The sequence below is a fragment of the Paracoccus sp. KR1-242 genome, from assembly GCF_049446195.1.
GTDB lineage: Bacteria > Pseudomonadota > Alphaproteobacteria > Rhodobacterales > Rhodobacteraceae > Paracoccus > Paracoccus broussonetiae.
Map to the genome: position 1 here is coordinate 167,600 of NZ_JBMSED010000001.1, position 110,600 is coordinate 278,199.

The following is a 110,600-nucleotide window of genomic DNA, read 5'->3' on the forward strand; positions in this document are numbered from 1 at the left end:
CCGCAGGTCGCGGCGATCCACGCCATCGCCATGTCGTGCTTGTCGCGGCTGAAATCGGCCTGGGCATCGGCCACGGGGAATGTCTCGATATCCAGCTGGAACGCCTCGGCTGCGGTGGCGAGGCAGCCGATATGGGCATAGATGCCGCAGATCATCAGCTGGTCGCGCCCGCGCGCCCGCATCAGGCGTTCAAGGTTCGAGCGCTGGAAGGCGCTGTAGCGATGCTTGACCAGCACGATGTCGTCAGGTTCGGGGGCAAGCTCGGGCAGGATTTCTTCGTGCTCGGGCAGGGTGCCCATGCCCGGTCCCCACAGGTCGGCCTGCAGCCCGCGATCGGGGCGGAACTGGTTGCCCTTTTGCGCGGTAAAGAAAACCGGGACACCCGCCCGGCGCGCGCCCGCAAGCAGGGCGGCGATATTCGCGACGACCGGCTCAAGCGGTGCGCCCGGCGGAAAGGGGCGGCAGAAATAGCGCTGCATGTCATGGACCAGCAGGGCCAACCGCTCGGGTCGGGGTTGCCATGTCCCCCGAGCCGCAGGCAAGGCAGATGCGTCGGGAAGATCATAGTTCGGGATGCCGGGCAGGGCCATCAGCAAGTCTCTCCTTGAGGGGTGATGCCTGGCAGCGCAGCGTCGGCGGGCAGTCCCAGCGCGCTGAGAAGCGCGCCGAATTTCGCGCCGGTCTCGGCGGCCTCGGCCATCGGGTCCGAGCCGGGAACGATGCCCGCCCCGGCATAAAGGCGGGCGCTGCGGCCGCTGATCTCGGCGCAGCGGATGGCGACGTGCCACGCCCCGTCGCCGTGTTCGTCGCACCAGCCGACGGCGCCTGCGTAGAAATCGCGCGGCACCGGCTCGATCCGGCGGATCAGGTCATTGGCGCGCGCCAGCGGCAGGCCGCAGACAGCGGGTGTGGGGTGCAGCAGTGCCGCCAGCAGGATCGACGGGGTCTCGGGGTCGCGCAACCTGCCGCGGATCCGTGTGCCCAGGTGCCACATGCTGCGCGTGCTGGTCAGCGTCGTACCGTCCGGGGCCTCAAGCTCGCGACACCAGGGGGTAAGCAGGTCCATGATGTATTCCACCACAAAGCGGTGTTCGCGCCGGTCCTTGTCCGAACGCAGCAGCGCGTCCGAGACTGCGCGGTCGGCGCTGACCGAAGCCTGACGCCGCGCCGACCCCGCCAGCGGGTGCGAGGCGATCAGCCCGCCGGTCTTTTCAACCAGCAGTTCGGGGGTGCCGCCGCACAGCTCGCGCGGCGCTTGCCCTTGCGACGGCAGCGCGACGCGAAAGGCGGTGACGGCCGGATCCTCGCCCAGCCGCGCCATCAGTGCCGCCAGCGGGATTTCGGTCCCCGCCTCGACCCGCAGGGTGCGGGCAAGCACGATCTTTTCCAGCGCATCCCTGTCGCCCACGCTGTCCTGCATGACGGCCAGAGCGCGGGAAACCAGCGCCGCATATTGGGCGGCCGAGGGTTCGGCCGTGACGCTCAACGGTCCCGGTGCGGGGGTGGGTGGGGTTGCTGCGGGTGCGGTCCCGCGATGGCGTCGGCACTGCCACAGGCAGTCGTCATCGGCCCGGTCAAAAGGCAGGGCACCGCCGACGATGGTGCCGGGGCGCGCCTGCTGAAAGACGCGGGCGACGCGGGCGCCCAGCGTTGCGGATGGTCCGCGCGGCACCGGGACCGGGGCGCCTTGCCCGGTGATATGGCCTTGCGGACCGTGAAAGGCGAACTGCACCGGGTCGTCGCCGGGCCTTGCCAGAACGTCCGTGGATTCGGAGATGCGAATGTTCATGCGATGTCTCGTTGAATGAGCTTGCGCCTTGCGCGCGACCCCGCAATCGCGAAGTCGGGGCGGCGAATATCCGTCGGCGGCCGAAAGGGTGGCCGCGGCTGCGGGGTTGCAGAAATCTCCTGCCGAAAACGATGTTCATGGGTGGCGAATGCGTCCGCGCTCCGCTGAATGGCGGATGCGAGCGGACGCAAGGGGAGGTCGTGGTGAAATCGCCCCCGCAGGCTGCCCGCCGGGAACCTGTCAGAGGCGAATATTAAAGGCAAGTAAATTCGTCAGGATTGTATTGGCCGGCGAATTTCCGCGCTTCACGATCCGGCAAGGCGGCGGAACTCAACCCGCGGCCAAGGGTTTGCCCCAGCCAGGAACAGGCCGGAGAAGCGATCTTGACCACTTCCAGACCTTTCGATCTTGGGCAGGCGCGGGCCTGCGTCATCGTGAACATGGGCTCGGGTCGCAAGACTGGCGACAGCGTCGCAGCCGAGATCCGCGCCCGGCTTCAGGGGCGCGTGGCCGGGCTGGTCTTTCACCAGCTGGAAAAGGGCGCGGACCTGTCCGCGACCGCACAGAATGCGGTGGCCGAAGGCCATGATCTGATCGTCGCGGTCGGGGGCGACGGCACGCAGGCGGGGGTTGCGGGCGCAGTCGTCGGGACTGGTGCCGTCATGGTGGTCGTGCCCTGCGGCACCTTCAACTATTTCGCGCGCGATCTGGGCCTTGGGCAAACACCCGAGGAGGCGCTGCGGGTTTTCGACGCGCCCACTGTTCGCACGGTCGATGTTGGCGAGATGAATGGGGTGCTGTTTCTCAACAATGTCAGCTTTGGCGCCTATCCCGAGATCCTGAAGCGGCGTGAAAGCATCTATCGCCGTTGGGGTCGGTCCCGCCTTGCGGCCTATTGGTCGGCGCTGGTGGCGATGTGGAACCTGCGCCATCCATTGCATTTGACTGTGCGCGCGAATGGCGAGGAGCGGCGCTTTACCACCGCGCTCGCCTTCATTGCGAAAAGCGCCTATCAGCTTGAGGCCTTTGGCCTGGACGGGGCCGAGGATATCCGGCAGGGGCGATTGGCGCTGCTGGTCGCGCGTGCCCGACGGCCGGGGCCGCTGGTCCGCTCGGCGCTGCGGCTCGCCTTTGGCAAATCGGCGCGCTATCAGGATTTCGACCTGATCAGCGCCCCGGAGATGCATCTGCAAACCGTCCCGCAGCATGAATATGTCGCCCATGACGGCGAAAAGATGTGGATGGATTCGCCCTTCCATGTCCGCGTCCTACCGGGCGCGCTGTCGGTGCTGGTGCCCGAGGGCAGCGGAGGGCGCGACGCCGCATGACCCGGCTGCTGCATCTGTCCGACCTGCATTTCGGCCTTGAGCGCAAGGAACTGGTCGACCCGCTTCTGGATCGGGTGAATGGCGCGCGACCCGATCTGGTCGTCGTCACCGGCGATCTGACGCATCGCGGTCGCTCGTCCCAGTTCGCACGGGCCGAGACCTTCCTGCGCCGGATCGAGGCGCCGCTGATCGCTGTCCCCGGCAATCACGACATTCCCCTGTATCGCCTGCCGGACCGGATGATGCAGCCCTATCTGCGCTATCGACGGGCCATCGCGGCGAATCTTGAACCCGTCGGCCATGTCGGGCGGTTGCGGGTGCAGGGGGTGAACAGCGTCGATACGATGGCGTGGCAGCGTGGTGTCCTGACGGCCGCGCAGATGCGCCGCGTGACCGAGGGGATCGATCCCGATTGCATCAACATCGTCGCCATGCATCACCCGATGCAGCAGCGCCCCGAGGTCGACAAGGCGCTGATGCGCGGCGCGCCCCAGGCGCTGGCGCTGTTCGAGTTGCAGGGCATCCAGGTGGTGCTGACCGGGCACCTGCATGTGTGGTCTGCGGGGGCTTTCCTGCCGCCCGAGGGGCGCGGCATCCTGCAGATCCAGGCCGGAACAGCGCTTTGCGCGCGCGAGACGGATCGCCAGAACGAATTCGCGGTTCTTGATTTCGAGGGCCCCGAACTGCGGATCGAGCGCCATGTCGCCCCGATGGACGAGCCCGGCTTTCGTCCGCCCGAGCTTTTGCGCTTTACCCGCGCCGACGGACGCTGGCGCAAAGTGGTCGCGTAAACCCGACAATTTCACTTCGTTTTCTCTGGACCTGCTCCCGCCAAGTCATTAGTCCGGCCCGGAACGCCGCCTTGCGGTTGCCGGAAACCTGGGAGAAATGCCTTGCGCGCCTTGATGCCATCCGTCGTTCTTGCCCTTTTCCTGGGCACTTCCGCCCTTGCCGCCGATCTCAGCATCCCCACCGCACAGGGAGAGGTGACACTGGCCGCCCCACCCGAAAAGGTCGCAGTCTATGATCTTCCGGCACTGGACACGCTGACGGCGCTGGGGGTCGAGGCGGCGGGCGTGCCCGAACGGCTGTATGTCGCAAGGCTCGAGTCGGTGGCCGGCAAGGCTGCGCCGGTCGGGACGCTGTTCGAGCCGAACCTTGAGGCGCTGGCCGGGCTGGCCCCTGATCTTGTCATCGTGGGTGGTCGGTCAGCCGCGCAGAAGGCGGCGGTCGAACAGGTCGCGCCCGTCATCGACATGACCATCGGAGAGGATCTTCTGGGCGATGCCCGCGCCCGCCTTGAGGCTTTCGGAACGCTTTTCGGGCGCGAACAGAAGGCGGCGGAGCTGGAGGCCGAGCTTGACCGTCGCATCGCCGCCGCGACCGAGGCGGGCAAGGACAAGGGCCGGGCGCTGATCGTGATGACGAACGGACCGAAGCTGTCGGCTTACGGTCGCAATTCGCGCTTTGGCTGGATCCACGCGGCGACCGGGATGCCCGAGGCCGCCGATCACATCAGCACCGCCAATCACGGCGATGCCATCAGCCATGAATTCATCGCGCAGGCGAACCCGGACTGGCTGTTCGTGATCGACCGCGCCGCTGCCATCGGCGAGGCCGGGCAATCGGCGCAAGCCACGCTGGACAATCCGCTGGTCGCGGGCACCAATGCGTGGAAATCGGGCCATGTCGTCTATCTGGACGCAGCCGACGCCTATATCTCGGCTGGGGGCTACGGCTCGACCGTTTCCCTGCTGGACGCGCTGACCAAGGCGCTGACAGGGCAATGAGGCTTGTGCCAGCCGGCCTTGCGGTCCTGGCGCTGCTTGCCTGCGCCAGCCTGACCGTCGGGGCCGCCAGCGTCAGCATTCTCGACGCCACCCGCGATCCCCGTGCAGCGCTGATCCTTATGGAATCACGGCTGCCACGGACATTGGCCGTGATCCTGACCGGCGCGGCGCTGGCCGTGGCCGGGGTCGTGCTGCAAGCGCTGGTCCGCAACCGCTTCGTCGGCCCCGAGACGACTGGCACCGCCGAAAGTGCGGCGCTGGGCCTGCTGGCCGTATCGGTATGGGCCCCGGCGTCGCCGATCTGGGCCAAGATGGTCGCCGCAAGCCTGGCCGCCATGGCCGGGACGGCCCTGTTCGTGGCCGTGATCCGCCGCATCCCCGTGCGCGAGGTGATGTTGGTGCCCATCGCGGGGCTGGTGCTGTCGGGCGTGATCGGATCGGTCGCGACCTTTGTCGGCTGGCAGACGGACCTGCTGCAATATGTCAACGCCTGGCTGATGGCGGGCGAATTCTCGGGCGTGCTTGCGGGGCGCTATGAATTGCTATGGGTCGCTGCCGCCGCGGCAGGGCTGGCCTGGTTCGCGGCTGACCGGTTTGCGATCTTGGGATTGGGCGAGGGCGTCGCGACCGGGCTGGGGCTGTCGCCGGGCGGTGTCATGCGGCTGGGTCTGGCCGTGGTCGCGGTGGTCACGGCGATGGTCGTCACCACGGTCGGGATGATCCCCTTTGTCGGGCTGGTGGTCCCGAACATCGTCGCGCGGGTGATGGGGGACAACCTGCGCGCCTCGATTCCGGCGGTCGCGGTCCTTGGGGCCGTGCTGCTGTTGGCCTGTGATCTGCTGGGGCGGCTGGTTCGCTTTCCCTATGAAATCCCGGTCGGCACCATTCTGGGCGTGGTCGGCGCCATGATCTTCCTGTGGCTGCTTTATCGCAGGCCCGCGCATGGCTAGGCGCACGGTTCTGTTGGCGCTGGCTGCGGGCTTGGCGGCGGTTTCCGCGATCTGGATGCTGCAGGGCCTGCCATCGGGTCCGGCGCGCGGCTTCGTCCTTGGCCTGCGGGCAGAACGGCTGGCCGGTCTGGTGCTGGTCGGCGCCTCGACCGGGATAGCGACGATCCTGTTCCAGACGGTGGCCGCAAACCGGGTGCTGACCCCGCAGATCATGGGCTTCGATGCGCTGTACATGCTGTTGCAGACCTTGCTGGTCGCGGCGCTGGGTATCGCCGGTTTCGCCGCCCTGCCGGTCTGGGCCAAGTTCGCGGGCGAGGTCGGGGTGATGGCGCTGCTGTCCTCGCTGCTGTTCGGGGCGCTGCTGGGGCAGGGGACGCGGGACATTCCGCGGATGATCCTGACCGGGGTGATCCTTGGCGTGATGTTTCGCGCGCTGAACGCGTTTATCGGCCGCGTGCTGGATCCGAACGAATTCGCCGTGGTCCAGCAGGCCAGTTTCGCCAGTTTCAGCAAGCTGGACGCCGCGCTGCTGCCGGCCGGGCTGGTCCTGACGCTGGTGGGGGGGATTTCCGCCGCGCGAATGGCAGGCAGGCTGGACGTGCTGGCGCTGGGGCGGGACAGCGCAATCTCGCTGGGGATCAGGCAGGGGCGCTTCGTGCCGATGGTTCTGGCGCTGGTCGCGATCATGACCTCGGTCGCGACGGCACTGGTCGGGCCGATCACGTTCTTCGGGCTGATCGTCGCCGGGCTGACCCACGGGGTGATGCGCAGCGCGCGCCATGCCGACCTGCTGCCCGCCGCCGCGCTGATCGCCGCGATCACGCTGGTGCTGGGCCAGTTGGGGTTCGAGCGGCTGATGGGCCAGGTGGGCTTTCTGTCGGTCGGGATCGAATTCGCGGGCGGGCTGTTCTTTCTTTTCCTGCTCATCAGGGGGCGTATCCGATGATCCGCATTTCGGGACTTGGCCACCGGATCGGTTCGGCCCGGATTCTTGACGACATCTCGGCCGATCTGCCGCGCGGGGCGCTGACCGCGCTGATCGGGCCGAATGGCGTGGGAAAGTCGACGCTGCTGCGGCTGATCGGACGGTTGGAGCCGTTGCAGACCGGGCAGATCGCGCTGGACGGGCGTGACATCCGTCAGACGCCGACCGAGACGCTGGCCCTGCGCATGGCGGTACTGGGCCAGCAGACCGCCATCGCAAGCCGCCTGCGCCTGCGCGAACTGGTCGCCTTTGGCCGCTGGCCGCATCACCGGGGCCGCCCGCGCCCCGAAGATGCGCGCATCGTCGAGGACGCGCTTGCGGCCTTCGGGCTTCTTGATCTGGGGGGACGCTTTCTTGATGAGGTGTCGGGGGGGCAGGCGCAGCGCGCCTATCTGGCGATGACGGTCGCGCAGGACACCGACTGGCTGCTGCTGGACGAACCGCTGAACAATCTGGACATGGCCCATGCCCGCGCGCTGATGGCCCGGTTGGCCGAGTTGGTCCGAGAGCAGAAGAAAAGCGTCGTGACCGTCATCCACGAGGTGAACTATGCCGCCGCCTGGGCGGATCACGTCGTGGCAATGAAAGGCGGGCGCATCGTGGCGCAGGGCGCTCCGCACGAGGTTCTTACCTCGGGCATCCTGACCCAGCTTTACGACACGCCCGTCGAAGTCGGCAGCCATCTGGGGCGGCCGCTGATCCTGCACCACGTCTGACGTCGGGGCGCGGCGCGTTCTCTCAGGCCTTGGGCTCGATGCGAAGGCGCGTGCCCCAGGGGTCCGTGAACTCGGCCGAGCCCAGTCCCGCCAGCGCAGCCGCATCGGCCTGCAGCACCACTTCGGACAGCCCGGTCGTGTCGGGGCTGCGTTGCCCCGCGCCGCGACTGTTCCAGATATTGCCCGCCAGATGGTGGTGATAGCCGCCGGTCGCAAAGAAGCTGGCCCCGGCGCGATGGGCGGTGCGATCCATGCCAAGGCTTCCGGTATAGAAATCCTCGGCCTTTGCGACGTCGCCTACCTGCAGGTGCACATGGCCCACGACGGTGCCGTCGGGCGCCGCGCGCCAGCCATCCTTGCCCGCCTCGGCCAGGGAGCGCAGGTCCAGTCTTCGGGTGTCCATCGTGACCTCGCCGTCCTGCCAGGTCCAGCTGTCGCGGGGGCGGTCGACATAGACCTCGATCCCGTTGCCTTCGGGGTCGCGCAGATAGATCGCCTCGCTGACCAGATGGTCCGAGGCGCCGTCAAGCGCGATGCCGGTTTCGGCGATCCGGCGCAGCGAGCTTCCCAGCGCGGCCCGGTCGGGCAGCAGGAAGGCGGTGTGGAAAAGCCCGGCCTCGGCCGGGCGATGGCGCGCGGTCTTGTCCTGGTGCAGCTTGACCAGCGGCTTGCCGGCGACGCCAAGCACGGCTTGCGTGCCGTCCTGGGAAAGCTGTTCAAGCCCGATCACGCGCTGATAGTAATCCCCGACCTTGGCCAGATCGTTGACGGTCAGCGCCACATGGCCGATCTGGATGGGGGCGTCACTGGTTGCCATGGTCATCTCCTGTCATCTTGCGTTCAATCTAACCCGCCGGGTGCTGGTTCGAAATGGCGGCAGACGGGGAACACTGTCTTCAAAACGGCGACAATCATGGGGTGATTGCCTTCCAGCGCTGCCTGACGCATGATGCGCGATCCTTTTTGCCATGATCCGATGACATCCAAAGCCAAAGAACCGCGCCGTCCCGCCCGCGCGCCCCGCCCGAATTCCGCCCCTGCTGCCGCCGCTGCACCCGCAGCCGAGGCTGCGCCCCTTGCGGCGGACCAGTCGCGGATGGAGATATTCCTGGTCGCCACCCCGGGGCTGGAGGAGCCGCTTGCGCAAGAGGCCCGCGCCCTTGGCTTCGACGCGGTGATCCAGCCGGGCGGCGTGACCTTCACCGGAGGTTGGCCGGCTGTCTGGCGCGCGAACCTTGAGGTCCGGGGCGCGACCCGCGTGCTGGTGCGCATCGGCAGTTTCCGCGCCATGCACCCGGCGCAGCTCGACAAGCGCGCGCACCGCTTTCCCTGGGCCGATTTCCTGCGCCCCGACATCCCCGTCCGGGTCGAGGCGACCAGCCGCAAATCCCGCATCTATCACGCTGGCGCCATCACCCAGCGGATCGAGGCAGCCTTGCGCGACACGCTGGGCGCGACCATCGCCGAGGACGCGCCGGTGACGATCAAGGTGCGGATCGAGGATGACCTTTGCACCATCAGCCTGGACACGTCGGGGGAATCCCTGCATCGCCGCGGCTACAAGCAGGCGGTCGCCAAGGCCCCGATGCGCGAGACGATGGCGGCGATGTTCCTGCGCCAATGCGGCTTCGACGGGTCCGAGCCGGTGCTGGACCCGATGTGCGGTTCGGGCACCTTCGTCATTGAGGCGGCCGAGATCGCGGCCGGGTTGAAGCCGGGGCGTGCCCGCAATTTTGCCTTTCAGCATCTGGTCAGCTTCGATCCCGCGGCGTGGGACGCGCTGCGTAGTGCGGGTCCGGCGGCCACGCCCGGTTCGGTCCGCTTCCGGGGCAGCGACCGTGATGCCGGCGCGATTCGCATGAGCCGCGACAACGCCGAACGCGCGGGCCTTGTCGACTGGACAGAGTTCCAAAGCACCGCCATCGCCGACCTTCAGCGGCCGGACGGCCCGCCCGGGCTGGTCATCATCAACCCGCCCTATGGCGCGCGGATCGGCAACAAGGGTCCGCTGTTCGGCCTGCATGCCGCGATGGGAGAGGTGCTGCGCGCACGGTTCAAGGGCTGGCGCGTCGGCATCGTCACCAGCGATCCGCAGCTTGCCCGCGCCACCGGCCTGCCATTCAAGGATCCGGGGCCTTACGTCGCGCATGGCGGGTTGAAGGTGCGGCTGTTCCAGACCGACCCGCTTTAGGGCCGGGCCGGGTTATAGCAGGTGGCCGGATTTTTCGGCCTTCACGTCCAGATAGCCGGTATTGTGCCGGTTGCGGGGGGTGATCAGGGGCACGCGCTCGGCCACGGTGATGCCGTGGCCCTGTAGCATCGCGACCTTGCGGGGATTATTGGTCATCAGGCGAACGCTGTGAAAGCCCATCTCGCGCAGGATGCCCGCACCGATGCGAAAGTCGCGCTCGTCATCCTCGAATCCCAGCCGGTGGTTCGCCTCGACCGTGTCGAAGCCCTGGTTCTGCAGGGCATAGGCGCGCATCTTGTTCGCAAGCCCGATCCCGCGCCCTTCCTGGTTCAGATACAGCAGGACGCCTTCGCCCCGCTGCCCCATCGCGCCAAGCGCCGCGTGAAGCTGCGGGCCGCAATCGCATTTCAGACTGCCCAGCACGTCACCGGTGAAGCAGGCCGAATGCAGCCGCGCCAGAACCGGCTTGTCGCGCGAGGGGGCGCCGATCTCGACCGCGTAATGTTCGGACTGGCCGTCATCGGGGCGAAAGATATGCAGCTTGGAGTTTTCAGCAGAAAGCAGCGGCAGCCGCGCGGCGGCGACCGGCGCCATCCCGGCCTCGGCCGCCAAGGCCTCGATGGTCGGGCCGGGTTGCAGGCGGGTCAGCCCCTCGGGCACCTCGGGCACGGGAACCACCAGCGCGGCTGGCAGGAGCTGGGCGGACTTGATCAGGGCGATGGCGGCGCGGTCGGGCGCGGCATCGCCGCCGCGCAGGCTTTTCAGCGGCCCCTTCATCGGGGTCATCAGGTCGCCTGCCGGATCGGCCAGCGCGCGCAGCCAGTGCAGGTCGGCATCGCCCGGCAACTCGATCCGCGCCAGGTCGCCGTCATAGACCCGCGCCTTCAGCGTCTCGGCGCGCCACCGCGTGACCGCTAGATGTGCCGGTCCCAAAGTCCGCATCAGGGCCAGCCGCTCGGGGCCCAAAGTCTCGACCGCCGCGACCAGATACCCGCCGATCGCCACGGGCAATCCGATACGCAGGTCGGCGCGCGCGCGGGACACGCTTTCGGTCAGGGTCGGGATCAGGCTCATTGCAGGGGTCCGCGATTGAAACAAACTGAAACATAGGGACGATTTCCGACAACTCCATGTGAGAATTGCTGCACTGCGCTTTACGCGCGCCCCGTGTCCGCTCAGGTTTCCGTGAAAATGTCTATGGAGGCAAGCATGGCCGGACTGAAAAAGATCCTGTTGATCGACGATGAAGAGGACCTGCGCGAGGCCCTGGCCGAGCAGCTGGTCGCCACCGAGGATTTCGAGGTGTTCGAGGCCGGAACCGGCCACGAGGCGGTCGAGCGCACCCGCGCCGCGATCTTCGACCTGGTGGTGCTTGACGTGGGCCTGCCCGACACGGATGGACGCGAGCTGTGCAAGCGGCTGCGCAAGCAGGGCGTGAAATGCCCGATCGTCATGCTGACCGGGCACGACACCGACGCGGACACCATCCTTGGGCTCGACAGCGGCGCGAATGACTATATCACCAAGCCCTTCAAGTTCCCGGTCCTGCTGGCCCGCCTGCGCGCGCAGCTGCGCACGCATGAGCAGTCCGAGGACGCGATCTTCCAGCTTGGCCCGTATACGTTCAAGCCGGCGATGAAGATGCTGATCGACCAGAAGGACCGCAAGATCCGCCTGACCGAAAAGGAAACCAACATCCTGAAGTTCCTTTATCGCGCGCAGGATGGCGTCGTGCCGCGCGACGTGCTGCTGCACGAGGTCTGGGGCTACAATGCGGGCGTGACCACCCACACGCTGGAAACCCACATCTATCGCCTGCGCCAGAAGATCGAACCCGATCCGACCAGCGCACGCCTGCTGGTGACGGAATCCGGCGGCTATCGCCTGGTTGCCTGACCGGGACCTGGGGCGAACCGGGGATACCCCTTCGGTTCACCCCTCTCTGGCGGGGCGACGCGGCAAGGTGGACAAGCCGGTGTCCGGGTCCTAGGGTCCGCGGCGACAAGAAAGGCTTTCCATGTTCACACTCGCCACCTGGAACATCAATTCCGTCCGCCTGCGCGAGCCGCTGGTGACACGCTTTCTGGCCGAGGAATCGCCCGACATCCTGTGCCTGCAAGAAATCAAGACTCCGCTGGACAAGTTCCCGGTCGAGGGCTTTGCCGCGCTTGGCTATCGCCATCTCGTGGCGCGCGGGCAAAAGGGCTATAACGGCGTCGCGATCCTGTCCAAGCTGCCGCTTGAGGATGCGGGCGACCGCGACTATGCCGGCCTTGGCCATGCCCGCCACGTCGCCGCGCGGCTGGAAAACGGCGTCACCATCCACAATTTCTATGTCCCCGCCGGCGGCGACATCCCGGACCGCGAACAGAACGTCAAATTCGGCCAGAAGCTGGATTTCCTGACCGAGATGCGCGACGCCTTCCATGCCGACAACCCGCAGAAGTCGATCATGGTGGGGGATTTGAACATCGCCCCGCGCGAAGATGACGTCTGGTCCCACAAGCAGCTTCTGAAGATCGTCAGCCACACCCCGATCGAGGTCGAGCATCTGGGCGCCGCGCAGGACGCGGGGAACTGGGTCGACATCACCCGCCAGGACATTCCGCAGGGCCTGCTTTATTCGTGGTGGAGTTATCGCGCCAAGGATTGGGATGCAGCGGACAAGGGCCGCAGGCTGGATCACGTCTGGGCCACGCCCGACATCTCGAACGCAGGTCATGCCAGCCGCGTGCTGCGCCCGGCCCGCGGCTGGGAACAGCCCAGCGACCATGTGCCGGTCCTCGCCAGCTTCGATCTGTAATCCGCCCTTTCGCTGCGGACGACGAACCACCATATTGCGCCTGACGCAAAACACCCGACACGACTGGGGAAGACCATGGCCATGCTTTTCGACGGCGCCGCAGCACCCGCGCCACAGACCGCCGACTTCATCTTTGACGCGACCGAGGCCAATTTCATGGCCGAGGTGGTCGAGAAATCCATGCAGGTGCCGGTCATCGTGGATTTCTGGGCGCCGTGGTGCGGTCCCTGCAAGACCCTTGGCCCGCAACTGGAAGCCGAAGTCGCGCGCCACAAGGGCCGCGTGCTGATGGCCAAGGTCAATGTGGACGAAAACCAGATGATCGCCGCGCAGCTGCGCGTGCAGTCGATTCCGACCGTCTATGCCTTCTTCCAGGGCCAGCCGGTGGACGGTTTCCAGGGCGCGGTCCCGCAAAGCCAGATCAAGCAATTCGTCGACAAGCTTGCCGCGATGGGCGGCGATGATGGCGGCCTGGCCGACGCGCTTGAGGCGGCCGAGGCGATGATCACCGAAGGTGCGCCCGAGGATGCCGCCGAAACCTTTGCCGCGATCCTCGAGGAAGAGCCCGAGAACGCGATTGCATGGGGCGGGCTCGTCCGCGCGCTTCTGGCCGCGAAAGAGCTTGATCGCGCCCAGGCGGAACTGGACCGTGTGCCCGCCGCCGTCGCCAGCGCGGCCCCGGTCGAGGCTGCGCGCGCCCAGCTTCAGCTTGCCCGGCAGGCCGCTTCGGCCGGTCCGCTCGACGAATTGCGCCTGAAGGTCGAGGGGGATCCCGCCGACCCGCAGGCCCGTTTCGACTATGCCACCGCGCTTCATGCCGGCGGCCAGGTCGAGGAAGCGGTCGATCAGCTTCTGGAAAGCTTCCGTCGCGACCGCGAATGGAACGACGGCGCGGCCAAGGCCCAGCTGATCACCATCTTCGATGCGATGAAGCCCACCGATCCCGTCGCGCTGAAGGGCCGCAGGCGCCTGTCCTCGCTGATCTTCTCGTAAGATGCCGCGTCGGCCCGAACTGCCCGGCGACATCGCCCTGTTCCCGCTGAGCGGGGCGGTGCTGTTGCCGCGGACGCGTCTGCCCCTGCAGATCTTCGAGCCGCGCTATCTGCAAATGGTCGAGGACGTGCTGAAGACCCCCGACCGTTTGATCGGGATGATCCAGCCCGTCGAATCCGGCCCGGATCGACTGGCGCAGATCGGCTGCGCCGGTCGCATCGTCGCCTTTTCCGAGGTCGGGGACGGTCGGCTGATGATTTCGCTGCGCGCGCAGTCCCGGTTCCGCCTGCGCGCGCTGGAGCCGCGCGCCACGCCTTATCTGCACGCCCATGTCGATTGGAGCGGGTTCGAGGCCGACCTGGCGACCCGTCCCGAATGCGCGGGCCAGTTTGACCGCGACGCGCTGATCGCACGGCTGATCCGCTATGCCCGGCGGCATGGCCTCGCCTCGGATTGGAGCGCGGCCGAGACATCGGACGAGGAAACGCTGGTCAACTCGCTGTCCATGCTGCTGCCGTTTCCGCCGGGCGACAAGCAGGCCCTTCTGGAAAGCCCGACCCTTGCGGACCGGCGCGAATTGCTGGACGGGCTTCTGGAATATGCCCTTCGGGGCGGAGATGACGAGGAGATTGTCCAATGACCGACGCAAGCACCCCGGATACCACGGAACGTGGCTTTGACCGCCACATGCTTGAGGCGCTGGTCTGCCCCGTGACCCATGCCACGCTGCGTTATGACGCGCAGGCGCAGGAACTGATCTCGGACGCGGCCGGGTTGGCCTTTCCGATCCATGACGGGATTCCGATCATGCTGATCGACAGTGCCCGCCAGATCAAGGCTGATTAAGGGCAGGGCTCCCGCCCGTCAGTCGCGGGCGGGTTCCGTTTCCGGGACAAAGCGCAGAACGCCCAGCAGCCCTGATCCGCGCCGCCCGTCGCTGGGGTGATTCACCCCGTCCATCACCGGCACCTCGGCAAAGTCGAAGGGGCTGACCCCGGCAAGGCAGGCGACGTTGATCCCGTATTCCGACGGGTTCGAACGCCGCTGGTGGTGGGTATAGATCCCGCAGGTCCGGCAGAAGTAGTGCTTCGCCGTGCCGGTGTTGAACTGGTAAAGGGTCAGGTTCTCTTCGCCCTGCAGGAACTCGATATCGCCCAGCAGGGCCGAGACCGCGACCGCACCCCGCATCCGGCAATAGGAACAGGAACAGCGTCGCGCGGTCTCGAAGCCGCGGCTCAGCCGGACGCGGAACCGCACCGCTCCGCAATGGCAGGCTGCGTCATGGGTCTGTGGATGCTCGTTCATCGCCTTGCTCCGTTCGGGTCCGGCTTGATGCATATCCGGCCCGCCTCCCGGGCCGGATGGCGCTTCGACCGGGGCCCTACAGCCCCGCGCCCTCATCGGCACCCAGCATGATGTTCAGGTTCTGCACCGCAGCCCCGGACGCGCCCTTGCCAAGGTTGTCGAGAACCGCGACCAGCACCGCGCACCCGTTCCCGGCATCGCCGTGGACCGAGATTTCCAGCCGGTTCGTGTCGTTCAGTGCGGTCGGCACGACCCGCGCGGGGGCATCCGTGACCGCGATGAAACGGCTGCCCTCGTAATGGCCGGCAAGCGCATCGCGCAGGTTCGAAAGGCTGCGCGTGCCGTTCAGATGCAGCGGGATCTGAACCGCCATGCCTTGCGCGAAATTCCCGACCGAAGGGGCAAAGACGGGCTGTGCCGACAGGCCGGAATATTTCATGATTTCCGGCACGTGCTTGTGCTTTTGCGCTAAGGCATAGACGAAGGCCGCGGGCGCTTCGCCGCGTTCGTATTCGCCGATCAGCTCCTTGCCGCCGCCGGTATAGCCCGAGACGGCATTGATCGACAAAGCCTCGTCCGGGGCGACCAGTCCGGCCTTGACCAAGGGTGCCAGCAGCGAGATCGCGCCGGTCGAATAGCAGCCGGGATTGCTGACCAGTTTCGCGCCGGCAATCGCGTCGCGCGCGCCGCGGGCGAGTTCCGCAAAGCCGAACACCCATGCCGGATCGACGCGATGCGCGGTCGAGGCATCGATGAAGCGCACCGGCAGGCCCTCGGCCAGCGCCACGGCCTCTTTTGCGGCGGCGTCGGGCAGGCACAGGATCGCGACATCGGCAGCGGCAAAAGCCTCGCGGCGCGCATCGGCATCCTTACGGCGGGCGGAATCGATCTGGATCAGTTCGATGTCCTTGCGCCCGATCAACCGGTCGCGGATCTGCAAACCGGTGGTGCCGGCCTCGCCGTCGATGAAAACCTTCTGCGCCATCATGGCCTCCTGTATCGCGGAGGCGTTGTAGCGCAGCGCGAAGATTCAGGCAAACCCGATGCGCATCAGATCTGGCAAAGATCCGAGCGCGTCAGGAACCGCTTCTCGCGTCCATTGTCCAGGCTGAACATGCCGCCACGCCCCGGCACCACGTCGATGGTCAGGCGCGTGTGCTTCCATGCCTCATACTGGCTGGCCGAGATATAGAAGGGCATGCCCCCGATCTCGCCCAGCCTGACGTCGCGCTCTCCGATCCGGAATTCGGCCTGTGGATAGCACATGGGAGACGAGCCGTCGCAGCATCCGCCCGACTGGTGAAACAGGACCGGGCCGTGATCGGCGACGATCTGGGCCAGCAGCTCCAGCGCGGCGGGGGTGGCGGTGACGCGATCCTGCTCCATCGCTCAGGCCGTCAGGTCAAGGACGATGCGGCCCTCGATCTGCCCCTTTTCCATGCGGGAGAAGATGTCGTTGATCTCCTCGATCCGGCCCTTGTGAACAGTGGCGCGGACCTTGCCCTCGGCCGCGAAATCCAGCGATTCCTGCAGGTCGAGCCGCGTTCCGACGATCGAGCCACGGACCGTGATCCCGTTCAGCACCATGCCGAAGATATCCAGCGGGAAATCACCCGGCGGCAATCCGTTCAGCGACACCGTGCCGCCGCGCGCGGTCATGCCGATGGCCTGTTCGAACGCCTTGGGGCTGACCGCCGTGACCAGCACGCCCTGCGCACCGCCGTCGGTCTGGCGGCGGATCGCGGCGGCGGGGTCGGGCTCGGTCAGGGCGTTCACCGTCACCGTCGCGCCCAGCTTGCGGGCAAAGGCCAGCTTCTCGTCATCGATATCGACGGCCGCCACGTTCAGGCCCATTGCGCGGGCATATTGCACGGCCATGTGGCCCAGCCCGCCTACGCCCGAGATCACCACCCAGTCGCCGGGCTTGGTATCCGTGACCTTCAGCCCCTTGTAGACGGTGACGCCCGCGCACAGCACCGGCGCAATCTCCAGAAAATCGATGTTCTTCGGCAGGTGGCCGACGTAGTTCGGATCGGCCACGACATATTCGGCAAAGCCGCCATTGACCGAATAGCCGGTATTCTGCTGCGCCTCGCACAGGGTTTCCCAGCCTCCAAGACAATGCCGGCAATGTCCGCAGGCGGTGTAAAGCCAGGGCACGCCGACGCGGTCGCCCTCTTTCACATGGGTGACGCCCGCACCCACGGCCGAGACGAAACCGACGCCTTCGTGCCCCGGAATGAAAGGCGGGTTCGGCTTGACCGGCCAGTCGCCATGCGCGGCGTGAAGATCGGTGTGGCAGACGCCCGACGCCTGGATCGCCACCTGGATCATGCCCGGACCCGGCACGGGCACCGGGACTTCGTCGATTGTCAGGGGTTTGCCGAATTCCCGCACCACGGCGGCCTTCATGGTCTTTGCCATTACCACAAGCTCCTTGCTGGAAAATATCGGGACCCGGCGAAATGCCGGGGCGGGCAGAACCCGCCCCGATGCCGTGGCTGGTTCAGAAGAAGCCTAGCTTCTTCGGCGAATAGCTGACCAGCATGTTCTTGGTCTGCTGGTAATGGTCCAGCATCATCTTGTGCGTTTCACGACCAATCCCGGACTGCTTGTAGCCGCCAAAGGCAGCATGTGCGGGATAGGCGTGATAGCAGTTGGTCCAGACCCGACCTGCCTTGATGCCCCGGCCCATGCGGAAGCAGGTGTTCGCGTCGCGCGACCAGACGCCTGCGCCAAGACCGTAAAGCGTGTCATTGGCGATCGACAGCGCCTCGTCCTCGTCCTTGAAGGTGGTGACAGAGACGACCGGCCCGAAGATCTCTTCCTGGAAAATCCGCATCTTGTTGGTGCCGCGGAAGATCGTCGGCTCGATATAGAAGCCGCTGGACAGCTCGCCCCCAAGGTCGGCGGCCTTGCCGCCCGTCAGGACCTCGGCACCTTCCTTCTTGCCGATGTCCAGATAGGACAGGATCTTTTCCTTCTGCTCGGACGAGGCCTGGGCGCCGATCATTGTCGCCAGGTCGCGCGGGTCGCCCTGCTTGATCGCCTTGGTGCGCGCCACCGCGCGTTCCATGAACCGGTCATAGATCGATTCCTGGATCAGCACGCGCGACGGGCAGGTGCAGACCTCGCCCTGGTTCAGCGCGAACATGGCGAAGCCTTCCAGCGCCTTGTCGAAGAAGTCGTCGTCTTCGCGGGCGACATCCTCGAAGAAGACGTTCGGGGATTTTCCGCCCAGTTCCAGCGTCACCGGGATCAGGTTCTCGGCGGCGTATTGCATGATGAGACGGCCGGTGGTGGTTTCCCCGGTGAATGCGATCTTGGCGATGCGAGGGTTCGACGCCAATGGCTTGCCGGCTTCAAGGCCGAAACCATTGACGATGTTCAGCACGCCCGGAGGCAGGAGATCGCCGATCAGGCTGATCCAGACCATGATCGAGGCCGGGGTTTGTTCGGCCGGTTTGAGGACAACGCAGTTCCCCGCCGCAAGAGCGGGGGCAAGCTTCCAGCACGCCATCAGCAGCGGGAAGTTCCACGGGATGATCTGGCCCACCACGCCCAGCGGCTCGTGGAAGTGATAGGCGACGGTGGTCGAGTCGATTTCCGAAATCGTGCCTTCCTGCGCGCGCAGGACACCGGCGAAATAGCGGAAATGGTCGATGGCCAGCGGCACGTCGGCAGCCATCGTCTCGCGGATGGGTTTGCCGTTGTCCCAGGTCTCGGCGGTGGCGAGCAGTTCAAGATTCGCCTCCATCCGGTCGGCGATCTTCAGCAGGATGTTCGAGCGTTCGGCTGCGGAGGTGTGACCCCACTTGTCCTTGATGGCATGGGCGGCGTCCAGCGCGGCCTCGATGTCGTCGGCGTTCGAGCGCGCGATCTCTCCGATCTCGGCCCCGGTGATCGGGGTGGTGTTGACGAAGTATTTGCCGGATTTCGGCGCAACCCAGTCGCCGCCGATGAAGTTGTCGTAACGCTTCGCGAAGGGCATCGTGTTCACGCCCTTGAAGTCATGCGTCTGGTCGTTCGGCATGTGTGATCCTCCTGTCAGTCCGGCTCCTCCTGCCGGTTCTGCGGGAAGCCTGTGACGGGCCGGGCCACAAATCAACGCGGGGTTCACGCCGCAGCGCGGAATGTGTTTCAGACCTGAGACAGTCGGCCCGGATTTTGCGAAATGCCCAGCCGCGACATGCGCCGATACAGCGTCGCGCGGCCCACACCCAGTGCGCGGGCGGCGGCCGAGACATTGCCTTCGGCCCGGGCAAGGGCGCGAATCACCGCGGCGCGTTCGGCCCTTTCGAAGCCCGTCACCTCGTCCTCGCGACCGAACAGGTCCGAGGCGGGACGGGGGCGAAGCTGGCCTTCCTTCTCAAGCCCGAAGGCGCGGCGAGCAGCGCGGTTCGCGCCGATGGCAAGGTCGTCCTTGTCCACCGCGATCAGCAGCATCGCGTCCTCGCTGCCCGTCACCTCGGCGGTGACGATCCGCGCGCCGGGGAACGAAGCGCGGAAGAACGCCGCCTCGATCTGGCGGGCGCTCTGGGCGACCTGGGCAGCGATCAGCGCGTTCCAGCGTTCGGTATGGTCCAGCCGTGCCGTGCTGACATCCAGCGCGGCGATCAGCCGTCCATCCGGGCCCCAGATCGGTGCGTCCATGCAGGACAGGCCGGTATTGCGGGCATAGAAATGTTCGTCGCGGTGGATCGTGACCTGTCGCCCCTCGGCCAGGCAGGTGCCGATGCCGTTCGTGCCCTCGGCCGCTTCGGACCAGTCGGCACCGGACCACAGGCCCCAGCCCCGAAAGGTCGCGGCATCGGCCTCGGTCATGCGCTGTTCCAGCACGATCCCGGTCGCATCGGTCAGAAGAACGCTGCAACCGGTCGGGCAGACCAGCTGGAACAGGTGGTCAAGCTGGGGCCGGGCGACATTGATGAACCCGTCCAGCGCCTCGCGCTTTTCGACCAGCTCTCGCATTGAAAGCTGGCGCACCCGCGGCGCGCCTGCCGGGTCCAGCCCATGCTTGACCATCGAGCGGCGCCAGCTTGCCGCCAGCCGCGTCACGGCCGCCGGCGATTGCGAGGCCTGCGCCACGCGATCCTCGTGTCGGTGTTCGGGCAAGGCGTCCTCCCTTCCTTACTCGATCCCGCGATTATCGGCGGGGATTGGCAGTCCGGCAAGTCATGGTTTCGTCATGGGTGGACGGAGACCGTTCCTCCGTCGCTCCATGCCCGGAATTCGGGGCGGTACATGTCCTCGACGCTGGCCGAGGGATGGCGGAAACTGCCCGTCGTCACCGCGCGCACGATATAGGCCAGCCGGAACGGTTCGGCCGAGGTCCAGGTCAGTGCCGCAGCGAAGCGATCGGCGCGGAATTCGGTCATCTCGGCGTCGGTCTGTCCGTCAAGCCAGTCCAGTGCCGAGATGTCGCCCGCGCGCAGCAGGTTCGGGTTGTCGATCTCCCATCCGGCGGGCAGGGGGTCGCTGACGATCAGACGGCCCCCGCCCTCGGCCTCGGGCTTGACCTCGATCCGGACCACGATCCGCGTGCCCTGCGCGACATTGGCGGGATCCAGCGGCTCACCCTCGATGCTGAAATAGCTGCGGGTGATGCGATAACCGCGCCCGCCCGCCTTCGAGGGTGTCGCGGGTTTGCCCGTCGCGGTCAGCGTCACCTCCAGCGGGGTGTCGCCGGGATTGGCGATGCTGGCCGTGGCATCGGGCAGGGCGGCAACCGGTTGGGTCAGCGCCACGCCGTTCAGCGTCGCGGGCGGCACGGTATGGGACAACGCCTGCGCGGCCATCACCGTCCAGACCGATTCCTGGGTCGAAAGGGTGCTGCCCTTTTCCTCGGCCCGGTCGATTTGTTCGGCGATCTGTGCGGTCAGCGCGGTCTGATCGATGGCGTCGGACCGGGCATCAGCCGCCAGCGCCAGCAGGCCCGCCGCATCGCGCAGCTTGGTGCCGTAATCCGCCCGGAAGGCATAGGGTTCGGGCGCGCCGAGGTTCAGCAGGTTGCGGGCTTGCGCGAACATCCGGTCGGCGCGCTGCTGGTCGCCATACGAAGCCAGCGCCGCACCCAGATTGCCCGCCGCCATCGGGGTCGAGAAGGCGCTGGCGGCCGTATCCGCGTAATAGCGCAGGTCCCCGACCGTCGCCGCCCGTTCCCGCGCCAGCACAGCCAGCGCATAGGCCAACGCGGCGTTGTCCTCGGGCGTGGCGGCGGTCGGGTCGGTCGCGTAATTGGCGCGGTTGCGCAGGTTGTCCAACGCCATGCCGAAGGCCTTGTCCGGCACCTGATAGCCGGTCGAACGCGCCCGCGACAGGAAGTCGGTCACATAGGCTTCCAGCCACAGGTCGCCCGAATCCGCGCGCCACAGTCCGAAACCACCGTTGGCCCCCTGCCGCGTCAGGATCTGGGTCAGGGCCTTCTGCACGGTCTCGCCGGTATCGGCCCCTGCGCCCACGCCCTCAAGCACGGAAAGCTGTGGCAGATACAGCAGCGGCATCGCGCCCGAGGTCAGCTGTTCGGTGCAGCCATAGGGATAGCGGGCCAGCCGCGCCAGCGCGCCCGCCACATCAAGCCGCGCATAGGGGCCGACCGCGGCGGTCAGCATCATGCCCGGCATCAGCCCTTCGGTCAGCCCGGCGGGCAGGGTCGCGCTTTCGCCGGGGGCCAGCGTCAGGCGGTCGCGATGCTGGATGTCGGGATCGTTCAGCGAGACCGGGATCACGATGTCCTTGGTCAGCGCTGTCCCATCCGGCGTGGTCAGGGTCAGGCGCAGATCGGCGCGCCCCTCGGCATCACCTGCCGAGACGGGCATCGTCACCAGTGCCTCGGCCTTTTCGGCCAAGGTCACGCTGTCCGACGACAGGCTGGTCGTCAGAGGCGCGTCCCCGCCGGTCTGCTGGACGGCAAGGCGCATCTCTCCGGCCGGGCCAGAGGCATGGGTCAGCCGCAGCCCGACCTGCGCCTGGTCGCCCGGCGCAAGGAAGGCGGGCGCGGTCACGGTCAGCACCACAGGGTCGCGGACCAGGACCGAGGCATCGGCCTGGCCGACGCCCTTGTCGGTCCAGACGACGGCCATGACGCGGACCTCTCCGTTGAAGTCGCCGACCGGGACGTCAAGCTTTGCGGTTCCGTCCGCGCCCAGCGTCACCGGCCCCGAGAACCAGCTCATCAGCTTTTCGGTGGGCGGCGGGGCCTCGCTGTTCGAGGACATGGCGTCGCCGCCTTCGCGCAGGGCGCCGTCTGGGGCGCCGCTCGACACGATCAGGCGACCATAGATGTCGCGCAGCCCGACACCCAGCCGGCGCTGTCCGAAATAATGCCCGGACGGGTCCGGCGCGGTATAACCGGTCAGGTTCAGGATGCCCTGGTCGACGGCAGCGACGGTGGCATGGACAGTCGCGCCCGGCGCCCCCTCGACCCGCAGCGTGACCGGGATCGTTCCGCGCGGCCGGGTTTCCTTTGGCGCCTCAAGGCTCGCCGCTAGTCGCTGTTCGCCCGGATCGACGGCGGCATGGGCCAGACCTAGCGCGCGGACGGGCGTGCGGTTTCCGGCTGCCGCGTCGCCCAGCGGTCGGATCGCGCTGACCGTGACATAGGCTCCGGCGCCCCAGTCATCCGTGACCGGAAGCTGGATCTCGTTCTCGCCCTCTTTCAGCGCGATGCCCTGCATCGAGACAAGACGGTTCGACAGGACCGAGACCAGCCCCAGCCCGTCCGCCAGCGCCTTGACCTTGACCCGCGCGGTGTCACCGCTGCGATAGGCGGCCTTGTCCAGCGTGACCTGCAGGCGGTCGGGGGTGGGGCTTCCGGCCTCGGCCGTCGCGCCCCATCCGGCGTAGAATTGCGTGGTGCTGGCCCCGCCCTGTCCCGAGGCCTGTTCGACCACAAGTTCATACTGACCCCAGTCGACAGGGACGGCGATCTCGGCCGGGTCCTGGCCCGGTTCGGCCACACCCTCGGTCACGCGGGCGCGGGTGGTGATCGGCTCCCAGTTCCATTGGCCTTCAAGTGAATACCATTGGTATTCGGTGTCGATCCGGTTCAGCACCCAGCGCAGCGGCGCGCTGGCGGGCTTCATGTCCGGGCCGACGGCCAGCAGCGAAAAGCGCGCCTCGCCGCCTTCGGACACGGTGTCGCCTTCGAACAGCGGCTTGATCCCGATCACGGGCGCGCCGGGCATCACGACGCGGGTTTCGCTGCGCTCGACGGGGCGTCCCGCGCCTTCGCGGATGTTCAGCACAAGCTCGGCCTTGACCGGCTGCGGGCCAAGTTCGGCAGCGGGGGGCAGGCTCACCTCGGTCCGGTAATTCCCCGCGGCATCGGTCGTGCCCGCGGGCAGGCTTTGGACCACCGGCTGCGGCGCGTCGTCGGCAGAGCCGAAGACATAGCCTTCGAACCCGTCGAGATCGCGCGCCGCCGACAGACGAAGCTGACCTTCCACCGGCAGGTTGGCGGCGGGTGCGCCGAAAAGCCAATGCGCGGCCAGAGTCAGGTCCAGCACGTCACCGGCCTTGGCCGGGCCATCGGGCAGGGCAGGGGTGAAGTCGATGCGCTCGGGCAGGAAATCCTCGACCAGCAGGCGTGCGGTCGACAGCGCGGGGCCGTCGGCCTGACTGCGCAGCTCAAGCCGCCATGTTCCACGTGGCGCATTTCCGGGGATGGTCCAGCTGACGGTGCTGCCGCCATCTCCGGCCTCGGCCGGCGTGACCCGGGTCTGTTCGACCCCGTCGGGACGCAGGATAACGGCAGTCAGGGGCAGGCCCTGCAGGGCACGGGATTGCGCGTCGCGGGCAAGGATCGTGGCATTCACCGTCTCGCCCACGCGATAGGCCCCGCGGTCGGTCGCGACGAACAGGTCGATCGGGGGCGCGGGGGGCTGGCCTTCGACCCCACGGTCGGACAGGTCGAATTCGGGATCGCTGAGGGACAGGAACGCCATGTCGCGGGGCGCGCGATCGCTGCCGTCACCCTGCCACTCGGTCACGGTAACAAGGGCCGGGGCCGCACCCTCGGTCCCAAGGCTCAGCCCCGGCGCGAAATGCGCGACACCTTGCGCATCCGTCGCGGTCCGCGCCAGCACCTCGTTCGACTGGCTGACCAGGGCGACCTCGGCCCCGGCCTTTGGCGTGGCGTCGCGCAGGCTGCGCACGGCGACGGTCAGCCCATCCGTTCCCGAAAAGGTCGAGATTCCGAAATCCGAGATCACGAACCACTGCGTCGCCAGCCCGGTATCCGAGGCTTCCTGCCCGGTCACGCTGGCCTCGACGATATAGATGCCCGGCTCAAGCGGGCCGGCAGCCGAAGGAATGGCCAGGCTGGTCGTCAGCTCCCGGTTCAGGACATCCTGCCCGACGGGTTTCGCCGGCTCGGCCGAGCCGCGCCAGATCTCGCGCGCCATCTGCCCCGAGAAGTACTCCGTCTGCCAGCTGTCGAGCGGCGAGGCAAACATGTCCTCGGACATGGCGCGGATCAGGTTGCGGTCGGAAATGCGCAGCAGGCGCAGGTCGATCCGGTCGGCATTGACGGTGACCATCGACAGGCGCTGGTCGCCCGAGGCGGGCAGGACATAGGCGCGGCCGGGGAAACGCACTTCGGGCGAGCGGTCGCGGACATAGCCGCGCAGGGTCACGTCCCGCGTCAGCTTTTCGCCATCCGCCGAGGGCAGGCCCGCGCGCAATGTCAGCTCGACCTCCTGCCCGTGGGTTAGCCCCGCGACGCAAAGGCGCGAGCCCTGGGCCTCGACCGTCAGGTCTCCGGCGGGCAGGCGAAGGAAGGGGCCGTAATCGGTGCCCTTGGCCAGTTCGCGCGACAGCTCGGCGCAAAAGCGGGGCATCCGGCCTTCGGATTCGACCTGCGTGTCGGTCACGCGCAGACCGTTCCGGGCCTCGGACTGTTCAAGGGCGGTGGCGATCGAGGCGTCGCCGGGTGAAAGGCGCGCGGCAAGGCGCAATGCGCTCAGGGCATCCGGGCCGCGATCCAGCCGCTCGAACGCCATGGCAAGCCATGACAGTGCCTGTGCGGCCACCGGATCGGGATCGGCGCGCAGATAACCGTTGGCCGCCATCGACGCGATCGCGGTCGAGGCGTCGCGGTTATCGGAATCGCTGCTGTAAAGGGTCAGCCGGGCCAGGTTCGTCCAGTCTTCGGCCCCGTCGGAAAGCGCCACCACCTGCGCCATCAGCTGTGCCGCGGCACCCATGTCGCCCGCGCTTTCCGAGGCGGCCGCCTCCTCGCGCGGGTCGCCCGCGCCCTGCGGCGGGTTCATGGCCGGGAACAGCCGCGCCTGCGTCTGGGCGGCGTTGATGTCATCGGCATTGATGAAGGGGGCGGCACTGGCGCGGGACGCCGCGATAGCTTGGGTTTCCGCGACGATCGGAATCACGCGGCCCGACAGCGCACCGGCAAAGGGCGCGGGGGCGCCGTGGCCCTCGCCCTTGGGAAAGCAGGACCGGGCCTTCTGGTTATAGGTGACGGCGCGGCAGGCCTCGTCCCCAAGACAGGCCTGGATGCAGGATTGCAGGGTGGTGTCGAAGATCCGGCCGATATCGCCGCCGGGCAGGTCGGTGTCGGGGGACAGCTGAAGCCGCTCGGCGGGCAGCACGGCCTCCTGCGCAAGTCCGGGCAGGGCGGCAAGGGCCGCCAGCGCTAGCCCGGTCGAGATTGCGCGACGCAAGACAGATGATGGCATGATGTCCCTCCGATCCATGCCCCAAGGTGGCATTCACGGAAAGGAGAGGCAATCAGCCTATTCCCATTCCAGTTGGGAAAAGCTTGTCGCGGCATTGCGCGCAGTGGTGGCGTTGAAATCGGCCCAGCCCTCGGAATAGGGCTTCATCATGCTGACGATGGCCGGGATCGCCCGCGACAGTGCCATGCCGCCCGTAACGGCCTTGCGCGTCGCATCCCGCAGCGCGTGCAGATACTGGCGTTCGGGGGCGACAGCTTCGTCCCAGGTCGCGGCGACGGGGCCGTGGCCTGGCACGATCAGGCTGGGCGCGGGGTCGGGTCCGGTCCCATCGACCCAGTCGATCCAGTTGGACAGCGAGCCGTCCAGCGACGGGGTCAGCCCGCGAAAGATCAAGTCCCCGGTGAACAGCGTCTCTGATTCGCTGTCGAAGACGGTCAGGTCATTGTCGGTATGCGCGGATTTCACCGGCTCCAGCCGCAATTCGGTCGAACCGAGCGAAATCGTCATCGGCGCATCGACCTTTTGATCGACCGGCGCAATCCGCGATCCCATGAACGCCGCCTGTCCGATCTGATCGGGGATCGACATCATCCAGGCATCGGTCCGGCGCGCGACCGCGTCTGACAGGCGGGCATCCGCGACGATGCTGGCGCCGGCCTCGGCAAAGACTTCGGCCCCCAGGATATGGTCGGGATGCATGTGGGTCAGGATCAGATGGCTGACCGGCTTGTCGGTCACGCTGCGGATGGCGGCATAAAGCGCCTCGCCCTCGGCCCGGGTGCCGCCTGCATCGATGACCGCGACGGTGTCGCCGACCACGAAGGCCAGGTTCGCGATGCGCCCACGATTCCCCGGCGAGATCTGCTCCATCGCGCCCTGGTAGAAGAAAACGCCATCCGCGACTTCCTGCATGTTCAGGGCAGGCAGGCCGGCGGTCTCGACACAGCGCGCGGCACCGCCGCGCAGGTCGGGATGGCGGGCCAGCCAGTCACGAGCGATGGGTTCGGCCTTGCGGTGGCATTCTTCGACACTGGGGGACTCGGCCGACGGAAGAAGCCTTTCGGCGCAGATCGAGGGGTCGTTCGCCAGGCAGGTGGCAAGCAGCAGATGAAACATTCCGCCCTCCGTCCTGTCGTGCGGTGCGGGACGTTAGCACGGCTTCCAAGCAGGCACCATCTAAGACCTTTGGCGGGTTGACTGAAACATACAGCGGCATACGATTTGTTGCATGCCGCAAGACGCGGCGGGATGAGGAGGAGGAACTCATGGCCTGGACCAAACCGGCGATCAAGGAAATCGCCTGCGGGATGGAAATCAACATGTACGCTCCGGCCGATGATGAGCCGGTTCTGTTCTGACCTGAACTGCTAGCAGATCCGGCCGGTCTCGTGCTGTCGGGACCGGTCGTGCCAAAAGCTATAAGCCATGCGTATCGTGATTCTCGGCACCGGCGCCGGGGGTGGGTTGCCGCAGTGGAACTGCGGTTGCTCAAACTGTGAAGCGGCGCGCGAGGGGCACATCCCCTCGATGAGCCAAAGCGGGATCGCGGTCTCGTCGAACGGCAGGGATTGGGCGCTGGTGAATGCCTCGCCTGACCTGCGTGTGCAGCTTGCCACCAACCCGGTCCTGCGACCGGCGGGGCTGCGCGGCTCGCCCATTCGCTCGGTGCTGGTCACCAATGGCGACATCGATCACGTCGCCGGCCTGCTGACCCTGCGCGAAGGGCAGCCATTCGATCTGTTCGCCACCCCGGCCATTCACGGCGTGCTGGGGGCGAACCCGATGTTGTCGGTGTTGAATCCGCGGCTTGTCTCGCGCCGCGAAGTCGTTCTGGACCAGGATTTCGAACTGGTTGCGGGCGTTACGGCCCGCCTTTTCGCGGTGCCGGGCAAGGTGCCGCTATATCTGGAGGGCGAGACGGTCGAGACAGGGCAGATGGGTGAGCAGACGGTGGGCGTCGAGCTGGACGCGAACGGCCGTCGCATATGCTATATCCCCGGCTGCGCCTCGGTTCCCGACTGGCTTCGCGACCGCATTTCGGGGGCGGATGCCTTGCTGTTCGACGGAACGCTTTGGACCGATGACGAGATGATCCGCGCGGGCCTTGGCCAGAAGACCGGCCGCCGCATGGGCCATGTCCCGGTTTCGGGTGCCGATGGCAGTATCGCGGCCCTGGATGGGGTGCCGGTCGCGCGGCGCATCTTTGTCCATCTCAACAATTCCAATCCGCTGGTGGACCCCGCCAGCCCCGAACGCGCCCGCGCCGAGGCTGCCGGGTGGCAGATCGGCCATGACGGCATGGAGATCCGGCCATGAAACTTGCCGACCAGCACCCGCTTTCACGGGCCGAATTCCATGAGCGGCTGAAGCGCATCGGGGCCGAGCGTTATCACGACCGCCACCCCTTCCATAAACGCCTGCATGGCGGCGAATGCACCCCTGACGAGGTTCGCGCCTGGGTCATCAACCGCTGGCAATACCAGTCGCGGATTCCGATGAAGGACGCGGCCTTCCTGTCGCGGGTCGAGGATCCCCACCTGCGTCGCATCTGGCGTTCCCGGATCGAGGATCACGATGGCGGCGTGGACGAGGGTGGCGGCATCCGCCGCTGGCTGGCGCTGGCACAGGCCGTGGGGCTTGATCCCGACTATGTCGCAAGCGGGGCGGGCGTGATGCCCGCGACGCGCTTTGCGGTGGATGCCTATGTCCGCTTCGTCCGCGACATGCCGTTGCTGGACGCCGTGGCGGCCAGCCTGACCGAGATGTTCGCCCCGAAGATCCATGCCGAGCGGATCGAGGGCCTGTTGAAGCATTACGACTTCGCGGACGAGGCCAGCCTTGCCTATTTCCGCAAGCGCCTGTCCGAAGCGCCGAAGGATGTCGAATTCGGGCTGAACTATGTGCTCGATCATGCGGACACGCTGGAAAAGCAGGATGCGGCAGCGGCGGCGCTGACTTTCAAGACGGACGTGCTTTGGGCACAGCTTGACGCCTTGTGGCACGGATACGTCGAAGGCCACACGCCGAACGGGGCATGGCTGCCGGGGCAGGGGCTCATGGCCCGCCGGCCGGAACCTGCCGCGGCCGCGACATGACAGGACACCGCCTCAGCAATGCCTGCATCCCCTATCTGCCGCGGGGGGTGCGGCTGCACGATGACCGTGTCCGGGGGATCCGCGTCCTGCTGGCGCCAGAACGCGCCATGCAGCTGGATGCGGTGGGCGATGCCATCCTGACCGAACTTGACGGACGACGCAGCCTGGCCGAGGTGATCCTGACCCTGTGCGACCGCTACGACGCCCCCTCCGAACAGATCGAGGGGGACGTCCACGACTTCATTCGCGGGTTGGTGGATCGGCGCATGCTGTTCCTTGCCTGCCAGGGCCCGCATGGGGAGGCACCATGACCCATCAGCCCGTGATCCCTCAGGACATCCAGGGCAACCCGGTGCGCGTCGGCCTGCCGATGGCGATGCTGGCAGAACTGACGCATCGCTGCCCGCTGGCCTGCCCGTATTGCTCGAATCCGGTCGAGCTGGCGCGGGTCAACTCCGAGCTGACGGCGGCGGAATGGGGCGACATCTTCCGGCAGGCGGCAGATCTGGGCGTCCTGCAGGTGCACCTGTCGGGTGGCGAACCCGCGTCCCGCCGCGACCTGACCGAGATTGCCGCGGCCGCGCGTGATGCCGGGCTTTATGTCAATCTGATCACCTCGGGCATCGGCTTCACCGAGGCGCGGCTGCGCGAACTGGACGGCATCGTCGATCACGTCCAGCTGTCCCTGCAGGGCATCGACGCCGAAATGGCCGACTGGATCAGCGGCTATGGCGGCAGTTTCGCGCGCAAGATGCAGGTCGCGGAATGGATCGGGCAGATCGGATTTCCGCTGACCCTGAACGCGGTGGTCCATCGCCAGAATCTGGATCGCCTGCCCGAGATGATCGATCTGGCCGAGCGTCTGGGTTGTCGCCGGATCGAGGTCGCGACCGTCCAATTCCACGGCTGGGCCGACCTGAATCGCCGCCCCTTGATGCCGACGCTGGCGCAGGCCCAACGGGCGCGCGAGATCGTGAACGAGGCGCGGCGGCGCCTGCGCGGGCGTATGGTCATCGACTATGTCCCCGCCGACCACCATGCGACCTATCCCAAAAGCTGCATGGGCGGCTGGGGGTCGACCGGGCTGAACATCGCGCCGGACGGGGTCGTTCTGCCCTGCCATGCCGCGCAGACCATCAAGGGGCTGGAGTTCGACAATATCCGCGACGTGCGGTTGGCCCAGATCTGGCAATACGGCGCGGCCTTCAATGCGTTTCGCGGCACCGCCTGGCTGCCCGAGCCCTGCGCCTCATGCGAGCGACGCGAGGTTGATTTTGGCGGCTGCCGCTGTCAGGCTATGGCCATGGCGAATGATCCTCTGGCGACGGATCCGGTCTGCTCGCGCTCGTCCCTGAACGCGCGGCTGCGGGCCGAGGCAGAGGCAGAGGCGGCCAGCGACGACATCGCGCTGGTCTATCGCCGGATGCCGAAGGAGAAACGGACATGAGGCTGGCCCTTGTCCTTGCCCTGCTGGCCGCACCGCATCTGGTCCTTGCGGCCGAGATCGAAAATCCGCTGCAACCATCGGAGGCCTGGGACGATCTTCGGTCCAGCATCATCGGGACAGATGACGAGCCGCCGATCGATCCCGCGATCCTGCTGCTGGATGCGCCCAAGCGCGCCGATAACCCGGCATTGGTACCGGTCCATATCACCCAGCCGCCCGGCGCGCCCGCGATCACCGGGCTTGCTTTGGTCGTGGACGGCAACCCGGCCCCGGTCGCCGCCGAGTTCACCTTTGGCAAGGCGCTGATGCCGCTGGATTTCGAAGTCAGGGTGCGCGTCGACAGCTATTCAGACCTGCGCGCCGTCGCAACGCTGGCCGATGGGCGCAAGGTGATGGCGGGTCGCTTCGTCAAGGCCTCGGGCGGGTGTGCGGCGCCGGCGGGCAAAAGCATGGACGACATGCGGGCCACGATGGGCGAGATGAAGTTTCGCCGGACCGAGGAAGACGGCCGCCAGATCGGCACGCTGATGATCCGCCATCCGAATTTCTCGGGGCTGCAGCGGGATCAGGTCACGCTGCTGACGATCCCGGCCGAATTCATCCAGACGCTTGAGGTGACCCAGGACGGGGCCGAGCTGTTCACGATGAACGCGGGGATCTCGATCTCCGAAGATCCGGTCTTTCGCTTTGGCTGGTCCCCCGGCGACGCGCCGGTCAAGATCCATGCCCAGGATACCGAGGGGCGGGTCTGGGATCAGTCCTTCTGAAGCCGGGCTGGCGTGCCTGACAGGCGCAACGCGCGCGCCTCCAGCGCTGCCCCCTCGTTCGGGTCGTGGGTGACAAGGATCAGCCCGGCGCCGCTGCGGTCCAGCAACTCTCCGGTCAGGGAGACCATGCGCGTCGCGGTCTCGGCATCCAGCGATGCGTAAGGCTCATCCGCCAGCAGGATATCCGGCCCTGCCGCAAAGGCGCGCGCCAGCGCCAGCCGGCGCTGCTGGCCCAGCGACATCTGGCGCGGAAATTTTGCCTCATGCCCGGCAAGCCCGGCACGGCCCATCCATTCGATGGCGGTCTTCCGGTCGCAGCCAGTGGGAATGGTGATATTCGCCAAGGCATCCCGCCACGGCAGCAGGACGGGTTCCTGAAACACCATCGCCAGCCGTTCGTCGCCGTCGCGCCGTCCCTGAAAGTTCCGGTCCAGCCCGGCCAGGATGCGCAGCAGCGTGGATTTGCCGATGCCCGAGGGGCCAAGGATCGCCACCCGCTCGCCCCGACCGACCGAGATTTCGATCGGGCCAAGGATCTGCTTGCCGGCGAAGGATTTTGCCTGAAGGTCAAGCCGCATCCTGCCTCCACCGGTTTACCCGCCGTTCCCAGGGGCGCAGGATGAAAAGGTCGATGGCCAACATGATGGCCACGAAGGTCAGCGCCCAGGCGAGAACCCCGGTCACGTCGAAGCTGGAGAACAGCAGGTGGATCTTGAACCCGACCCCGTTTGAGCGGCCAAGGAACTCGACGACCAGCACGATCTTCCAGATGAGTGAGATGCCCGCGCGTGCCGCGGCCGCGATCTGCGGGGCAAGCTGCGGCAGCACCACATGGCGCAGCCGCGCGGCGGGCGCCATGCGAAAGGCGCTGGCCATCTCGTCCAGATCGGGGCGCAGCGCCCTTGCCCCTTCGCGGATCATGACGGTGACGACAGGGATCTTGTTCAGCGCCACGGCCAGAATCGCGGCGGTCTCGTTCAGGCCGACCCAGATATAGCTCAGCACGATGACGACCAGCGCGGGCACGTTCAGCAGGATGATGATGCCAGGATTCAGCCAGTCGTCGACGCGGCGGCTGCGGCCCATCAGCAATCCCAGCGCCAGCCCGATCGCCATCGCCAGCGCAAAGCTTGCCGCGACGCGCATCAGGGTCATCCCGGCATTGAACCAAAGCTCTCCGGTCGCGGCCAGATGACCAATTCTCGCCGCGACCTGCCAGGGGGCGGGCAGGGTCTGCGGCCGGTCGGTCAGTTGCGACGCGACGGTCCAGATCAGCAGCATGGCAAGAATGGACATGAGCCCCGGCCACAGGGCCGAGCGGGAATTGCTGTCCTGGGACAAAAACCTACTCCGGCGTCCAGAACAGGCCGGGCGGCAGGGCGGTCACACCGCCGGTCAGTTCTTCGCCGCCAAGCGCGGCCATGGCCGCGAACATCTTTTCGGCATTTGCGACATCGACGGGGCCTTTCGCCGGAATGCCGGCGCGCCAGCCCGCGCGCAGGGCCTGAAACTCGGCATCGTCCTTGGCGTCCATGAAACTGCGGATCGGCTGCCAAGCGGCATCGTCCTTGGCAAGCAGATCCTTTGCTGCGGCCGAGGCCTTGGCCAGCCCCGCTGCCAGCGCGGGGTTCTTGGCGATCCAGCTTTCGCGCAGGACATAGCCCAGCAACGGGGTCGAGGGATCAAGACCCAGATCGCGCGCCGCGGTGGCAACCGACATCACCTCGCGCATGCCGCGTGCCTGCATCTTGGCCTGGAAATGCCAGAAGTTGATCGCCGCATCGACCTCGCCGGTTTCGGCGGCGTTCAGGATCATCGGCGGCGCGCCGAAGACCTGCTGGGTGATGTCCGCCAGATCCTCGCCCAGCTTTTCGCGTGACCAGGCGCGCAGGATCAGCCAGCTTTTGTCCACCGGCCCGCCTGCGATGCCGATCTTCTTGCCCTTCAGGTCGGCAAGGGTCTGGACCGGGCTGTCGTCCTTGACCATCAGGCCGCCGACGGCGGTGGAATAGGGCAGGAAAGTGAAGTCTGCGCCGCGCGCCCTTTGCTGCGCGACCCAGAGCCAGTCCGATACGATCGTCTCGACCTCGCCACCCTGCATCGCGACCTGGGTCGCGGGATTGCCCGCCAATATCATCGGAACCAGCGAAAATCCGTTGGCCTTGTCCAGCCCCTGCTTGACGATGGTCTGGATTTCCCAGTTGACGGTCCCGTTTTCCAGCGTGCCGATGCGGATGGCGGGCGGGGTGGTTGCGGCCCCGGCCCGGAACGCGAATCCCGACAGCATCGCCGCCCCGCCCAGCAGGGTGATTCTTCTGTTCAGTTGGACCATGGCTGTTCTCTCCCCCAATGCGGCCAAAATGCCACGCGGCAGCGGGATCGGCCAATACGCCCGAAGTCTTAGGAGAATTTCCCCTATAGCGCCATCAGGCTTGCACCACGGGCCGAGCCGCCTAAGATGAGGCACCTGCCGCCGGAGACCTGCACCCGGCAACCATTCGTTTCTTTGGGAGGAGAACGATGGCTACAGCCATTCTGCATAATTCGGACCGCGCAATCGCGGCCAGGCTTTCGGCGGATCGCGTTCGCGAGATCCTGATCGTGGACGACCACCCGCTGATGTGTGACGCGCTTGCGCTGACACTGAAGATCAGCTTCGGGCTGAAGAATGTGCGCACGGCGCGCAGTCTTGCCGCCGCGCTGGAACAGATTCGGAACCAGGGCGCGCCGGATGCGGTGATCCTGGACCTGAACCTGCCCGACGCGCGCGGAGCCGAGGGGCTGGTCACGCTGCGTCGCCAGATTCCTGATGTGCCGATCACGATGATTTCGGCCGATCTGGAAAACGCGATGATCTCGGCCGCGATGGCGGCGGGTGCGCAGGGCTATATCTCGAAATCTCTGGGGCGCGAGGCGCTGGTGGAAAGCCTGCGCCGCATGTGGGAGGGTGAGCGCGTCACCCCCGACAGCTACCAGCCCGAACATGTCGGCGAAGAGGATGCAGCCCGAGTCGAACTGGCGCGGCGATTCTCAAGCCTGACCCCGCAGCAGATGAAGATCCTGCGCCTGATCTGCCAGGGCAAGGCGAACAAGGAAATCAGCTATGAGCTGTCCATCGCCGAAGCCACGGTCAAGACGCATATCACGGCGATCATGTCCAAGATCAACGCGCGCCGCCGCACTCAGGCCGTGCTTCTGGCCAATAGCGTGAGGCTGTTCGAACCGGCATGAGCTCCGCCTTGCCCGAGCCATGGCCGGGCGATGTCGCCCCCGTCCGGCCAAAGCCCACGGTCGGTTTTCCCCGCGCCCCGCTGGCCCTTGCGGTTCCGGCGGGGGCCGAGGATATGGCCGCGCGCCTGATCGCGGCCTTCCAGCCCATCGGTCCGTGCTTGGTCCTGCTGTTCGGCACGCCGGTCTCCGGCTTGCCGCAACTGGGTCGAGAGCTTGGCGCTGCGCTTGGACCTGCCTGCCGAATCGTCGGTTGTTCCTCGGCCGGGGAGATCGGGCCGCAAGGCTACTGCAAGGAAAGCGTCGTCGCGCTGGCTTTTCCCGCTGAAAGCTTTCGCGCGGGCATCTGCATCCTGCGCGATCAGGCGCAGGTTCCCGTCTCGGACTGGATGGCGAAGTTGCGTCGCTTTCATGCCGGTTTCCGTCCCGATCCCCGGCGATCAAGCTTCGGGATCCTGCTGCCTGACGCGTTGGCCCGGCAAGAGGATGTGCTGGTTGCCACGCTGGACGCGGCGATTCCGGGCCTGCCGGTCATCGGCGGCTCGGCGGCCGAAGGGATGCGATTCCTGCCCACCTGCCAGATGGTCGATGGTGAGGCCCATCCCGGCGCGGCTGTCTTCATGTTGATCGAGACCGATCTGGCGGTGGCCGAGGTTTCCTTTGCCCATTTCCGCCCGACCGATCGCCGTGCGGTCGTGACGGCGGCCGATCCCCATAACCGCATCATCTGGGAGTTGAACGCCGAACCCGCCGCGCAGGAATATGCGCGCCTGACGGGGATCGCGCTCAATGCGCTGACGACCACGGAATTCGCCCGCCACCCGCTGCTTTTGCGCACCGGACGACGGCACCATGTCCGCGCAATTCGCGCAATGACCCCTGATGGCGGATTGCAGCTGCTTTCGGGGATCGAGGCGGGCAACATCCTGACGCTTGGCCACGCGGTCGACATGACCCAGGGATTTGCCGACGCGATGGACGCCCTGCCGCGCCCGCCGCTGATGGTGCTGGGCTTTGACTGCATCCTGCGGCGCATCGCGCTTGAACGGGCGGGCATGACAGAGCGGATGTCCGAACTTCTGGCGCGCTATCGCGTCGTGGGCTTCAATACCTATGGCGAGCAGCACAGCGGGATGCATGTGAACCAGACCTTCGTCGGCATGGCGCTGATGCCCCCCGAGGTGGGATGACGATGTTCCTGCGCGAAGAGGACAGCGAGATTCGCCGGGTCGAGAAGCTGACCCGGATCTCGGACGTGCTGGTCGAACGGATCGACCGGCTTGAGGAAAGCCGCGGCTCGGCCTGGTCGATGTTCCAAGCCGCCGTCGCGCTGGAGCAAGAGGTGCAGGTCCGCACACGAGAACTGGAACAGGCGCTGGCTGACCTGTCCGAACGCAACCGTGAACTGGCCGTGGCCCGCGCCCTTGCCGAAGAGGCGAACCGCTCGAAGACGCGTTTCCTGCGCGCGGCCAGCCATGACCTGCTGCAGCCCCTGTCCGCCGCAAAGCTGTTCCTGGCGGCGCTGAACGATACCAGCATGGACGAGTTGCAGACCGAGCTGGCGCAGCGCCTGTCCGGGGCCTTCGAATCGGTCGAGGAACTGATGCATGCGGTCCTGGACATCTCGCGGCTGGACAGCCAGCGGATCGAGTTCCAGCGCAAGCCGGTCGACCTGGGCGAGATGTTCCGCCGCCTTGCCATCGAATATGCGCCGATGGCCGAGGCCAAGGGCCTTCGGCTGAGCTTTGCCCCGACTTCGGCCATTGTCGAAAGCGACCCGACCTTCTTGCGGCGCATCGCGCAGAACCTGGTCTCGAACGCGATCAAGTATACCGACAGCGGTGGCGTCCTGGCCGGCGTCCGGCGGCGCGGTGGCCGCGTCTGGCTTGAGATCCTGGACACCGGCATAGGCATTGCCGCGCCGGATCGGGCGCGGATCTTCGACGAGTTTCACCGCATCGGTCGCGAGGGCGGCGCGCCGGGCATGGGCCTGGGCCTGTCGATCGTGCGCCGGGCCTGCGCCAAGCTGGGCCATCCAATAGCCATGGACAGCGAACCGGGACGCGGCACGGTGTTTCGTGTCAGCCTGCCGCTGGTCGGGGCCGAAACCCAGGGCAAGGGCGTGGCCCCCGTTCTGGACGGACCGTCCCTGCGCGGTCGCGTCGCCTTGGTGGTCGAGAATGACGATGCCATGCGCCGGGCCTATCAACTGATCCTGCAGGACCGGCTGGGCATGGTCGCCCGCGTCACCTGCGGCATCCCGGAGGCGTTGGCCCAGATGGGGGATGAACCGCCCGACGTGGTGATCGCGGATTACAATCTGGACAATGGCGACACCGGCCTGCAGGCAATCCGCGAATTGCGGCTTGCCGCCGGTCAGCCCGTCCCGGCGATTATCGTTTCGGCCCGACGTGACCCTGAAATCGGGCGCGCCAGTCTTGAGCTGGGCGTCCCGGTCGTCGAGAAACCGGTTCGCCCCGAGGATCTGCAGGCGGTGCTTCAGCACATGTTTGCCTAAGACCAAAGAAGCATTGCCGGGCCGCCGGACTTCCGCGGTGCATCGCGCGGGGGCAGGCTCGACCGGAGGGAAGAGGAAGGCCACGATGAAATTCTTGCGATTGATTGCCCTGGCCGGTCTGCTGGCCGCGCCACCCGCCATTGGCGGAGAGGCGGGCGACCTGCTGTTTGCCGAGCGGGGGCCTTGGGATCTGTCCAGCGGCCCGCTGGTCTGGAAGCTGGATCAGACCGGCCCCGAGGTCGAAGGCTTTACGCCGCTGGGGCAGGGTAAGCTGACGCTGGACAAGGGGACCGATCCCTCGGACGGCAAGCCGATGCTGCAATTGGCCGAGGAAACCTCGCGCATCAAACGCAAGATCGGCCCGTTCCCGGTGGAAGGGGGCGATCCGCTGCTGACCTTCTTCCTGGAAACCACGACGCGCGACATGGCCGCGCTGACCGGGGGCAGTCCCTTCTATATCCGCAACCGGCTGAAGGACGCGCTGTTCCGCGGCGGCGAAATCCGCAAGGAGGACGGCAAGACGGTCGCCGTCTTCACGCCTTTTGCTGGCGACAAGAACAAGGAACGGATGTTCGGTTTCGATACGCTGGAACTGAGCTTCACCGTTGCCGATCCCAAGCAGCCGATCCTGCGCATGGCGGCCAAGACCGGGCCGCTGGCGGGCGGGCGCCCCGCTTACATCAGCGAAATGGTGCTGCAATGAGGCGCGCCGCGATTCCGACGGCGTTGCTGGCCGTATGGGCCGGATCGGCGGGGGCGCAGTCCGTCAACGACTATCCCACCAACGCGCGGGCGGATTACGTCTTTGTCTGCATGGCGACCAACGGCCAGACCCGCGACATGCTGGACAAGTGTTCTTGCGCCATCGACCAGATTGCGTCGATCCTGCCCTATGACGATTATGTCCGGGCCGAAACCGTGATGCGGATGCGCCAGACCTCGGGCGAGCGGACCGCGCTGTTCCGACAGGGGCAGCAGGTCAACGACATGGTCGCCTCTTACCGCCGCGCCGAGGCCGAGGCCGAGATCATGTGCTTCTGAACTGGACAATCCGACCCTTGCGCGTTTCCTTGGCGGCAGCTGAACAGGAGGAAATCGCATGGATCTGGGCATCAAGGGCAAGCGCGGGTTGGTCTGCGCCGCATCCAAGGGGCTGGGCCGCGGCTGCGCCGAGGCATTGGCCGAGGCCGGGGTGGACCTGGTCATCAACGCGCGCGGCGCCGAGGCGCTGGAGCGCACAGCGGCGGAGATTGCCGCGAAACACGGCGTCAAGGTCACGGCCGTGGCTGCCGACATCACGACCGAGGCCGGACGCGCCGCCGTCCTTGAGGCGCTGGGCGGGCAGGCCGACATTCTGGTGAACAACGCGGGCGGCCCGCCGCCCGGCAAATGGACGGACTGGAATCGCGACGATTTCATCAAGGCGATCGACGCGAACATGCTGACCGCCATCGCGCTGATGCAGGCGCTGGTTCCGGGCATGATGGAACGGGGCTGGGGCCGCGTCGTCAACATCACCTCGCAATCGGTGCGCACGCCGATCGGGATCCTTGGCCTTTCGAACACCGCGCGCGCGGGTCTGACCGGCTTTGTCGCGGGCATGTCGCGCCAGGTGGCCCCGCAGGGGGTGGTGGTCAACAACCTGCTGCCAGGCATCCATGCGACGGACCGAGCCTCCAGTCTTGATTCGGGCATCGCCAAGGCCGAGGGCATCAGCGTCGAGGAAGCCCGCCACCGCCGCGAGCAGACCATCCCGACGCACAGTTATGGGACGGCCGAGGATTTCGGGGCGACCTGTGCCTTCATGTGCAGCCAGCACGCACGATTCATGGTGGGCCAGAACATCCTGCTGGATGGCGGGGTGTCCAACATCTCGATCTGACCGGGGCGCGCGAACACCGGGGCGGCGGGTTGGCTCTTGCCAGAATCCCGCCGCCTCGCTACGACGAAAGTCGGAAATCGGGAGACACTGGCAGAGGCCAGGGCCGAAGGAGCAACCGCCCCGGTAAACTCTCAGGCGCAACGAACCGTTTTCCATCGAAGACTCTGGAGAGTGGCGATTTTTTTCTCGCCCGCCGAAGGGATAACGATCTCAGGCGCCCCGGTCGGGGTAGGGACAGAGGGGGCATCGAACGGACGGGATAGGCCTGTCCGCAGATGAGGGATGCCCATGGCCGAACTTCGGCGAACGACACTTCACGACCTGCATCTGGCGCTGGGCGCCAGGATGGTTCCCTTTGCCGGCTGGGACATGCCCGTCCAATACCCGATGGGGGTCATGGGCGAACACCTGCATACCCGCGCGAAAGCCGGGCTTTTCGACGTCAGCCACATGGGGCAGGTGATCCTGCGCGGGCCGGATGTTGCTGCGGCGCTGGAAACGCTGGTTCCGGCCGATATCGCCGGGCTGGGGCAGGGGCGCCAGCGCTATGGCCTGTTTACCAATGCGGCGGGTGGCATCCTTGACGACCTGATGATCGCGAACAAGGGCGACCACCTGTTCCTGGTCGTGAACGCCGCCTGCGCCGAACAGGACATCGCCCATCTGCGCCTGCTGGAAGGCAAGGGCATTTCGGTCGAACCGATTGCGGCCCGCGCGCTGCTGGCGCTGCAGGGCCCCGAGGCCGAGGCCGTACTTTCCCGGCTGGTTCCGGGCGCTGCCGCGATGAAATTCATGGATGTCGCGGAGTTCGACTGGCAGGGCGCGACCCTGTGGGTCAGCCGCTCGGGCTATACCGGCGAGGATGGGTTCGAGATTTCGATCCCCGATGACGTGGCCGAGGCCTTTGCCCGCGCCCTTCTGGACCAGCCCGAGGTCGCGCCGATTGGCCTTGGCGCGCGCGACAGCCTGCGGCTTGAAGCCGGGATGCCGCTTTACGGTCACGACATGGACGCGGCGACCACACCCGCCGTCGCCGGGCTTGGCTGGTCCGTGCCCAAGGTCCGCCGGTCCGGCGGTGCGCGCGAAGGCGGCTTCCCCGGTGCGGACACGGTGCTGGACGAACTGGCGCGCGGTCCCGAGATGACGCGCCGCGGCTTGCGTCCCGAAGGCCGCGCCCCGATCCGCGAGGGCGTCGAGATCTTCGACAAGCCGGAAGGTGGCCACCGCATCGGGCAGGTCTGCTCGGGCGGGTTCGGCCCCTCGGTCGGTGGTCCGGTCGCGATGGCGATCCTGCCGGTCGGACTTGCCGATGGTGCTTCCGTTTTCGCCGAGCTGCGGGGCAAGCGCCTGCCGGTGATCCTGACCCCCATCCCCTTCCACAAACCAAGCTACAAGCGCTGAGAGGCCAGGCAATGCTGAAATACACCGAAGACCACGAGTGGCTGAAACAGGATGGCGACGAGATCATCGTCGGCATCACCGCCCATGCCAGCGAACAGCTGGGCGACGTCGTCTTCATCGAGCTGCCCGAGATCGGCCGCGAGGTCGAGGCGGGTGAGGAGATCGTCGTGATCGAATCCGTCAAGGCGGCATCCGACATCACAGCCCCCGTCGCGGGCACCATCACTGCCGTCAACGAGGCGCTGCCCGATGCGCCGGGCGCGGTGAATTCCGATGCGATGGGGACCTGGTTCTTCCGGATCAAGCCGGCTTCTGTCGACCTTTCCGGCTTCATGGACGAAGCCGCCTATAACGAGCTGATCGGCTGAGCCACCGCTGCCGGGCCATCCGGCCCGGCGGTGGCCGAGGGGGCTGTCTGCCCCCTCGGGCTCCCCCGAGGGTATTTCTGAAACGGTGAATGCCGCCTTGTGCGGTTGGACCGATCTTACTGGAACGCGCATATGGCCCGCTGGACCCCGACCACCTATAATCCCGACGACTTCGCCAACCGCCGCCATATCGGCCCCTCTCCGGCCGAGATGGAGGCCATGCTGAAGGCCGTGGGCGTCGACAGCCTTGACACGCTGATCGAGCAGACCGTTCCCGCGGGCATCCGCCAATCCCGCGCGCTGGACTGGCCCGCCTTGTCCGAAGCCGCCCTTCTGCAGCGCATGCGCGACGTGGCCAGCCGCAACCGGGTGATGACCAGCCTGATCGGGCAGGGCTATTACGGGACCGTCACGCCCCCCGCGATCCAGCGCAACATCCTGGAGAACCCGGCCTGGTACACGGCCTATACCCCCTACCAGCCCGAAATCGCACAGGGTCGGCTTGAGGCGCTGCTGAACTTCCAGACCATGGTTGCGGACCTGACCGGCCTGCCGGTCGCGAATGCCTCGCTTCTGGATGAGGCAACTGCGGCGGCCGAGGCGATGGCGATGGCGCAGCGGGTCGCGAAGTCCAAGGCGAAGGCGTTTTTCGTCAGCGACAATCTGCATCCGCAGACCATCTCGGTCATCGAAACCCGCGCCGAGCCGCTGGGGATAGAAATCATCCGTGGTTCCGAGTGCGATCCCTCGACCGTGTTCGGGGCGATTTTCCAGTATCCCGGCACCTTCGGCGAAGTCCGCGACTATTCGCGGGAATGCGCCGCCCTGCACGCGGCGGGTGCGGTGGCCATCGTCGCAACCGACCTGCTGGCGCTGTGCGTCCTGAAAGAGCCGGGCGCGATGGGTGCCGACATCGCCGTCGGCTCGGCGCAGCGCTTCGGGGTGCCGATGGGTTATGGCGGTCCGCATGCCGGTTTCATGGCCTGCCGTGACGAAATGAAGCGCGCCATGCCGGGCCGCATCGTCGGTGTGTCGATCGACGCAAAAGGCAACAAGGCCTATCGCCTATCACTGCAGACCCGCGAGCAGCATATCCGTCGTGAGAAAGCGACTTCGAACGTCTGCACCGCGCAGGCGCTACTGGCGGTTATGGCAAGTTTCTATGCGGTGTTCCACGGGCCTGTGGGTCTGCGCGCCATCGCGCAGCGCGTCCACCTGAATGCGGCGACGCTGGCCCGTGCCCTGCGCTCCGCAGGGGCCGAGGTCGAGCCCGAAGCCTTTTTCGATACCATCACCGTGCGCGTCGGCGTAGGCCAGCAGGGCATCCTTGCAGCGGCGCGCCATCGCGGCATCAACCTGCGCCGCGTCGGTCGTGACCGCGTCGGGATCTCGGTCGACGAGACCACGGATGCGGGCGTGATCGCGCGCGTGCTGGACGCGTTCGGCATCGCCGATCCGGCCAAGCCCGCGACCGCTCCGGCCATCCCCGAGGACCTGATCCGCGAAAGCGACTACCTTGCGCATCCGGTCTTTCACATGAACCGGGCCGAATCCGAGATGATGCGCTATATGCGCCGCCTGTCGGACCGCGATCTGGCGCTGGACCGCGCGATGATCCCGCTGGGGTCCTGCACGATGAAGCTGAATGCCGCCGCCGAGATAATGCCGATCACCTGGCCGGAATTCGGCGCGCTGCATCCCTTCGCGCCGGAAGATCAGGCCGCCGGCTATCATGAGGTCTTTGCCGACCTGACCGCGAAGCTTTGCGAGATCACCGGCTATGACGCGTTTTCCTTGCAGCCGAACAGTGGTGCGCAGGGCGAATATGCCGGTCTTCTGACCATTGCCGCCTATCACAAGTCGCGCGGCGAGGACCGGGACATCTGCCTGATCCCGGTCAGTGCGCATGGCACCAATCCGGCCAGCGCGCAGATGTGCGGCATGAAGGTCGTGGTGGTGAAATCGGCCCCGAACGGCGATATCGACCTAGAGGATTTCGCGGCCCATGCGGCGAAGGCGGGGGACAGGCTGGCGGCGGTGATGATCACCTATCCCAGCACCCATGGCGTCTTCGAGGACACCGTGCGCGAGGTCTGCGAGATCACGCACCAGCATGGCGGGCAGGTCTATATCGACGGAGCGAACATGAACGCTTTGGTCGGACTGGTGAAACCTGGCGAGATCGGCGGCGATGTCAGCCACCTGAACCTGCACAAGACCTTTGCCATCCCGCATGGCGGCGGAGGCCCCGGCATGGGTCCGATCGGGGTCAAGTCGCATCTGGCACCCTTCCTGCCCTCGGACCCGCGCAGCGGCGATCTGGGCGCGGTTTCGGCAGCGCCATGGGGGTCGGCCTCGATCCTGCTGATCAGCTGGGCCTATTGCCTGATGATGGGGGGCGAGGGGCTGACGCAGGCAACCCGTGTGGCGATCCTGAACGCGAACTACATCGCAAGCCGACTGGCAGGATCCTTTCCGGTGCTGTTCATGGGCAATCGCGGTCGCGTCGCGCATGAATGCATTCTGGACATGCGGCCGTTCCAGGCGCATGGCGTGACCGTGGACGATATTGCCAAGCGTCTGATCGACAATGGTTTCCACGCGCCGACGATGAGCTGGCCGGTCGCCGGAACGCTGATGGTCGAACCGACCGAATCCGAGACCAAGGCCGAGATCGACCGCCTGATCACCGCCTTCCAGGCGATCCGGGCCGAGATCACCGATGTGGCCGAAGGTCGCATCAGCGCCGAGGCCTCGCCCCTGCGCCATGCTCCGCATACGGTCGAGGATCTGGTTGCCGACTGGGACCGCGAATATTCGCGCGAGCAGGGTTGCTTCCCGCCGGGCGCCTTCCGCGTCGACAAATATTGGCCGCCGGTCGGTCGCGTCGACAACGCCTATGGCGACCGCAACCTGATCTGCACCTGCCCGCCGCTGGAAAGCTATGCCGAGGCGGCCGAGTAAGGCCCATTGAAATTGGTCATCGCGGGATCATCTTGGGTGCAAAGACCCGGAGACCCGCGATGCCCGCCCTGAAACTGACCTGCCTGTCCTGCGGACAGGTGAACCGCCTGCCCGAGGAACGCCTGCCCGCCGGTCCTAAATGCGGCATTTGTGGCGAGGGGCTGATACCCGTGAAGCCGCGTCCCGTTGATTTCGACACGCTGCAAAAGGCCGCGCGCAATGACGATCTGCCATTGCTGGTCGACTTCTGGGCGCCCTGGTGCGGTCCCTGCCGTGCGATGGCTCCGGAATTCGAAAAGGCGGCGCAGCAGCTGAAGGGCCGGGTGCGGCTGGTCAAGATCGACACCGAGGCCCATCCCAAGGCAAGCCAGCGATGGAATATCCGGGGGATTCCGGCCTTCATCCTGTTCCGCGCCGGTCGCGAGATCGCGCGCGAGGCCGGTGCCCGCCCCGCCGCCGATCTGGTTCGCTTTGCAGAAACCGCGACCCGTTCCAGAGCGTCTTGACATTCCTCTCGGGCCGGTCCAATTACCCCGCCAGTGGGGCCGTAGCTCAGTTGGTAGAGCGCATCGTTCGCAATGATGAGGCCAGGGGTTCGATTCCCCTCGGCTCCACCAAGTTATTAATAAATTTACCAAAATTACAACGTATTACGGCGATAGGCGGAAGGGTCTTCCCCCAATTTTTCCCCCTTTTCGTTCGGGAACAAGCCGGAAGATAGCGGAACTAACGACGCTCCTTACCCTGATAACGCACCCGCAAGATTCTTGGCACGTGGCTCGGCAAACGCCCCCGTCGATGGAAGCCTTCTATGCCGTGGAGGTAGATGCGTGGTGACAGCTGCGGGGTTGGTCAGTTTGGATCACTAAGCTGGACGGCATGATTGCGAAACCGAGCGCCGACGACCTGAGGAACCCATGAGCGACATTCGAACCGGCTGTAGCAAAGCGAGTCACCTCGCATGCAGCAGAACGCGCAGACCAAAGCCGGCAATGGCGGCCTCGCCGATGCTGCGCGGCTGCATTCTCTAAAGCGGAAATTCGGCAGGTGGCGCAACATTTCGAGGTGAATAGCACCCGGTTTGCGGACAAAGCTGCTGCTTGCAGGCGCAGTACGAATGTCAGAGGGCGCTGCGGCATATTCGTACTAGAGGGCGGAAAGCGGACTGACGGCAGTGCGGCGTGGCGGCTGCAGCAATCTCAGAAAGTAGTCATTTGCGAAAGGTGCGGCGATCCTCCCGCAAGCAGCGCTCGACGGTCGCCTCTAACATCTGTCGCAAGAGCTCACTCTCGCGGAACTTGCCGTGCCGACCACAAACCGAAGGCGCTGAGGTCTGAGGCTGGCTCCAGTCAAGTTAACCGCCAACCAATCGAAACGTTGCGACTGCAGCGCCGATGGGCCTATCTTTACCACCACGCCTCTGCTCGATCCGATTTGGGACAACGCTGAAATGACAAAAATCAAAGGCAAGGGCGGCCCAACTGCGCCGCTTGACGATTATCAGCTCGATGACAGCTGGTGGCAGCGTGGAAACGTTAAAACCGGAGAGCCGTTCGTGGGCGGCGGAAGCCACAAATCCACAGCCTACCCGGTCGTCGTGAAACAGTGGCAACGACAAACCGCAGTCGATGACCAAATCCTCCGTGAGATTTGGCGCGACGAAGTACGCCAACTAAACCGCCTAAAGGGATTGCCGAAAGCCTCTCTCTACCTCGCCACTCTTAGGAGTGCTTTTGAGGACAGCAAGGCATTTACTCTGATCCTAGACTGTGGGGATCGGGTTCCACTTGCTCATCATATCAAGCATTCTGGAACTCGAACTTGGTGCTCAGCACCCCGAACCCTCCAAAACCGTATACGGCTTTGGCGCGAGGTCACCCGCTTGGCGATCGCCATCGGCATCCTACATGCCCAAGGACTAATTCATCGTAATATCGATGAATGGTCCGTAATGACATCTGGCGCTCCAAACGCCGACTTCATACTCACAGGATTTGAGTGGTCAATGCGCCTATCTAGCAAACTGACCGCCCGATCCGGCATGAAAAGTCCGATCCACTCGTTCTACGAAGATTGGCGCGCATTAGGAAACCTAATAGCATGGATATTAAGGATCCCATCAATCTCAAAAGCAGACCAGAAGTACCGCGCTGATCCCAATGCCAACACTGACTTCCTCACTGCGCCAGAACGCGATCTTTTGCGGACGCTAATTGCGGCCGACCCGCTTGTCCGTCTTGACAGCGAAGTGGCTGTAGATCTACTCGAGAAAATTCTGGTCCTCCTAGAACAACAAAAACTCGGCGTTGAGACTGACCTCATCCTAGCACTTCCACTTGACTCCCAGCAGGCGTTATCGAGAGCAATCCGAGACACAAGTGACCAAACCATTACACTCGTAGATTATGATGCGCAGCGGCAATTCATTGCGGACGCACTCTCGGAAAGTCCTCGACTTGTCAAGATTAGGGCAAGAAGTGGAGAAGAGCCTACTTATCGCATCTCAAGTCCGAAGCTCACGTTGGAATTGAGACCGTTCTCCCCCCACCGTGGTGGCGATCCAACATGGTCCATGGCCGCTGGCATAAGGCTTCTTTCTGATCGGCCGGCACTTGCAGAAATCGATCAAGACGTCTCTCTCGATGGTTGGGGCATTGAGATCATTGATTTTGGTGAAGCACGAAGGCGTGCTCCTAAGGTACAGGGCCGAGCAACTCGCTGGACCGATATCTTTGAAGCGTCACAACCAAGCGCATCAATAGTAGCCATGGAGAGGCCTAGCTTCTCCGGGCTGATGCTCCTTCAGGTGGCGGACATCCTTTGGAAAGCATCCCAAATTTGGCCCGTCAGAAAAGTCTCCCTCGAAGGCGACGCAACCGGGTTGCGACTGACTGTCGAAGGTCGTGACGATCCTAGACTTTCCCAGTTATCAGAGGCGCTCGGCCTCCAGCCGCCCACCGCGAGGCTTCTCGCAGGAGTACAGAACGAGACACTCCGTCTGGACGGCGAATGGCAGCTGTCCTCCGAGCTAGGACTTGGACGCGTAAGATCCCGGGCCTCAACGTGGCGCTTCGTCGAAATGCAGAAGACAGATGGCCGGACCAACTACGTTTTTGAAAGCTCAGCAGGAAGAGGTGCACTCGACATCGAGAGCGAACTTTACTTCCAAGTTGATGGCGCGGGATACGACGCGCTAGTAGAGCGGCGCCTAAGCGCCCTTAAAATGCTGCGCGATCACTCGGAATTATTGGATATGCTAGAAGACCCAGCGGGAGATATTCGTCTGTCTCGTGATGACCCAGAGCAAATTTCCCAATTAGAGGCCGGACTAGATCAGTCCAAAATTTCGGCCCTACGTGAGGCTTGGGAGCAATTGCCGCTCTATCTCGTTCAAGGACCGCCGGGAGTTGGGAAAACAAGGCTAATTCGGGCTATCGTAGCAGGAAGACTGGCCGGTTCGCCAATGGACCGTATCCTACTGTCAGCACAAAATCACTCTACAGTGGACCATCTTCTCGCGGAAGTAAAAAAAGCCATCGACGCAATTCCTCAATCGGAAGCGTCGGAGATATTCCCGCTTCGCTGTAGGGCATTGGGAGCCGAGGCAAAGACCGACTGGGATCGGGAGAACCAAGCTAAACGTATTTCGACCGCATTGAGTAATAGCATTCTCGCAAAATCAGCTTCGCCTGCTATAAGGAAGAAAATCCGAAACCTCAGGAAGGTCTATGAGACCAGCTCTGAGCTGTCCCTCGAGGAAGCGGACACCGATGCAGGCGCAGGACCAAAGATGGATCGCTCTTTTGAGAGCCTACTTCTTAGATCTGCTAATTTGGTGTTTTCATCTACAAACTCCGGAGATCTGGCGCGCCTACTAGATGAGGGTGCTCAGTTCGACTGGTCTATGATGGAAGAGTCGGCCAAAGCAACCGGCATCGAACTTATCGCTCCGTTAATGCTATCTTACCGTCGGCTTATGATCGGCGACCACGCCCAATTGCCAGCCTTTGATACAGGAAGACTTGCGGATCTGCTATCCCTACCATCTAGAATTCGGGAAGGATTAGCTGCGGGCGCGCAAATAATTGCTCCCGTGTTCCGGAAGCTTGATCTCGAAGACGCGTTAGATTGGCTTTCGGAAAATATTGATGCACGCGTGTGCGCGGAAGCAAATCGGATGTTGACGGTCTTTGAAACCCTGATTGTCCCAAACGTAATTGATGCAAACCGTAAGCCAGGCAAGCGGGCGATTGGTAGGCAGTTGCTAATACAGCATCGAATGCACCCCGTGATAGGGGAGATGATCTCGGAAACTTTCTATGAGGGGAAGGTAACGACATTCCCTAGCGTATCAGAGAGCTATCGCTCTCAGCCGTCCCCGGTATATTCGATAGACTCTTCGAGGCTACCGGACGAACCAATAGTCTTTGTAGACATGCCGTATGTTCAAACAACAGTGGGAATGAGGCTACCCGAAGCAAAGCCAAGTTGGACCAATCTTCAAGAAGCAGCGGTTTGCCGAGAAGTTCTGCGCCTCCTTCGTGCTCGCGATGGGGAGCAGCCATCTCTTGCTGTACTCAGCCCGTATCGTCGGCAGGTACAACTCTTACGCAGAACAATCGGGGAAGCGTCTTCAGGCCTCAATAATCTTAGGGATTTCTCGGCAAAGATTGACGATGGCTTTTTTGGGACGGTTGACTCATTTCAAGGCAACGAGGCTGACATCGTGGTTGTGTCACTGGTTCGAAATAACCATCGCACTGGAACGTCAGCTCTCGGATTCCTGAGTGAATCGCAAAGAATGAACGTTTTGCTGAGTCGCGCCAAATGGAGACTCATTGTCATCGGAAGCCTAGACTTTCTCCGCGCGTGCATTCCACCACATGACGCCTTGCAGACAAGCGATCCCCTTTCATTTCTCGATCGGCTCCTTCGGTTCATTGCCCCCGACAATGGCTCAATGAAGCCCGGCATAACCGTTGTGCCTCATCTGAATTTCCAGGGAGAAGCGAAGTGAAGATTATCGCGGTGCCAATTCAGATCGGATCAGTCAAGGTGCATATTGCGAAAGGTCGACGGTGGAGTGTGGTCGAGCACGCACTGCTAGAGGCTGTATGCAGGAACCCTCAAACGGCACAATCCCTTTCAGATGAAGCAAGCTTACCTTTGCGCATGGTGGTTGAAGCTCTTATTAACCTAATGAGGGTCGGCTGGGTCGAACTCAGAACAGAAGGGAAGCAAGGAAAGTTCTTTGCGACGGATGGCGGCAAAGTAAATGTAGGGAGGGATGATCTCCCTGCAGTCACTCGAATGTTCAAGAAGTCTGTCAGATTTGTTGTCGAACAAGTGACGGGCTCAGTGTTGCGCTATAGAGGCCTAGACTACGAATGGGCGTCTAAATTTAAGGACTTTCACTGCGATGCGATTGTAGCATCAAATCCGAAGTTGCCTCCTCCTAATCAAGTCCGGATCATCAACTCACTACTACTTGATGACGAAGAATATCACGGGTTGGCCTCAGGAGCCGCGAGACCAGGCAGCGCGTATGCTCTTGCACAGGTGACGGGTGACCAAGTTCGCGGTCTACCTGGTGCCCCGGCTGCCTTGTTAAAGGAAATTGCTAAAGTTGCGTCGAGCGCGAGAACCTCTCCAAAGACGGTAAGTGTCCCCGAAGTAAGGGCCGTACTTCCGGAGTTTGAAGCTGTTCCTCTCAGCTTCAATGCTGATCAAAATCTTGTCCTTGGAGGCACCGCCCACAAGCAAATATTCATTGATGTCGTCAAGCGTGCATCCGCCCGGATCATCGTTCACTCGACGTTTGTTGGAGGTGGAGCTAGTGACGAACTCATATCGCTCCTGATGTCCGCAGCCAAGCGTGGCGTCAGGGTCGACATACTATGGGGTAAGGCGGATTCGTCGAGCGGTGAGAACTTAACGCGTGATGCTTGCAAGGAAATCAATCTGAAAATGAAGGCGGAGCGTATTGATCAATTTATCAAGGCTCATCCGTTTTCAACTGGATCGCACTCAAAGATGTTAGTTGCAGACGACGGTAAAGACGAGTGGACAACCGTGATTGGTTCCTGTAATTGGCTTTCTACCAATTTTTCATCATTTGAAGCCTCCGTGTTGATCAGAGATCAAAAGTTTGCGGCGGGCGCATTGGGCGTGCTCGCCCAGATGGCGATGGCAGTCACTGGTTGGAACGGCGGAATTTCTGCCGCTTTGGCGGGTCAAGCGGTAAATATTGAAAGATTCGGGCGTGCGAGTGGCATACGGCGCGCCAAGGGGAAAATTGTTCTGGCCCGTGAGCACGCCGATTATATCCGTGCCGCTAGGGATGAGGCAACCTCATCGATTATTATCGGCAGCCATCGGCTCGGACGGAGCGCGCCGAATCTTTCGATCGCTCCGACAAGGGCAGCAGTTCTTGATCGTGGAGTAAATGCAGTTCTCTACTACGGCAAACTGTCTGATGGAATGACGCAGGATGCGGCAACGGAATTGAGGCTGGCCTCTAGCTCTAACGGTTTGAGGGTCCGCCAGATTCATGACCCTCGTATGCACGGAAAATTTCTTAGTTGGGACGATAATAATATCCTGATCACCAGCCACAATCTTCTTTCAGCTAATCCTGCTGGCGATTTTGAAGAGATTGGTGTGCATATAAATTCCCCTCTTGTTGGTAGATATTTGCGCGAGAAGCTTGAGTTGACGTTCAATAGGACGTGATCCGTTGGCTAGGTAGGGAAATCTTTGCCGGGTATCTCTGAGAGCGGTATGATCATTTCGGTTCGGCCAGTGCTTTTTTGTGCCGCTGTCCTCTGAAACTGCTTCTCGGCGCGGACCGTTTGGTAGCTCTTATCAACATCACTTGCGGGGGCCTCCTGACCCAAATGCCGATTATCCCAGCCGGGATGACGTGTGCCCCGTCTCTCGCAGCTGGAACGTACGAACGGCGGCTTTGGAGAGGGCCACCTCGCAGCATTCGTCGGTACTGACCGTCGGTTATGGGCCGGGTGCAAATGCTGCGCGTGGTAAACGGCGGCTGATCCCCACATTGATCTGGCTGAGGCGGTGCTGCGAAGTGCTTTTCATCGGCTGATGGGCAGTGCGTTTCGCAATGTGTGCCAAGAATTCGTTTCTTACTTCTCTTGGCGTCGAAATGTATGCGACGGGGCATCGCCGATGGCCGGATAAGGCGAAGGGTCGGGTGGTTGCCGAACCGCTGGAGCCTGGTCAGGGCCGCATCCATGAAGTCGGGCAAATCGGCGTCGCTCCGATCCTAGGCGGCAATCAGCGCGGCCTGCCTTCGGGACTCCGCAGCAAAGCCCGGGCGGCGGGTATCGGGCTCCCAGATTTGCACAGGGCGTAGGCCCGCGGCGCGCAGGGAACGACAGCTATATCCCCTGCGTGTTTTCCCGCCAGCGAGTCATATAAGATCAGCAGGTTTTAAGCACGTCCCTATGAGAGACGGCAGCCTCCAAGATGCAAGATGAACGCGATCCACCGATCTTTGTACCGAGAAAACCGCGCCATTCCTGGCGCGGCCTTCCGTCTCATCAGGCTCAAGCGGTCAGAACTTGGCGCGCAAGGTCAGCTCGGCGCTGCGGTCATCGCCATAGACCACCGTGTCGTAAAAGCCGGTCGTCGCGTAGTATTTCTTGTTCAGGACGTTGTTGACCGAGAGCGCAAGCTCCGCCTTGTCGCTGATCTCATAGGAGGCGTTGAAGTCGAACACCGCATAGGATCCCTGATGAACCGGCGGCAGCTCGACATCCGAGGTGAAGACCATGCTGTCCGTGGCACTCTGCCAGCGCATCGCACCTCCCACCGTCAGCTTGTCGTCCAGAATCCCAGCTAGGCGGTAATCGGTCGCCAGCTTCAAGGTGTGGCGCGGCTGGTCGACGAACAACTCGTTGCCGTCCTTGTCCTTCGAGATGCGGAAGGTATAGCCGGCCGAGACGTTCCAGCGGTCGTTGATGGCGCCGGCCAGTTCGGCCTCGAAGCCGCGGGTCTTGGTGCCGTCGATGCTTTCATAGATGCTGCGGTTCTCGATCGGGTCGAAGTAGAGGTAGTTCGCCACATCCTTCTGGTTGGTCTGGAAGATCGCGACTGAGGCATACATGCCGCCGTCCATCAGGTCGGCTTTCATCCCCAGTTCGTAGTTCCAGCCATAGGTCGGCTCAAGGTAGTTGCCATCCGCATCCTGCACGACCTGCGGCTTGTAGATGCTGGTGATGCTGCCATACGCCGTATAGGTCTGGTTCAGATCATAGGTGAACCCCAGATAGGGCGTGATCTCGCCATCATAGCTATATTCGAAGGTCGGCGAGCCCGTCGTCTCCTCCTTGCCTTTCCACCAGTTCGCGCGGGCACCGGCGATGACAGAAAACTCCTCGGTCGCCTCGAGCTTGACCGTGCCATAGAGGCCGTATTGACGCTGATTGGTCTTCCAGCGCGTGCCGTATTCGTCCGAGAAGCTCGGACGCGGATAGCTGCCGTCCCATTCGAAGACGTTGCCGACCGGCGCCAGCGTCGAGGTGTCCACGTCGAAGCCGTCATAGGTGCTGTTGAAGTCGGATGCCATGGCGCCGACCACGAACTGATGCGTCCGTCCCATGGCCTGAATATCACCGTTCAACACCGCGTTGACGGAATCGAGCGTGGAGTGCCCCTTGTACTTCGCTGCCCAAGGCGACATGCCCAGTCCGGTCTCGCGGTCGGGGGCGCCGCTGATCCAGGCGAGCTCCATATCCGCCTCGTTTCGGATATGAGTGGCGACCAGACGGCCGGTCCAGCCATTGTCGAACACATGTTCAAGCGAGGCAAAGGCCTCTGTCCGCTCGGTGTCGTTGTAGGTCCAGTCAGCGCCGAGATTTGCACCTCGATCCCAGTCTATCAGGCCACCATCGGCATAGTAGGGAGGCAACCCGCCCCAGGTGACGTTATTCGCATCGGTCTTCTGATAGCTGAGGCCGGTGCTGAGGACGGTATTTTCGGTCAGGTCGGCATCTATTGCACCGAAGAGGACATATTTGTCCTTCTTGTATCCGTCGAGCGAGCCTTCGCGGCTGTCCAGCACGCTGACCAACCTGCCGCGGACCGATCCCGAAGCGTTCAGCGGTCCCGAGACGTCTGATTCCAGTCGCCCGCCCTTGGGATAGGCCAGCGAGATCGCGGCATTGTTCTGGAAGATCTCGGTCGGACGCTTGCGGATGAAGTTGATCGAGGCCCCGGGCTCGCCCGCGCCTTGCATAAGGCCGGTCGCGCCGCGCACGATCTCGACATGATCGTAAAGCGCCATGTCGGCATTGTTGTCGCCAAAGGTCCACGCGCCGTCGCGGGGGGTCGGCACACCATCATATTGGTAGGCGTCGATCTGAAAGCCGCGTGAATAGTAGTTGATCCGGTCGCTCTCGAAAGCCTGAACAGTGATACCGGTCGCCGCATCCATCGTCTCGGCGACGGTATTGATATTGCGGTCCTTCATTTGCTCGGAGGTGATGACGCTGGTGGATTGTGGCGTCTCCTTCTGGCTCAAGACGAGCCCGGTTGCCGACCGCATCCATTCGGTGGTCCAACTGTTGCTGCCCTCGGTCGTGGTGCCTGGGGCGGCAGTCAGCGTCACTTGCTGGAGGACGATGGCACCTCCAGTCGGGACGGTGGCGTCGATCGTTTCATCAGTCGATTGGGCCTGCGCGGCGCTTGTCGCCAATGCGAGCAAGCTTGCGCAAAGCGCGGTCGTCAGACGCGCATGCGCCACAAAGGGAATGGATCGGCTCAGCATATGGGGTGCTCTCCTGCAGGGGATACAACAGGGCTGGCATTAGCTGGCTGACGCGGCGTCTATTCGCCGCGAGGCAGGGCTGATCAAGCCGCCGGTTCGCACTGTCGCGGGATTGATACAATCTGCGACATTCCGGCAACGGTCATCTCTCCACAGATTGGGCAGGTGACGCGGAACTGAATTAAATCTCAGGTTGCAGCTTGGAGAAGACTGGTCTTGTCGCATGTGAAGGATCCCGGAAAAGCTTCGCTGCGACTGGCCACAGAGCCTGTGGCAAGCTCACCCAAACCTACTGCACGGTTCGGGCATACAATCCGGTCGATTTATTCTGACTATTCCACTAAGGTTTATTTTAGGCTAAGGCAGCAGCGCAAAATCATGATCAGGGACTGGCATGACCGATCTGGCCTCGACCCCGCCCGCTACAAAGGCCGGCACAGCAACGCGCCGCAAAAAGGGCGGGATGGCCCGGCTCTGGTTGCTGATCCACGGCTGGATCGCGCTGCCGATCTGGGCCTATCTGTTCTTCATCTGCGTCACCGGAACGATCGCGACCGTCAGCCATGAGCTGATCTGGTTGGCCGATTCCAGCGTGCGCGCCTCGCGCCCCGCGGGGCTCGAGGAGCGGTTGGGCGCCGATGCCCTCGTCGCACAGGTGATGGAACAGCGTCCGGACAACCGCCTCGTCAATGTAGTTTGGCCGGTCGAGAAGCATTTCGCCCCGACCGTCACCGTCAGCGATCCCGAGGGGCGCCAGGCCACACTTTACGTCAATCCTTATGACGGCAGGATTCAGGGTCAGGCCTCGACCGTGGGCTTCCGCTATTTCATCCGGGCGTTGCATGGCTGGCTGTTCATGCCCTGGACCAGCGGCTATTCTTGGGGCTGGTATGCGGTCACGATCCTTGGCATCCCGATGCTCGGCTCGCTGATCACGGGCATTCTCGTGTACAAGAAATTCTGGCGCGCCTACCTGAACCCGCGCCTGCGCATCGGCAAGGGTGCGCGGATCTTCTGGGGGGATTTCCACCGGCTTGCGGGGATTTGGTCCCTGCCGTTCGTCGCCATTATCGGCGTCACCGCGACTTGGTTCCTGCTGGAAGGCATCCTTTCGGACAACGGCGTGACGCTTTCAACTTCGGGCATCCCGACGGTGCTGCCACGCGAGGTCCTGCCCGAGGTCACGCACCGCTCGGACCTGCCGCAGCCCAGCCTCGATGCACTCCTCGCCACCGCGCGCGAGGCAAATCCCGGTATGAAGATCGACAGCATCTGGATGCCCTCGAACGCATTCTCCCCGATCGAACTTTACGGGCGGGGCAGCATTCCCCTGTTCTTCGAAAGCGCGCAGATCAGCCCCTATGACGGTGAAATTGTGAAGCTGCGCCAGCTTTCCGACTATACCGTGATCGAGATGGTCACGACCTCCATGTATCCGCTGCATTTCGGCGACTTCATGGGCGTCTGGCTAAAGGTAATCTATTTCATCTTCGGTGTGCTGCTGTGCATGATGATCCTGTCGGGCATGCTGATCTGGACCAAGCGCACCGCGCGCGAGACCTCGGCCTATCTCAGGGACCGGCGTGACCTGAAGCTGGAGCCTGCGGAATGAGCGGCGTCGCAAGGGGCAATGCCAGCACCCGCTGGGGCCGCTGGTGGCAGAACTGGCGTTTCCACCTGAGCGCGCTTGCGGTGATCGCGCCCTGCATCGCCTTTCCGGCTTTCCTGCATCAGGCCCGCATGTTCACTGGCGAGGCAGGGCTTGGCGCGCGCGAGGCGGGCGTCCTGCAGGCCGGTCCCTATGCCCTGCGTCTGGCCGAGTTCAACACCTTCGAGCCGATGGATGCCGGTATCGCAGGCCCGCGCAAAGTCTTTACCCTCGCGCTCTGCAAGGGCTGCGAGGAAAGTATCCGTGCCGTCCATGTCCGCATCGGCAAGCCACGCTCGCTTCGCGCCGCCGGATCGCTTTTCAGCGGCGTGCCCGAGCGGCTCTCCGCGGACCTGCCCGTGCCCGACAGCGCCCGTCCCGAAGACGGTCTCTGGGTCACGGTCGAGGAATGGGACGGCAGTTCCCACAAGGCCGAGATGCCGCTGGAGCAAGCTTCGCCCGCCACCTTCGCATGGCTTGCCCGCAAGCAGGAGACCACGAAATGATCCGCCCCCTCGCCCTCTCCGCCGCCCTGCTGGCCCTTTCTGCGCCGGTGGCGCTTGCCCATTACCCCTTTTGCAACTGCGCGCTGCAAGGCGGGCAGATCACCTGCAATGGCGGCTTTTCCGATGGCACCGGCGCCGAGGGCGTCAAGCTCGACGTGATTTCCTATGACGAGGACGTTCTGCTTCCGGCCAGTTTCGACGCCAGTTCCAAGGTCAGCTTCCCCAAGCCCGATGGCGAGTTCTACATCCTCTTCGACGCCGGTCCCGGCCATATCGTCGAGGTGGACTGGCAGGATGTCGACGGGCTGACGCCGTGAACGCCACCCATCGCGTCGTCGTCTCGCCAGCCTCGGGCAAGCGTGAAAGCCTCGCCGTGCTGGCGCTGGTGGCCTCGATCCTTGCCGGCTCGGTGACGACCGTGTTCCTGCACCGCGATGTCGAGCAGATCTCGGCCCTTCCCGAATGGCAGATCGACCTGCGCGGCGGATTGAACGCGGCCGAGCAGGGCATCACCGCCGACCTGAGCAATGCGGCGGGCGAGATTGCCTTTTTGAGCGATACATCGCCTGAGGCCTTGGCCGACGAGGGGTTGCCGCCTTTCACCGCCGATGTCACCGCGACGGCACGCGGCGGCCATATCTGGGAAGTGATCGAGAGGGACAGCATCCGCGCATGGCTGGGCCGCCCGGCGAGGTCCGAGGTCGCCAGGCCCATGCTGCTGCGCCTCATGGACGAAACGCCTACAGTCTGGATCACCGAGCGGGCCGACGCCCCGCCCGCCGATCTGGACGATGCGTCGCTGATCGCCGGGGGCTGGCGCATGGTCGTCAGCCGCTACGATGCCAGCGTGACGCGAAAGGATGCACATTGACCCTGACCCGACGCGGATTGATCGCGGCCGCCCTGACCCTGCCGCTGGCCCGCAATGCCCTGGCCGCGACGCCCTTGCGGATCGGGGTGACGCTGCATCCCTATTACTCATGGGTGGCGAATATCGCCGGGGCCGCGGGCGAGGCCGTGCCGCTGGTCCCCGTCGGCTTCAACCCCCATGCCTATGAGCCGCGCGCCGAGGATATCCGCCGCATCGGCGCGCTGGATGCCGTGGTGCTGAACGGAATCGGCCATGACGATTTCGCGGGGCGGATGATTGCGGCCTCGGACCGGCCCGACGTGCCGGTGATCGAAGCTAACCGGAACGTCCCTCTGCTGCCGGCCGTCGGGGCCTTCGCGCGGGGCTTGGGCAATTCCATCGACGGTCGCGTCGTCAATTCCCACACCTTCATCTCGATCGCCGGGGCGATCTCGCAGGTCCAGACCATTGCAACTGAGCTGGGCGCGCAGCATCCGGAATTGGCCGAGACCTTCACCGCCAATGCCCGCGCCTATAACCGCCGCCTGCGCAAGCTGCGCGCCGATGCGCTGGCGCAGGTGGTCGAGGCGCCGCCGCCCGAATTCCGCGTCGCCACCATCCACGGCGCCTATGACTACCTTCTGCGCGAATTCGGCCTCGAGGTCAGCGCCGTAGTTGAACCGGCGCATGGCATCGAGCCCTCTCCCTCGCAGCTTGCTCAGACCATCGAGAAGATCCGCGTGATGAATGTCGCTGTGATCTTCTCGGAATCGAACTTCCCCTCGGCATATGTCGAGACGATCGAGCGCGAAACCGGCGTGACGATGTATCCGCTCTCGCATATCATCCATGGCGAATATACGCCCGAGAAATTCGAGATAGAGATGGCGCAGAACCTCGCCACCATCGTCCGCGCCATCCGCGAGGGCGGCAAGGCATGAGGCGCGGCCCCTCGATCACCTGCACGGGACTTGGCCTGCATCTGGGCGCGACCGAGATCCTCCGCGATGTCTCGCTCTGCGTCGCGCCCGGCAGCATTCATGCCATTGTCGGGCCGAATGGCGGCGGCAAATCCTCGCTGATCCGCTGCATCCTCGGCCAGATGCCGCATCGCGGGCAGGTGTCATTGGACTGGGACGGGGCCGTGGGCCGGATCGGCTATGTTCCGCAGGCACTGAATTTCGACGCAAGCCTGCCGATGACGGTGCTGGATTTTCTGGCCACCCTCGACAGCAACCGCCCGGGATTTCTGCGACCGCGCGCCGCCCTGCGCCAACGGATAGAGGCGCGGCTGGCCCGCGTCGGCATGTCCGGCAAGGCGCTGCGCCGCATGGGCGCGCTTTCGGGGGGCGAGCGTCAGCGGGTCCTGATGGCGCAGGCGCTGGAACCCGCGCCGGACCTCTTGATCCTCGACGAGCCCATGGCCGCGCTGGACGAGGCTGGGGCCGCCACCTTCGAGCGGCTTTTGCAGGATCTGCGCGGCGAGGGGGTCACGCTGCTCTGGATCGAGCATGATCTCGACGCGGTGCGCCGTCTGGCCGACCGCGTGACGGCGCTGAACCGGCATGTCCTCTTCGACGGCCCGCCCGCACAGGAGCTTTCGCCCCAGCGCATTATCGACATCTTCTCGCATCGGGGCATCGCGGCATGAGCTTCGGATCCTTCCGTCAATCGGTTCAGGCGCTGGCCGAGGCAGGCTGGCTGCCCTCGGCGCTTGGCTGGGGCTTTGCCGTCAACGCCCTTCTGGCCGGACTGATCGTAGGGCCGATGCTGGGCAGCCTCGGCACGCTGGTCGTGGTGCGCCGCCACGCATTCTTCGCCGAGGCCGTCGGCCATGCCGCGCTGACCGGCGTTGCCATCGGCATCCTTGCCGGGGAGCCATATACCGGACCCTATGGCGCGCTTTTCGGCTATTGCCTGATCTTCTCGGTTGGGCTCGAGTATCTGCGCGGCCGGACGGGGCTGTCGGCAGATACGCTGATCGGGGTGTTCCTGTCGATGTCGCTGGCGCTGGGGGCCTCGGTCCTCTTGATCCTTGCCGGGCGGATCAATGTCCATATCCTGGAAAATGTGCTTTTCGGCTCGATCCTGACCGTGGACGGGACCGACCTTGCCGTTCTGGCGGTGGTGGCGCTGGTGGTGACGGCGCTGTCGGCATGGCTTTACAACCGCTTCATGGTGGCCAGCTTCCATCCGGCAATGGCGCTGGTGCGCGGCATTCCGGTCCGAACGCTCGACTATCTTTTCGTGATGCTGGTCACGGTCGTGACCGTCGCCTCGCTGAAGATCGTCGGCGCGGTTCTGGTCGGCGCGCTGTTGGTCATTCCGGCGGCGGCGGCGCGGACGGTGGCGCGTTCGCTGGCCGGGTTTTGGTGGCTCTCGGTCGGGATCGCCAGCTTCTCGACACTGGCGGGGATCCTGCTGCCGATGCAGCTCGACCTGCCTGTGCCCTCGGGCGCGGCGATCATCCTTGTCGCGGGGGCCTGCTTCTTGATCTGCGCCGGCCTGCGCGCCCTCGTCCCCTCGCTGAAAGGCGTCACATGACCCGTCTCACTTTCGCCTTGGCCCTCCTAATCGCCGCGCCCGCCGGGGCCGAGACGATCCTGACCGCCCATCCCGCCGCCCACGCGCTGGCCCGGAGACTGACCGAGGGCACCGCGATCGAGGTCCGCGCGGTCCAGCCCGAGAGGCTGCCCGCCTCGCGTCTGGCGTCCTTCCTGCATGGCCGCGGCCGCGCCGATTTCGAGGCAGCGGCGCGGGAGGCCGATGCCGTCCTGACCTTCGGCTCGTTCTGGCCCGACGACCCGCTTTTCCCCGCCGCCCGCCGCGCCAATATCCGCATCGTCCAAATCGACGCTGCGCAGCCGCTGGACCAGCGCATGGCAGGGATCGCGCTTCTCGACCCCCGCGCCTCGGATGCCGAGATCTATGCGCTGCTGGACCTTCAGCCCATGCCACCGCAGGGCGAGGAAACCGCACCCTGGATGTCGCTCACCAGCCTTGCCGAGATGGCCGAAGTCGTGGCGGGGGATCTGGGCCGCCTCGTCCCCGATGCCGCGCCCGGCATCACGGGCAATCTCGCGGGTCTCAAACACGAATTGCTGGCCACCAAGGCCAAAGCCGATGCCGATCTGGCCGATGCCGAAAGCGTCGAGGTCGTCGCGCTCTCGCCGCAATTCGGCTATTTCGCGGCCGATCTGGGTCTGGACCTGCGCGCCACCATCATCGCGGCGCCCCGCGAATGGACGTCGGAACGCGCGGCAAGGCTGGTCGGATGGCTGGAAACCGAGGGGATCGGCACCGTCCTGACCGGCCGCGAGCTGACCGGCGAACTCGCTTCGGCCCTCGACGCGGGCGGAATCAGGGTGATCACACTCGAAACCCTGCCGCAGGGCGACCCGGCACAGGCAGTTGCCGCGAACTTGGCCTTGCTTGGCGGAGAGTGACTCCACCGCACACGAAACTGATTGGACAGGTGACGGAGGGGGGTGTTCACTTGTCGCGACCGCGCTTTTCGAAGAGGGATCGCCATGTTCCGCGCCGCCTTCATCGCTCTCGCTTCCGGCTTGGTTCTGACGCCAGTGCAAGCTGGGGTGGTGGCAAATTACGACGTCTTGGCGCAATCGCATGACCGCGCCTTGCGTAGCGAAAGCGACCGCCGCTCGGTCGCGGCGGAACTGGACCGGCATATCCAGCGCCTGGGGGAGCGTTATCTCGCGGCCGAACAGGACCTGCATATAGAGTTCACCCGCATCGATCTGGCCGGAGAATATGAACCGTGGCGAACGGGCTGGCAGGATGTCCGCATTCTGCGTGACGTCACCCCGCCCCGGATCCATTTTCACTACACACTGCTTCAGAATGGCAAACCCGTCCGTCGCGGCGAGGCAAGACTCTCGGATATGAACTACCTCTCAGACCCGAGGGCGCGCGGAGACAGCGATCTGCTTGTCCATGAAAAGCTGCTGCTCGACGACTGGTTTCGGAAGAGTTTCAGGTAGGCCCCGGCTCCTCCCGCATGCGCTAATAGTGGCCACGGAGCAGTTACGCCGATCGCGACCCGAGAGGGCCTGGCCCTCAGGCAGTGCCACCTCGGCATCGTCGTCGACCTCGATCAGTGTGAACATGCCCATGGCGTAATGTGGCGAGCACTTGATGCCATATGCGCCCGGTCGGGCTGGGCAATCGGAATGGATCGACACCTGCGGGAATCATGCCCTCGATCATCGCGGCGTTATGGCCGGACTGGGTCGGCAAAGTCGACCATTGTCCGTAGCCTCGTTTGGACAATGGCCGCTTTCCGTCCCGGCCTTCGGGATTATGGTAACTACGCATTCGTCGTTCGTTCCCAAGCCGGCCTTACTGCATTGAGGTTCAGTCAGGTTGAAGAAAAACACGTCCGAACCCTTGCCCCAAGGGCGGATATTTCGCCCGAAGGGTCCGATGTCATTCAGCATTACATCAGCGGGAAAAGCTTCGGCTCTACCCCGCACATATTCCGGTTTCACAACGACATACCGGGGGAGAAACTCTTCCTTGCGGAGAATTCTCGCAGCGAAGGAGACAGGGGCCTTGTCCATCCGGTTGCTCCCATGCGTGTGAAGCTTGAGCTGCCTACCCTAAGTGAAGACCGAACCTCCGCAAGGGTATCCCAGCAACATTTCGCGTCGCATCGTCGACGTTTGGCCCATCTGCCTGCGATTGGGGTGGTCAGTGGTTAAGATCGAGAATCGCAATAGGGGGGATCGGCATCGTAACAATCTCGGTCTCGACCACCTTCACGACCCATTGACTGATGCCGCGACGCCTTGGCGCAGGATGGCGAGATATTGATCAGACTGTCCGAGCGTTAACCATACTCGCCCGATGATCTCGTTGCCGAATCGGAACTGATTGCAGCGGATCCGCTAATGTTTGCCGAAAGAGCATCTTTGCCCGCCGCACCCTATCGCATGGCAGTTTGTGGCTCGAGCGACAGCTTCGGAGAACGCCGCTCGGCGGCATTCTTAACGGGCGAACAGCAGCTTCCGTCCGCATCGCAGACGCTTCTCAGCCAAAAATGCTGCGGGACGTGTCGAGCGGCTGCTTCGGGGAATGCTGTCGTGCGGCATTATCAGGATGCGACCGGCTGCTACGGGCCGACCTGCCAGCGGCAAGCCAAGCGCGAGGGTGCGACCGTGGCCGGGAGAGAGCATGCGGTCAATCTCTGATAATCGCTATAAGGTCGGCAACAATCTCGTCCACGCTTTTGGTCGAAGTGTTGAAGGCAAGCTTGTCGGCCATCGTTGGACTGAAGCTCGCCACCTCGTCCTTCGAGACCTTGTGCCAGATTGGCAGTATTCGAGACTTACCCGACGATTCCAACTGAAATAAGCCGTCCAGCTCTTTCTGAGGCCACTCCTTCTTGAAAAAGTGGGTCGACAACACGACGAACCGCCAGGAGCGCTTGCTGATCTTCGGATTTGATTTCGACAAACCGCATGGTCGGGCGGCGGACGGCTTCGCAGATCGCTTCAGCATCGGCCGCATCTGATTTGCCGCGTTTGACGTAGGCTTTCACGTAGTTCGCGGGCATAAGCCTGACATCGTGGCCCAGTTTGCGCAGCTGTCGCCCCCAGTGATGAGACGATCCACAGGCCTCCATGCCAACGACACAAGGAGGCAGTGTGCCAAAGAACTGGATTAGCTTGTCACGCTTGATAGACTTGTTGAAGATCACGCGACCCGTCTCGGAAATCCCGTGAACCTGAAAAACATCCTTGGCCAGATCCAGGCCAACCGTCTTGACCGTCATGGGGTGGCTCCTTTCATAGCAATCGATAGCTACTGCATCATAGCGAATGCAACGCCGGTGGAGCAGGAGCCATCCACCTCATCCGCTATGGGCCGGCCCCATCGGAGCGTGCGGCGGATCGGCCGATACCGACGAACCTCTCGGTTGCTGTGGCGCAGCATGGTGATCGAGCCCACTAGGTCTGACCGCGTCGAAGTCTGCTTGCCTGTATTTACCCATTGGAAATCTGCTCATGCTACAAGGAGTAAAACGCAGCGATGAGTGGACCATTGGAAGAGGTCGTCAAGCGGTGGACGGCCAAGCGTAAGTCGTAGCTGGTCATTGAGATCATTTAAAGCAAGCCAACGGTGGCGGAAGCCAGCCGCAGCATGACCTTTCGTTATTCACTATCGAGCGATCAATTTCAGACTGCCCAGCATGGGTTCACACCACGCATCCGCGTTCGGGCTGTCCAATTCCCGGAGTCCGCATGACTGCAGGAACCGATAGGTCTGATCGTAAAAGCTTGGCGGGCGTGTAGGGTCTTGTGCATCGCCCTGGGGAACAAAGATCACCATTCCCTGTCGCGCACGCGTTAAAATCACGCGGTAGGCATTTTTAAGATACTGCTTCGCGTCATCTTGGACGACACGCTGCCAGCGAGTGCCTTTGAACTTGTTGTAACTCCAGCTTCCATCGGCGTGCCTAAAATCGCCGTCCCAGCAGACGCAGGCCCAGTCGAGCTCGAGTCCCTGGACGTCAAACTCGGTCGCAACCTCTTCCATGTAAAACGACGATCGGACATCAGATCGGTCATTGAGAAACCATGTTTCAGGCTCGACCTTTGCTTTCACGTGCAAGCCTTCTGGCCTGAGGCGATGGGCGCCGGAAGATGCGATTAGACCAAACCGTTCGCTGCCGCGCGCTTGGGCCTGCAACCAGGCGCGAGCTTTTTTGAGATCTCTCGTGATCCAGAGTGGATATCGCTTAGCGACTTGCTGATACGCATGCCAAGCCTCTTCTTGTCTGTTTTCGACGATGTGCCCAATGAAGCTGGACAGCGCTTCGGCCCGAAACGACCGCATCGATACGCTGAGATGCAGCTGCGGTGATTTCACCGTGGGTAGCTGCGTCAGCAGGCCTGCGGCGGATGCGTCAGCGACGTAATCGCCGTCTGCCAGGCGATCCGAAATATAGACATCCCACGCCTGGAAGCGTTCTCCCAAGGCGGAAAGCCATTCTCCAAGGCCAGCCTCGCCCGTGTTGATCTCCTGACCGCCGCCGATCAGACAGATAATCACACACCAATCTGTATGCCGGTCCATAACGCTGATGAGGAACTCAGGCTCTGACATGTTGAAACCGGGATAGTTCTTCTTCGTCTGCATGAATTTGCTGGCCTGTTCGCGCGTCCAGGCCCTCTGTGCTTCATCGAACACAACAACCCGCTCAGGCGGTGCGTCATTGTTGCGCAAGGCTTCGTCCCGGAAGTGATGAATGTTTTGGATAAAGCTGGAGACTTTGCGATGCGCCAAAGCCTTTGTCGTGCCGTCCCGCTTAGCCTCATCTCTAGCAAGGGCTTCGCGCAACACGGACACCAAGGGGCCGTTGCCTGAGAGGAAGACAGAATGTTCGTCAGAATGCTCCTGGGCGCGCTTCGTTGCGATGTTCAGACCGGCGAGTGTTTTTCCGGCACCTGGCACACCGGTCACGAAGCATATGGCCTTTCGGCCGTTCTTCTTGGCGGCATCGATCACAGCAGAGATGGTATCTGTTGTCTGGCTCAGGTTCTGAGCGCTCGCGTCAGAGCGCGCGATCTCTTCTACAGCATGACTTTGGTAAAGTGCCTGAGCGGCCTCGACAATCGTGGGCGTTGGTTTGTACCCAGAACGAAGCCAGGCTGTTACGTCGATTGGCTGCGAAGTGATCTCACCGCAAAGCCCGATGAGATCAGGAAGCGCTGAGGCGGCTGCGAGGAGCGGTTTTGATACGTGGTCCGAGGCAAAATCTGGGGTTGTCGCGGCTGACAACGATGCCGCGGTTGCAATGACCACCGGGATGATGGGCAGATCGTGACTACCCTTATGGAAGTTTTTTAGATCCAAGGCATAATCGTAGACCTGCTCGATGGCGTGGCGATCGAAGGTGTCAGAGCCGACTTTGAACTCCAGGACTAGCACAACGCCGTCGATCAGCATGACGACGTCGGCCCGTTTGCCCATGCGCGGGATCGCGAACTCGAACATGATATGCCCGTCGATGCCTTCGGTGAGCGCAGTCTGCAGGAGGGTGATCTGGGTCTCCCACGCTCCGCGCTGCTGATGCTCTAAGGCAAAGCCGTGATGGTGGGTGAGTGTCCCTAAAACGGCAGCGGGATCCGCAGCAGCGAACTCAGCGATACTCGCCTGGTAATAAGCTGCTTGCATAGTAACTTCCCTCGAGACTGCCACAATTTCTCTATAGCTAAGCGCGTAAGCACAAAGTTTCCATTGGTCCAACCGCAGACACGATCCCCTCGCGCAGCGACCGGAGGACGCATATGGTCAATGTTCTTCTTGGTTCGCAAATATACTTTGGCCCATGTAAGACCCCATGAATGCCCGGCGAGGGTGGCGGGCTTTCAGGTTTTTTCAGGTTTTTCTATTCGGCACTTGTGTTGCGCCCAGCGTTTGCGCTGAGCTTCTGCAATGCGCGCCTTTCCCTCGGCAGTCGTAGGCCCGGTCGAAAGGCCCCCATGCAGGCGGCATCGTTGCTTGCCCGGCTCGCTTTTCAACATGCACTCAAAACCCTTTCGGGTCATCGCTCCACAAGTCTGGCGCTTCATCTGCGCCTCTGTAGCATTGCGGATCGTCATGGCGGCGAAGACCGCACCCAGTTGTTTGGGCAGGACCGTGCCCGTGAAGCTCAGCGACGTGAAGCCCAAGCCCGGGCGGCTACCCAAGACCAAGTTTCGGTCGTTTGGCAAAAGGGCGCTCGCAATCTTTGTCAGGCTCACCGCGCGCCCGTCCAACTCGGGCCGCCCTTCCCAATAGCTGATGGTCTGGCGGGAAACGCCAACACGCTCGGCAAGGGCCGATTGCGAAAGCCCCGCGCGGCGGCGCAGTACAGCGAGTTCTTTCCCGGTCATACCCATCCGCGCGAACCGCTGGCCTTTGAGCCGTAGGTCGTTGGACACCAGATGATCCTTTCCGTTGAGGGAAGGCGCGCCCCAAGGGCGCCTTCATCTCCCATGGGGGTATGGGGGTGTATGTGGCTAGGGTAGATGAAGCGGAGTTGAAGGGGAGTTGAATGATTATCCACAGGGGAGATGAATAGGGAGTTGAAGGGCAGATGAATGGGAGATGAAGGCCTGGCTATGGTACAAGCTCCAGATACGTGACCCGGCGCGATGCAGGCCCGGTAGCCACATTTCGTATCTTCCCCGCTGCAAAAAGGGCCTCCATAGCAGATTTGAGCGCGCGCTTCTGAACGCCCTCGGCCTCGGGGCTGCATGCGAACGCTGTCGGAGCATAATTAGGCCCGGCGCTGGCGTTTACCCGGCGTCCCTGTTCCTCAAAGGTGCGCAGCAGCTTCAAGAATACCCGCTCCGCTTTGCTTTGCCTGGCCACGCGATCAAGGCCCGTCTCCGCCTCATTCGCCACGAAAATGCCGTCTCGCCAGGTCATGGCAACCTCATCCCCGATACGGCCGTAATTTGCCTTCTTGCCCTTCAGCACCCGTGCGTCCGGGTTTGCCTCGCTGCCGTCCTGAATAACCCGCTCGAGGTAGAGTCGGGACCGCACGGAATTGTTCCATGCCGTTGAACCGCTGGTACCACTGCCGCTGGTCAAGCCAGAGAGCGACGGGTGCGCCAGCAGTACCACGGCGCAGTCGTGGCGGATCGCCAAGCCGCGCAGGATACCAATGAACTGCCGCGCCTGCGCCCGGTCGTTCTCATTGCCGGGGAACAGGTCGGCCAGCGTGTCCAGCACCACAACTGCGGGCTGCAAGTCTGTCAGGAGGGCGTCAAGCTCTTGGAACAGGTCCGAGGCCTTCTGGTGGCCCGTGCGGGGGTCCAGCACCGCTAGCAGCGCGTCCTCGCCTGCAAGGCTGCGGATTGTGAGGCTGTCGAGGTCGGCGAAACCAATGCCATAGCCGGTAACTATGCTGGCAAGGCGGCGGTGCAATTCCTGTTCATCATCCTCGGCCGACACGTAGACCGCGCTGCCGCCAGACACGCCACGGCCCAGCCAATGCGATCCGGCAGCCACAGAGCAAGCCAGTTGCAGAGCCAGGAGCGACTTGCCGGTACCGCCGTCGCCGCCCAGCAGCGTCACGGTGGCGCTGGGAATCAGGTCACGCACCAACCAATGCCGATCGGGAATCCCCTTGCCTTCCAAGCTGGCGGCCGAGAAAAAGCGCGATTTCCGTCCGCCCTGATCGAGATTGATAACCGTCATTCATCGTCCTCAATCAGTTCGGTGTTCGATGCAAAAAGCGCATCGACCATGCGATTCATCAGCAGGTGCTGTTTAGGGGTCGGCTGCCAACCGCGCCGCTTGCTTGCCCGCGCGATGGAGAGCGCGAAACCGCGCTCCCAATCAGTTCGGGCTGTGGCGATGACCGAGGTCCATGACCAGAGAAGTTCGTCTACGGAGCGCAAATGGCCCATTATGCTGCGGCCTTCGGCTGCGCCCAATCCAGGAACGGCGCCATTTCCGCATCGGACCACGATTGACGGATGGCAAAGAGCATCGCCTTTTGCTCGCGCATGCTGGCAATCTGGACCCATTCCTTGGCTTCGCGGACAACAAGCTCATCCACAACGAATTGCGGCATGCCGGGGCGCAGCGTGTTCAGGATGGTTTCCAGCAAGCGAATGCGGTCGTCGGGGTCGCAGTCCAGCACCGCCTCCACCACCTTAGACGCATTCGCTTGCCGTTCTGCGTTGGCGTCGAACCAGGTCCAGAAATCCCGGGCCTGTTCGCTCATGTGGTCGCGGGGTTCCTCTGCCGCGCAATTCGCCGTCGTGGGGTTCACGGGCGGATCAATGCGCATGGCCGCCCCCCAAGATGAGGGCGGCCAGCATCGCGGCGCGGTCGGCGTCCAGCCCGTAGCGGTGCATCAGCAGGGCAACGCGAAGGGCGAGGGTGAAGGGTTCAGCCCCTTTGGGCTCGTTGGTGAAATGTGCCATGTCGGCCTCGTGGCTTGCGGGCCGGGGCGCTGGGCATTACATTTCGGCATATCCATACCGCCAAAATCAATGCGCCGCCGCCCCAAGCCCCGGGGTGGCGGTTTTGATTAGGCGGTGGGGCGGTTTTCCAACCAATCGGACACCGCGCTTTCGGGCCATGCGACGGCCTTACCGGTCAACTTGATGGGGCGCGGAAACTGCCCCTTGCTCATCAGGTCGTAAATCGTGCTGCGGCCCAAGCCGGTCACTTCTTCGACGGCGCGGCGGCGCAGGTGCTTTTCAGCCATGTCGGTAATCCCCAGAGTGTTGCGAAGGGTTCCAGACGTTCTGGAACACTGGGGAATTTGGCGCAGGTCGCGAAAACGAGCCGCTGGCTCGTTGATGATTTCATCACGAGCCAGCGGGTTGTCTTATTGCAAGTGTATGATTTTAATAAATAGAATTTCCAGGCAGTCGAAACGTCGCCAGCCAGTCCTTGAACCAGATATCGCGAAGAGGCTTTCCCGCCTCCGACGCAAACAATTTAGGATCAGCAGTTCTGTCATATTCCCGCGCAAGGGATTTTGCATTTCTCAAAGCCTGACGGTCTCCGACATTGGAAAATAGATTGAAGCTCTCTCGTGCCAGCCGATTCAAAACGGCATAGCGTTCTTCCTTCTTGAGCCTATTCTTATCCCCGCCCTTGGGTGCGTTTTTCTGATTTTTGGCAACCTCCCCGCGCTTTTTCAGGGCGTCGGCCTCGATCTCCTTCCCACCCGCAGCCCGTGCCAGCATTCCGGCATTGAAAGCTCTGACAGCGATCTCGGCGAAGCATTCCCGCCACCACCTCTGCTCATGCTCCGGTGGTTCATCACCGTCATCATCAGCAGGCGCACTGGCGAACGCGGCTGATAGGTTCTCGACCTCATCAAGCAGCCGCAGCGCAGCTACGGAATAGGCTCGCCGCGACATGCCCGCAGCGCCTTTCGTTACTTCCGGGGCTTCGGTGAGCGGCATGAGAAAATCCCTCGCACGCCGGACTGTGTCTGCCAAATCAGTCGAAGCCTCTGGCGGGTCGCCGTCTATGCGGGCCGCGATTTCCGGCAACCATTGAGCAAGGTATCGCTGAAACTCGTCGGCGTTGTCCCACGCGAGCCTGAAGTCCTGTCCATCTGGGGTCTTGGAGGCAGGGGGGCTAAGTGTTTCTACTCGGGTTTCGGTCCCGTTTTCCAAGGTTACGATCAAGTCTTTCTGTGCCCGCTCGAGAATATCGGCAAGGTCATGGGGGGTGGCCTGATCGCGCCAGAACGCGTCAAATTGGCCTATCTCGCGGCCGCTCGCACGTCTGGCCTTGCAGATCGGACAAACGCATGCCGGGCCGCCGTTGACCTGCGCCGCCGCCATACACCTCCCTGCGGCACCCGGGGATGTTTCCGCCTTTTTGGCAGCCTCGGCAGCCAAGGATGCCTTTTGATAAAGGGTCAGCCATTTGGGGTTATGATCGATCACGCAATCCTCACCACATTGTCGCGCTTCTCGGCCAGATATGCCGCCCATGCGTCCATCATCTGGCGGCGCTTATCGAGCACGTCGCTGCGGGCATAAGCACGTTCCACAGCGTCACCAGATAGATGGGCCAGAGCGGCTTCAGCTACCTCGCGCGGGAAGGATGTGCGTTCTTGTGCCCATGTTCTGAAAGACGTGCGGAAGCCGTGGACATCTGCGTTGAAGCCAAGCTCTTTCACCAGCTTGGAAAGCGTCATGTCTGACAGGGGACGGCCTTTTTTCGTGCCGGGGAACACTAGCCCTGAATCACCGCCCAGCGCCTCGGCTTGTTTCAGCACGGCAATGGCACGGCAGGACAGCGGAACCCGGTGCGGCCGGGACATCTTCATGCGGTCAGCCGGGATTTCCCAGACCTTCGCGGTCATGTCGATTTCATCCCAACGCGCTTCCCTGACTTCGCCAGACCTTGCAGCGGTCAGCACCAGGTACTCCAGCGCCAACTTGGTCGCCTGTCCCGCTCGGGAAGCGTTCACCGCCTCGATGCAGCCCGAAACGCCAGTATAGGGCAGGGCCTTACGATGCTCCTGTGTCTTGCTGACCTTGGGCAATGCCTCGCTGATGTTCAGGGCCGGGTTGTCCCGCCGCCATCCCCTGGCAATGGCCCACTTCATCACCGTGCCGATGCGCTGGCGAACTCGGCGGGAAGTTTCGGGCAACTTGGTCCAGATTGGCGTCAGCACCGCCAGAACATCCGCCGTGGTGACTTCCGAAACCCGCATCTTGCCCAGCTTGGGAAAAGCATGGGTTTCCAGTGACGATATGAAGTCCTTGCCGTGCTTCTCGTTCTTCCATGTCGGCAGGTGTAGAGCGTGAACGTTGCGAGCGGCTTCTTCGAATGTCAGGACAGCTTTCGCTTCGCGTCGTTCCTGAATCGGGTCGCCGCCGTCACGGGCCAGCCTGCGATTGTCCAGCGCCTTTGCTCTTGCCTCGGCCAAGGTCACCAGCGCGGGCGAGCCAAGACCGATTTCGCACCGCTTGCCTCGGATGGTGATGCGCTGCACCCAGAAGCGCGAGCCGTTTGGGTCAACGCGAAGATATAGACCATGACCATCGAAATACTTTCCCGGCGTGGTGGCGTTCTTGACCGCCTGCGCTGTCAGCGCCTTTTCCGGCCTACGTGTCAGGTGCCCTGTCATCTCTTCCCCCTATTCTTCCCCCAATATCGGGCAGAATATACCGGAACGCCACAGATGATGATAGACAATTAGGTTCACCAAGACCGGTGTTTCAAAGGTTTCGAGGAACAGGTCGGAAGATGCCGGAATGGGGGATGGTGGTCCTCGGCTCCACCAAATTTATCTCTCCCTCGCTTGCAGCGTCTAGCGCATTGAAAATTGGCGTTGTTTTAGGTGTTCGAAAGCCTCTAGTTCGCGTGTAGCCTGGTGGCGTAGCAAAACATGCTCTAAGCACTGTCTTTTTCGTCGCGAGGCTTCCATTTTTCCATAGATTAGAGGGATTTGCGAGGAGAGCCTTTGAGTGTTCGAAGATTTCTGGCGTTACCTGCGTGGCCGATGAAAGTTTGGCGTGTTGAGCCTGCTTAACTTTGAGGTCCAGCTGCAGTTCCTTGAGGCGCAATTTGAGGGCAACTGATACTTCGGCGTCGTCTTCCTCTACGATCCTGTCGAGCAAACGACGGTGCTGATCGCTTAAGGCGGATATCTGGAGCTTCAGATCATCCCTGTCTTGGACGGCATTGGCGGAAACTCTGTGGATTGCGGCACTAACAAACGCTTCAAATACGGCGAGCGCTTCCGATGACGGCACGAGTTCCTCGAGCATATGCTCAATGCCATCATGTATTGTTTGTCGCGGAACAGACTTGCGCTTGCTGAAGCAGCCCTGGTTTTTGCAGGAGTAATACGGATATCGCTGCTTTTTCCCCTTTGACCAGCCTGCCGTCATTAGGCCTCCGCAATCTCCACAAACAAGGAAACCGCGCGCAGGAAAGTCTGGTGCCCGGTTGAGCCGCTCACCCCCCTTGCTAGTATCCAGCTTGCGTATAATTTTTTGATGCATCTCAAGGCTGATCGCCGATGGAACATCAGCACGCAACAGAGGGACGTCCCATTTAGGATAGACTTAGTGTCCAGCATAAAGCGGGTTGCGGAGCAACCTCTCGACCCGTTGCACTGTAACAGACCGCGCATTGTGATACTTCACGAACGGAGGCTGGTCACTTAGCCAGCGCTGAAGTTCTGCATGGTTGCCAAAGCGACCGGTCGCAAAGCCTTCAAGGGCTTCCCGAACAATCCGAAAATGGGGTTCGACAGATGTGACGACATACCCTTTCCCAGGGATACGGTTATAAGTCAGTCCATATGGCAGCCTGAATGGCCAGTGGCCGCCCAGAAGTCTTCCTTTCATTCTGCTGATCACCTGCTCGGAGTTTTTCATGCGATGATGCTGCGCCATGGAGGCAAGCAAGTTCTCTACAAGGAGGGAGTCTGCGTCGTCTTTGAATTCCCGGTTAGGCGACATCAGCAGGCAGCCGGCGTCCCGCAACTTCTCTCTGATCTCCAAGTGGCCTTTTAGGTCCCGGTTCAAACGTGAGATGTCATCAAAGATGACGACAAACCTTTTTGAACGTTCTCGCCGCACATGCTTGATCAAACTGTTCAGCCCGATGCGTGCTAACGATCCTCCGGTGTAGGTATCAGAATAAACTGCCACAACGTCGAGACCCTTACGACCAGCAAAGGCGCGACAAACGTCCTCTTGGGACTGCAGACCTGAGCCCTCTTCCTCCTGCTTACGGCTAGAGACGCGCACGTAGATAATGGCTTGAATCATTGAGAATCTCCTCCGCGATTACAGTTGCAAGGCACATCAGTTTGTCGGTGACATCCTCGACATCATCATCGGGAACGATTTTGGAAAGCTCATTCCTGGCGACCTTAAGTGCTCTCTGCGAAGAGTCGCACTTCTCTGGGGATGAGGGCGCGAGTCCGAACTCAGCTTGGTGAGGTGTGATTTTCTTAGGCATGGCGCACCACCCGGCAAAACACTTTCCTTCGCAACCGATTGGGATATTTTAGCATCCGCACGAAGTTGACCAACGAAAACTTCGAACACGCTTTTCATTTTTTCGCATAAAATCAGATTATTACTCGCCGTGGAGGGTGGGTTTCTGGCGCGCATTAATTCAATCAGTTAGCGGAGGCGACCTTGGGTTTCCGCTCCTGTTAGGGAATTTTTTTCGCATTCTTTCGCAGGTTCACTCTTTTGTGATAATCGGGCGAGGATCGGGTGAATAAGTCCGTCGCAGACGGCCTTCGGCATGAGTTGCGGAAGAGGTTATGCGTCTCTGGCCAGTCGATTCCCGAGATCAGACTGCACCGTTCTAGAAGAGGTATTGCGTTTTCGCATTCCAGAAGGACCGGCTGTTCAGGAGGCGGCGTGGGCGAAGAGATGGCCTGAGGCACCAGTGGGGCGGTCGTCAAACTGGCGATCGTCTTTCGCGTAAGGCCCGCTCCCCAAAATGGCGCGTCAGGACCATTTTCGGCGGCCTGCCGAGCAAAAATGTGCCTCCAAGAGCGTCCACGACCGCTTTTCATTGAATCAATTCATTTGAGTCAACTTCTGGGAGGAATGCGAAAAATCAATGTAAGATACTGTTATCATTGAATAGAATCGTTTACTGATCCTGCTCATTGTGGCAGGATACAAGTTGAGCTGGATGGATATGCCCAGCTTCACTCCGACGTCAATGAGCAACTTCGGCTGACCCGAGGCCGGTGCTCGATCCCTTGTCTTCCGTCCAATCCACCGGGGCATGCGCTGCCCGGCCCTTTCGAATGCTGCTCGCCTGAACGGAGTAAGCGCCATGCCTTCAGACCATCGCCTTGAAGATCTTTTTGCCCAGGCAGCACTCTACGATCTTGTCGAGGGTGGGCCCAGCAATGCCGATCTTGCCCATGCTCCCGTGCTCGATAGCTGGGTCGCGTTGCAGGACCGAATTGGGCGCGTGATGCTATTCGGACGCGTCACCGATCACCCTCATCTCGGTAATCGCGTCATCCACACCTCCCAGGTCTACGGACTTGATGCCGCGGGCAACTGGGCTCGCACCTATAACCGGTGGTATGTGCTGGGCACACCCTATCCCGGGCGCGAGAAAAACGCGTTCGAGCTCCCACCGCTCCACGCGCTCTCCGGTCCATATGAAATTCGCGCCGTTCTGGCCGCAGAGGCTGGCATGCTTCGCGCCATCCTGGCCCGAGTCCGACAATAGCCCGCGTGTTTTTTGGCTGTGCCCGCTCGCCACACGGTGCCTCCGGAAATACTGGGCCGACGCGAATACAAAATCCCTATGGCCTGCAACTGATCCCCCAGTCATCGAGGATAGGTTATGCCGCTCATTCCCTTCGCCCGGTTTTCCTTCCCCAATCCAGCATTCAAAGCTGGACCAATTGAGGAACGATTGCGCCGACATCTGCTTCAGATCCTCATGGCAAAAGAGAAAGACGACCGCTTCCACCCTCCAGATCAGCCTCCCAAGGAATGGTCTGAGCTTGATTTGCCTCTCGCCAAAACCCGCCGCATTCGGCAACGCGCTACGGATATTGCAGCCTGTCATGCCAATCGGTCACCCTTTTCCAGACTGCGACCCGAAGATCAGCAACGCCTCACTCCGATCAAACCGGGTGTCGAAGGTGTCAACATCCCCAGTGAGCACCGGGCTGATGAAATTGCGGCAGCCCTTCAGGATGAATATCCTTGGATGGGCGAGGTCAATAACAAGATCTGGCATGCCATGCGGCGATCTGTGCGGCGCGGCGATCCCGCGTTCCGGATGCCGCCCATGGTGCTCTCCGGCCCGCCCGGGATCGCAAAAACCCATCTGGGCGCCACGCTTGGAGAAAAGCTCGGGGTGCCCAGCCTGATTTATGAATCCACCAGCCAAGGCGCTTCGTTCGGCTTGGTCGGGTCTCAAAAAGGCTGGTCCAACGCAGAGCCGGGTCAGCTGATCGACATGTTGTTGACGGAGCGCGTGGCTAACGTGGTCGTGGTCGTCGACGAACTGGAGAAAGCTGGCTCGGTCATGTCGAGCAAAGGCCAGGTGTTCGACCTCGCTGCCTCCCTGCTGCCCCTTCTCGAGCCGATGAGCGCTGCGCGCTGGACTTGCCCGTATTTCAAGTTGCCGTTCAATTTAAGCTGGGTCAACTGGATCATCACGGTCAACGACCATCGGACATTGTCCGCCCCACTTCTGAGTCGATGCCCCCCTATCCATGTCCCGTATCCCACCAGCGAACACCTTGTCCGGTTCGCCGGTCGTGAAGGGCGCCGCCGCGATCTGTCCGACACCTCGATCGAGGCCATCGGCGAGGCGCTGATCTGGGCCATGAAACAGAGCTACCAGCCTGACCTCCGCGTGGTGCTGCGCATGCTCGATCTCGCTGAGGACCTCGAAGCCCGCCCGATGCTGCACTGAGCCAGCACCCCCACGATCCCCATCAGAATGGATGATACCATGGCACTATCTCCTGAACATCGCGCCGGATTGGATCGGGCGCTCAAAGCCATCGCCGAGGCCGAGGCAGGTCCGACAGGGGCGGATCTGATCAATGCCCCTGTCATCGATCATTGGCGCCCCCTGCGATCAGGTTCCCACACAATCGCGCTCTGGGGCAATGTCTCGGGGCACCCACTCCTCGGACGCGACACCGCGACGACAAGCCCTCTGTTGGCGATCAATGTGCAGGCGGGATGGGCAAGGACGAAGTCGCGATGGTATGCCCTCGGCCGGCCCTTTGCGGCGCTGGGGGCCGAGCTGGCCGAAAGCATGGGCGTCAACGGACCAGCGGCCGACTTCATCAAGTTTGCGCTGCCCGGATACCTTCCGCTCGAAAAGCCCGACCAGCTGCCTGAGTTGCTAGCAAACTACATCGCCTGGGTGCGTGAATTCGATGCGACAGACCGGGCAGCGACTGGACGGGAGGGCTGAAAGAACTGGTTTACCGCCGAACCGGGCGGTTCCGAAGGAGATATAAGATGCCAGCAGAAATCCCTACGAACAAACCGAGTGCCGCGGAACGCCTGCTCGCCACAATCAAAATGATCGACGCATCGCAGGCCTGCGCGCTTTTGCGCATAGAGACACATGTTCCGGAACGCATCATACAGGACATCGCCCGCGATTGTGCCGTCATCACCGTGATCCAAAATGGTGAAACAGTGTTGCCGCTGTTTCAGTTCAATACGGCAAGCGGCACTGTCTTCGAGGTCGTCCTCGACCTTCTGCGTCTCAGGCCTGCCCGTATCAGCAACCTTAGGCTCTGTTACTGGCTGACACGCGCTCACGTGGATTTCGGCTGCGCGCCGGCGGACCGGTTTGGCCGTGATGATGCGGCAATTCTCGATGCATTTAGGCGATATATCGAGCCGGAACTGCAGGGGTGATCGCCGGTCACCGAAAGACCTCATCACCGCTCGGTTGGACAGAGGTCGATACGGCGCGTTGCGGATCAAGGCCTGCCCGCGCCAAGATCTGGTTATGACGGATCCGCGTATTTGCTGACCAGGAGGCAGGCGATTGTCGCCTGTATCGGCGGGCTGCCCATAAGTAGGTGAGATGGCGCTGGTGCCTGAACTACCTGATAGGTGCCGGTCCGGCCGGCATACTTCGGGCGCACAGTGACGATGTCGCACAACTGTGCTGGGGGGGATGGTCAGCCGTTCAGCAGGGGCCTCACTGAGCCGTTGCACGATACCGCAGCCATAGGGGCAGGTCGCAGGCTGTCAGGCTTGATGACATTTTCGAAGCGCGGCAACGTCGGTAGAGGATTGCTGATGGTGGGTTTGGGGGCCGGTCTGGCCGTGGTAGTTTTACCGGCGCGCTCGGCCAGATGATCCTCTCGGTCCTTGACCTCGGCCAGCGCGATGGACAGATCCCCAAAGGCAGCTGACATCTTTTTTTGGTAAGCCTTTTCGATCGCTTGCCATACCGCGCGTGGTTCAACCAAGCCATTATACGATCTTGCCACCATCAGTCTCAAACTCGGAGTCGCAGGGCTGACGATCAGCCAGAAGGTGAAATCCGCGACGCACTTAACTTAAGCCGAACGTCCTTGAGTGATAGTGAACCAATGGCGGCTTGCCGGAAGCTACACCCTGGCAGGCCAAACAGTCATCGATCTACCGTTGAGCCACCATCGCCCTGCGCCCTATGGTGGCTGGACGTGAGGTCGTCGAAGATCACAGAACGCGTTATTCCGAAGGAACCGACTGCCTGCAAACGTGGGCGTGGGCGGGCTGCGATCTTCAAAGCGGCGCTAGTCGAGATTTCGGCGAGCTACGAGAGTTTGTATTTGTAGAGAAATTTTATCGAATTCACAGGCATTAAGCCTTGACGAGTGGACGTATGTGCTCGAATCTACTTCGACGCTGTCCGGTTCCGATAAGAGAATGATTGAAAGATATCAGCGCGCCTGGGACGGTGCGGAATGGGAAGAGTTTGCACTGAACCTGATACGTCTTCGGCACGGAGCGGCGAATGTTCAGGCAGTGCCCGCTAGGGTTCAGGGCGACGCGGGCATCGAATGTTTTACGACAGACGGGTGCATTTACCAATGCTATGCGCCGGAAGAAACCGGAGACGTGGCCAAAGCTGCGAGCGCGATGAGGGAAAAGGCGCGACGCGACCTGGCCAAACTCAGCGCCAACGCAACGAAGATCGAGAACATTCTCTGCGGATTGAAGATCAGTCGTTGGATATTGCTGTCACCGTTTCTGGACAGCAAAGACGTTATTGCCCATGTCGCGGCAAGGGCCAGCGAACAGGCCAAGCTCGGTCTTTCCTATCTTACTCCCGACTTCACCGGGATGGTGCATTGTCAAACCGACTTCGCCGTCGAAATAGAAGAGATACGAAACCGTGCGCGCGGTGCGAAACTGAAGCTGCTTTCGCCAGCCCCTGATGACATTGCAGTTAAGGCCAATAATATCGACGGAGCGCTCGAAGATAAGCTTCTCAGGGCATTTTCACATGACACTGTTGATCGTCGGCTGATGAAGAAACGCGGCTTCGTTACCGGACATATTCGATCCGAAAACGCACTTGAGCAGTTGAAGCGCGATGCACCAGATCTTTGGGAGACGGCGCAGACCACCATCGCTTTGGAAGAGGAGCGTCTGGCGACCGCGGGATCCTTGCCCGGCAAACCGGGCGAATTGCTCATTTACGAACAGGATCGTCTGTTCAAGGCGTTGTCGGCCGCCTTGCCAACCCTAGACAGCAACACCGTCCGCGCGGTCGCTCAAGGTCAGATTGGAACTTGGCTCATTGAGTGTCCTCTGGACTTCGAGCCTTCGACGGGGCCGGTTCAGTGAGCAACGGGGCAGTCCTTTTTCGTGGGCGGCCGAAGCCCTGCGCTGGAGACATGCGTATTGCATGGCGTGTTTCGGTGGTCCTCCTGGCTCTCCTCAACTGCCATGGGAAAAAGGCGTCGTTCGCAAAACTTCATGTGCTGAACGATGCTCTCAGGACGCCGAGTTCAAGAGAGAGCCTTATCGATGTGCTGGAGGGAAGATCGGACGCTCTGAGTTACGTCCTGAGGGTAGAACCCGCATTCACACGCGCCCTTGACTTTTTGGTTGGTGACGGGTTCGCGACTTGGGGTGTCAGTAGCAAACACGCGATCCTCATCTTGACGAGCAAGGGTTTGGACGTTGCACGGGCGGTTGATGCTCGAAAAGACATTCTGACAGACGAACGAGCGTTTCTATCCGAACCTGGGAAGAAACTGACAGAAAGCTTTGTTGACAAGCTTTTGATGACAGGAAAACGATTGCTTTGATTACCATTCGCCACATTCGCCTTCGGTCCGTCACCGCGGACCGCACCTTTGGCGCAGACATCGCTTTTTCTGACGGCCTCAATGTTATTCAAGCGGATAATACGTCCGGAAAATCTACGGCGCTTATGGCTATCATTTACGGCCTAGGCCTTGAGCGCTCGCTGACCTCGAAGCTGGACGTGCCACTGCCATACGCCATGCGCGACCGGATCGAGGTGGCCAAAGATCAGGGATATGAGCCTGTCCTCGAATCCCATGTGGCTCTGGAAATCCGGAACTCCCGGGGAGCGGTGATAACCGTCAGACGAGAAATTCCTCAGGAGGGGAAGGCGGGCCTGGTTCGGACCTGGGGTTGCTCCATCGACCAAGTGGATGGATCGCAGGGGCAGCAGAAAGACTTCTTTTTGCATGACAAGGGTTCTGCGGTCAATGAAGACGGATTCCACCATTTCTTGGCCCGGTTCATCGGATGGGACCTCCCGCTGGTCCCTTACTATAATGGCGATGAGCGGCCGCTCTATATCGAAACTATTTTCCCGATGTTTTTCGTAGAACAGAAGCGCGGATGGTCGGCTATCCAAGGACCGCTGCCAACCTTCTTCGGTGTGCAGGATTTGCCCAGGCGGGTGATGGAATTCGTTTTAGATCTCGATGCTGGAAAGGCAAGGCGAGAGCGGAGTGAACTGCAGAAAGAACTGCTGCTTGCCGTTACGAAATACAAAGCCATACGCAAGGAAATTGTTTCCGGAAGCGACGCGCTGGTCCGCATCGAAGGTTTGCCGAACGAGCCGACGGCAAGCTTCGGGCAGGATAGTCCTGTTCAGCTTGCAATCTACTACGACGAGGAATGGCGCGCCCTGTCTGCAGTTGCCGCGAAAGTTGAAAAAAGGATAGCAGACTTCGACCAGTCGGAGTTTGTTGCGGTTGAAGATGCGTCCAAAGAACTGGATGAAAAATTAGGCGCCGCAGAGGAGTCTCTCGCCGAATTGAGTGCGCGGGTTCCGACCATGCGCCACGAATACCAGCTTGCACTAAGTGAGAAGCGCGCTTTCGAAGATCGGGTCGCTGCGCTGTCGCTGGACCTCCAGAGAAACATCGATGCGAAAAAGCTTCAGGACCTCGGTTCTATCCTAGGAATGGCGTCGAGCGAGCACACCTGCCCTACCTGTCAGCAAGACGTATCGACCGAACTGCTGCCCGCGGTCAGTCGCGTAGCAATGGGCCTCGATGATAACATCGCCTTCATACGATCGCAGTTGGAACTTTACCGATCGATGCTTGGGTCGATAAGCGAAACACTGCACAGAATCAAAGTCCAGCATCAATCTTTGCTGGATCAACAGAAGGAGCTGAGAGCGCATGTCAGGGCGCTTAAGCGCGATCTTCTTCGCCCGAACCCGGGCACTTCTAGAGCTGAACTGGAGGAGATCGTGCGTCTGCAGGCGCGCCTAGAACGGTGGGTTGCCCAACAGGAAAGAGTCGATGGAGCTGTCAGCGGGCTTCGTGCTATCGCACGCGAGTGGGCTGATGTTAAAAAGAAACTTGCGGAGGTCGGATCCGGCGCGCTGACCGAGCAGGACAAAAAAAAGGAGCGGCTCTTACAGGCAATCCTACAGCGTCTATTGAAGAGCTTCCATTTTTCGTCTTTCAAGATCGATGGCTTCACTCTCTCCAGTGAAGATTTCAGGCCGCAGGTCCGTGCCGCGGCCAAGGACGGTGAGCAGATCGTCAAGGATATAACCTTTGAGGCATCGGCGAGCGACGTGGTGCGCCTCAAGTGGTCATACATTCTGTCATTGCTCGAACTGTCGAAACATGTGCAGACCAACCATATCGGATTCGCGGTTTTCGATGAGCCGGGTCAGCAGCAGATGGATGAAAATGATCTTGCCGCTTTCCTCGCTGAGAGCGCTCTGGTTGCGAGCAAGGGTCGACAGGTTTTGATCTCCACCTCGGAAGTCCTATCTCGTGTCGAGGCCGCTCTGGATGGGCGCGAAGCAAAGCTTCACGCCTTCGGCGGCTATATTTTGCAGCCTCTTCCTGCGTGATCGGTGCTACCCGATCTCCTCATAATTGTCCGGGTGAATGAGAATAGTTTCTGGCCTACCAAGTTGGATGTAGCTTATGGCAGTCGACGAAGCCGCTGCAGACTTCAGCTCATACAACATTTTGGATCTATCGAGTCCAATCTCTACCAGCGCATCCAAGACGGCTTCATACGGCCAAGGATGATGGGTGTTGATTGCCATGTTTCCCAGAAGGTGAAACTTAGTGTAGCTCTCTTCATCCAGAATTTCTTTTTTGAGAAGCCTGCGGCAGAAGTCCGTCAGAAGCTGCATTTTGATCATGCCGCCCATCACCTCCATCCAACTGACCGAGCGTTTCTCGCGGTCGTTAACCACTGGAACGAATTCTGCTATTCTGTAGAGGAGCCTTGCAACGAAGGCTGAGGCGTCCCTCGCGTCGATTGGGAACGCGGACGCAAGCACGGTTCGCGCACCTATTGCGAGGAACCCGTTCGCGGTGGTGGCATGATTGCGATCGGCAGCGTGCGTGCTGCAGGCGCTAAGCAGGACGATAGGTGGAATACGCGGTGTATTCGAACGCAATTTCCAGATATCGATGGCTTCATCAATGAGATGAAGCGCTGCAGCTTTGTCATCGTCGTGGCTACCGTGTCCATCAAAAATCACCATTGGCCCCTCAAAGCTATTTAGAGCCTCCCTGAGCGACTGTTCATCTCGGACCCGCTCAGTCCGAACCTTTACTCGCTTTCCAAAGTGAGGCTCAAATGCAGAAATGGCAGCGCCGAACATACCTTCAATCGGGTCGTTTTCCGCGAGAGCACTGAGAACGAGGACTTCTTTGAAGTCGGAGACGCAATAGTTTTCGTGAGGTTGCGGTGACACCTGGGAAATGAACAAATTACCGGGGGTAACCGGAATTTTGGTCACGTTCTTCTGAACGCAGAGGGGTAGTCCGCGGATGTTTGCCCATTCGAGATGGGCATCGGAAATCAGCCTGATACCAGTTTGAGATTTTTCCACGTAAGTGAGAAACTCCGCTGGTATTGAATCTGTAATGGCTTTTTGCACTTTACTGAAGGCAGCTCTACGCTTGCGGTCATTCATGATTTTTGCGTGGTAGTGCTGAGAGAACTGTCTGACATCTCCTGCAGTTTTATTTACGGAGTTCGGAAGCCTGATCGTTGCTGAAAATTCGGATGCGGCGAGTATTGATACAACCGCCGTTCCGAGTGTGAGTTCTTCAGATCTAATACGGAAGAACATGTTCGGCCTTGGGTTTCCTTTATGGTCTTTTCCGAGAAGTGCTTTTTTCTGCCTATCGCTCGTTAAAATGAAACTGTATCCGCTCTGATTTTTAAGCATTCGCCTTGTCGCGAGGAGATCACGCTTAAATTCATCATTGAGTCCGTGACCCATGATGCTCGTGGACTGAAAGTGTGGGTAGATGGATGGCGAGAATAGGTTCAGCTCTGGCGTAGGCGGAAATGCTCTGTTCGCCTCTCTGAGGCCTATTTTTGCGCGCTCATTGAGGATTGATTCCGTCAGGATATCAAGGGTCCGCACATATGGCGTAATACCATCCTTTAGGTCGGTGAAGGGGCCATTCTGAATATCTTTGTATCCCGCTGTATATAAAGCTGAAAGGGCGGGCGTGAATGCGTTGTGTCCGCCTATCTTGGGCTCAAACTCGCGATTCTCGATGTCGGTCCAGTTAGAAATTGCTTCTTGAGCCGCTATCAGTTCATGGTCTTTCACTTGTCCTTTCAATGCGTCGCACACCTTTAGGAAACTGTTCCTCAGACCATTTATGGATAAATCCTCATAGGAGAGAGTTCCGCCCTTCGGCGCAACGACAACGAGGGGGAAAGTGTGCGCTTGGATCCAAGGTTGATAGTCTTGGATGTTATGGGCATCTCCAATGAGGAGGACCACGAACGGGAAGTGGGGAGGAGTGATAATTCTTGTAAGGGCACGTTTGGATTGGCCTGCCCACATAATCGGACTTAGGCCCGCCATTTTCAATGAGAGGCGGATATTTTGTCGTTCGGGTGTCAGCTCCCATATGTCACTGGGCAGAGTTGAAATCGAAGTTATAAGTCTGGCGTGCCTCATCAGGCTAGGGGCAAAACCCTGCATCGGGCTTGCCTCAGGGGGGCTACCATCCTCGACGGGGATGAGGTAGAAAATCTTGCTGCTGAGTGATGGGAGCGAGGTTTGCTCATCCGTCCACAAAGGCGCGGAAATCAAATTCATTGTTAAGGAACTCCGGAAGCAAAAGGGCTCGAGGTCTATTTTGATCTTGCATGCGAGTGCCCAGTCTTCAGACCGCCGGGCTGGTAGGTCATGGCGGTGCCCGAGGTCGGTAGGGCTTCAAGATACTACAGTCCTCAGATCCTGCTCAACGAGGGGCCGCTGCCCCGGCGCGTCGAACATCTGCAGCGGCCGAAATATTTTGAGTGTTCTCCGCACGCTGTCCATCGGCGCTTCATCCTTGGTTGTTGGATGTCATTGAGGGCACGCCCCTGTCATATCGCGATCGCATGAAATTGTAGGCGCCCAAAAGGACTTAATTACCTTTCATTTCGACGATCGTGCAATGAGCATCCGCAGACACCTCTCCCCGACGGTCCGTCCTTCTTCGAGTATTCAGAACTGGCGGCGGAGATCGACAGTTGACCGGTAAGTAGCGCCATCAAAGCGTTTGCTCGCCGTCATTTAAGAAGGACATGAGTAGGGCCTCCATATTGGATAGTGCTTCAATTAGGGTGTTCGATCGCGCTCCCCAGCGGTCCACCAGATCCTCCCAGAATATCAAGATCGATCCCGAATTTCGCGATGTTGCGCAATGTTGTCTGGTGTCCCGACACCGTGGGCTTGCCTGTCCTGGTGACGGGTTTCGGGGCGAAGGCGGTGGACTTCGGCTGAGGTTGGCGGCTAACCTTTCGTCATGAAGCGGTTCGCGTTCATCGTCCTTGCGATCCTGTCGCTTTGCCTTGCGCCCTATATGGCCGCGGCCCACGCCACCGGCATGGCTACGGGGCAAATGACCCATGAGCTGGCGATGGACCATGCGAGCGCGCATGATGCGCATCGCGGAACCGTGGTGACCTGCCATGGCAAGGGCAGCTGTGGCACGGATGCTGCCGTTTGCGCCTGGGTCTGTGCCGGAGGGGCGGCCATCGATCCGGTTTCAACCACTTTCCGCACTGTCCCGGTGCCGCGCGCTTTTCATGCGCTGCCCGCGGCGCGGATCGGCAAGGGAATGGTGCCGCCGCTGAACGAGCGCCCTCCCAATCCTTCCTCCCTCTGAAGCTGCACGCCGCTGTGGCGTGCGACAATCTGATTTCAGAGGGGAATCGTGGATTCCCACGGAGGCGAAGATGACTCTTCTTACCAGGCGCGGCTTTCTTGCCGCGGGCGTCGCGGCATCGGCAATGGTCCAGTTCCCGCGTATCGGGATGGCCGAACCCCCGGCAATTGGCCTGCGCGCCGCCAGCCGGACGCTTGACATCGACGGGCGGGCGGCCTCGGTCTGGGGGCTTGCGGGCCCCTCGGGGCAGGGGCTGATCCTGGACCCCGGCACGCGGTTTCGGGTCGACCTGACCAACGATCTGCCAGAGCCGACAATCATCCATTGGCACGGCCAGATTCCACCAAATGCGCAGGACGGCGTGCCCGACATGCCGATGTCGAAGCTGAAGCCTGGCGAGACGCGAAGCTATGACTATGCGGCGATCCCCGGCACCTACTGGATGCATTCTCATATCCCTATGCAGGAAATGCGCCTGCTGGCCGCGCCGCTGATCGTGCGCAGCGCCAGCGACATCGCGGCCGACCGGCAAGAGGTGGTGATGTTCCTGCATGACTTTGCCTTCAAGTCGCCCGCCGAGGTGATGGAGGAGATTGCGGGTGGTCATGCGCCCTCGGGTCACGAAGGCATGGATCACGGCGCCATGCCGATGAAGCAGCCGATGGCCGGAATGGACCATGCGGGCATGTCGGGCCATGACATGTCTGGCATGGCCACAATGCAGATGGACCTGAACGATTATGACTGGGACGCCTATCTGACCAACGACCGCACCCTGTCCGACCCCGAAGTGATCCGGGTCGAGCGGGACGGCCGCGTGTTGCTGCGGGTGGTCAATGCCGCTGCCGCCACGGTCTTCTGGATCGATACCGGCGGGGTTCAGGCGCGGCTGGTGGCGGTCGACGGGCAGGGCATCCAGCCCCTGACCGGCACCCGCTTCGGGATCGCGATGGCGCAGCGCCTTGACCTGGAGTTCGAGCTGCCGGGCACGGGATCATGGCCGATCCTGGCGATCCGCGAAGGGGCGCGGGAGCGCACCGGCCTGATCCTGGCCACGGCGGGGGCAAAGGTGCCGAAGCTTTCGCCTTTGGCCGACCAGAACGCCGCGGCCTTCGACACCGACATGGCGCAGGAAATGCGGCTGATCGCGAGTGATCCGCTGCCGGCGCGAGAGGTCCAGACGAGCCGGGCGCTGATGCTGGGCGGCACGATGCAGCCCTATCTCTGGACGATCGACGACAAGGTCTGGGGCGAGCATGTTCCCGTCACCGCGCGTTCGGGCGAACGGGTCGAGATCATGTTCCACAACATGTCGATGATGGGCCACCCGATGCACCTGCATGGACATACGTTCCAGGTGGTCGAGGTGAACGGGCGGCGGTTCTCCGGCGCGCGGCGCGATACGGTCTATGTGCCGCCGATGGCGATGGTGACGGTGGCACTGGACGCGGGCGAGGCCGCGCGCTGGATGCTTCACTGCCACCACATGCCGCATCTGGAAACCGGTATGATGACGGAATTCGCCATCACCGCCTGAGCTTTTGGCGGGGCCGCAAGGTGCCCCGCCATCCATCCGCGGATCAGGAATATCCGGGACGCGGCACCAGCCCCATCAGCGACTGCGACAGGCCGCCATCGACCACGATCTCTTGTCCGGTGACATACGAGGCGCGGGGCGAGGCCAGGAACAGCGCGACCTCGGCCATGTCCTCGGGGGCGGCGATGCGGCGCAGGGGCACCATCTCTTCACGTCGGGCCTTGGTTTCGGGATCGGCATAGAAGGCCTCGGACAACGGCGTCCGCACCAGGCCCGGACTGACGCAGTTCGAACGGACCCCGCGTGGGCCCCATTCCTGCGCCATTTGCCTTGACAGCATCAGGATCGCCGATTTCGACGCGGAATAGGCCCCGCTGGCGGGCTGGGGCTGGCTTCCGGCAATCGACGAGAAATGAACGATCGCCCCGGCTCCACGCGCCAGCATTGCCCGGCCGAAAGCCTGCGAGGTCAGCAGATAGCCGGTCAGGTTGATGCGCAGCATCGCCGACCAATCCGGCTCGGCAATGCTGTCCAGGGGACCGGGTCGCAGGATGCCTGCATTGTTGATCAGCACATCCGCGCCGCCCAGCTCATCGACGCGGGCGGCGGCGGCTTCGATCTCGTCGCCCTTCGACAGATCGCAGGCCAGCGCCACAGCGGACTGGCCCAGTTCCTCGGTCAATGTCCCCAGCGCGGCAGCATCGCGGTCCAGCGCGACCACGCGTGCGCCCTGCGCCGCGAAAGCCTGGCAAAGCGCGCGCCCGATGCCGCCCCCTGCGCCGGTGATGACGACGGTCTTGTCCTGAAGTTCAAGCCAACTCATCGGTTTCTCCTTGTCTCTTGCCAAATGAGATGTTGCGAAGGCAACAAAATCGCTTATGTCTTTGGGGTGTCAGGCAATCTGCCAGTGCCCGTTCGTGCTGCCCGGATGCCCTTCACGCGACGCACGCGGGACAAGGCAGGGGAGTTTCATGCAATCCGATCATTTCGACCTCAACCGGTGCATCGGGGCGCTCAGCCTGCGCTTTTCCAGCCGCCTTGGTGCGGGCGCGTCGCAGGAATATCATGAGCGGTTCCAGATCGGCGTGGTCGAGTGGCGCATCCTGTGTCACCTGGCGGTCGAGCCGTGGTCGAATGTCATTGCGATGGCGAATTCCATCGGGCTGGACAAAAGCTCGGTCAGCCGGGCGTTGTCGGGGATGGAGGCGCGCGGCCTTGTCGAGATGCGCGACGCCGCCCGCCGCAAGCGCGAGGCGAACCTGACCGAAGCCGGGCTTGCGCTGCACCGCCAGGTTCTGCCCATTGCCCGCGCGCGCGAAGCCGCGCTGCTTGACGGCTTTTCGGACAAGGAATTCGACCAGCTTCTGTCCTTCCTGCACCGGCTCATCATCAATCTTCCCAAGGTTGAAGAGGACGCACAATCCCGCGCCGACACCGAAACCGAAACCGCCTAGCCCGCCAGCGAGGGCAGGGGGGCCGCCCGCAGCAGCCGGTCCTCTTGCGCGACGACCAGATGGGCCGAGGCGCGCATGTATTCGGCAAAGTCCGGGTCCGTGTCGCGGGCGTGCCAGCGCGCCTCCATATCCGCCATGTCGCGATAGGCCCACAGGTGGACGACCTGGTTCAGCGTGCCGACCGTGCTTGTGTAAAAGCCGATCGGTGCGCCCAGGCTACGCAGCAGCACGGGCATGGCCACGCGGTCGAAGACCTCGAGGAACTCGGCCATGCGGCGCGGTGTGATCGTATAGACGCGCAGGTTGACCAGCGGCCTGTCTTGGGGGGCGGTGAACATCGTCTTCTCCTCAGGCGGCATCGGGCGTGTGCTCGCAGGTCGCGTCGTCATCCAGCTTTCCGGCCAGCGCCAAAGCGGCGACATAGCCGAAGGTCATGGCTGGTCCGATGGTGATGCCAGCACCCGGATAAGCCCCGCCCATGATCGAGGCGGCGTCGTTCCCCGCCGCGTAAAGCCCCGGAATCGGGCGATCCTGTTCGTCCAGCACCCGCGCGCGTGTGTCGGTGACAAGTCCGGGGAAAGTCCCCAGATCCCCCATCACGATCCGCAGCGCATAGAACGGTCCCTGTTCGACCGGCGCGACATTGGGATTGGGCTTGTGCGCCGCATCGCCAAGATAGCGGTTGAAGCCGGAACTGCCGCGACCGAACTGCGCGTCCTCGCCCCGGCGGGCGCCAAGGTTGTAGGTGTCGATCTCATGCGCCAGAGCCTCGGGGGGGACGCCGATCTGCTGAGCCAGATCCTGCACCGTCCTCCCTCGCCGCAGATAGCCCGAGCGCAGATGTGGCGACAGCGGCATCGGATAGGGTTTCACGAAGCCGATTCCGTATTTGCGGATGGTGCGGTGATCCGCGATCAGCCACGCTTCCGTCTTGCCGGTGCCACGGCAGGCTTCGATCATGGCCTCACCGACATCATGATAGGACGAGCTTTCGTTCACGAAGCGCCGCCCCGCGGGCGTCACCATGATGAAGCCCGGCTTGTAGCGGTCGACCAAATGCGGAAAGGCGACCTCTCCGCCGGGGAACGGCACCTTCGAGACGGGCATCCAGGCGGCGGCATTGGGCAGGCCGGCGGACAGGTGGCCGCCTGCAGCCTCGCCCAGCGTGATGCCGTCGCCGGTATTTCCTTCGGGGACCGGGGTGAAATGCTCGCCCCCCTCGCGCAGATGCGGATAGATGGAGCGGGTGCGCAGGGGATCGCGGGCAAAGCCGCCCGCCGCCAGCAGGACGCCACGGGTCGCGGAAAATTCGCGCCTTTCCCCGTCGATGGTCGCGGCGACCCCGATAACGCGGCCATCCGCTTGCAGAAGCTCGGTGACGGTTGCCCCGGTCTCGATCCTGATCCCCAGGTCCAACGCCGATTTCGCCAACCGCGCCGCCAGCGCATTGCCCGATGTCAACTGCACCCCGCGGCGATAGCGCAGCAGATGCAGCAGATGTACCCCAAGCCGCTTCGCGACATAGGCGGCCGAGACGGGCGAGCGGGTAAAGTTGAAGAAATGCTTCAGGTCGTTGTTCGACGAATTGAACATCATTCCCATGAAGGTGATGGTCTTCAACGGCGGGCGCAGTCGCGCCAGCTCGGCTCCCAGACGCCGCGCGTCATAGGGCGCGGCCGTGATCGAGCGGCCGATCTGGACACCGCCCGGCGCTTCGGGGTGATAGTCGGGATAGATCGAGGGGACGAAGGCCACCTCGGTCTCGGCCTCCATGAAGCGCAGCATGCGCGGGCCGAAATCCAGATAGGCGTCGATAAAGGCGCGGTTGTAATTCGGCCCGGCTTCGTGGCGCATATAGGTGTGGACAGCCTCGCGATCGACCCTGGTTCCGCCCTGTTCGGGGGAACGATCCTCGAAATGCGGGTTCCCGGGGATCCAGGCGACGCCGCCCGAAAAGGCCGTGGTGCCGCCAAAGACCGGCGCCTTTTCCAGCACGATCACCGACAGGCCGGATTTGCGCGCGGTAATGGCGGCGGTCAGTCCGGCGGCGCCCGATCCGACGACGACGACATCATGGCTGTTGGTTGCGGACATGGCGGGGTTCCTTTCAGTCATGCCGGATTGCGGCCGCGGACGAACAGTGCCGCGATGCCTGCGATCAGAAGCGGGATGGCAAAGACGGCCAGCAGCGCAGGCAGGCCAAGACCCTGTCCGATCAGCACGCCGCCCAGCATCGGCCCGATGACCGCGCCGATGCGGCCGATCCCCATGGCCCAGCCGATCCCGGTCGAGCGGATCTCGGAAGGATAAAGCGCGGCGGCCAGCGCGTAAAACGAATTGAAACCGCCATTGGTGGTGAAGCCGGCCAGAAAGGCCAAGGCCAGCGTGACCGCCAGCGTCACCGACAGATAGCCGAAGGCCGCGACCACGACCGCGCCGCACAGCATTGCGGCAAAGGTGGCGCGTTGCAGGCCGATCCGGATGGCGATGCCACCGATGACGAAAGTGCCGACAAAGCCGCCCAGGTTGAACAGGGCCCCGGCATAGATGGCGTTCTCGACCGCAAGGCCCGATTGTACCGAAAGCTGGGTAATCCACGAAACAAGGAAGTAAAAGGTCATGAACCCCATGATCACCGCGATCCACAGGCACAGCGTCCCTGCCAGCCGTCCGTCACGGAAGATGGTTGCGGGCGAGATCCTGCTGCCCGAGATCCGCGGCGGCAGCGACGGCAGGGCGGTCTCTCCCAGCCGACCCAGCAGGCGGTTCAGTCGGGCCAGCGCATCCTTGGGCTGGACCCGTTTCAGATAATCGATGGATTCGGGCAGAAGCACCACCACCAGCGGCAGGATCGCCAGCGACACGAAGCCCGCCCCGGCCAGCATCGCGCGCCAGCCGTGGACGGGCAGCGCATGGGCCACGACCAGCCCTGTCAGGACCGCACCCAGCGGATAGCCCGCGATGGTCCCGGCGACGATCATGCCTTGCTGGCCCGGCGGCGCGTACTCCGCCGCGATCGTGCTGACGCTGGCCAGGAATGCTCCCACGGCCATGCCGATGATCGCGCGCAGGATCACCAGTTCGGTGACGTTCTGCACCCGGCTCGACAGCAGCATGCTGGCAGTGATCAGCGTCAACAGCGCCACGATCAGCGGCCTGCGCCCGAAGCGGTCGGCCAGCGGCGCGATGAACAGTCCGCCGACCGCCATGCCCGCCAGCGAGGTGCTGAAAACAACCCCCAGCGCCTCGGGGCCCAATTGCCACGAGGACTTCAGCGACGGCGCGATATAGGACATGATCACGATGTCCATGCCGTCGATCGCGTTCAGCAGAAAGCAGATCAGGATGACGGCCACGCGCAGTGGCGTCCAGCGCCCGTCGCCTGCCTTGCCCCGCGCCCGGTCCACCATGATCGTATGTGCCATCTCGCCTCCCCGAAATGCGGCAAGCCGCAGCCGGCGCGCGAAAGCATGGCTTCGCGGTCAGCAAACTTGCCGTGGATGATCATCAGAATGCGCCGCCTTCTCCCCCGGCGACGTTCGGATCTGCATAGGGGAGCCGCGGGCTTCGGTCAAACATTTTGTTGCGGTCGCAACACATGGCGAGATCGAAAGCTCGCCACTCAGCCGCTGCGGCGCGGCATTCACCCTTGCGCCACTGCCTTTTTGCTGGCTAGCTGAGGGGATATTGAGATGACGAGCCTCCACTTTTCCTCCCCATCGGAGCTGAGCAATGGCGACTTATATTCTTCCCCCCGACGCCGTCGCGGTTGGATCGACCAACCAGCAGGCAGGTGAGACGGTCATTACCCCCACGTCATTGCCGATCAACGATTTCCTGATCTCGCAAGGCTATGATCCGGCGGATGCCGTGGTCACGATCACCATCGACGACCAGTATATCGTCGATGACGAGGATCTGGATGGCGACGGCACCCCCGACCCCTACATCCCCGACGATACGCCGGTATCGAGCTTCGAAATCGATGCCGATGGAGACGGGACCGCCGATTACTACGTCGCAGGGCAAGGCTCGCAGGCCAGCGAGTTGTCGACCAACAACCAGTACAGCGGCAATACCTGCAGCTACAGCGGGGGCTTCTATTTCCACGACTCCGAAACGGGCGAGGAGGTGGACAGCGTCAATGGCACGATCTTCATCACGACCGACGGCACCTTCACCCCGGGTGTAAGCAAGCCCGTGGTGCCGATGGACAATGGCGGCATCGCGCTGGACGATTTGGTCGTGGTCTGCTTCACGCGCGGCACATGGATTACGACGCCCGACGGCCCCCGCCTGATTGAGGAACTGGCCGTCGGCGATCTTGTCACCACGCTTGACCAGGGACCGCAGCCGATCCGCTGGATCGGGTCGCGCCGGCTCAGTCGCGGGACACTGGCGCGGCTGCCGAACCTGCGCCCGATCCGCATCGCCGCGGGGGCACTCGGGCCGGGCCTGCCGGAAACCGATCTTGTCGTTTCGCCCCAGCACCGGATGCTGCTGTCCTCGCCCATCGTGCGCAGGCTGTTCGAGACAGACGAAGTCCTTGTTCCTGCCAAGAAGCTTCTCGGGCAACCCGGCATTGCCGAGGAAGCGGCGCAATCGGTCGAGTATTTCCACATCCTGCTGGACCGCCATCAGGTCGTGATCGCGAATGGCGCGCCCTCGGAAACCCTGCTGGTCGGGCAGATTGCGCTGCGCGCGCTGGGGGCCGAGGCGCGGCGAGAGATCTCGCTCATCTTCCCCGAGATTGCCTTGCCCGGCTTCACGCCGGTTCCGGCGCGCCAGCTTGCCGCGCCACGCCGGATCGGCAAGCTGGTCGAACGCCATGTCAGGAACGGTCATCATCTGTGCCAGCAGGTCAGATCGGCTGCGAGCTGAAATCCGGCGCAGGCGATTCCTTGCCGGTCCCCTTGCTTCCGTGGGGCCGGAACCGGCCATTGCGCGTTATCCTGGATCAAGAAGGTTCAGGAGCAGGACAATGAAGCTCGCATCCAGATTGGCCGCCGCGGGATTGGTGCTTGCCACTCTTGGCGCGGCGCCCGCGATGGCCGATCCCGGCAATGGGAAAGGCCATGGCAACGGGAATGGCAAAAAGCACGCGCGCTATGGCCACGATCAGGGCAAGCACGGCGACTATCACGGGCGAAGCAATTACGTCGCCGACTGCCCGCCGGGACTCGCCAAGAAGAACCCGCCCTGCATACCGCCCGGCCAGGCCCGGAAATACGGGAACCGCGTCGGGGACACCTTGCGCATCGGCGATTATGTCGTGATCCGCGATCCGCACCGCTATGACCTCGAGCAGCGGCGGGGCTGGGATTACTATCGTGACGACGACCGCATCTATCGCGTCGACAGCGGCACCCGGAAGGTGCTGGCTGTCATGAACCTGATCGACGCCTTCACGAACTGAACGCAGGCAGAAAAAAGCCGGGCATTCCTGCGGACGCCCGGCCTTCACCGTTTTTCAAATACCCATCTTGGCCGCGCCACCGGGGCGGCGCGGGGGCAGGTCACATGGCCGCCAACTGCGCCAGCGCCGCACGGATGCGGGCCACGTCGTCTTCAAGCGCGGCCAGTTTGTCGCGGGTTTCCTCGATCACCTCGGGCTCGGCATGTTCGACGAATTTCGGGTTCGAAAGCCGCCCGCGCAGTCCGGCCGCGTCCTTTTCGGTCTTGGCCGCGGATTTCTCCAGCCGGGCGGTTTCGGCCTTCACGTCGATCATCTCGCCCACTGGCAGGGCAAAGCTTGCTCCCAGCGCGGCGACCGAGATCATGCCCGGACCCATCTTGCCGGCAGCGGGCGGATTGACGCGCGCCAGCCGCTCAATCAGCGGACCGTTCGCGGCCAGGGCTTCGCGTGCGGCCTCGTCCGCTTCGGTCACGATCAGGTCGGGGCGCGCCCCGGCCGGCACGCCGATCTGCGCGCGGGCGGAACGGATATTCTCGATCAGCTGGATCACCCAGTTCATCTGGCGATCGGCATCGGCGTCGATCAGCTCTGCACCGAATTCCGGCCAGTCGCCGTGGACCAGCATCTTCGGACGATCTCCGGTCAGCGCCCAAAGCTCTTCGGTCAGGAACGGCATGATCGGATGCAGCATGGTGTAGCACTGGTCCAGAACCCAGCCCATCGTCGCCAGCGTCTCGTCCCGATATTCGCCATCGAACAGCGGTTTCGAGAATTCGACATACCAGTCGCAGACCTTGCCCCAGACAAAGGCGTAAAGCCCGGTCGCCGCATCGTTGAAACGATAGCTGGCCAGCGCCTCGTCGGTCGCGATGCGGATGCGGGCGACCTCGCCGATGATCCAGCGGTTCACGACATGCGTGGGCTCGGGGCGCGCGCCACCGCCACGCACGCCGTTCATCTCGGCAAAGCGGGTCGCGTTCCAGATCTTGGTGACGAAGTTGCGGTTCGCCTCGACATGCTTCGGCCCCAGCTTCGGATCGCGGCCCATTGCCGCCATGCTGGTCAGGGTAAAGCGCAGCGCATCCGCGCCATATTCGTCGATCAGCGTCAGCGGGTCGATCACGTTGCCTTTCGACTTCGACATCTTCGCGCCCTTCTCGTCGCGCACCAGCCCATGCACATAGACGGTGCGGAAGGGGACGTCGCCGACGACGGCCAGTTGCATCATCATCATCCGGGCGACCCAGAAGAAGATGATGTCGAAGCCGGTGATCAGCGTGCTGGTCGGGAAATAGCGCGACAGTTCCGGCGTCTGTTCAGGCCAGCCCAGCGTTCCGATCGGCCACAGGCCGGACGAGAACCAGGTATCCAGCACGTCGGGATCGCGCCAGACCGGATAGACCAGCCTGGTCGGATCCTGCGTCAGGTTGTAATCGGCCAGACCCTGCGAAAAGGCGTCGATTGCTGCCTCGCGGTCGGCAACCTCGATCACGCGGGCGATTTCCAGCGGCTGGGGTAGGCCCGCGATGCTGTCGCGGAACTTCTCGACCACCTCGGAGAAATGCGCGGCGGCATGGTGGATCTCGTCACGGTGGACAAGGCCTTCCTCCAGCAGGGCGAAGATCTCGACATCGTCCAGCGCGCCGTCATTGTCGTCATCGACCTGGCCTTCGCGGCCCATGTCCAGCCCATACCAAACCGGGATCTGGTGGCCCCACCACAGCTGACGACTGATGGTCCAGGGCTCGATATTCTCAAGCCAATGGAAATAGACCTTTTCATGCTGCTCGGGCAGGATCTTCGTCGCGCCCGAACGCACGGCTTCCAGCGCGGGCCCCACGATCTTGGCGGTATCGACGAACCACTGGTCGGTCAGCATCGGCTCGATCACCACGCCCGAGCGGTCGCCGAAGGGCTGCATGATCGGCTTTGCTTCGACCAGCGGGCGGCGTTCCAGATGCTCGGCCCCGGTTTCCTTGTCGATTTCCTTGTGCAGATAGGTGACGGCCAGACCCTCTGCGTTGATCTGCTCGATCACCGCCTTGCGGGCCTCGAACCGGTCCAACCCGCGCAGGTCATCAGGGACGAGGTTCACGTTCGAGACGTCGCCGACATCCTCGCCGCGCGCCGCTCGGGACGCGATCCCGGCGCTTTCGGCATAGCTGAGGCCGTCCTGGCGCATCGCGCCCTTGCCGTCCATCAGCGCGTAAAGCGGGATGTCGTTGCGGGTGGCGACGCCATAGTCGTTGAAGTCATGCGCGCCGGTGATCTTGACGGCGCCCGAGCCGAAATCCGGGTCCGGATATTCGTCGGTGATGATCGGGATCAGGCGGCGCAGGTGCTTCGGCCCAACGGGGATCTCGACCAGCTTGCCGACGATCGGGGCATAGCGGGCATCGTCGGGGTGAACCGCGACCGCGCCATCGCCCAGCATGGTTTCGGGGCGCGTGGTGGCGATGCTGATATAGTTGCGCGTCTCGCGCAGGATGACGGTCCCGTCCTCGTCCCGCTCGACATATTCATAGGTTTCGCCACCGGCCAGCGGATATTTGAAGTGCCACATATGGCCGGGAACCTCGCGGTTCTCGACTTCAAGATCGCTGATCGCGGTTTCGAAATGGGGATCCCAGTTCACCAGCCGCTTGCCGCGATAGATCAGGCCCTTGTCGTGCATCTCGACGAAGACCTTGATGACGGCGTCGTGGAAGTTGCCTTCCTGACCCTTGGGGGCACCGGGGGCGCCCGACATGGTAAAGGCGTTGCGCGACCAGTCGCAGGAGGCGCCAAGACGCTTCAACTGCCCGATGATCGTATCGCCGGATTCCTGTTTCCAGGCCCAGACCTTCTGCAGAAAGGCCTCGCGCCCGATCTCGCGGCGGTTCGGTTCCTGACGCTGGGCCATCTGGCGCTCGACGACCATCTGGGTGGCGATCCCCGCATGGTCCTGGCCCGGCTGCCACAGCGTGTCGAAGCCGCGCATCCGGTGCCAGCGCACCAGGATGTCCTGCAGCGTGTTGTTCAGCGCGTGACCGATATGCAGACTGCCGGTCACGTTGGGCGGCGGGATCACGACCGAAAAGCTGTCCGCCCCCGGTTTCGCATTGGCTCCGGCGGCGAAAGCATCGCTCGCCGCCCATTCACCCGCGATCCGCGCCTCGGCCGTGCTCGCGTCGAAGTTCTTTTCCATGGCCATCTCGTCACCCCTTTGATCGTCAAGGGGATAGCGAAACACGGACAAAAGGCCAAGAGGCGCTAGGCCCTGAACCGTTGCGGAACCAGCTCGGGGAAGGGGAAATATTGCAGCCAGGGCACCGCCTCGGTGCGGGCGCGCTGGAATGAGGGCCGCGCGAGCAGCCGCTCGAAATAGGCGGCAAGGGCGGGATGGCCCGCGAAGGGGTGGATCATCCCCGCGTAGAACAGCGCAGGTGCCGCCGCGCAATCGGCCAGACCGAAATCACCGGCCGCCCATTCCCGGCCCTTGAGGTGATGGTCCAGCGCGACATAGGCACGCTCAAGTCGGTCGTGCACGAAGCGACCGACCGGTTCTTCGACGCCCTCGCCCATGAACAGGCGCGCGCTGACGATGGTCTGCATCACCTGCATGACCTGAAAGTCGAAGAACCGGTCCCATTGCCGCGCCGACAGCGCGGCGTCGGGGTCCGCCGGCAGCATCCGCACCTTGCCCGGATAATGCCGGTCCACATATTCGATCATCACCGAGGATTGCGACAGGATGACCCCGCGCGCATGGTCCTTCAACCCCGGCATCAGGCCCATCGGCTCGATCCCGGCCATCAGGGCGCGATCCTCTTCCTGACCAAGGTCGATCTGGTGGAAGGTGAAGGGCGCGCCGGTTTCATACAGCGCGACCAGCACCTTCTGGGTATAGGATGAGAGCGGGTGGCCATAGATGGTCAGCATCACGCGGCCTCGGCGAAATGTTCAAGCTGCGCGGCATGGGCCCGCTGGAAGGCGGGTCGCGCGATCATCCGCGCCAGATACTCGGCCAGCACCGGATGGGCCGCAAGTTCGCCCAGGCTTTCGACATTGCGCAGGACATCGGTCATTAGGATATCGGCGATGGTGAATTGGCCCGCCGCGATGAAGTCCCGATCCGCCAGAACCGGTTCAAGCTGTCGCAGGCGTTCATGCACGCGCGGCAGCGCCAGTTCCTCTGCCACCGCATTCCGGTCGAAGACGCGCGCCAGCGCCAGGGCCATCACCACGGGCTCAAGACTGTTCAGCGCCGCGATCAGCCATTGCTGGGTCTGGGCCCGTGCCTGCGGATCGCGGGGCAGCAGGCTGTCCTGTCCCTCGCCAAGATACAGAAGTATCGCACCGCTTTCGAACAGCGACAGTTCCCCGTCGCGCAGGATCGGCACCTGACCAAAGGGCTGGCGCGCATAATGCGCGGGAGTCCTTTCACGCACGCTGGTCGTCTCGACCTGATAGGGCAGGCCCGCTTCCTCGCAGGCCCAACGGATGCGCAGGTCGCGGACAAAGCCGCGGGCCATGTCAGGCACCCAGTCGAAGGTGGTGATTACAACAGTCATCGTCTCACTCCTTTCGGGCGAATTCCGCGTCGATCGAGATCGGGATCGGCTCGGTGAAAAATGCGTTCAGGCCGTAAGCCTGCGGGTCAATCTGCGTCTCGGCACGCAGGCCGATCAGGTCGCGGATCACGGGATTGCCGTTTTCGTCCCCGGTATAGCCCTTGCCCGCGCCGACAAGCTCGACCCGGAAGGTGGCGGGGTGGGTCTTGCCCATCAGTGTCAGTTGGCCGGATACGGTCCCGGCGGTATTGCTGTCCGCAGTGAAGCTGTCCGAGACGAAGCTGGCAGTCGGGTTTGCCGCACCATTCAGATAGTCCTTGCCGGTCAGGATTTCGGCAAAACCCTCGACCGGGGTCGAGATCGAGGCGATCTCGACCTGCGCGGTCAGCTTGCTGGAACCGGGATCGTCGGGATTCCATTCCAGCACGCCGCTGACCTTGTCGAAGCGGAAGACACTGTAGGAAAAGCCCAGGTGCTGGACGCGGGCGATGACCCCGGTGTGGTAGTGGTCCAGGTTATAGGTGCCGGCCGCGGCGGCATGGTAATCCTTTTGCCCATGCGGCACGTCCGACGGCTTGATGTCCTGCGCCATGGCGGGCGTGGCGCAGAGCAGGGCGGCGATAATGGTCGCGCGGATCATCAGACATCCTCTTTCGGGCCGACGACCGAGAAATGGGCCCCTTGGGCGTCGCGGAAGAAGGCGATGAAGGCACCGCCCGGAACCTCGACCGGGCCATGCATCAGCGTGGCCCCGCCACCGGTTGCTCGCGTAATCGCGGAATCGACGCCGTTCACCCCGAAATAGGGCAGCCAGCACGGCACGGGCGAATTGCCCAGGCCCATCATCCCGCCGATATCGGCCCCGTTCCACGAGAAGAGCTGATAGGTGCCCATCTCTCCCATGTCGACGGCGGTCGAGCGGGTCCAGCCGAACAGTTCGGCATAGAAATCCAGCGCGGCCTTTGGGTCGGTCGACATCAGTTCGATCCAGTTGCCGTGGCTTTCCTTTCTTTGGTTCCAGGCACCGGATTCCACCGGGGGCTGGGGTTCCATCGGCAGGGGCTGAAGCACGCCGAAGGCCGCCCCCTGCGGATCCGACAGGATGGCGAAGCGCCCGGTCCCCGGAATGTCGGCAGGTTCGCGAAAGACAGTGCCGCCCAGCGTCTTGACCTTGGCCGCGGCGGCGTCGGCATCGTCCACGTCGAAATAGACCATCCAGAAAGGCGGAGTTCCGGCGCAGTCGTCCGGCATTTCGGCCAGCCCGGCGACCATGTCGCCGCCGTGGCTGGCCAGATGATAGGTAAAGCCGTCCATGCCGGCGTCGGCGATGCTCCAGCCGAACAGCTTGCCATAGAACTGATCGGCCTGGGGCAGGGCGCCCTTGTCGGTGGACAGCTCGAACCAGCAGGGTTTGCCGTGATACATGATCCGGTCCTCAGTTGCCGTCGAAGACGGGTTCGAACCCGCCCCACATCATCCGCATCCCGTCGAAGGGCATTTCGCCCATCTTTTCCATTTCGGGGTCGGACATCATCTTTTCATAGGCGGTGTCGGCGGTGGCCTTGTCGGGCCATTCGATCCACGAGAACAGGACCGTCTCGTCCTCTTTGGCCTTGGTGGCCATGTGGAAGTCCGTGACCTTGCCATGCGGGACATCGACGCCCCAGTTCTCGACCATGCGGACTGCGCCCGCCTTCTTGAAATAGGGCCAGGCCATTGCGGCGTGATCCACATATTTCTGCTTGTTCGCAGTCGGCACGGCCAGAAGAAATCCAGAGTAATACGTCATGCGTCATCCTCCTTTTCGCGGCGCGGGAAACGCCGCCCGAGTCGCAGGCTGGCACTTGAAGTAGTAAAAAGCAACTGTTAATATGAAAACATGATCGAGACAGGCCAGACTCCGCGAACCCGCTATGACGAAGGGTGCCTTGGTGCCCACGCGCTGAATTTCATCGGCGACCGATGGGCGCTGCTGGTCGTGCGCGAATTGATGTTCGCGCCCAAGCGCTTCCAGATGATCCGGGCGGGAATGCCGGGGATCACCGCCAGCGTCCTGACGCAAAGGCTGGGGCAGATGACCCAGACCGGTATTGTGCACCATGACGCTGTGCTGGGAATTTACAGCCTGACCGAGCTTGGCCGTGCGCTGCACCCGATGCTGACCGAACTTTGCCGCTGGGCGCTGCTGCTGCCGGGGCATGATCCGAAGAAGTTCATCAGCATCTCGGCGCTGATGATCTCGATCTCGGCCACGGTGGATGCCCGTCGGGCAGCGGGATCACCGCTGCGCGCGGGGTTCCTGTCGGGCAGCGAGGGATTCGAGGTCACGATTTCCGCGCAGGGACTTCCGCAGGTCCGGGCCGTGCGCGAACCCAAGGGGGATTTCGTGCTGGTCGGCAACGGAAACGCACTGGCCGCCGCCATCTATGGCCCCCCGCCAGCCGCGCTGGCCGCGGCGGGGCGCATTGCCCTGCACGGCGATCCGGCCGCCGCGCAGGAGTTCACCGGCTTTTTCAGCATTGCGCCTCAGACGAGGTCCAGCAGCGAATCGCCCGACGAGATCGTGCAGGCGCCCGCGGCTTCCTCGACCTGAAGCTGGGTCACGACTCCGCCATCGACCAGCATCGCATAGCGCTTCGAGCGGCCGTTGACCCAGCCTGCGCCTTCGATGTTCAGGCCAAGCGCCTTGGTATAGCTGCCATCGGCATCGGCCAGAACCTCGATCCCGGCATCGGCGGCGCCGGTGGCCTTGGACCATGCTCCCGCGACGAAGGGGTCGTTGACGGTCACGCAGACAACGCGCGAGACGCCTTTTGCGCGGAACTTGTCCGCGTTCTTCACGAAGCTCGGCATGTGGCTGTTCGAGCAGGTGGGCGTGAAGGCGCCGGGCACGGCGAAGATCGCGACGCGACCTTGCGACAGTTCGGCGATGTCGACCTCGGCCGGGCCGCTTTCGCCAAGTTTGAACAGTTTCCCGGCAGGCAGCTTGTCGCCTTGCGAAATGGACATGCGCATTCTCCATGAATTGCATCGATGCGGGCCGGACTATAGGCTCTGCGCCTCGGGCAAACCAGTAAGGTAAAGAATGAACATCGTGATCCTTGGTGCGGGGCAGGCGGCTGCCTCGATGGCGGCGAAATTGCGGGCGCTGGGGCATCAGGGCCAGATCACCGTAATCGGGGACGAAGCCGCGCCACCCTATCAGCGCCCGCCGCTGTCCAAGGCCTATCTGCTGGGCGACATGGGGCTGGACCGCCTGACGCTGCGCGGTTCCGAATGGTGGGACGAACAGGGCATCACCCTGCGTCTGGACGAACGCGCGACGGCGATCGACCGCGACCGCCGAGCCGTGCTGACCGACCGTGGCGAATACCCCTATGACGCGCTGGCGCTGACGCTGGGCGCAAGCCCGCGTCGCCTGCCCGACGCACTGGGGGGCAGCCTGCCGGGCGTCCATGTCGTCAGGAACCTGGCCGACATCGCCGCGGTAAAGCCAGCTCTCTTGCCCGGTCGCCGGCTTGTGGTCGTCGGCGGCGGCTATATCGGGCTTGAGGCGGCCGCCGTCGCCCGCAAACTGGGGTTGGAGGTCACTCTGGTCGAGGCCGCACCTCGCATCCTGGGCCGCGTCGCCGCCCCAGAGACCGCCACGATGATCCGCGACCTGCACCATGCGCATGGCGTCGAGATCGTCGAAGGCACTGCGATCGCACGCATCACGGGTGAGGCGCAGGCGGATGGCGTGATGCTGGCCGATGGCCGCCACCTTCCCGCCGATCTGGTCATCTGCGGCATCGGGATCGCGCCGGAAACCGCGTTGGCCGAAGCGGCCGGGCTGGTCCTGGACAACGGCATCGCCACCGATGCGCAGGGCCGGACCTCGGACCCGGCGATCTGGGCGGCGGGCGATTGCGCCAGCTTTCCGGTCCCGGAGGGCCGGATGCGGCTGGAAAGTGTCGGGAACGCCATCGACATGGCCGAGGCTGTCGCCGCGAACATCCTGGGCGTGGGGGCGGATTATGTCCCGAAGCCATGGTTCTGGTCCGACCAGTTCGACGCCAAGTTGCAGATCGCCGGGCTGAACAGCGGGTTCGACCGGGTAGTGACGCGGCCGGGCGCGGGGGCGCATGGCGGCTCGGTCTGGTATTTCCGGGACGGCCGGCTGATCGCTGTCGATGCCCTGAACGACGCCCGCGCCTATATGATCGGCAAGCGCCTGATCGAGAGCGGCAGATCCCCCACGCCCGAGGCCGTGGCCGAAGCCTCCGATCTGAAGGCGCTGATGTGATGCGGATCATCGGGGGCAATCTTCGCGGGCTGAAGCTGGCCGATGTGGGCGAGGGAGACCGCGCCGCGCATCTGCGTCCGACCACCGATCGGGTGCGCGAGTCGATCTTCAACCTGCTGGTCAACGGCACGCATGGCAATCCGATCCCCGGCGCGCGGGTGCTTGACCTGTTCGCGGGCACAGGCGCACTGGGGCTTGAGGCGCTGTCGCGCGGTGCCGCCCGCGTCGCCTTCGTCGATGACGGGGTCACGGCCCGTGCGCTATTGCGCGAAAACATCGAAAAGGCCCGCGCCATGGGTGTCACCGATGTCTGGCGGCGCGATGCCACCGACCTTGGCATCAATCGCAGCCCCGGCTTCGATCTGGTCTTTCTGGATCCGCCCTATGGCAAGGGGCTGGGGGAAAGGGCGCTGGCCACCGCATTGGCCGGTGGGTGGATCGCGCCCTCTGGCATGGTCGTCTGGGAAGAAGCCGCGCCCCCTCCGCCGGTCGAGGGGCTGGAACGGATCGACCAGCGCAAATATGGCGATACCGTCATCACGCTGCTGCGCCCCGCCCAACCCTAGGTCGCGCGGTCCAGCTTGGTCGACAGGTGGATCAGACTTTCGCTTGACCTGACGCCCGTCAGACTGCCGATCTGATCCAGCACATCGTCAAGCTGGCTGGTCGAAGTGGCGGCAAGTTGCAGCAAAAGATCGACGCGTCCGCTGGTGGTGTGGACGCGCTCGACCTCGGGCAGGCTGCGCAACCGGGTCAGGATCGCGCCTTGCGAGCGCGGCTCGATCGTCAAAAGGCAGGTCGCACGGATCCGGTTTTCGCGCGCGGCATCGCCAAGTCGCAGCGTATAGCCGGCAATCGCGCCCGAGGTTTCCAGCCGTTCCAGCCGGGCCTGCACGGTCGACCGCGCGACTTTCAGGCGCCGCGCCAGTACCGCCACCGATTGCCGCGCATCCTGCGCAAGATGGGCCAGAATGCCCCGGTCAAGCTCGTCCAAATCCAGTCCTGTCATATTGCTTCATTCTTCGTCGATTTAACCGATCTGGTGCCCGATTGCACCCTTTTCATTGGTCAAATCGAACGAGGCAGGGTGCATGATGACCCTGCTGCCGCGCCCGATGCCAAGTGGAAGGACTTGCCAATGGGACTGACTGAGCGCAACGGACCCAAGGCCGCGTGGGAAAACCCGGCCCAGATCATCCGTGTCCTGGCCCCCGAAAATCCGGTCATGGTCTTTGATGCGGCGCGGCTGCGCCGGGTCGCAAGACGCTTCCTGAAGGGGTTTCCGGGCATGGTCACCTATGCCGTCAAGGCTAACCCGGACGAGGCCGTCATCCGCACGCTGATCGCCGCAGGGATCAGGGGCTTCGACGTCGCCTCTCCCTACGAGATCGACCTGATCGGCCGGCTGTCTCCCCAGGCGGCGCGGCATTACCACAATCCCGTTCGGTCGCAGATGGACATCGCCCATGCCGTCGGGGCGGGGGTGCGCTGCTGGTCGGTGGACAGCCTGACGGAACTGCACAAGCTTTTCGACCGCGTGCCCGCTGAGGGATGCGAGATTTCCGCCCGCTTCAAGGCGCAGCTTCCGGGCGCGGCCTATGACTTCAACTCGAAATTTGGCGCTTCGCCCGAAGTCACGGCGGAATTGCTGCGCCAGATCGCCGGACGGGGGTATGTCCCGTCGCTGACCTTTCATCCCGGGACTCAATGCAGCGACCCCCGCGCGTGGGAGGCCGGGATCCGCGCCGCCGCCGTAATCTGTCGCGAAGCCGGGGTCAGGGCGCGGCGGCTGAATCTGGGCGGAGGCTATCCCTCGCATCGCACTGGGCGGGCGCCGGACCTGACGGCGATCTTTCACGCGATTGCGGGGGCCACGGCCGCCGCCTTCGGCTCCGATCCGCCCCAACTTGTCTGCGAGCCGGGACGCGGGCTTTGCGCGGATGCGTTTTCGCTGATCACCCGCATCAAGGCCGTACGTGACGGCGGCGACATCTTCCTGAATGACGGCACCTATGGCGGGCTGTCCGAACTGCCGGTGATGGGCAACCTGACGCGTCTGGACCTGCTGACCCCCACCGGCGAACGCCGCATGGGGGCGCTGCGGCCCCGAACGGTCTTTGGACCCACCTGCGACTCGATCGATCGCCTGCCGGGTGAATTGCCCCTGCCCGAGGACGTGGCAGAGGGTGATTATCTGGTCTTTCACGGGGCAGGTGCGTATTCCACCGTCACCAATACCCGCTTCAACGGCTTTGGGCAGATGCAGCACCTGTCTGTTAGGACAGTTTTGTAATCCCGCAATTTTCGCGTCGTATTTCCATGCTAGCGTCCGGCCATGGACCACGATTGCGCATCAATCTGCCAGGTGGTGCTGATGGACGGCACCTTCGCCTCTCTCACCGAGGGCAGGAAGTCCTCGATTGCGCGCATCCATGCGATGTTGTCGGGCGAACAGGGCGCGGTCCCGGCGCGGGTTCAGCTTCACTATGCTCCCGGCCAGCAATGGGCGGCGTGGCGCACCCTGCCGCAACTGGTCAGCGGGCAGTCTCTGGACCAAAATATTCATGCCGCATATGCTTGGCTCGCCCGGCATTGGCGGCCGGGGAACCCGCTGTATTTCTTCGGCTATTCCCGTGGTGGCATCGGGGTCTGTGCGCTGGCCGACATGATCGAGCGCCTTGGCCTGCTGAAGCCTGAACATGCCAGCGACACGAATATCGGCGCGGTCTGGGATCTGTACCGCCACGGTCGTGGGGCGGTACCAGGACCGGGCCTTTGTCATCCCGAGGTGCCGATCCGCATGGTCGGTCTTCTTGACACGGTGATGTCGCTGGGGGTGCGTCTGCCCTTTCTCTGGACAGTATCCGAGCCGGGCTTCGACTATGCCAAGGGGTGTCTTGCCGGCAATGTGCAGCAGGGCGTTCATGCCCTGGCGCTGGACGAGACGCGACTTGCCTTTGCACCGATCCTGTGGGGCGGGGCCGGCCAAAGGGCCGAACAGGCGTGGTTCCGCGGCTGTCACGCGGATATCGGCGGGCAGTTGGGCGGCCATGAATTTGCCCGCCCGCTGGCGAATCTGCCGCTGGTCTGGCTGATGTCGCGGGCCGAGGAGGCAGGGCTTCCCCTGCCGGACGGTTGGCGGCGACACCATCCCTGCGACGTGGACGCGCCGCAGCTTGGGTCATGGCACAGCTGGGGCAAGGCATTCCTGATGCGCGCGCCGCGACGCGCGGGGCTGGACGGGACCGAGACGATCCACCATTCGGTTCCGCAGCCCTATTCCGGCCCGGCCGAACTTGGCGGCAACCTGGCCGGGGCCGTGCCGGAACCCTCGTCCCGGCGCCTGCGCCCGTGGCCGTCGCGGGGCGGAACCGACAACTCGGCGACCGCCTGAGGGCGCGAGCCGCTCAGCGTCAGGCGACGTGGGGCAATTCCCCCCGCGGCGTCAGACCAAGTGCGCCACAGACCTTCAGCACCAGCTCGGGCTTGTTCAGCGTATAGAAATGCAGCTTGTCGACGCCGCCTTCGACCAGTTGCTCGCACAGCCGCACGCAGACATCCAGGGCAAGGCGCGCTTCGCCCTCTTTCCCGGCTTGGGCAAAGGCCTCTTCGGCCCATGCCGGGACCGAGGTACCGCAGCGTTCGGCAAAACGACGTGCCCCGGCCCAGCTTTGGATCGGCAGGATGCCGGGAATGATGGCGGCCGTCACGCCCGCGCGCTCGCACTGGTCACGGAAACGGAAGAACGTGTCCGCATCGAAGAAGAACTGCGTGATCGCGCTGCTGGCCCCGGCATCGGACTTGCGCTTCAGCCAGGCCACGTCGGCGAGGGTGTCGGGGCTGTCGGGATGCGGTTCGGGATAGGCGCCGCAGCGGATGGTCATGTCGCCGCGCGCGGCGATCGCCTCGATCAGCTCGACCGAATTCGCGAAACCGTCCTCATGGGGTGTGAAGCGGGCCTGACCCTGGGGCGCGTCGCCGCGCAGGGCCACGATCTCATGAACACCGGCGGCCGCATAATCCGCGACGATCCGCAACGTTTCTTCGCGGGTCGCGTCGACGCAGGTCAGGTGGGCCGCGACGTTCAGGCCGTAATGGCTGGCAAGGGCGGTCACCGCCTCGTGCGTCAGCTGGCGGGTGGTGCCGCCCGCGCCATAGGTCACCGAGACGAAATCCGGGCCCAGTGGCGCAAGCGCGCGGGCCGTGTCCCACAGCCTGAACGACTGGTCCAGATTCCGCGGGGGGAAGAATTCGAAGCTGACGGCTGGGGTGATCATGACGGTGTCCTTTTCTGTCGGGGCTTGTGACATGACACGGGACGTGAGACAAATTCATAATCCTCAAGATCGTGATGAGTTTCATTCAAGATGCACCTTGAGCTTCGCCACCTTCGCAGCCTGCGCGCCATTCATGAACAGGGCGGCCTGGCCCGCGCGGCCGAGATCCTGAACCTGACCCAATCGGCGCTGTCCCACCAGATCAAGGCGCTGGAGGAACAGGCGGGGGTCGAGCTGTTCCTGCGCAAGACCAAGCCCCTGCGCCTGTCCGCTGCCGGGATGCGGCTTTTGCGCACGGCCGAGCAGGTGCTGCCGCTGATCGATTCCGCCGAGGCCGAGTTTCGCGCGGTTGAGTTGGGCCGCGCCGGACGGTTGCATGTCGCGATGGAGTGTCACCACTGCTTCGACTGGCTGCTTCCCGTGCTGGACCAGTTCCGCCGCGCCTGGCCCGAGGTCGATCTGGACATCCGCACCAGCCTGGCACTGAAGGCGCTGCCCGCGCTGGTGCGGGGGCAGGTGGATCTGGTGATCTCGTCCGATCCCGAGGAAATGCCGGGCGTCACCTATCAGCCGCTTTTCGACTATGCGCCGACGATGGTGGTGCCCGCGAACCATCCTCTGGTCGCCAAGGGCTATGCCGATCCCGCCGATCTGGCGGGAGAGACGCTGATCACCTATCCGATGGATCGCGCACGGCTGGACGTTTTCTCGCAATTCCTGGACCCGGCGGGGGTAACGCCCGCGCATCACCGGCAGGTCGAACAGACCGCCGTCGCGCTGATGCTGATCGCTTCGGGGCGGGGGGTCGCGGTGATGCCCGACTGGGTGCTGCGCGCGCAGGCCGGCAATCCCGAACTGGCGCTGCTGCCGCTTGGACCGGACGGCATGCTGCGTCGCCTGTATGCCGCGCTGCGCGAAGATGACCTGTCGCAACCCTACATGGCCCATGTCCTGCGGCTGGTCAGGACTGAGCCGGTGCGGATGATGCGGGGCCTGTCCTATGCCCGGACCACACGTCGGATGCCCGAGGATGGCCGCGCAGGGGTTTGACATTGCGCGACAATCGCCCGATGAATCGCACTCGTCCCCTCGCGTCCGGGATTGCCATGAACGATCTTTCGCAGGACCAGAACCTTAGCGTCGAGCTTTCCGGCGACAGCCTGCGGCTGGGCGGATCCTTTACGGTCTGGACCTTGCCCCAGCTTGCGGCGCCGGTTCCCGCATTGCGCCGCATCGACCTGTCGGGACTGACCCGGCTGGATACCGCCGGGGCGAATTACCTTGCCGGTTGCGCCGCGCAGGGCATCGCGATCGAGGGGCTCAGCGAGACGCAGGCGAAGCTGGTCGACACGGTCGCCGCCGCGCGCCCGGTGCCGGATGCCGAACGCAATGCGCCGCGCGGCTGGCACGCGCTGCTTGAGGGGATCGGCCGCGGCGTCGTGGGTGCGCTGATCTTTTTGCGAGAGATCGCGGAATATCTGGGCCGCTTCCTTGCCGCGCTGGGGCGCGCGATCCTGCATCCGACGGATTTCCGGCTGACCTCGCTGGTGCATCATTGCCAGGAAACCGGCTTGCGCGCGGTGCCCATCGTCGCGCTGATGTCCTTTCTGATCGGGGTTGTGCTGGCCTTTCAGGGCGCGGCGCAGCTCAGCCAGTTCGGGGCCGAGATCTTCGTGGTCGAACTGATCTCCATCTCGATCCTGCGCGAGCTGGGCATATTGCTGACCGCGATCATCGTTGCGGGGCGAACCGCATCGGCGCTGACCGCCTCGATCGGGTCAATGAAGATGCGCGAAGAGATCGACGCCATGCGCACGCTGGGCATGGACCCCGACATGATCCTGATCCTGCCGCGGGTGCTGGCGCTGATCATCACGCTGCCGATCCTGGGCCTGATCGCCAATATCGCGGGCCTGATCGGCGGGGCGATCATGTGCTGGATCGAGCTGGGCATCTCGCCTTCGATGTTCCGCTATCGCCTGATCTCGGAAACCGGGGTCGAGCATGTGATCGTCGGGTTGAGCAAGGCCCCGGTCTTTGCGCTGGTGATCGGCGTGATCGGCTGCCACGCGGGAATGAAGGTCGGCAAGGACGCGGAATCGCTGGGCGCCCAGACCTCGAAGGCGGTGGTCAACGCGATCTTCGCGGTGATCGTCATGGACGCGCTGTTCTCGATCTTCTTTGCCGAGGTCGGGTTGTGAGCGCGAATGTCATCGAGGTCAGGGGCCTGCGCACCCAGTTCGGCGATCATGTGGTGCATGAGGCGCTGGACCTGGACCTTCGCCGGGGCGAGATCCTGGGCGTGGTCGGCGGATCGGGGACCGGAAAATCGGTCCTGTTGCGCACCATCGTCGGGCTGATCCGTCCCGCAGCCGGAACCGTCAGCGTGCTGGGACAGGATGTCCGCCAACTCAGCGGACCCGCGCGTGAAGCGTTGGAGCGGCGCTGGGGCGTCATGTTTCAGGACGGCGCGCTGTTCTCGGCCCTGACGGTGCAGGAAAATGTCGAGGTGCCGCTGCGCGCGGTCCCCGGCCTGGACGATGCCCAGCGGCAGGCTTTGGCGCAGTTGAAGGTGTCGATGGCGGGCCTGCCCTGGAGTGCGAATGCCAAGTATCCGGCTGACCTGTCGGGCGGAATGAAAAAGCGTGCGGGACTTGCGCGCGCGCTGGCGCTTGACCCCGAGATCGTCTTTCTGGACGAACCGACCGCCGGGCTGGACCCGATCGGCGCCGATGCCTTCGACCGGCTGATCGTTGCACTGCGGGATGCGTTGAACCTGTCGGTGTTTCTGGTCACCCATGACCTTGATACGCTTCACGCCTGTTGCGATCGCATCGCGGTCCTGGCTGAGAAGAAGGTGCTGACCACCGGAACGATGGCCGAGATGCTGGATGTCCAGCATCCTTGGGTCCACGAATATTTCCACGGCCCCCGTGCCCGTGCCGCCGTAGCCGACAAGGAGTAGACAGGATGGAAACCAAGGCCAATTTCGTCCTGATCGGTGCCTTTACGCTGGCGGGTTTCCTGGGCCTGCTGGCGTTTACGATGTGGTTTGCCAAGCTGGAGCTGAATCGCCAGTTCGCCTATTACGACGTCTATTTCCCCGAGGTATCGGGCCTGGGCGTGTCGTCCGAGGTGACGTTCGCGGGCCTTTCCGTCGGAAAGGTCGTCGAGATGCGCCTGTCCCAGGATGTGAACGGTGCCGTTCGCGTGCGTGTCGAGGTGGCCGAGGACACGCCGATCCGCACCAATTCCCGCGCCTCGATCGAGATCCAGGGCGTAACCGGGGTGACGAACGTGGCGATCACCTCGGGCAGTCCCGATGCGCCGCTGCTGCGCGAGGTCAATCCTGACGAGGTTCCGGTGATCCTTGCGAACCGTTCGGCCCTTCAGACGCTGAGCGATCAGGGCCCCGAGATGATCTCGCGGTTGAACACCGTGGCCGAGCAGATGACCCACCTGCTGGGCCAGGACAATCAGGACAGGGTGCGCAGCATCCTGGATAATGTCGAACGCTCCAGTTCCAATCTGGACCGCGCGCTGTCCGATGTGACCAAGGCCACCGATTCCATCGCTGCGGCGGCCAGCGACATTTCCGCCTTCGGGAACCGGCTGGACAGTCTGGGCGAGGCCGCCGAGAAAACGCTGGGGAACGCCGATGACGCCTTTGCCCGCTTCAACCAAAGCGCGGACAAGGCCGATCGCGCGCTTGACGCGGGCACCGCGGCACTGGACGAGGTCCGCGGCTATGTCTCGGGCGATCTGCGCGGCCTGACGCAGCGGCTGGACCAGACGGCCGCCACCCTGCAGGCAGACGTGGCGCGTCTGGGCGAGCGAAGCGGGCAGACGCTGGACAAGCTGGACGCGGCGCTGGATGTCGGCGGGCGCACCCTTGCATCGGCCGAGCGCGCCTTTGACGGCGCCGACCGCATCATCAACTCTGAGGTCGGGCCAGTTGCGGCCGACCTGCGCGCCACGCTGGCCCGCTTCAACGAGACGATGGAGCGCGTGACCGAGGACATTCCCGCCATCACCGCGAAGCTGCGCGATGCCGCCGACAGTGCCGATGGCGCCTTTGCCAGCCTGCGCACAATGCTGGACGGGGCGCGCGCGCCGGTCCAGAGTTTCACCCGTGACGCGCTGCCGCAGATCTCGCGCATGACGACCGAATTGCGCGATCTGGTCCGCAATGTGAACCAGCTTGTGACCGCCCTGCGCCGCAACCCGGCGCAGATCATCACCGGGCCCAAGACGCCCGAATTCCGCCGCTGAGAGGTGCCATGACCCGCCTGACGACCCTGACCCTGCTGGCCGCGGTGATGCTGTTGCCGGGATGCGCTGCGATCTCGGCCCTGTCCGGGGGACCGAACCGCGACGTTTTCGAGCTGCGCCCGCTGTCGGACGCGTCGAAAACCTGCGGCCGCGGCAGGATCGCCGAACTGGTGATCGAGGAGCCGAAGGCCCGTGGGACCCTGAACACCGAACGGATCATGATCCGACCCTCGGCCCTGCAGACGCAATATCTGCCGGATGCCCAATGGGGCGACACCGTCCCGGTCACGCTGCAGAACCTGCTGGTCCGCGGCTTTGGCACCTATGACGTCTTCACCCATGTCGGGCGCGCGCCGCTGGGTGCGGCCGGGGATTATGCCCTGATCAGCGAGATCAACGATTTCAACGCCGAGGTCTCGGGCAAGGGCGCCATCGTCAAGCTGTCGGTCAATGCCCAGCTCGTCAACGAGATGAGCGCGACGGTCGTGGCGCGGGGGCAGTTCAGCGCCTCGGCCCCGTCGCCATCGACCCGCACGGACGACCTGATCCCGGCTTTCGATGCGGCGGGCCAGCAACTGCTGGCGCAGATGACGGATTGGGGCCTGCGCGGCGTCGGGGTCAATCCCGGCAATTGCCGCTGAGGGGTGAGAATGGGGAAGCCCCGGTCGGGGCTTCCCGGATTCGGGTCAGGCTTCGACCGCGGTGATTTCATAGACGAAGGACTTCGCGTCCAGTTCGTCCACCACCTTGTCGCCGATCGTGGCCTGCGGATACATCATGAAGGGCAGGATGCCGTCGCGGCCGGGCAGGCGCAGATCCTCGGCCGTGTTATAGGCGACCCAGTTGCCTTCCCAATTGCCGAACAGCGCCGTATCGACCTGCGCGACCAGCGGATCCTTGGGATCCTTGATCCAGGTCTCGGTCTCGGCGCGCATGACCTTCAGGACGTCGGCGGGGTCCATCGCCACCCAACCGTGACCGGACAACCAGACCTCGGCCCGGCAATGCTGGGCGCCGGTGATCTTGTCGCTGTTCGCGCCAAGCTGCTTGTAGCCGAAGGCCGAGGGCGCGACGCGGACCCCGAACACGTCCCGCGCCGGCACGCCCGAGGCGCGGGCCAGCCCGACGAACAGCCCGTTCAGATCGGCGCATTTTCCGCCCAGTCCGGCGGTGGTCAGCGTGGCCACGTTGTTGCCCGGACCGCAGCCCGGCGTGTCCATGTTGCGATAGCAGTTCGAGACGATCCAGGCATAGATCGCGCGCACCTTGTCGACATCCGTGGTGGCACCGGCGGTGATCTTCTGCGCGGTTTGCGCGACGATCCCGTCCAGCGGCTTCTGGGTCGAGGCCTTCAGCGCCGCCCGCAGTACTTCGGGATCTTCGGACACGTCCGAACTTCTGGACCAGTCGATGGTGCGATTTCGGGTCTCGAACCGGCTGACCAGTTCAAGATGCGGCGCGCCGCCGCCCTCGAAGGTCGCGTGCAGGAATTTCGCGCCGCTCGGATCGGTGACCAGCCGGGCCGCTGTGGCGTTGCCCGTCCAGTTGTCGTCAAGGCTGCGCTGGTAATCCGTGGTCAAAGACGGAACCGGCAGCCAGACCTGCGCCGGTCCCTGACCCTGCGGTAGATCGATCACGGTGCGGGTCTGGAATTGCCGCCAGTCCGAGGTGGCGGGGGCATAGGGCCGGTCGCCCGCGAGCGCCCGGCGCGCGAACCCGCCCAGCATCGGCGTGGCTCCGGCAAGTAGCGCCAGTTTCAGGATATGTCGACGAGAGCTCGCGATCATGGGCTAACCTTTCATCAGGGTTGCGTAACGGCGGAACTTCGACCCAGCCTAGTCCCGATGGGGCCGTGTCTCAACATCGCATTCGGGATCGCCAAGCGCCGCGCTGACGGTTTTCGCGATCATCGCCGGAACGGTGGGCGACATGCCCACCGGCTGCAGCACGCGTCCCGCAAAGCCCGCCTTGGCCAGAGCGGCGGGCAGGTCGTCCGTCACATGTTCGGCGCGGGTCGCGAAAAGTGGCAGGCAAAGACTTTGCGCGGGCAGGTCGCGCGCGGCATCGGCCAGGAACGGCGCCTCCTCGATGAAGCCGCAAGAGGTGCGGGCGCAATGTGGTGCCAGCGCCCCGGCCATCGCCTGCGCGGCCGAGGCGGGTGCGCGCGAACGG

At 63.3% G+C, this 110,600-nt stretch carries 106 protein-coding genes, 1 tRNA gene, 2 pseudogenes and 1 riboswitch (2 of these 110 running past the window's edge); of the genes and pseudogenes, 61 read left to right on the forward strand and 48 right to left on the reverse strand.

Going from position 1 to position 110,600, the window contains the following annotated elements:
• Together ACO2Q4_RS00790 and ACO2Q4_RS00795 are read right to left on the reverse strand one after the other, a co-directional pair.
• A protein-coding gene (locus ACO2Q4_RS00790; RefSeq protein WP_395134551.1) for an isochorismatase family protein crosses the window boundary here: on the reverse strand, positions 1-590 show its 5' portion. It extends 67 nt beyond the left edge of the window; 590 of the gene's 657 nt are visible here — the first part of the coding sequence; it begins with the start codon at positions 588-590; its stop codon lies off the left edge, out of view.
• Complete coding sequence (locus ACO2Q4_RS00795) at positions 590-1,789, reverse strand: isochorismate synthase (protein ID WP_423316638.1); 1,200 nt, start codon at positions 1,787-1,789, stop codon at positions 590-592. Before ACO2Q4_RS00795 ends, ACO2Q4_RS00790 begins: the two co-directional genes overlap by 1 nt.
• A 383-nt stretch (positions 1,790-2,172) precedes the next feature.
• On the opposite strand from ACO2Q4_RS00795, the gene ACO2Q4_RS00800 reads away from it, so the two are divergent.
• The 6 genes from ACO2Q4_RS00800 to ACO2Q4_RS00825 all read left to right on the forward strand — a co-directional run bounded on the left by ACO2Q4_RS00800 (position 2,173) and on the right by ACO2Q4_RS00825 (position 7,558).
• The gene (locus ACO2Q4_RS00800; RefSeq protein ID WP_423316640.1) at positions 2,173-3,117 is read left to right on the forward strand and encodes a diacylglycerol/lipid kinase family protein; all 945 of its coding nucleotides are present in this window, start codon (positions 2,173-2,175) and stop codon (positions 3,115-3,117) included.
• On the forward strand, positions 3,114-3,908 hold the full coding sequence (locus ACO2Q4_RS00805; protein WP_311760256.1) for a metallophosphoesterase family protein: 795 nt from the start codon (positions 3,114-3,116) through the stop codon (positions 3,906-3,908). Before ACO2Q4_RS00800 ends, ACO2Q4_RS00805 begins: the two co-directional genes overlap by 4 nt.
• A 114-nt stretch (positions 3,909-4,022) precedes the next feature.
• A complete protein-coding gene (locus tag ACO2Q4_RS00810) occupies positions 4,023-4,907 on the forward strand; it encodes a siderophore ABC transporter substrate-binding protein (RefSeq protein WP_423317298.1) in 885 nt (294 codons plus the stop codon).
• A 5-nt stretch (positions 4,908-4,912) separates the two neighbouring features.
• Positions 4,913-5,857 (forward strand): ABC transporter permease, encoded by a 945-nt coding sequence (locus ACO2Q4_RS00815; RefSeq protein WP_390908494.1) that lies wholly within the window; start codon positions 4,913-4,915, stop codon positions 5,855-5,857.
• Positions 5,850-6,803: an iron chelate uptake ABC transporter family permease subunit gene (locus ACO2Q4_RS00820; RefSeq protein WP_423316642.1), complete on the forward strand. Its 954-nt coding sequence runs from the start codon at positions 5,850-5,852 to the stop codon at positions 6,801-6,803. Before ACO2Q4_RS00815 ends, ACO2Q4_RS00820 begins: the two co-directional genes overlap by 8 nt.
• Entirely contained in the window at positions 6,800-7,558 is a 759-nt protein-coding gene (locus ACO2Q4_RS00825) for an ABC transporter ATP-binding protein (protein ID WP_423316644.1), read from the forward strand. Before ACO2Q4_RS00820 ends, ACO2Q4_RS00825 begins: the two co-directional genes overlap by 4 nt.
• A gap of 22 nt (positions 7,559-7,580) precedes the next feature.
• Here ACO2Q4_RS00825 and ACO2Q4_RS00830 read toward each other — a convergent pair whose 3' ends face one another.
• The gene (locus ACO2Q4_RS00830) at positions 7,581-8,375 is read right to left on the reverse strand and encodes a VOC family protein (protein ID WP_423316645.1); all 795 of its coding nucleotides are present in this window, start codon (positions 8,373-8,375) and stop codon (positions 7,581-7,583) included.
• A gap of 279 nt (positions 8,376-8,654) precedes the next feature.
• On the opposite strand from ACO2Q4_RS00830, the gene ACO2Q4_RS00835 reads away from it, so the two are divergent.
• A complete protein-coding gene (locus ACO2Q4_RS00835) occupies positions 8,655-9,749 on the forward strand; it encodes a THUMP domain-containing class I SAM-dependent RNA methyltransferase (RefSeq protein WP_423317300.1) in 1,095 nt (364 codons plus the stop codon).
• A gap of 12 nt (positions 9,750-9,761) precedes the next feature.
• Here the strand turns inward: ACO2Q4_RS00835 and ribA are convergent, their stop codons facing one another.
• On the reverse strand, positions 9,762-10,823 hold the full coding sequence (gene ribA, locus ACO2Q4_RS00840) for a GTP cyclohydrolase II (RefSeq protein WP_311760262.1): 1,062 nt from the start codon (positions 10,821-10,823) through the stop codon (positions 9,762-9,764).
• A gap of 135 nt (positions 10,824-10,958) precedes the next feature.
• Here ribA and ACO2Q4_RS00845 point away from each other — a divergent pair, with 135 nt between their 5' ends.
• The 5 genes from ACO2Q4_RS00845 (at position 10,959) to ACO2Q4_RS00865 (ending at position 14,391) form a co-directional block, all read left to right on the forward strand.
• Positions 10,959-11,645 carry a response regulator transcription factor gene (locus ACO2Q4_RS00845; RefSeq protein ID WP_311760263.1) on the forward strand — a complete coding sequence of 229 codons (687 nt, stop codon included), beginning with the start codon at positions 10,959-10,961 and terminating at the stop codon, positions 11,643-11,645.
• Positions 11,646-11,766: 121 nt separating this feature from the next.
• Positions 11,767-12,552, forward strand: coding sequence for an exodeoxyribonuclease III (locus ACO2Q4_RS00850; protein ID WP_311760264.1), 786 nt, complete (start codon positions 11,767-11,769; stop codon positions 12,550-12,552).
• 75 nt (positions 12,553-12,627) lie between these two features.
• On the forward strand, positions 12,628-13,545 hold the full coding sequence (gene trxA, locus ACO2Q4_RS00855; protein WP_423316648.1) for a thioredoxin: 918 nt from the start codon (positions 12,628-12,630) through the stop codon (positions 13,543-13,545).
• Between the two features lies 1 nt (position 13,546).
• Positions 13,547-14,185, forward strand: coding sequence for an LON peptidase substrate-binding domain-containing protein (locus ACO2Q4_RS00860; protein ID WP_423316650.1), 639 nt, complete (start codon positions 13,547-13,549; stop codon positions 14,183-14,185).
• On the forward strand, positions 14,182-14,391 hold the full coding sequence (locus ACO2Q4_RS00865) for a Trm112 family protein (RefSeq protein ID WP_311760266.1): 210 nt from the start codon (positions 14,182-14,184) through the stop codon (positions 14,389-14,391). The genes ACO2Q4_RS00860 and ACO2Q4_RS00865 overlap by 4 nt, the downstream gene beginning before the upstream one ends.
• An 18-nt stretch (positions 14,392-14,409) precedes the next feature.
• Here ACO2Q4_RS00865 and ACO2Q4_RS00870 read toward each other — a convergent pair whose 3' ends face one another.
• From ACO2Q4_RS00870 to ACO2Q4_RS00905, 8 genes are all read right to left on the reverse strand, one after another.
• Complete coding sequence (locus tag ACO2Q4_RS00870) at positions 14,410-14,850, reverse strand: GFA family protein (protein ID WP_311760267.1); 441 nt, start codon at positions 14,848-14,850, stop codon at positions 14,410-14,412.
• Positions 14,851-14,926: 76 nt separating this feature from the next.
• Complete coding sequence (gene argC, locus ACO2Q4_RS00875; protein ID WP_423316653.1) at positions 14,927-15,835, reverse strand: N-acetyl-gamma-glutamyl-phosphate reductase; 909 nt, start codon at positions 15,833-15,835, stop codon at positions 14,927-14,929.
• A gap of 65 nt (positions 15,836-15,900) precedes the next feature.
• On the reverse strand, positions 15,901-16,236 hold the full coding sequence (locus ACO2Q4_RS00880) for a DUF779 domain-containing protein (protein WP_311760269.1): 336 nt from the start codon (positions 16,234-16,236) through the stop codon (positions 15,901-15,903).
• A gap of 3 nt (positions 16,237-16,239) precedes the next feature.
• On the reverse strand, positions 16,240-17,274 hold the full coding sequence (adhP, locus tag ACO2Q4_RS00885; protein ID WP_311760270.1) for an alcohol dehydrogenase AdhP: 1,035 nt from the start codon (positions 17,272-17,274) through the stop codon (positions 16,240-16,242).
• 82 nt (positions 17,275-17,356) lie between these two features.
• Positions 17,357-18,883: an aldehyde dehydrogenase gene (gene adh, locus ACO2Q4_RS00890; protein ID WP_311760271.1), complete on the reverse strand. Its 1,527-nt coding sequence runs from the start codon at positions 18,881-18,883 to the stop codon at positions 17,357-17,359.
• A gap of 107 nt (positions 18,884-18,990) precedes the next feature.
• A complete protein-coding gene (locus ACO2Q4_RS00895) occupies positions 18,991-19,965 on the reverse strand; it encodes a GAF domain-containing protein (protein ID WP_423316656.1) in 975 nt (324 codons plus the stop codon).
• A 71-nt stretch (positions 19,966-20,036) separates the two neighbouring features.
• Positions 20,037-25,544, reverse strand: coding sequence for an MG2 domain-containing protein (locus ACO2Q4_RS00900; protein ID WP_423316658.1), 5,508 nt, complete (start codon positions 25,542-25,544; stop codon positions 20,037-20,039).
• 57 nt (positions 25,545-25,601) lie between these two features.
• Positions 25,602-26,660, reverse strand: coding sequence for a quinoprotein relay system zinc metallohydrolase 2 (locus tag ACO2Q4_RS00905; protein ID WP_311760274.1), 1,059 nt, complete (start codon positions 26,658-26,660; stop codon positions 25,602-25,604).
• Positions 26,661-26,809: 149 nt separating this feature from the next.
• Here ACO2Q4_RS00905 and pqqA point away from each other — a divergent pair, with 149 nt between their 5' ends.
• From pqqA to ACO2Q4_RS00935, 6 genes are all read left to right on the forward strand, one after another.
• Positions 26,810-26,902: a pyrroloquinoline quinone precursor peptide PqqA gene (gene pqqA / locus ACO2Q4_RS00910; RefSeq protein WP_311760275.1), complete on the forward strand. Its 93-nt coding sequence runs from the start codon at positions 26,810-26,812 to the stop codon at positions 26,900-26,902.
• 67 nt (positions 26,903-26,969) lie between these two features.
• Positions 26,970-27,860: a pyrroloquinoline quinone biosynthesis protein PqqB gene (pqqB, locus tag ACO2Q4_RS00915; RefSeq protein ID WP_423316661.1), complete on the forward strand. Its 891-nt coding sequence runs from the start codon at positions 26,970-26,972 to the stop codon at positions 27,858-27,860.
• The gene (pqqC, locus tag ACO2Q4_RS00920; protein ID WP_423316662.1) at positions 27,857-28,639 is read left to right on the forward strand and encodes a pyrroloquinoline-quinone synthase PqqC; all 783 of its coding nucleotides are present in this window, start codon (positions 27,857-27,859) and stop codon (positions 28,637-28,639) included. The genes pqqB and pqqC overlap by 4 nt, the downstream gene beginning before the upstream one ends.
• Positions 28,636-28,950 carry a pyrroloquinoline quinone biosynthesis peptide chaperone PqqD gene (gene pqqD, locus ACO2Q4_RS00925; RefSeq protein ID WP_311760278.1) on the forward strand — a complete coding sequence of 105 codons (315 nt, stop codon included), beginning with the start codon at positions 28,636-28,638 and terminating at the stop codon, positions 28,948-28,950. Before pqqC ends, pqqD begins: the two co-directional genes overlap by 4 nt.
• Positions 28,947-30,086 (forward strand): pyrroloquinoline quinone biosynthesis protein PqqE, encoded by a 1,140-nt coding sequence (gene pqqE / locus ACO2Q4_RS00930; RefSeq protein ID WP_311760279.1) that lies wholly within the window; start codon positions 28,947-28,949, stop codon positions 30,084-30,086. Before pqqD ends, pqqE begins: the two co-directional genes overlap by 4 nt.
• Entirely contained in the window at positions 30,083-30,853 is a 771-nt protein-coding gene (locus tag ACO2Q4_RS00935; protein ID WP_423316664.1) for a quinoprotein dehydrogenase-associated SoxYZ-like carrier, read from the forward strand. The genes pqqE and ACO2Q4_RS00935 overlap by 4 nt, the downstream gene beginning before the upstream one ends.
• Here ACO2Q4_RS00935 and ACO2Q4_RS00940 read toward each other — a convergent pair.
• The 3 genes from ACO2Q4_RS00940 to ACO2Q4_RS00950 are packed head-to-tail and all read right to left on the reverse strand — an operon-like array spanning position 30,841 to position 33,185.
• On the reverse strand, positions 30,841-31,431 hold the full coding sequence (locus ACO2Q4_RS00940) for an ATP-binding cassette domain-containing protein (protein WP_423316666.1): 591 nt from the start codon (positions 31,429-31,431) through the stop codon (positions 30,841-30,843). The genes ACO2Q4_RS00935 and ACO2Q4_RS00940 overlap by 13 nt on opposite strands.
• Positions 31,421-32,149, reverse strand: coding sequence for an ABC transporter permease (locus ACO2Q4_RS00945; RefSeq protein ID WP_311760282.1), 729 nt, complete (start codon positions 32,147-32,149; stop codon positions 31,421-31,423). The genes ACO2Q4_RS00940 and ACO2Q4_RS00945 overlap by 11 nt, the downstream gene beginning before the upstream one ends.
• A 49-nt stretch (positions 32,150-32,198) precedes the next feature.
• A complete protein-coding gene (locus ACO2Q4_RS00950; RefSeq protein WP_423316669.1) occupies positions 32,199-33,185 on the reverse strand; it encodes an ABC transporter substrate-binding protein in 987 nt (328 codons plus the stop codon).
• Positions 33,186-33,373: 188 nt separating this feature from the next.
• On the opposite strand from ACO2Q4_RS00950, the gene ACO2Q4_RS00955 reads away from it, so the two are divergent.
• The 11 genes from ACO2Q4_RS00955 to ACO2Q4_RS01005 all read left to right on the forward strand — a co-directional run bounded on the left by ACO2Q4_RS00955 (position 33,374) and on the right by ACO2Q4_RS01005 (position 43,831).
• Complete coding sequence (locus ACO2Q4_RS00955) at positions 33,374-34,084, forward strand: response regulator transcription factor (protein ID WP_311760284.1); 711 nt, start codon at positions 33,374-33,376, stop codon at positions 34,082-34,084.
• Positions 34,081-35,271: an FIST N-terminal domain-containing protein gene (locus ACO2Q4_RS00960; protein WP_423316671.1), complete on the forward strand. Its 1,191-nt coding sequence runs from the start codon at positions 34,081-34,083 to the stop codon at positions 35,269-35,271. Before ACO2Q4_RS00955 ends, ACO2Q4_RS00960 begins: the two co-directional genes overlap by 4 nt.
• A complete protein-coding gene (locus tag ACO2Q4_RS00965; protein WP_311760286.1) occupies positions 35,268-36,599 on the forward strand; it encodes an ATP-binding response regulator in 1,332 nt (443 codons plus the stop codon). The genes ACO2Q4_RS00960 and ACO2Q4_RS00965 overlap by 4 nt, the downstream gene beginning before the upstream one ends.
• Positions 36,600-36,684: 85 nt before the next feature.
• Positions 36,685-37,302: a hypothetical protein gene (locus tag ACO2Q4_RS00970; RefSeq protein ID WP_423316674.1), complete on the forward strand. Its 618-nt coding sequence runs from the start codon at positions 36,685-36,687 to the stop codon at positions 37,300-37,302.
• Positions 37,299-37,640 (forward strand): hypothetical protein, encoded by a 342-nt coding sequence (locus ACO2Q4_RS00975; RefSeq protein WP_311760288.1) that lies wholly within the window; start codon positions 37,299-37,301, stop codon positions 37,638-37,640. Before ACO2Q4_RS00970 ends, ACO2Q4_RS00975 begins: the two co-directional genes overlap by 4 nt.
• A gap of 58 nt (positions 37,641-37,698) precedes the next feature.
• Positions 37,699-38,481: an SDR family oxidoreductase gene (locus ACO2Q4_RS00980; RefSeq protein ID WP_423316676.1), complete on the forward strand. Its 783-nt coding sequence runs from the start codon at positions 37,699-37,701 to the stop codon at positions 38,479-38,481.
• Positions 38,482-38,549: 68 nt separating this feature from the next.
• Positions 38,550-38,639, forward strand: a riboswitch (glycine riboswitch).
• Positions 38,640-38,769: 130 nt separating this feature from the next.
• Positions 38,770-39,882 (forward strand): glycine cleavage system aminomethyltransferase GcvT, encoded by a 1,113-nt coding sequence (gene gcvT / locus ACO2Q4_RS00985; RefSeq protein WP_423316678.1) that lies wholly within the window; start codon positions 38,770-38,772, stop codon positions 39,880-39,882.
• Positions 39,883-39,893: 11 nt separating this feature from the next.
• On the forward strand, positions 39,894-40,250 hold the full coding sequence (gene gcvH, locus ACO2Q4_RS00990) for a glycine cleavage system protein GcvH (RefSeq protein WP_311760291.1): 357 nt from the start codon (positions 39,894-39,896) through the stop codon (positions 40,248-40,250).
• A gap of 132 nt (positions 40,251-40,382) precedes the next feature.
• Positions 40,383-43,214, forward strand: a complete 2,832-nt coding sequence (gene gcvP / locus ACO2Q4_RS00995; RefSeq protein ID WP_423316680.1) for an aminomethyl-transferring glycine dehydrogenase — start codon at positions 40,383-40,385, stop codon at positions 43,212-43,214.
• Between the two features lie 59 nt (positions 43,215-43,273).
• Positions 43,274-43,720: a thioredoxin TrxC gene (gene trxC, locus ACO2Q4_RS01000; protein WP_423316682.1), complete on the forward strand. Its 447-nt coding sequence runs from the start codon at positions 43,274-43,276 to the stop codon at positions 43,718-43,720.
• Between the two features lie 35 nt (positions 43,721-43,755).
• Positions 43,756-43,831, forward strand: a tRNA-Ala gene (locus ACO2Q4_RS01005).
• Between the two features lie 737 nt (positions 43,832-44,568).
• Here ACO2Q4_RS01005 and ACO2Q4_RS01010 read toward each other — a convergent pair.
• Positions 44,569-44,886 carry a hypothetical protein gene (locus tag ACO2Q4_RS01010; protein WP_423316684.1) on the reverse strand — a complete coding sequence of 106 codons (318 nt, stop codon included), beginning with the start codon at positions 44,884-44,886 and terminating at the stop codon, positions 44,569-44,571.
• A 210-nt stretch (positions 44,887-45,096) separates the two neighbouring features.
• Between ACO2Q4_RS01010 and ACO2Q4_RS01015 the strand changes: the two genes are divergently transcribed.
• A complete protein-coding gene (locus tag ACO2Q4_RS01015; protein ID WP_423316686.1) occupies positions 45,097-48,231 on the forward strand; it encodes a DEAD/DEAH box helicase in 3,135 nt (1,044 codons plus the stop codon).
• The gene (locus ACO2Q4_RS01020; RefSeq protein ID WP_423316688.1) at positions 48,228-49,946 is read left to right on the forward strand and encodes a phospholipase D-like domain-containing protein; all 1,719 of its coding nucleotides are present in this window, start codon (positions 48,228-48,230) and stop codon (positions 49,944-49,946) included. Before ACO2Q4_RS01015 ends, ACO2Q4_RS01020 begins: the two co-directional genes overlap by 4 nt.
• A 553-nt stretch (positions 49,947-50,499) precedes the next feature.
• Here the strand turns inward: ACO2Q4_RS01020 and ACO2Q4_RS01025 are convergent.
• Both ACO2Q4_RS01025 and ACO2Q4_RS01030 read right to left on the reverse strand, forming a co-directional pair.
• Positions 50,500-50,604 (reverse strand): antitoxin MazE-like protein, encoded by a 105-nt coding sequence (locus ACO2Q4_RS01025; protein ID WP_423317302.1) that lies wholly within the window; start codon positions 50,602-50,604, stop codon positions 50,500-50,502.
• A 186-nt stretch (positions 50,605-50,790) separates the two neighbouring features.
• Positions 50,791-53,004 carry a TonB-dependent siderophore receptor gene (locus ACO2Q4_RS01030; protein ID WP_423316690.1) on the reverse strand — a complete coding sequence of 738 codons (2,214 nt, stop codon included), beginning with the start codon at positions 53,002-53,004 and terminating at the stop codon, positions 50,791-50,793.
• A 394-nt stretch (positions 53,005-53,398) separates the two neighbouring features.
• Between ACO2Q4_RS01030 and ACO2Q4_RS01035 the strand changes: the two genes are divergently transcribed.
• The 9 genes from ACO2Q4_RS01035 to ACO2Q4_RS01075 all read left to right on the forward strand — a co-directional run bounded on the left by ACO2Q4_RS01035 (position 53,399) and on the right by ACO2Q4_RS01075 (position 60,009).
• Positions 53,399-54,616, forward strand: coding sequence for a PepSY-associated TM helix domain-containing protein (locus ACO2Q4_RS01035; protein WP_423316692.1), 1,218 nt, complete (start codon positions 53,399-53,401; stop codon positions 54,614-54,616).
• Positions 54,613-55,158 carry a thiamine pyrophosphate-binding protein gene (locus ACO2Q4_RS01040; protein WP_423316694.1) on the forward strand — a complete coding sequence of 182 codons (546 nt, stop codon included), beginning with the start codon at positions 54,613-54,615 and terminating at the stop codon, positions 55,156-55,158. The genes ACO2Q4_RS01035 and ACO2Q4_RS01040 overlap by 4 nt, the downstream gene beginning before the upstream one ends.
• Positions 55,155-55,475: a hypothetical protein gene (locus ACO2Q4_RS01045; RefSeq protein WP_423316696.1), complete on the forward strand. Its 321-nt coding sequence runs from the start codon at positions 55,155-55,157 to the stop codon at positions 55,473-55,475. The genes ACO2Q4_RS01040 and ACO2Q4_RS01045 overlap by 4 nt, the downstream gene beginning before the upstream one ends.
• Complete coding sequence (locus tag ACO2Q4_RS01050) at positions 55,472-56,029, forward strand: DUF6162 family protein (protein ID WP_423316698.1); 558 nt, start codon at positions 55,472-55,474, stop codon at positions 56,027-56,029. The genes ACO2Q4_RS01045 and ACO2Q4_RS01050 overlap by 4 nt, the downstream gene beginning before the upstream one ends.
• On the forward strand, positions 56,026-56,949 hold the full coding sequence (locus ACO2Q4_RS01055; RefSeq protein WP_423316700.1) for a metal ABC transporter solute-binding protein, Zn/Mn family: 924 nt from the start codon (positions 56,026-56,028) through the stop codon (positions 56,947-56,949). Before ACO2Q4_RS01050 ends, ACO2Q4_RS01055 begins: the two co-directional genes overlap by 4 nt.
• Positions 56,946-57,659, forward strand: a complete 714-nt coding sequence (locus ACO2Q4_RS01060) for a metal ABC transporter ATP-binding protein (RefSeq protein WP_423316702.1) — start codon at positions 56,946-56,948, stop codon at positions 57,657-57,659. Before ACO2Q4_RS01055 ends, ACO2Q4_RS01060 begins: the two co-directional genes overlap by 4 nt.
• The gene (locus tag ACO2Q4_RS01065) at positions 57,656-58,552 is read left to right on the forward strand and encodes a metal ABC transporter permease (RefSeq protein ID WP_423316704.1); all 897 of its coding nucleotides are present in this window, start codon (positions 57,656-57,658) and stop codon (positions 58,550-58,552) included. Before ACO2Q4_RS01060 ends, ACO2Q4_RS01065 begins: the two co-directional genes overlap by 4 nt.
• Positions 58,549-59,454 carry a metal ABC transporter solute-binding protein, Zn/Mn family gene (locus ACO2Q4_RS01070; protein ID WP_423316706.1) on the forward strand — a complete coding sequence of 302 codons (906 nt, stop codon included), beginning with the start codon at positions 58,549-58,551 and terminating at the stop codon, positions 59,452-59,454. Before ACO2Q4_RS01065 ends, ACO2Q4_RS01070 begins: the two co-directional genes overlap by 4 nt.
• 84 nt (positions 59,455-59,538) lie before the next feature.
• Entirely contained in the window at positions 59,539-60,009 is a 471-nt protein-coding gene (locus tag ACO2Q4_RS01075; RefSeq protein WP_423316708.1) for a DUF3016 domain-containing protein, read from the forward strand.
• Between the two features lie 1,198 nt (positions 60,010-61,207).
• Here ACO2Q4_RS01075 and ACO2Q4_RS01080 read toward each other — a convergent pair.
• The 13 genes and pseudogenes from ACO2Q4_RS01080 to ACO2Q4_RS01140 all read right to left on the reverse strand — a co-directional run.
• Positions 61,208-61,438, reverse strand: a pseudogene (locus tag ACO2Q4_RS01080) (NAD(+) hydrolase PdTIR); the annotation flags it as partial.
• Positions 61,410-61,802: pseudogene (locus ACO2Q4_RS01085) on the reverse strand (IS110 family transposase); the annotation flags it as partial. The pseudogenes ACO2Q4_RS01085 and ACO2Q4_RS01080, both read right to left, overlap by 29 nt.
• Before the next feature lie 386 nt (positions 61,803-62,188).
• On the reverse strand, positions 62,189-64,207 hold the full coding sequence (locus tag ACO2Q4_RS01090; RefSeq protein ID WP_423316710.1) for a DUF2075 domain-containing protein: 2,019 nt from the start codon (positions 64,205-64,207) through the stop codon (positions 62,189-62,191).
• A 194-nt stretch (positions 64,208-64,401) separates the two neighbouring features.
• Complete coding sequence (locus tag ACO2Q4_RS01095) at positions 64,402-64,956, reverse strand: HGGxSTG domain-containing protein (protein WP_423316712.1); 555 nt, start codon at positions 64,954-64,956, stop codon at positions 64,402-64,404.
• 178 nt (positions 64,957-65,134) lie between these two features.
• Entirely contained in the window at positions 65,135-66,220 is a 1,086-nt protein-coding gene (locus tag ACO2Q4_RS01100; protein ID WP_423316714.1) for an AAA family ATPase, read from the reverse strand.
• Positions 66,217-66,432: a hypothetical protein gene (locus tag ACO2Q4_RS01105; RefSeq protein ID WP_423316716.1), complete on the reverse strand. Its 216-nt coding sequence runs from the start codon at positions 66,430-66,432 to the stop codon at positions 66,217-66,219. The genes ACO2Q4_RS01100 and ACO2Q4_RS01105 overlap by 4 nt, the downstream gene beginning before the upstream one ends.
• Positions 66,432-66,752 (reverse strand): hypothetical protein, encoded by a 321-nt coding sequence (locus ACO2Q4_RS01110; protein WP_423316718.1) that lies wholly within the window; start codon positions 66,750-66,752, stop codon positions 66,432-66,434. Before ACO2Q4_RS01110 ends, ACO2Q4_RS01105 begins: the two co-directional genes overlap by 1 nt.
• A 55-nt stretch (positions 66,753-66,807) precedes the next feature.
• Positions 66,808-66,954: a hypothetical protein gene (locus ACO2Q4_RS01115; RefSeq protein ID WP_423316720.1), complete on the reverse strand. Its 147-nt coding sequence runs from the start codon at positions 66,952-66,954 to the stop codon at positions 66,808-66,810.
• A gap of 107 nt (positions 66,955-67,061) precedes the next feature.
• Positions 67,062-67,241: a helix-turn-helix transcriptional regulator gene (locus ACO2Q4_RS01120; RefSeq protein WP_423316721.1), complete on the reverse strand. Its 180-nt coding sequence runs from the start codon at positions 67,239-67,241 to the stop codon at positions 67,062-67,064.
• Positions 67,242-67,383: 142 nt separating this feature from the next.
• Positions 67,384-68,442, reverse strand: a complete 1,059-nt coding sequence (locus ACO2Q4_RS01125) for a hypothetical protein (RefSeq protein WP_423316723.1) — start codon at positions 68,440-68,442, stop codon at positions 67,384-67,386.
• Positions 68,439-69,635: a tyrosine-type recombinase/integrase gene (locus ACO2Q4_RS01130; RefSeq protein WP_423316725.1), complete on the reverse strand. Its 1,197-nt coding sequence runs from the start codon at positions 69,633-69,635 to the stop codon at positions 68,439-68,441. The genes ACO2Q4_RS01125 and ACO2Q4_RS01130 overlap by 4 nt, the downstream gene beginning before the upstream one ends.
• A gap of 91 nt (positions 69,636-69,726) precedes the next feature.
• Positions 69,727-70,515 carry a zinc ribbon domain-containing protein gene (locus tag ACO2Q4_RS01135; RefSeq protein WP_423317304.1) on the reverse strand — a complete coding sequence of 263 codons (789 nt, stop codon included), beginning with the start codon at positions 70,513-70,515 and terminating at the stop codon, positions 69,727-69,729.
• A 63-nt stretch (positions 70,516-70,578) separates the two neighbouring features.
• Positions 70,579-71,289, reverse strand: a complete 711-nt coding sequence (locus ACO2Q4_RS01140) for a recombinase family protein (protein WP_423316727.1) — start codon at positions 71,287-71,289, stop codon at positions 70,579-70,581.
• Between the two features lie 1,033 nt (positions 71,290-72,322).
• Between ACO2Q4_RS01140 and ACO2Q4_RS01145 the strand changes: the two genes are divergently transcribed.
• From ACO2Q4_RS01145 to ACO2Q4_RS01160, 4 genes are all read left to right on the forward strand, one after another.
• On the forward strand, positions 72,323-72,730 hold the full coding sequence (locus ACO2Q4_RS01145; RefSeq protein WP_423316729.1) for a DUF6634 family protein: 408 nt from the start codon (positions 72,323-72,325) through the stop codon (positions 72,728-72,730).
• 117 nt (positions 72,731-72,847) lie between these two features.
• Positions 72,848-73,933 (forward strand): AAA family ATPase, encoded by a 1,086-nt coding sequence (locus ACO2Q4_RS01150; protein ID WP_423316731.1) that lies wholly within the window; start codon positions 72,848-72,850, stop codon positions 73,931-73,933.
• Between the two features lie 27 nt (positions 73,934-73,960).
• Complete coding sequence (locus tag ACO2Q4_RS01155) at positions 73,961-74,446, forward strand: DUF6634 family protein (RefSeq protein ID WP_423316733.1); 486 nt, start codon at positions 73,961-73,963, stop codon at positions 74,444-74,446.
• 47 nt (positions 74,447-74,493) lie between these two features.
• Positions 74,494-74,901, forward strand: a complete 408-nt coding sequence (locus ACO2Q4_RS01160) for a hypothetical protein (protein ID WP_423316735.1) — start codon at positions 74,494-74,496, stop codon at positions 74,899-74,901.
• Between the two features lie 269 nt (positions 74,902-75,170).
• Here ACO2Q4_RS01160 and ACO2Q4_RS01165 read toward each other — a convergent pair whose 3' ends face one another.
• Positions 75,171-75,464, reverse strand: coding sequence for a hypothetical protein (locus ACO2Q4_RS01165; protein WP_423316737.1), 294 nt, complete (start codon positions 75,462-75,464; stop codon positions 75,171-75,173).
• Positions 75,465-75,906: 442 nt separating this feature from the next.
• Here ACO2Q4_RS01165 and ACO2Q4_RS01170 point away from each other — a divergent pair, with 442 nt between their 5' ends.
• Both ACO2Q4_RS01170 and ACO2Q4_RS01175 read left to right on the forward strand, forming a co-directional pair.
• Positions 75,907-76,830: a hypothetical protein gene (locus ACO2Q4_RS01170; RefSeq protein WP_423316739.1), complete on the forward strand. Its 924-nt coding sequence runs from the start codon at positions 75,907-75,909 to the stop codon at positions 76,828-76,830.
• Positions 76,831-77,293: 463 nt separating this feature from the next.
• Entirely contained in the window at positions 77,294-79,345 is a 2,052-nt protein-coding gene (locus ACO2Q4_RS01175; protein ID WP_423316741.1) for an AAA family ATPase, read from the forward strand.
• A 6-nt stretch (positions 79,346-79,351) separates the two neighbouring features.
• Here the strand turns inward: ACO2Q4_RS01175 and ACO2Q4_RS01180 are convergent, their stop codons facing one another.
• A complete protein-coding gene (locus ACO2Q4_RS01180; protein ID WP_423316743.1) occupies positions 79,352-81,577 on the reverse strand; it encodes a CHAT domain-containing protein in 2,226 nt (741 codons plus the stop codon).
• 694 nt (positions 81,578-82,271) lie between these two features.
• Here ACO2Q4_RS01180 and ACO2Q4_RS01185 point away from each other — a divergent pair.
• Together ACO2Q4_RS01185 and ACO2Q4_RS01190 are read left to right on the forward strand one after the other, a co-directional pair.
• A complete protein-coding gene (locus ACO2Q4_RS01185) occupies positions 82,272-82,634 on the forward strand; it encodes a hypothetical protein (protein ID WP_423316745.1) in 363 nt (120 codons plus the stop codon).
• 70 nt (positions 82,635-82,704) lie between these two features.
• Positions 82,705-84,171, forward strand: coding sequence for a multicopper oxidase family protein (locus ACO2Q4_RS01190; protein ID WP_423316747.1), 1,467 nt, complete (start codon positions 82,705-82,707; stop codon positions 84,169-84,171).
• A 43-nt stretch (positions 84,172-84,214) separates the two neighbouring features.
• On the opposite strand, the gene ACO2Q4_RS01195 is transcribed toward ACO2Q4_RS01190, so the two are convergent.
• Positions 84,215-84,994 (reverse strand): SDR family NAD(P)-dependent oxidoreductase, encoded by a 780-nt coding sequence (locus ACO2Q4_RS01195; protein ID WP_423316749.1) that lies wholly within the window; start codon positions 84,992-84,994, stop codon positions 84,215-84,217.
• 148 nt (positions 84,995-85,142) lie between these two features.
• Here ACO2Q4_RS01195 and ACO2Q4_RS01200 point away from each other — a divergent pair, with 148 nt between their 5' ends.
• Positions 85,143-85,625, forward strand: coding sequence for a MarR family winged helix-turn-helix transcriptional regulator (locus ACO2Q4_RS01200; RefSeq protein ID WP_423316751.1), 483 nt, complete (start codon positions 85,143-85,145; stop codon positions 85,623-85,625).
• On the opposite strand, the gene ACO2Q4_RS01205 is transcribed toward ACO2Q4_RS01200, so the two are convergent.
• From ACO2Q4_RS01205 to ACO2Q4_RS01215, 3 genes are read right to left on the reverse strand one after another with little or no spacing between them, the layout of a single operon-like run.
• The gene (locus ACO2Q4_RS01205; RefSeq protein WP_423316753.1) at positions 85,622-85,963 is read right to left on the reverse strand and encodes an NIPSNAP family protein; all 342 of its coding nucleotides are present in this window, start codon (positions 85,961-85,963) and stop codon (positions 85,622-85,624) included. The two genes, ACO2Q4_RS01200 and ACO2Q4_RS01205, sit on opposite strands and share 4 nt — an antisense overlap.
• A gap of 10 nt (positions 85,964-85,973) precedes the next feature.
• Positions 85,974-87,719, reverse strand: coding sequence for an FAD-dependent oxidoreductase (locus tag ACO2Q4_RS01210; RefSeq protein WP_423316755.1), 1,746 nt, complete (start codon positions 87,717-87,719; stop codon positions 85,974-85,976).
• A 17-nt stretch (positions 87,720-87,736) separates the two neighbouring features.
• Positions 87,737-89,050, reverse strand: a complete 1,314-nt coding sequence (locus ACO2Q4_RS01215) for an MFS transporter (RefSeq protein WP_311760300.1) — start codon at positions 89,048-89,050, stop codon at positions 87,737-87,739.
• A gap of 307 nt (positions 89,051-89,357) precedes the next feature.
• Between ACO2Q4_RS01215 and ACO2Q4_RS01220 the strand changes: the two genes are divergently transcribed.
• Both ACO2Q4_RS01220 and ACO2Q4_RS01225 read left to right on the forward strand, forming a co-directional pair.
• Entirely contained in the window at positions 89,358-90,506 is a 1,149-nt protein-coding gene (locus tag ACO2Q4_RS01220; protein ID WP_423316757.1) for a Hint domain-containing protein, read from the forward strand.
• A 100-nt stretch (positions 90,507-90,606) separates the two neighbouring features.
• Positions 90,607-91,041, forward strand: coding sequence for a hypothetical protein (locus ACO2Q4_RS01225; protein ID WP_423316759.1), 435 nt, complete (start codon positions 90,607-90,609; stop codon positions 91,039-91,041).
• Between the two features lie 100 nt (positions 91,042-91,141).
• Here the strand turns inward: ACO2Q4_RS01225 and ACO2Q4_RS01230 are convergent, their stop codons facing one another.
• From ACO2Q4_RS01230 to ACO2Q4_RS01255, 6 genes are read right to left on the reverse strand one after another with little or no spacing between them, the layout of a single operon-like run.
• Positions 91,142-94,234, reverse strand: coding sequence for a valine--tRNA ligase (locus ACO2Q4_RS01230; protein ID WP_423316760.1), 3,093 nt, complete (start codon positions 94,232-94,234; stop codon positions 91,142-91,144).
• A 59-nt stretch (positions 94,235-94,293) separates the two neighbouring features.
• A complete protein-coding gene (locus ACO2Q4_RS01235) occupies positions 94,294-94,962 on the reverse strand; it encodes a glutathione S-transferase family protein (protein ID WP_423316761.1) in 669 nt (222 codons plus the stop codon).
• Positions 94,962-95,594 (reverse strand): glutathione S-transferase family protein, encoded by a 633-nt coding sequence (locus tag ACO2Q4_RS01240; RefSeq protein WP_423316763.1) that lies wholly within the window; start codon positions 95,592-95,594, stop codon positions 94,962-94,964. Before ACO2Q4_RS01240 ends, ACO2Q4_RS01235 begins: the two co-directional genes overlap by 1 nt.
• 4 nt (positions 95,595-95,598) lie before the next feature.
• A complete protein-coding gene (locus ACO2Q4_RS01245) occupies positions 95,599-96,234 on the reverse strand; it encodes a YceI family protein (RefSeq protein WP_423316765.1) in 636 nt (211 codons plus the stop codon).
• Positions 96,234-97,019: a VOC family protein gene (locus ACO2Q4_RS01250; RefSeq protein ID WP_423316767.1), complete on the reverse strand. Its 786-nt coding sequence runs from the start codon at positions 97,017-97,019 to the stop codon at positions 96,234-96,236. Before ACO2Q4_RS01250 ends, ACO2Q4_RS01245 begins: the two co-directional genes overlap by 1 nt.
• 10 nt (positions 97,020-97,029) lie before the next feature.
• Positions 97,030-97,383, reverse strand: coding sequence for a DUF1428 domain-containing protein (locus tag ACO2Q4_RS01255; RefSeq protein WP_311760308.1), 354 nt, complete (start codon positions 97,381-97,383; stop codon positions 97,030-97,032).
• Between the two features lie 90 nt (positions 97,384-97,473).
• Here ACO2Q4_RS01255 and ACO2Q4_RS01260 point away from each other — a divergent pair, with 90 nt between their 5' ends.
• Entirely contained in the window at positions 97,474-98,187 is a 714-nt protein-coding gene (locus ACO2Q4_RS01260; protein WP_423316769.1) for a winged helix-turn-helix transcriptional regulator, read from the forward strand.
• Here ACO2Q4_RS01260 and ACO2Q4_RS01265 read toward each other — a convergent pair.
• On the reverse strand, positions 98,121-98,603 hold the full coding sequence (locus ACO2Q4_RS01265) for a peroxiredoxin (RefSeq protein ID WP_311760310.1): 483 nt from the start codon (positions 98,601-98,603) through the stop codon (positions 98,121-98,123). The genes ACO2Q4_RS01260 and ACO2Q4_RS01265 overlap by 67 nt on opposite strands.
• Before the next feature lie 76 nt (positions 98,604-98,679).
• Between ACO2Q4_RS01265 and ACO2Q4_RS01270 the strand changes: the two genes are divergently transcribed.
• Both ACO2Q4_RS01270 and rsmD read left to right on the forward strand, forming a co-directional pair.
• Entirely contained in the window at positions 98,680-99,879 is a 1,200-nt protein-coding gene (locus ACO2Q4_RS01270) for an NAD(P)/FAD-dependent oxidoreductase (RefSeq protein ID WP_423316771.1), read from the forward strand.
• Entirely contained in the window at positions 99,879-100,445 is a 567-nt protein-coding gene (rsmD, locus tag ACO2Q4_RS01275) for a 16S rRNA (guanine(966)-N(2))-methyltransferase RsmD (protein WP_311760312.1), read from the forward strand. Before ACO2Q4_RS01270 ends, rsmD begins: the two co-directional genes overlap by 1 nt.
• Here rsmD and ACO2Q4_RS01280 read toward each other — a convergent pair.
• Entirely contained in the window at positions 100,442-100,873 is a 432-nt protein-coding gene (locus ACO2Q4_RS01280; protein ID WP_311760349.1) for an Lrp/AsnC family transcriptional regulator, read from the reverse strand. The two genes, rsmD and ACO2Q4_RS01280, sit on opposite strands and share 4 nt — an antisense overlap.
• A gap of 144 nt (positions 100,874-101,017) precedes the next feature.
• Here ACO2Q4_RS01280 and ACO2Q4_RS01285 point away from each other — a divergent pair, with 144 nt between their 5' ends.
• A complete protein-coding gene (locus tag ACO2Q4_RS01285) occupies positions 101,018-102,172 on the forward strand; it encodes a type III PLP-dependent enzyme (protein ID WP_423316773.1) in 1,155 nt (384 codons plus the stop codon).
• 81 nt (positions 102,173-102,253) lie between these two features.
• A complete protein-coding gene (locus ACO2Q4_RS01290) occupies positions 102,254-103,273 on the forward strand; it encodes a DUF2235 domain-containing protein (protein WP_423316775.1) in 1,020 nt (339 codons plus the stop codon).
• Between the two features lie 19 nt (positions 103,274-103,292).
• Here the strand turns inward: ACO2Q4_RS01290 and metF are convergent, their stop codons facing one another.
• The gene (metF, locus tag ACO2Q4_RS01295; protein WP_311760315.1) at positions 103,293-104,156 is read right to left on the reverse strand and encodes a methylenetetrahydrofolate reductase [NAD(P)H]; all 864 of its coding nucleotides are present in this window, start codon (positions 104,154-104,156) and stop codon (positions 103,293-103,295) included.
• 90 nt (positions 104,157-104,246) lie between these two features.
• On the opposite strand from metF, the gene ACO2Q4_RS01300 reads away from it, so the two are divergent.
• The 5 genes from ACO2Q4_RS01300 to ACO2Q4_RS01320 are packed head-to-tail and all read left to right on the forward strand — an operon-like array spanning position 104,247 to position 109,069.
• Positions 104,247-105,206, forward strand: coding sequence for a LysR family transcriptional regulator (locus tag ACO2Q4_RS01300; protein ID WP_311760316.1), 960 nt, complete (start codon positions 104,247-104,249; stop codon positions 105,204-105,206).
• Positions 105,207-105,262: 56 nt separating this feature from the next.
• Positions 105,263-106,357: an ABC transporter permease gene (locus ACO2Q4_RS01305; protein ID WP_311760317.1), complete on the forward strand. Its 1,095-nt coding sequence runs from the start codon at positions 105,263-105,265 to the stop codon at positions 106,355-106,357.
• Entirely contained in the window at positions 106,354-107,121 is a 768-nt protein-coding gene (locus ACO2Q4_RS01310) for an ABC transporter ATP-binding protein (RefSeq protein ID WP_311760318.1), read from the forward strand. Before ACO2Q4_RS01305 ends, ACO2Q4_RS01310 begins: the two co-directional genes overlap by 4 nt.
• Positions 107,122-107,126: 5 nt before the next feature.
• The gene (locus tag ACO2Q4_RS01315; protein ID WP_423316779.1) at positions 107,127-108,428 is read left to right on the forward strand and encodes an MlaD family protein; all 1,302 of its coding nucleotides are present in this window, start codon (positions 107,127-107,129) and stop codon (positions 108,426-108,428) included.
• Positions 108,429-108,436: 8 nt separating this feature from the next.
• Positions 108,437-109,069 (forward strand): ABC-type transport auxiliary lipoprotein family protein, encoded by a 633-nt coding sequence (locus tag ACO2Q4_RS01320; RefSeq protein ID WP_311760320.1) that lies wholly within the window; start codon positions 108,437-108,439, stop codon positions 109,067-109,069.
• A 45-nt stretch (positions 109,070-109,114) separates the two neighbouring features.
• Here ACO2Q4_RS01320 and ACO2Q4_RS01325 read toward each other — a convergent pair whose 3' ends face one another.
• Together ACO2Q4_RS01325 and ACO2Q4_RS01330 are read right to left on the reverse strand one after the other, a co-directional pair.
• A complete protein-coding gene (locus tag ACO2Q4_RS01325; protein ID WP_423316781.1) occupies positions 109,115-110,215 on the reverse strand; it encodes a transglutaminase-like domain-containing protein in 1,101 nt (366 codons plus the stop codon).
• A gap of 48 nt (positions 110,216-110,263) precedes the next feature.
• Positions 110,264-110,600, reverse strand: partial view of a sirohydrochlorin chelatase gene (locus ACO2Q4_RS01330; protein WP_395134497.1) — the 3' portion only. It continues 386 nt past the right edge of the window; the window shows 337 of its 723 coding nt (coding positions 387-723); its start codon lies off the right edge, out of view; its stop codon occupies positions 110,264-110,266.

What these genes read in the sequence shown, in the direction of transcription:
- ACO2Q4_RS01245 (WP_423316765.1), bottom strand. Translation starts at nt 96,234, where the DNA reads ATGATCCGCGCGACCATTATCGCCGCCCTGCTCTGCGCCACGCCCGCC.
- ACO2Q4_RS00900 (WP_423316658.1), bottom strand. Translation starts at nt 25,544, where the DNA reads ATGCCATCATCTGTCTTGCGTCGCGCAATCTCGACCGGGCTAGCGCTG.
- ACO2Q4_RS01265 (WP_311760310.1), bottom strand. Translation starts at nt 98,603, where the DNA reads ATGTCCATTTCGCAAGGCGACAAGCTGCCTGCCGGGAAACTGTTCAAA.
- adhP (WP_311760270.1), bottom strand. Translation starts at nt 17,274, where the DNA reads ATGGCAAAGACCATGAAGGCCGCCGTGGTGCGGGAATTCGGCAAACCC.
- ACO2Q4_RS01210 (WP_423316755.1), bottom strand. Translation starts at nt 87,719, where the DNA reads ATGTCCGCAACCAACAGCCATGATGTCGTCGTCGTCGGATCGGGCGCC.
- adh (WP_311760271.1), bottom strand. Translation starts at nt 18,883, where the DNA reads ATGCCGAACGACCAGACGCATGACTTCAAGGGCGTGAACACGATGCCC.
- ACO2Q4_RS00795 (WP_423316638.1), bottom strand. Translation starts at nt 1,789, where the DNA reads ATGAACATTCGCATCTCCGAATCCACGGACGTTCTGGCAAGGCCCGGC.
- ACO2Q4_RS00810 (WP_423317298.1), top strand. Translation starts at nt 4,023, where the DNA reads ATGCCATCCGTCGTTCTTGCCCTTTTCCTGGGCACTTCCGCCCTTGCC.
- pqqA (WP_311760275.1), top strand. Translation starts at nt 26,810, where the DNA reads ATGGCCTGGACCAAACCGGCGATCAAGGAAATCGCCTGCGGGATGGAA.
- metF (WP_311760315.1), bottom strand. Translation starts at nt 104,156, where the DNA reads ATGATCACCCCAGCCGTCAGCTTCGAATTCTTCCCCCCGCGGAATCTG.
- ACO2Q4_RS00905 (WP_311760274.1), bottom strand. Translation starts at nt 26,660, where the DNA reads ATGTTTCATCTGCTGCTTGCCACCTGCCTGGCGAACGACCCCTCGATC.
- ACO2Q4_RS01170 (WP_423316739.1), top strand. Translation starts at nt 75,907, where the DNA reads ATGATTGAAAGATATCAGCGCGCCTGGGACGGTGCGGAATGGGAAGAG.
- ACO2Q4_RS01255 (WP_311760308.1), bottom strand. Translation starts at nt 97,383, where the DNA reads ATGACGTATTACTCTGGATTTCTTCTGGCCGTGCCGACTGCGAACAAG.
- ACO2Q4_RS01240 (WP_423316763.1), bottom strand. Translation starts at nt 95,594, where the DNA reads ATGACTGTTGTAATCACCACCTTCGACTGGGTGCCTGACATGGCCCGC.
- ACO2Q4_RS01185 (WP_423316745.1), top strand. Translation starts at nt 82,272, where the DNA reads ATGAAGCGGTTCGCGTTCATCGTCCTTGCGATCCTGTCGCTTTGCCTT.
- ACO2Q4_RS00940 (WP_423316666.1), bottom strand. Translation starts at nt 31,431, where the DNA reads ATGCGGCTTGACCTTCAGGCAAAATCCTTCGCCGGCAAGCAGATCCTT.
- trxC (WP_423316682.1), top strand. Translation starts at nt 43,274, where the DNA reads ATGCCCGCCCTGAAACTGACCTGCCTGTCCTGCGGACAGGTGAACCGC.
- ACO2Q4_RS01180 (WP_423316743.1), bottom strand. Translation starts at nt 81,577, where the DNA reads ATGAATTTGATTTCCGCGCCTTTGTGGACGGATGAGCAAACCTCGCTC.
- pqqD (WP_311760278.1), top strand. Translation starts at nt 28,636, where the DNA reads ATGACAGGACACCGCCTCAGCAATGCCTGCATCCCCTATCTGCCGCGG.
- ACO2Q4_RS00950 (WP_423316669.1), bottom strand. Translation starts at nt 33,185, where the DNA reads ATGGTCCAACTGAACAGAAGAATCACCCTGCTGGGCGGGGCGGCGATG.
- ACO2Q4_RS00955 (WP_311760284.1), top strand. Translation starts at nt 33,374, where the DNA reads ATGGCTACAGCCATTCTGCATAATTCGGACCGCGCAATCGCGGCCAGG.
- ACO2Q4_RS01300 (WP_311760316.1), top strand. Translation starts at nt 104,247, where the DNA reads ATGCACCTTGAGCTTCGCCACCTTCGCAGCCTGCGCGCCATTCATGAA.
- pqqE (WP_311760279.1), top strand. Translation starts at nt 28,947, where the DNA reads ATGACCCATCAGCCCGTGATCCCTCAGGACATCCAGGGCAACCCGGTG.
- ACO2Q4_RS01110 (WP_423316718.1), bottom strand. Translation starts at nt 66,752, where the DNA reads ATGAGCGAACAGGCCCGGGATTTCTGGACCTGGTTCGACGCCAACGCA.
- ACO2Q4_RS01070 (WP_423316706.1), top strand. Translation starts at nt 58,549, where the DNA reads ATGACCCGTCTCACTTTCGCCTTGGCCCTCCTAATCGCCGCGCCCGCC.
- ACO2Q4_RS00960 (WP_423316671.1), top strand. Translation starts at nt 34,081, where the DNA reads ATGAGCTCCGCCTTGCCCGAGCCATGGCCGGGCGATGTCGCCCCCGTC.
- ACO2Q4_RS01190 (WP_423316747.1), top strand. Translation starts at nt 82,705, where the DNA reads ATGACTCTTCTTACCAGGCGCGGCTTTCTTGCCGCGGGCGTCGCGGCA.
- ACO2Q4_RS00935 (WP_423316664.1), top strand. Translation starts at nt 30,083, where the DNA reads ATGAGGCTGGCCCTTGTCCTTGCCCTGCTGGCCGCACCGCATCTGGTC.
- ACO2Q4_RS01260 (WP_423316769.1), top strand. Translation starts at nt 97,474, where the DNA reads ATGATCGAGACAGGCCAGACTCCGCGAACCCGCTATGACGAAGGGTGC.
- ACO2Q4_RS01100 (WP_423316714.1), bottom strand. Translation starts at nt 66,220, where the DNA reads ATGACGGTTATCAATCTCGATCAGGGCGGACGGAAATCGCGCTTTTTC.
- ACO2Q4_RS00820 (WP_423316642.1), top strand. Translation starts at nt 5,850, where the DNA reads ATGGCTAGGCGCACGGTTCTGTTGGCGCTGGCTGCGGGCTTGGCGGCG.
- rsmD (WP_311760312.1), top strand. Translation starts at nt 99,879, where the DNA reads ATGCGGATCATCGGGGGCAATCTTCGCGGGCTGAAGCTGGCCGATGTG.
- ACO2Q4_RS00980 (WP_423316676.1), top strand. Translation starts at nt 37,699, where the DNA reads ATGGATCTGGGCATCAAGGGCAAGCGCGGGTTGGTCTGCGCCGCATCC.
- ACO2Q4_RS00835 (WP_423317300.1), top strand. Translation starts at nt 8,655, where the DNA reads ATGGAGATATTCCTGGTCGCCACCCCGGGGCTGGAGGAGCCGCTTGCG.
- ACO2Q4_RS01235 (WP_423316761.1), bottom strand. Translation starts at nt 94,962, where the DNA reads ATGCTGACCATCTATGGCCACCCGCTCTCATCCTATACCCAGAAGGTG.
- ACO2Q4_RS00965 (WP_311760286.1), top strand. Translation starts at nt 35,268, where the DNA reads ATGACGATGTTCCTGCGCGAAGAGGACAGCGAGATTCGCCGGGTCGAG.
- trxA (WP_423316648.1), top strand. Translation starts at nt 12,628, where the DNA reads ATGGCCATGCTTTTCGACGGCGCCGCAGCACCCGCGCCACAGACCGCC.
- ACO2Q4_RS00880 (WP_311760269.1), bottom strand. Translation starts at nt 16,236, where the DNA reads ATGGAGCAGGATCGCGTCACCGCCACCCCCGCCGCGCTGGAGCTGCTG.
- pqqC (WP_423316662.1), top strand. Translation starts at nt 27,857, where the DNA reads ATGAAACTTGCCGACCAGCACCCGCTTTCACGGGCCGAATTCCATGAG.
- ACO2Q4_RS01225 (WP_423316759.1), top strand. Translation starts at nt 90,607, where the DNA reads ATGAAGCTCGCATCCAGATTGGCCGCCGCGGGATTGGTGCTTGCCACT.
- ACO2Q4_RS01160 (WP_423316735.1), top strand. Translation starts at nt 74,494, where the DNA reads ATGCCAGCAGAAATCCCTACGAACAAACCGAGTGCCGCGGAACGCCTG.
- ACO2Q4_RS00870 (WP_311760267.1), bottom strand. Translation starts at nt 14,850, where the DNA reads ATGAACGAGCATCCACAGACCCATGACGCAGCCTGCCATTGCGGAGCG.
- ACO2Q4_RS01205 (WP_423316753.1), bottom strand. Translation starts at nt 85,963, where the DNA reads ATGTTCACCGCCCCCCAAGACAGGCCGCTGGTCAACCTGCGCGTCTAT.
- ACO2Q4_RS01230 (WP_423316760.1), bottom strand. Translation starts at nt 94,234, where the DNA reads ATGGCCATGGAAAAGAACTTCGACGCGAGCACGGCCGAGGCGCGGATC.
- ACO2Q4_RS01290 (WP_423316775.1), top strand. Translation starts at nt 102,254, where the DNA reads ATGGACGGCACCTTCGCCTCTCTCACCGAGGGCAGGAAGTCCTCGATT.
- ACO2Q4_RS00830 (WP_423316645.1), bottom strand. Translation starts at nt 8,375, where the DNA reads ATGGCAACCAGTGACGCCCCCATCCAGATCGGCCATGTGGCGCTGACC.
- ACO2Q4_RS01140 (WP_423316727.1), bottom strand. Translation starts at nt 71,289, where the DNA reads ATGATTCAAGCCATTATCTACGTGCGCGTCTCTAGCCGTAAGCAGGAG.
- ACO2Q4_RS01045 (WP_423316696.1), top strand. Translation starts at nt 55,155, where the DNA reads ATGATCCGCCCCCTCGCCCTCTCCGCCGCCCTGCTGGCCCTTTCTGCG.
- ACO2Q4_RS01325 (WP_423316781.1), bottom strand. Translation starts at nt 110,215, where the DNA reads ATGATCGCGAGCTCTCGTCGACATATCCTGAAACTGGCGCTACTTGCC.
- ACO2Q4_RS01250 (WP_423316767.1), bottom strand. Translation starts at nt 97,019, where the DNA reads ATGTATCACGGCAAACCCTGCTGGTTCGAGCTGTCCACCGACAAGGGC.
- ACO2Q4_RS01120 (WP_423316721.1), bottom strand. Translation starts at nt 67,241, where the DNA reads ATGGCTGAAAAGCACCTGCGCCGCCGCGCCGTCGAAGAAGTGACCGGC.
- ACO2Q4_RS00850 (WP_311760264.1), top strand. Translation starts at nt 11,767, where the DNA reads ATGTTCACACTCGCCACCTGGAACATCAATTCCGTCCGCCTGCGCGAG.
- ACO2Q4_RS01315 (WP_423316779.1), top strand. Translation starts at nt 107,127, where the DNA reads ATGGAAACCAAGGCCAATTTCGTCCTGATCGGTGCCTTTACGCTGGCG.
- gcvT (WP_423316678.1), top strand. Translation starts at nt 38,770, where the DNA reads ATGGCCGAACTTCGGCGAACGACACTTCACGACCTGCATCTGGCGCTG.
- ACO2Q4_RS01060 (WP_423316702.1), top strand. Translation starts at nt 56,946, where the DNA reads ATGAGGCGCGGCCCCTCGATCACCTGCACGGGACTTGGCCTGCATCTG.
- gcvP (WP_423316680.1), top strand. Translation starts at nt 40,383, where the DNA reads ATGGCCCGCTGGACCCCGACCACCTATAATCCCGACGACTTCGCCAAC.
- ribA (WP_311760262.1), bottom strand. Translation starts at nt 10,823, where the DNA reads ATGAGCCTGATCCCGACCCTGACCGAAAGCGTGTCCCGCGCGCGCGCC.
- ACO2Q4_RS00975 (WP_311760288.1), top strand. Translation starts at nt 37,299, where the DNA reads ATGAGGCGCGCCGCGATTCCGACGGCGTTGCTGGCCGTATGGGCCGGA.
- ACO2Q4_RS01220 (WP_423316757.1), top strand. Translation starts at nt 89,358, where the DNA reads ATGGCGACTTATATTCTTCCCCCCGACGCCGTCGCGGTTGGATCGACC.
- ACO2Q4_RS00945 (WP_311760282.1), bottom strand. Translation starts at nt 32,149, where the DNA reads ATGTCCATTCTTGCCATGCTGCTGATCTGGACCGTCGCGTCGCAACTG.
- ACO2Q4_RS01090 (WP_423316710.1), bottom strand. Translation starts at nt 64,207, where the DNA reads ATGCAAGCAGCTTATTACCAGGCGAGTATCGCTGAGTTCGCTGCTGCG.
- ACO2Q4_RS00860 (WP_423316650.1), top strand. Translation starts at nt 13,547, where the DNA reads ATGCCGCGTCGGCCCGAACTGCCCGGCGACATCGCCCTGTTCCCGCTG.
- gcvH (WP_311760291.1), top strand. Translation starts at nt 39,894, where the DNA reads ATGCTGAAATACACCGAAGACCACGAGTGGCTGAAACAGGATGGCGAC.
- ACO2Q4_RS01115 (WP_423316720.1), bottom strand. Translation starts at nt 66,954, where the DNA reads ATGGCACATTTCACCAACGAGCCCAAAGGGGCTGAACCCTTCACCCTC.
- ACO2Q4_RS01135 (WP_423317304.1), bottom strand. Translation starts at nt 70,515, where the DNA reads ATGCATCAAAAAATTATACGCAAGCTGGATACTAGCAAGGGGGGTGAG.
- ACO2Q4_RS01270 (WP_423316771.1), top strand. Translation starts at nt 98,680, where the DNA reads ATGAACATCGTGATCCTTGGTGCGGGGCAGGCGGCTGCCTCGATGGCG.
- ACO2Q4_RS00865 (WP_311760266.1), top strand. Translation starts at nt 14,182, where the DNA reads ATGACCGACGCAAGCACCCCGGATACCACGGAACGTGGCTTTGACCGC.
- ACO2Q4_RS01145 (WP_423316729.1), top strand. Translation starts at nt 72,323, where the DNA reads ATGCCTTCAGACCATCGCCTTGAAGATCTTTTTGCCCAGGCAGCACTC.
- ACO2Q4_RS01030 (WP_423316690.1), bottom strand. Translation starts at nt 53,004, where the DNA reads ATGCTGAGCCGATCCATTCCCTTTGTGGCGCATGCGCGTCTGACGACC.
- pqqB (WP_423316661.1), top strand. Translation starts at nt 26,970, where the DNA reads ATGCGTATCGTGATTCTCGGCACCGGCGCCGGGGGTGGGTTGCCGCAG.
- ACO2Q4_RS00970 (WP_423316674.1), top strand. Translation starts at nt 36,685, where the DNA reads ATGAAATTCTTGCGATTGATTGCCCTGGCCGGTCTGCTGGCCGCGCCA.
- ACO2Q4_RS01150 (WP_423316731.1), top strand. Translation starts at nt 72,848, where the DNA reads ATGCCGCTCATTCCCTTCGCCCGGTTTTCCTTCCCCAATCCAGCATTC.
- ACO2Q4_RS01215 (WP_311760300.1), bottom strand. Translation starts at nt 89,050, where the DNA reads ATGGCACATACGATCATGGTGGACCGGGCGCGGGGCAAGGCAGGCGAC.
- ACO2Q4_RS01155 (WP_423316733.1), top strand. Translation starts at nt 73,961, where the DNA reads ATGGATGATACCATGGCACTATCTCCTGAACATCGCGCCGGATTGGAT.
- ACO2Q4_RS01075 (WP_423316708.1), top strand. Translation starts at nt 59,539, where the DNA reads ATGTTCCGCGCCGCCTTCATCGCTCTCGCTTCCGGCTTGGTTCTGACG.
- ACO2Q4_RS01320 (WP_311760320.1), top strand. Translation starts at nt 108,437, where the DNA reads ATGACCCGCCTGACGACCCTGACCCTGCTGGCCGCGGTGATGCTGTTG.
- argC (WP_423316653.1), bottom strand. Translation starts at nt 15,835, where the DNA reads ATGGCGCAGAAGGTTTTCATCGACGGCGAGGCCGGCACCACCGGTTTG.
- ACO2Q4_RS01130 (WP_423316725.1), bottom strand. Translation starts at nt 69,635, where the DNA reads ATGACAGGGCACCTGACACGTAGGCCGGAAAAGGCGCTGACAGCGCAG.
- ACO2Q4_RS01035 (WP_423316692.1), top strand. Translation starts at nt 53,399, where the DNA reads ATGACCGATCTGGCCTCGACCCCGCCCGCTACAAAGGCCGGCACAGCA.
- ACO2Q4_RS00825 (WP_423316644.1), top strand. Translation starts at nt 6,800, where the DNA reads ATGATCCGCATTTCGGGACTTGGCCACCGGATCGGTTCGGCCCGGATT.
- ACO2Q4_RS01200 (WP_423316751.1), top strand. Translation starts at nt 85,143, where the DNA reads ATGCAATCCGATCATTTCGACCTCAACCGGTGCATCGGGGCGCTCAGC.
- ACO2Q4_RS01195 (WP_423316749.1), bottom strand. Translation starts at nt 84,994, where the DNA reads ATGAGTTGGCTTGAACTTCAGGACAAGACCGTCGTCATCACCGGCGCA.
- ACO2Q4_RS01040 (WP_423316694.1), top strand. Translation starts at nt 54,613, where the DNA reads ATGAGCGGCGTCGCAAGGGGCAATGCCAGCACCCGCTGGGGCCGCTGG.
- ACO2Q4_RS00805 (WP_311760256.1), top strand. Translation starts at nt 3,114, where the DNA reads ATGACCCGGCTGCTGCATCTGTCCGACCTGCATTTCGGCCTTGAGCGC.
- ACO2Q4_RS01305 (WP_311760317.1), top strand. Translation starts at nt 105,263, where the DNA reads ATGAACGATCTTTCGCAGGACCAGAACCTTAGCGTCGAGCTTTCCGGC.
- ACO2Q4_RS01285 (WP_423316773.1), top strand. Translation starts at nt 101,018, where the DNA reads ATGGGACTGACTGAGCGCAACGGACCCAAGGCCGCGTGGGAAAACCCG.
- ACO2Q4_RS00845 (WP_311760263.1), top strand. Translation starts at nt 10,959, where the DNA reads ATGGCCGGACTGAAAAAGATCCTGTTGATCGACGATGAAGAGGACCTG.
- ACO2Q4_RS01105 (WP_423316716.1), bottom strand. Translation starts at nt 66,432, where the DNA reads ATGGGCCATTTGCGCTCCGTAGACGAACTTCTCTGGTCATGGACCTCG.
- ACO2Q4_RS01065 (WP_423316704.1), top strand. Translation starts at nt 57,656, where the DNA reads ATGAGCTTCGGATCCTTCCGTCAATCGGTTCAGGCGCTGGCCGAGGCA.